Annotated in this window: 100 protein-coding genes and 6 pseudogenes; 46 read left to right on the forward strand and 60 right to left on the reverse strand. The window is 51.5% G+C overall.

Annotated elements, in window-relative coordinates; genetic code table 11:
• Positions 1-836 precede the first annotated feature (836 nt).
• The 7 genes and pseudogenes from EDD77_RS03780 to EDD77_RS03805 form a co-directional block, all read right to left on the reverse strand.
• Positions 837-1,478 carry an ABC-2 transporter permease gene (locus tag EDD77_RS03780; RefSeq protein ID WP_058966924.1) on the reverse strand — a complete coding sequence of 214 codons (642 nt, stop codon included), beginning with the start codon at positions 1,476-1,478 and terminating at the stop codon, positions 837-839.
• Positions 1,471-2,214 (reverse strand): ABC transporter ATP-binding protein, encoded by a 744-nt coding sequence (locus EDD77_RS03785; protein WP_058966926.1) that lies wholly within the window; start codon positions 2,212-2,214, stop codon positions 1,471-1,473. The genes EDD77_RS03780 and EDD77_RS03785 overlap by 8 nt, the downstream gene beginning before the upstream one ends.
• A gap of 17 nt (positions 2,215-2,231) precedes the next feature.
• Entirely contained in the window at positions 2,232-2,465 is a 234-nt protein-coding gene (locus EDD77_RS03790; protein ID WP_058966928.1) for an AbrB/MazE/SpoVT family DNA-binding domain-containing protein, read from the reverse strand.
• Positions 2,466-2,628: 163 nt separating this feature from the next.
• On the reverse strand, positions 2,629-2,844 hold the full coding sequence (locus tag EDD77_RS03795; protein ID WP_082669688.1) for an AbrB/MazE/SpoVT family DNA-binding domain-containing protein: 216 nt from the start codon (positions 2,842-2,844) through the stop codon (positions 2,629-2,631).
• A gap of 135 nt (positions 2,845-2,979) precedes the next feature.
• On the reverse strand, positions 2,980-3,183 hold the full coding sequence (locus tag EDD77_RS03800) for a hypothetical protein (RefSeq protein WP_058966930.1): 204 nt from the start codon (positions 3,181-3,183) through the stop codon (positions 2,980-2,982).
• 50 nt (positions 3,184-3,233) lie between these two features.
• A pseudogene (locus tag EDD77_RS18790) lies at positions 3,234-3,326 on the reverse strand (CD1845 family protein); the annotation flags it as partial.
• Positions 3,327-3,854 (reverse strand): annotated as a pseudogene (locus tag EDD77_RS03805) (hypothetical protein); the annotation flags it as partial. It lies immediately after the preceding pseudogene.
• Between the two features lie 1,028 nt (positions 3,855-4,882).
• Here EDD77_RS03805 and tet(W) point away from each other — a divergent pair.
• The 10 genes from tet(W) to EDD77_RS03870 all read left to right on the forward strand — a co-directional run bounded on the left by tet(W) (position 4,883) and on the right by EDD77_RS03870 (position 13,254).
• On the forward strand, positions 4,883-6,802 hold the full coding sequence (gene tet(W), locus EDD77_RS03815; RefSeq protein ID WP_058966934.1) for a tetracycline resistance ribosomal protection protein Tet(W): 1,920 nt from the start codon (positions 4,883-4,885) through the stop codon (positions 6,800-6,802).
• 50 nt (positions 6,803-6,852) lie between these two features.
• Positions 6,853-7,620 carry a class I SAM-dependent methyltransferase gene (locus EDD77_RS03820; protein WP_002586626.1) on the forward strand — a complete coding sequence of 256 codons (768 nt, stop codon included), beginning with the start codon at positions 6,853-6,855 and terminating at the stop codon, positions 7,618-7,620.
• Between the two features lie 171 nt (positions 7,621-7,791).
• Positions 7,792-8,214 carry a sigma-70 RNA polymerase sigma factor region 4 domain-containing protein gene (locus EDD77_RS03830; protein ID WP_002586616.1) on the forward strand — a complete coding sequence of 141 codons (423 nt, stop codon included), beginning with the start codon at positions 7,792-7,794 and terminating at the stop codon, positions 8,212-8,214.
• Positions 8,207-8,419: a helix-turn-helix domain-containing protein gene (locus EDD77_RS03835; protein WP_002586615.1), complete on the forward strand. Its 213-nt coding sequence runs from the start codon at positions 8,207-8,209 to the stop codon at positions 8,417-8,419. Before EDD77_RS03830 ends, EDD77_RS03835 begins: the two co-directional genes overlap by 8 nt.
• A 550-nt stretch (positions 8,420-8,969) precedes the next feature.
• Entirely contained in the window at positions 8,970-9,371 is a 402-nt protein-coding gene (locus EDD77_RS03845) for a plasmid mobilization protein (RefSeq protein WP_008980720.1), read from the forward strand.
• Entirely contained in the window at positions 9,343-10,959 is a 1,617-nt protein-coding gene (locus tag EDD77_RS03850; RefSeq protein WP_058966935.1) for a relaxase/mobilization nuclease domain-containing protein, read from the forward strand. Before EDD77_RS03845 ends, EDD77_RS03850 begins: the two co-directional genes overlap by 29 nt.
• Complete coding sequence (locus EDD77_RS03855) at positions 10,949-11,335, forward strand: cysteine-rich VLP domain-containing protein (RefSeq protein ID WP_058966938.1); 387 nt, start codon at positions 10,949-10,951, stop codon at positions 11,333-11,335. The genes EDD77_RS03850 and EDD77_RS03855 overlap by 11 nt, the downstream gene beginning before the upstream one ends.
• Positions 11,336-11,447: 112 nt before the next feature.
• Positions 11,448-12,206 carry a phage replisome organizer N-terminal domain-containing protein gene (locus tag EDD77_RS03860; RefSeq protein ID WP_058966940.1) on the forward strand — a complete coding sequence of 253 codons (759 nt, stop codon included), beginning with the start codon at positions 11,448-11,450 and terminating at the stop codon, positions 12,204-12,206.
• Positions 12,203-13,045: an ATP-binding protein gene (locus tag EDD77_RS03865; RefSeq protein WP_058966942.1), complete on the forward strand. Its 843-nt coding sequence runs from the start codon at positions 12,203-12,205 to the stop codon at positions 13,043-13,045. The genes EDD77_RS03860 and EDD77_RS03865 overlap by 4 nt, the downstream gene beginning before the upstream one ends.
• Before the next feature lie 14 nt (positions 13,046-13,059).
• On the forward strand, positions 13,060-13,254 hold the full coding sequence (locus EDD77_RS03870) for a transposon-encoded TnpW family protein (RefSeq protein ID WP_058966944.1): 195 nt from the start codon (positions 13,060-13,062) through the stop codon (positions 13,252-13,254).
• 69 nt (positions 13,255-13,323) lie between these two features.
• Here the strand turns inward: EDD77_RS03870 and EDD77_RS03875 are convergent, their stop codons facing one another.
• Positions 13,324-13,743 carry a nuclear transport factor 2 family protein gene (locus tag EDD77_RS03875; RefSeq protein ID WP_058966946.1) on the reverse strand — a complete coding sequence of 140 codons (420 nt, stop codon included), beginning with the start codon at positions 13,741-13,743 and terminating at the stop codon, positions 13,324-13,326.
• A gap of 223 nt (positions 13,744-13,966) precedes the next feature.
• On the opposite strand from EDD77_RS03875, the pseudogene EDD77_RS03880 reads away from it, so the two are divergent.
• The 25 genes and pseudogenes from EDD77_RS03880 to EDD77_RS04000 all read left to right on the forward strand — a co-directional run.
• A pseudogene (locus EDD77_RS03880) lies at positions 13,967-14,224 on the forward strand (recombinase family protein); the annotation flags it as partial.
• A gap of 153 nt (positions 14,225-14,377) precedes the next feature.
• On the forward strand, positions 14,378-14,686 hold the full coding sequence (locus tag EDD77_RS03885; protein WP_005934801.1) for a DUF6050 family protein: 309 nt from the start codon (positions 14,378-14,380) through the stop codon (positions 14,684-14,686).
• Positions 14,687-14,812: 126 nt separating this feature from the next.
• Complete coding sequence (locus tag EDD77_RS18425; protein WP_058966949.1) at positions 14,813-15,061, forward strand: hypothetical protein; 249 nt, start codon at positions 14,813-14,815, stop codon at positions 15,059-15,061.
• Complete coding sequence (locus EDD77_RS03895; protein WP_058966951.1) at positions 15,054-15,815, forward strand: phage antirepressor KilAC domain-containing protein; 762 nt, start codon at positions 15,054-15,056, stop codon at positions 15,813-15,815. The genes EDD77_RS18425 and EDD77_RS03895 overlap by 8 nt, the downstream gene beginning before the upstream one ends.
• Entirely contained in the window at positions 15,812-16,720 is a 909-nt protein-coding gene (locus EDD77_RS03900; RefSeq protein WP_058967232.1) for a DUF6017 domain-containing protein, read from the forward strand. The genes EDD77_RS03895 and EDD77_RS03900 overlap by 4 nt, the downstream gene beginning before the upstream one ends.
• Positions 16,721-16,845: 125 nt before the next feature.
• Complete coding sequence (locus EDD77_RS03905) at positions 16,846-17,337, forward strand: PcfB family protein (protein ID WP_058966953.1); 492 nt, start codon at positions 16,846-16,848, stop codon at positions 17,335-17,337.
• Positions 17,334-19,103, forward strand: a complete 1,770-nt coding sequence (locus tag EDD77_RS03910; RefSeq protein ID WP_058966954.1) for a VirD4-like conjugal transfer protein, CD1115 family — start codon at positions 17,334-17,336, stop codon at positions 19,101-19,103. Before EDD77_RS03905 ends, EDD77_RS03910 begins: the two co-directional genes overlap by 4 nt.
• Before the next feature lie 134 nt (positions 19,104-19,237).
• Entirely contained in the window at positions 19,238-19,453 is a 216-nt protein-coding gene (locus tag EDD77_RS03915; protein ID WP_005934794.1) for a Maff2 family mobile element protein, read from the forward strand.
• A 94-nt stretch (positions 19,454-19,547) separates the two neighbouring features.
• Positions 19,548-19,763: a Maff2 family mobile element protein gene (locus EDD77_RS03920; RefSeq protein WP_058966956.1), complete on the forward strand. Its 216-nt coding sequence runs from the start codon at positions 19,548-19,550 to the stop codon at positions 19,761-19,763.
• A 39-nt stretch (positions 19,764-19,802) separates the two neighbouring features.
• Positions 19,803-20,672 carry a VirB6/TrbL-like conjugal transfer protein, CD1112 family gene (locus tag EDD77_RS03925; protein ID WP_005934793.1) on the forward strand — a complete coding sequence of 290 codons (870 nt, stop codon included), beginning with the start codon at positions 19,803-19,805 and terminating at the stop codon, positions 20,670-20,672.
• A complete protein-coding gene (locus tag EDD77_RS03930; RefSeq protein ID WP_082669689.1) occupies positions 20,662-21,255 on the forward strand; it encodes an MT-A70 family methyltransferase in 594 nt (197 codons plus the stop codon). Before EDD77_RS03925 ends, EDD77_RS03930 begins: the two co-directional genes overlap by 11 nt.
• Entirely contained in the window at positions 21,243-21,731 is a 489-nt protein-coding gene (locus EDD77_RS03935) for an XF1762 family protein (protein WP_058966960.1), read from the forward strand. Before EDD77_RS03930 ends, EDD77_RS03935 begins: the two co-directional genes overlap by 13 nt.
• Positions 21,700-22,080 carry a PrgI family protein gene (locus EDD77_RS03940; protein WP_005934790.1) on the forward strand — a complete coding sequence of 127 codons (381 nt, stop codon included), beginning with the start codon at positions 21,700-21,702 and terminating at the stop codon, positions 22,078-22,080. The genes EDD77_RS03935 and EDD77_RS03940 overlap by 32 nt, the downstream gene beginning before the upstream one ends.
• Position 22,081: 1 nt before the next feature.
• A complete protein-coding gene (locus EDD77_RS03945) occupies positions 22,082-24,481 on the forward strand; it encodes a VirB4-like conjugal transfer ATPase, CD1110 family (protein ID WP_058966961.1) in 2,400 nt (799 codons plus the stop codon).
• A 17-nt stretch (positions 24,482-24,498) separates the two neighbouring features.
• The gene (locus tag EDD77_RS03950; protein WP_058966963.1) at positions 24,499-25,092 is read left to right on the forward strand and encodes a hypothetical protein; all 594 of its coding nucleotides are present in this window, start codon (positions 24,499-24,501) and stop codon (positions 25,090-25,092) included.
• Between the two features lie 152 nt (positions 25,093-25,244).
• Positions 25,245-26,075: a DNA-methyltransferase gene (locus tag EDD77_RS03955; RefSeq protein WP_242622526.1), complete on the forward strand. Its 831-nt coding sequence runs from the start codon at positions 25,245-25,247 to the stop codon at positions 26,073-26,075.
• A complete protein-coding gene (locus EDD77_RS03960) occupies positions 26,075-28,279 on the forward strand; it encodes a C40 family peptidase (protein ID WP_058966965.1) in 2,205 nt (734 codons plus the stop codon). The genes EDD77_RS03955 and EDD77_RS03960 overlap by 1 nt, the downstream gene beginning before the upstream one ends.
• 16 nt (positions 28,280-28,295) lie before the next feature.
• Complete coding sequence (locus EDD77_RS03965; protein WP_058966966.1) at positions 28,296-28,532, forward strand: DUF4315 family protein; 237 nt, start codon at positions 28,296-28,298, stop codon at positions 28,530-28,532.
• Positions 28,525-29,304, forward strand: a complete 780-nt coding sequence (locus EDD77_RS03970; protein ID WP_058966967.1) for a DUF4366 domain-containing protein — start codon at positions 28,525-28,527, stop codon at positions 29,302-29,304. The genes EDD77_RS03965 and EDD77_RS03970 overlap by 8 nt, the downstream gene beginning before the upstream one ends.
• Complete coding sequence (locus tag EDD77_RS03975) at positions 29,301-31,370, forward strand: DNA topoisomerase 3 (protein WP_058966968.1); 2,070 nt, start codon at positions 29,301-29,303, stop codon at positions 31,368-31,370. Before EDD77_RS03970 ends, EDD77_RS03975 begins: the two co-directional genes overlap by 4 nt.
• On the forward strand, positions 31,367-32,125 hold the full coding sequence (locus tag EDD77_RS03980) for an adenine nucleotide alpha hydrolase family protein (RefSeq protein ID WP_058966969.1): 759 nt from the start codon (positions 31,367-31,369) through the stop codon (positions 32,123-32,125). Before EDD77_RS03975 ends, EDD77_RS03980 begins: the two co-directional genes overlap by 4 nt.
• Before the next feature lie 16 nt (positions 32,126-32,141).
• On the forward strand, positions 32,142-34,031 hold the full coding sequence (locus tag EDD77_RS03985) for a DUF3849 domain-containing protein (RefSeq protein ID WP_058966970.1): 1,890 nt from the start codon (positions 32,142-32,144) through the stop codon (positions 34,029-34,031).
• 12 nt (positions 34,032-34,043) lie between these two features.
• Positions 34,044-35,237, forward strand: coding sequence for a MutS N-terminal domain-containing protein (locus tag EDD77_RS03990; protein ID WP_058966971.1), 1,194 nt, complete (start codon positions 34,044-34,046; stop codon positions 35,235-35,237).
• A 1-nt stretch (position 35,238) separates the two neighbouring features.
• Complete coding sequence (locus EDD77_RS03995) at positions 35,239-35,454, forward strand: transposon-transfer assisting family protein (RefSeq protein WP_058966972.1); 216 nt, start codon at positions 35,239-35,241, stop codon at positions 35,452-35,454.
• 13 nt (positions 35,455-35,467) lie between these two features.
• Positions 35,468-37,240 carry an antirestriction protein ArdA gene (locus EDD77_RS04000; RefSeq protein ID WP_242622525.1) on the forward strand — a complete coding sequence of 591 codons (1,773 nt, stop codon included), beginning with the start codon at positions 35,468-35,470 and terminating at the stop codon, positions 37,238-37,240.
• 361 nt (positions 37,241-37,601) lie between these two features.
• Here the strand turns inward: EDD77_RS04000 and EDD77_RS04010 are convergent, their stop codons facing one another.
• Entirely contained in the window at positions 37,602-37,931 is a 330-nt protein-coding gene (locus EDD77_RS04010; RefSeq protein WP_006573527.1) for a helix-turn-helix domain-containing protein, read from the reverse strand.
• A 151-nt stretch (positions 37,932-38,082) separates the two neighbouring features.
• On the opposite strand from EDD77_RS04010, the gene EDD77_RS04015 reads away from it, so the two are divergent.
• A complete protein-coding gene (locus EDD77_RS04015; protein ID WP_008982971.1) occupies positions 38,083-38,658 on the forward strand; it encodes an SLOG family protein in 576 nt (191 codons plus the stop codon).
• A 276-nt stretch (positions 38,659-38,934) separates the two neighbouring features.
• On the opposite strand, the gene EDD77_RS04020 is transcribed toward EDD77_RS04015, so the two are convergent.
• From EDD77_RS04020 to EDD77_RS04045, 6 genes are all read right to left on the reverse strand, one after another.
• On the reverse strand, positions 38,935-39,546 hold the full coding sequence (locus EDD77_RS04020) for a hypothetical protein (protein WP_058966978.1): 612 nt from the start codon (positions 39,544-39,546) through the stop codon (positions 38,935-38,937).
• A gap of 76 nt (positions 39,547-39,622) precedes the next feature.
• Positions 39,623-41,671, reverse strand: coding sequence for an ATP-dependent DNA helicase (locus EDD77_RS04025; protein ID WP_058966979.1), 2,049 nt, complete (start codon positions 41,669-41,671; stop codon positions 39,623-39,625).
• Between the two features lie 29 nt (positions 41,672-41,700).
• Positions 41,701-43,092, reverse strand: coding sequence for an NYN domain-containing protein (locus tag EDD77_RS04030; RefSeq protein ID WP_058966981.1), 1,392 nt, complete (start codon positions 43,090-43,092; stop codon positions 41,701-41,703).
• 25 nt (positions 43,093-43,117) lie between these two features.
• On the reverse strand, positions 43,118-46,207 hold the full coding sequence (locus tag EDD77_RS04035; RefSeq protein WP_058966983.1) for a type I restriction endonuclease subunit R: 3,090 nt from the start codon (positions 46,205-46,207) through the stop codon (positions 43,118-43,120).
• A 16-nt stretch (positions 46,208-46,223) separates the two neighbouring features.
• The gene (locus EDD77_RS04040; protein ID WP_242622524.1) at positions 46,224-48,047 is read right to left on the reverse strand and encodes a GmrSD restriction endonuclease domain-containing protein; all 1,824 of its coding nucleotides are present in this window, start codon (positions 48,045-48,047) and stop codon (positions 46,224-46,226) included.
• 23 nt (positions 48,048-48,070) lie between these two features.
• Complete coding sequence (locus EDD77_RS04045; protein WP_058966985.1) at positions 48,071-48,430, reverse strand: hypothetical protein; 360 nt, start codon at positions 48,428-48,430, stop codon at positions 48,071-48,073.
• On the opposite strand from EDD77_RS04045, the gene EDD77_RS04050 reads away from it, so the two are divergent.
• Positions 48,429-49,121 (forward strand): restriction endonuclease subunit S domain-containing protein, encoded by a 693-nt coding sequence (locus EDD77_RS04050; RefSeq protein ID WP_058966987.1) that lies wholly within the window; start codon positions 48,429-48,431, stop codon positions 49,119-49,121. The two genes, EDD77_RS04045 and EDD77_RS04050, sit on opposite strands and share 2 nt — an antisense overlap.
• Here EDD77_RS04050 and EDD77_RS04055 read toward each other — a convergent pair.
• The 21 genes from EDD77_RS04055 to EDD77_RS04160 form a co-directional block, all read right to left on the reverse strand.
• The gene (locus tag EDD77_RS04055; protein ID WP_058966989.1) at positions 49,118-49,648 is read right to left on the reverse strand and encodes a restriction endonuclease subunit S; all 531 of its coding nucleotides are present in this window, start codon (positions 49,646-49,648) and stop codon (positions 49,118-49,120) included. The genes EDD77_RS04050 and EDD77_RS04055 overlap by 4 nt on opposite strands.
• Before the next feature lie 10 nt (positions 49,649-49,658).
• Positions 49,659-50,645: a site-specific tyrosine recombinase/integron integrase gene (gene xerA / locus EDD77_RS04060; RefSeq protein WP_058966992.1), complete on the reverse strand. Its 987-nt coding sequence runs from the start codon at positions 50,643-50,645 to the stop codon at positions 49,659-49,661.
• A gap of 108 nt (positions 50,646-50,753) precedes the next feature.
• Positions 50,754-51,893 (reverse strand): restriction endonuclease subunit S, encoded by a 1,140-nt coding sequence (locus tag EDD77_RS18260; RefSeq protein WP_077138628.1) that lies wholly within the window; start codon positions 51,891-51,893, stop codon positions 50,754-50,756.
• A complete protein-coding gene (locus EDD77_RS04075; protein WP_008816155.1) occupies positions 51,883-53,385 on the reverse strand; it encodes a class I SAM-dependent DNA methyltransferase in 1,503 nt (500 codons plus the stop codon). The genes EDD77_RS18260 and EDD77_RS04075 overlap by 11 nt, the downstream gene beginning before the upstream one ends.
• A gap of 69 nt (positions 53,386-53,454) precedes the next feature.
• The gene (locus EDD77_RS04080) at positions 53,455-53,694 is read right to left on the reverse strand and encodes a helix-turn-helix domain-containing protein (protein ID WP_006573514.1); all 240 of its coding nucleotides are present in this window, start codon (positions 53,692-53,694) and stop codon (positions 53,455-53,457) included.
• Positions 53,695-53,843: 149 nt separating this feature from the next.
• A complete protein-coding gene (locus tag EDD77_RS04085; protein ID WP_058966993.1) occupies positions 53,844-55,208 on the reverse strand; it encodes a relaxase/mobilization nuclease domain-containing protein in 1,365 nt (454 codons plus the stop codon).
• Positions 55,169-55,498: a plasmid mobilization protein gene (locus EDD77_RS04090; RefSeq protein WP_058966995.1), complete on the reverse strand. Its 330-nt coding sequence runs from the start codon at positions 55,496-55,498 to the stop codon at positions 55,169-55,171. Before EDD77_RS04090 ends, EDD77_RS04085 begins: the two co-directional genes overlap by 40 nt.
• Positions 55,499-55,734: 236 nt before the next feature.
• Positions 55,735-56,394 carry an SIMPL domain-containing protein gene (locus EDD77_RS04095; protein ID WP_058966997.1) on the reverse strand — a complete coding sequence of 220 codons (660 nt, stop codon included), beginning with the start codon at positions 56,392-56,394 and terminating at the stop codon, positions 55,735-55,737.
• Positions 56,391-57,050, reverse strand: coding sequence for a vWA domain-containing protein (locus EDD77_RS04100; protein WP_009323477.1), 660 nt, complete (start codon positions 57,048-57,050; stop codon positions 56,391-56,393). The genes EDD77_RS04095 and EDD77_RS04100 overlap by 4 nt, the downstream gene beginning before the upstream one ends.
• A 101-nt stretch (positions 57,051-57,151) precedes the next feature.
• Positions 57,152-57,574 (reverse strand): hypothetical protein, encoded by a 423-nt coding sequence (locus EDD77_RS04105; RefSeq protein WP_058967000.1) that lies wholly within the window; start codon positions 57,572-57,574, stop codon positions 57,152-57,154.
• Positions 57,571-59,079, reverse strand: coding sequence for a Y-family DNA polymerase (locus EDD77_RS04110; RefSeq protein WP_058967001.1), 1,509 nt, complete (start codon positions 59,077-59,079; stop codon positions 57,571-57,573). The genes EDD77_RS04105 and EDD77_RS04110 overlap by 4 nt, the downstream gene beginning before the upstream one ends.
• Before the next feature lie 22 nt (positions 59,080-59,101).
• Positions 59,102-60,634, reverse strand: coding sequence for a hypothetical protein (locus EDD77_RS04115; protein WP_008396796.1), 1,533 nt, complete (start codon positions 60,632-60,634; stop codon positions 59,102-59,104).
• 5 nt (positions 60,635-60,639) lie between these two features.
• Positions 60,640-61,683 carry an O-acetyl-ADP-ribose deacetylase gene (locus EDD77_RS04120; RefSeq protein ID WP_058967003.1) on the reverse strand — a complete coding sequence of 348 codons (1,044 nt, stop codon included), beginning with the start codon at positions 61,681-61,683 and terminating at the stop codon, positions 60,640-60,642.
• A gap of 19 nt (positions 61,684-61,702) precedes the next feature.
• Positions 61,703-61,912, reverse strand: a complete 210-nt coding sequence (locus EDD77_RS04125) for a hypothetical protein (RefSeq protein ID WP_006573505.1) — start codon at positions 61,910-61,912, stop codon at positions 61,703-61,705.
• Between the two features lie 47 nt (positions 61,913-61,959).
• Positions 61,960-62,232: a hypothetical protein gene (locus EDD77_RS04130; RefSeq protein WP_015518051.1), complete on the reverse strand. Its 273-nt coding sequence runs from the start codon at positions 62,230-62,232 to the stop codon at positions 61,960-61,962.
• A 38-nt stretch (positions 62,233-62,270) separates the two neighbouring features.
• The gene (locus EDD77_RS04135; protein ID WP_058967005.1) at positions 62,271-62,750 is read right to left on the reverse strand and encodes a flavodoxin; all 480 of its coding nucleotides are present in this window, start codon (positions 62,748-62,750) and stop codon (positions 62,271-62,273) included.
• Between the two features lie 6 nt (positions 62,751-62,756).
• Positions 62,757-63,443, reverse strand: coding sequence for an AlkZ-related protein (locus EDD77_RS04140; protein WP_058967006.1), 687 nt, complete (start codon positions 63,441-63,443; stop codon positions 62,757-62,759).
• Positions 63,443-63,748: a hypothetical protein gene (locus tag EDD77_RS04145; protein ID WP_058967234.1), complete on the reverse strand. Its 306-nt coding sequence runs from the start codon at positions 63,746-63,748 to the stop codon at positions 63,443-63,445. The genes EDD77_RS04140 and EDD77_RS04145 overlap by 1 nt, the downstream gene beginning before the upstream one ends.
• A 30-nt stretch (positions 63,749-63,778) precedes the next feature.
• Positions 63,779-64,603, reverse strand: a complete 825-nt coding sequence (locus tag EDD77_RS04150) for a hypothetical protein (protein WP_058967008.1) — start codon at positions 64,601-64,603, stop codon at positions 63,779-63,781.
• A gap of 24 nt (positions 64,604-64,627) precedes the next feature.
• On the reverse strand, positions 64,628-65,092 hold the full coding sequence (locus EDD77_RS04155) for an ImmA/IrrE family metallo-endopeptidase (RefSeq protein WP_223385148.1): 465 nt from the start codon (positions 65,090-65,092) through the stop codon (positions 64,628-64,630).
• Between the two features lie 140 nt (positions 65,093-65,232).
• Positions 65,233-65,661, reverse strand: coding sequence for a helix-turn-helix domain-containing protein (locus EDD77_RS04160; RefSeq protein ID WP_005934745.1), 429 nt, complete (start codon positions 65,659-65,661; stop codon positions 65,233-65,235).
• A gap of 203 nt (positions 65,662-65,864) precedes the next feature.
• Between EDD77_RS04160 and EDD77_RS04165 the strand changes: the two genes are divergently transcribed.
• From EDD77_RS04165 to EDD77_RS04210, 9 genes are all read left to right on the forward strand, one after another.
• Positions 65,865-66,191, forward strand: coding sequence for a hypothetical protein (locus tag EDD77_RS04165; RefSeq protein WP_005934743.1), 327 nt, complete (start codon positions 65,865-65,867; stop codon positions 66,189-66,191).
• Positions 66,188-66,916, forward strand: coding sequence for an ImmA/IrrE family metallo-endopeptidase (locus tag EDD77_RS04170; protein ID WP_008816141.1), 729 nt, complete (start codon positions 66,188-66,190; stop codon positions 66,914-66,916). Before EDD77_RS04165 ends, EDD77_RS04170 begins: the two co-directional genes overlap by 4 nt.
• Before the next feature lie 516 nt (positions 66,917-67,432).
• A complete protein-coding gene (locus EDD77_RS04180; RefSeq protein WP_242868484.1) occupies positions 67,433-67,849 on the forward strand; it encodes a hypothetical protein in 417 nt (138 codons plus the stop codon).
• A 511-nt stretch (positions 67,850-68,360) separates the two neighbouring features.
• Positions 68,361-68,603, forward strand: a complete 243-nt coding sequence (locus tag EDD77_RS04185; RefSeq protein WP_058967012.1) for a DUF6870 family protein — start codon at positions 68,361-68,363, stop codon at positions 68,601-68,603.
• A gap of 214 nt (positions 68,604-68,817) precedes the next feature.
• Positions 68,818-70,452, forward strand: coding sequence for a recombinase family protein (locus EDD77_RS04190; protein ID WP_058967014.1), 1,635 nt, complete (start codon positions 68,818-68,820; stop codon positions 70,450-70,452).
• Between the two features lie 15 nt (positions 70,453-70,467).
• The gene (locus EDD77_RS04195; RefSeq protein WP_058967016.1) at positions 70,468-72,174 is read left to right on the forward strand and encodes a recombinase family protein; all 1,707 of its coding nucleotides are present in this window, start codon (positions 70,468-70,470) and stop codon (positions 72,172-72,174) included.
• Entirely contained in the window at positions 72,175-73,782 is a 1,608-nt protein-coding gene (locus EDD77_RS04200; protein ID WP_058967019.1) for a recombinase family protein, read from the forward strand.
• Entirely contained in the window at positions 73,779-74,174 is a 396-nt protein-coding gene (locus EDD77_RS04205; RefSeq protein ID WP_058967021.1) for a recombinase family protein, read from the forward strand. The genes EDD77_RS04200 and EDD77_RS04205 overlap by 4 nt, the downstream gene beginning before the upstream one ends.
• Before the next feature lie 26 nt (positions 74,175-74,200).
• Positions 74,201-75,625, forward strand: a complete 1,425-nt coding sequence (locus tag EDD77_RS04210) for a recombinase family protein (RefSeq protein ID WP_341439666.1) — start codon at positions 74,201-74,203, stop codon at positions 75,623-75,625.
• An 846-nt stretch (positions 75,626-76,471) separates the two neighbouring features.
• On the opposite strand, the pseudogene EDD77_RS18865 reads toward EDD77_RS04210, so the two are convergent.
• The 24 genes and pseudogenes from EDD77_RS18865 to EDD77_RS04340 form a co-directional block, all read right to left on the reverse strand.
• Positions 76,472-76,933: pseudogene (locus EDD77_RS18865) on the reverse strand (hypothetical protein); the annotation flags it as partial.
• A 122-nt stretch (positions 76,934-77,055) separates the two neighbouring features.
• Entirely contained in the window at positions 77,056-77,406 is a 351-nt protein-coding gene (locus EDD77_RS04220; protein WP_058967027.1) for a TnpV protein, read from the reverse strand.
• Positions 77,407-78,297: 891 nt separating this feature from the next.
• On the reverse strand, positions 78,298-78,930 hold the full coding sequence (locus EDD77_RS04230; protein ID WP_243117486.1) for an ABC-2 transporter permease: 633 nt from the start codon (positions 78,928-78,930) through the stop codon (positions 78,298-78,300).
• Positions 78,927-79,778 (reverse strand): ABC transporter ATP-binding protein, encoded by an 852-nt coding sequence (locus EDD77_RS04235; RefSeq protein WP_058967034.1) that lies wholly within the window; start codon positions 79,776-79,778, stop codon positions 78,927-78,929. Before EDD77_RS04235 ends, EDD77_RS04230 begins: the two co-directional genes overlap by 4 nt.
• Entirely contained in the window at positions 79,775-80,158 is a 384-nt protein-coding gene (locus EDD77_RS04240; RefSeq protein ID WP_058967036.1) for a GntR family transcriptional regulator, read from the reverse strand. Before EDD77_RS04240 ends, EDD77_RS04235 begins: the two co-directional genes overlap by 4 nt.
• Positions 80,159-80,265: 107 nt before the next feature.
• Positions 80,266-80,490, reverse strand: coding sequence for a transposon-transfer assisting family protein (locus EDD77_RS04245; RefSeq protein WP_058967038.1), 225 nt, complete (start codon positions 80,488-80,490; stop codon positions 80,266-80,268).
• A gap of 1 nt (position 80,491) precedes the next feature.
• Positions 80,492-81,856: pseudogene (locus tag EDD77_RS04250) on the reverse strand (YodL domain-containing protein); the annotation flags it as partial.
• Positions 81,805-82,704, reverse strand: coding sequence for an ABC transporter transmembrane domain-containing protein (locus EDD77_RS04260; protein WP_242868485.1), 900 nt, complete (start codon positions 82,702-82,704; stop codon positions 81,805-81,807). The gene EDD77_RS04260 and the pseudogene EDD77_RS04250, both read right to left, overlap by 52 nt.
• An 85-nt stretch (positions 82,705-82,789) precedes the next feature.
• Positions 82,790-83,074, reverse strand: coding sequence for a cysteine-rich KTR domain-containing protein (locus EDD77_RS04265; RefSeq protein WP_341439667.1), 285 nt, complete (start codon positions 83,072-83,074; stop codon positions 82,790-82,792).
• Entirely contained in the window at positions 83,022-83,639 is a 618-nt protein-coding gene (locus tag EDD77_RS04270; protein WP_058967043.1) for a TetR/AcrR family transcriptional regulator, read from the reverse strand. Before EDD77_RS04270 ends, EDD77_RS04265 begins: the two co-directional genes overlap by 53 nt.
• 187 nt (positions 83,640-83,826) lie before the next feature.
• Entirely contained in the window at positions 83,827-84,105 is a 279-nt protein-coding gene (locus tag EDD77_RS04275; protein WP_455577866.1) for a TnpV protein, read from the reverse strand.
• A gap of 46 nt (positions 84,106-84,151) precedes the next feature.
• Positions 84,152-85,954: a CHAP domain-containing protein gene (locus EDD77_RS04280; RefSeq protein WP_058967044.1), complete on the reverse strand. Its 1,803-nt coding sequence runs from the start codon at positions 85,952-85,954 to the stop codon at positions 84,152-84,154.
• A gap of 33 nt (positions 85,955-85,987) precedes the next feature.
• A complete protein-coding gene (gene srtB, locus EDD77_RS04285) occupies positions 85,988-86,776 on the reverse strand; it encodes a class B sortase (protein ID WP_058967046.1) in 789 nt (262 codons plus the stop codon).
• An 18-nt stretch (positions 86,777-86,794) separates the two neighbouring features.
• Entirely contained in the window at positions 86,795-87,547 is a 753-nt protein-coding gene (locus tag EDD77_RS04290) for a DUF6674 family protein (protein ID WP_058967048.1), read from the reverse strand.
• 26 nt (positions 87,548-87,573) lie between these two features.
• Positions 87,574-87,978 (reverse strand): DUF6075 family protein, encoded by a 405-nt coding sequence (locus EDD77_RS04295; RefSeq protein WP_058967049.1) that lies wholly within the window; start codon positions 87,976-87,978, stop codon positions 87,574-87,576.
• Positions 87,975-90,332, reverse strand: a complete 2,358-nt coding sequence (locus tag EDD77_RS04300; RefSeq protein ID WP_058967051.1) for a VirB4-like conjugal transfer ATPase, CD1110 family — start codon at positions 90,330-90,332, stop codon at positions 87,975-87,977. Before EDD77_RS04300 ends, EDD77_RS04295 begins: the two co-directional genes overlap by 4 nt.
• Positions 90,325-90,738, reverse strand: a complete 414-nt coding sequence (locus tag EDD77_RS04305) for a PrgI family protein (RefSeq protein WP_058967053.1) — start codon at positions 90,736-90,738, stop codon at positions 90,325-90,327. The genes EDD77_RS04300 and EDD77_RS04305 overlap by 8 nt, the downstream gene beginning before the upstream one ends.
• A 4-nt stretch (positions 90,739-90,742) precedes the next feature.
• On the reverse strand, positions 90,743-90,958 hold the full coding sequence (locus tag EDD77_RS04310; RefSeq protein ID WP_058967056.1) for a hypothetical protein: 216 nt from the start codon (positions 90,956-90,958) through the stop codon (positions 90,743-90,745).
• A 16-nt stretch (positions 90,959-90,974) separates the two neighbouring features.
• The gene (locus tag EDD77_RS04315; RefSeq protein WP_058967058.1) at positions 90,975-91,811 is read right to left on the reverse strand and encodes a hypothetical protein; all 837 of its coding nucleotides are present in this window, start codon (positions 91,809-91,811) and stop codon (positions 90,975-90,977) included.
• A gap of 73 nt (positions 91,812-91,884) precedes the next feature.
• Complete coding sequence (locus EDD77_RS04320; RefSeq protein ID WP_436277851.1) at positions 91,885-92,133, reverse strand: glutamyl-tRNA amidotransferase; 249 nt, start codon at positions 92,131-92,133, stop codon at positions 91,885-91,887.
• An 88-nt stretch (positions 92,134-92,221) separates the two neighbouring features.
• Entirely contained in the window at positions 92,222-94,042 is a 1,821-nt protein-coding gene (locus EDD77_RS04325) for a VirD4-like conjugal transfer protein, CD1115 family (RefSeq protein WP_058967060.1), read from the reverse strand.
• Entirely contained in the window at positions 94,029-94,226 is a 198-nt protein-coding gene (locus EDD77_RS04330) for a hypothetical protein (protein ID WP_015535516.1), read from the reverse strand. The genes EDD77_RS04325 and EDD77_RS04330 overlap by 14 nt, the downstream gene beginning before the upstream one ends.
• A gap of 15 nt (positions 94,227-94,241) precedes the next feature.
• Positions 94,242-95,165 carry a hypothetical protein gene (locus tag EDD77_RS04335; RefSeq protein ID WP_058967061.1) on the reverse strand — a complete coding sequence of 308 codons (924 nt, stop codon included), beginning with the start codon at positions 95,163-95,165 and terminating at the stop codon, positions 94,242-94,244.
• Positions 95,166-95,171: 6 nt separating this feature from the next.
• Positions 95,172-95,762 (reverse strand): annotated as a pseudogene (locus EDD77_RS04340) (DUF3801 domain-containing protein); the annotation flags it as partial.
• Positions 95,763-95,864 lie beyond the last annotated feature (102 nt).

Genomic DNA, 95,864 nt, shown 5'->3' on the forward strand with positions numbered 1-95,864 from the left:
CAGCCGCGCCGATCTGGTTGGAGCCGTTGTAACATACGGCGCACTTCGGCGCGGCTGCCTTGACTTTTCAGTAACTTCAAGCCCGCTGTATTTGCCACGCATCCCCAGCGGTGGGGATATTACAGGCCGCCCCTGGCAGGGCTGTCATAACTCCGCAGCATCGTTCAAAGCGTGTGCCGCAGGGTTCCCCCTCAAGTCTGTGGGAGGTCGTGAGAAAGTATCTTTAACCCCCGCGCTGTCATCGCGCCCGGAGTGCCTGTCCGAGTCTAAGGTATGCGTTGATCGCTCGGATATCTTTCTCGCGCTTATTCTGCGCGTATTCACTTTTCTTATTGAACATACTTGTCCTCCATTTCAATGCAGGGGTTGACGGGTGAATTGAAATGGGGACGGTGGAGAACGACACCCCACGGAAAACCGCAGGATGCGACAAAAAACGCCTGACTGGTCATACGCCAGCCAGACGCTATCTGGTGTGCTTTGCTGCTTACCTACATAGTATAGTTCATCTTCTTGGATATAAGTCCCCACTGCTGGGGATAGGCTTTTTTTGACAGGTAGTTTCCTGCCGGATTATGTCGAAGCTGTTCTCGCTTCACGGCGGCTCCCTCCTAAAGCCGCCGTAATCTTTAGCGCGTGGTCGTCATTCCTTTGAGGGGCAAAAGAGCGGCGGCCCTGAATTTATTAAAAGCCGCCGCGATAGAATTATGGCATGATGATTGCCTGCTGAACGACGGCTTTTTTCTTTTTGCCGTCGTCCGGCAGATGATTATGGAATGAATTGTGTATCAAGCGTTTATGGTCTAAATCAAAGTCCTAATATGAATGTCAGTGCATTAGAGGTCAACGTGTTCAAAACGCTTCGATGCAACGCGATAGGTCAAAATGTTGCCGACAATGTAGATCAAGATACCGATGCCCAATATAGGAAGCTGCCTTATCAAATCGCCTGTCTGTAAGCTATCAAGCCATGTAAAGGACGGCAGGTGTACGCTATATTCCATCAACGCGATTACCGCAGTTGCCGGGATAATGGCAATTACAAACGCCTTGCCTACTTGGTATGCAGACTGAAAAAGCACAGTTAGGTACAGAAAGTTAAATATGGCATAGACAATCAGGCCAAATCCAAAGTATGCTACATTCGCCTCAATGCCAACAGGATTGCCGTCAGGGAGCGTCCACAAGCGGATGATTGAAAACGGTATGCAGATAATAAGTTGTGCAATCTCGATACTAACGAACAGCAGGCATTTACTTTTTACTACATGGCGCTTTTTGATGGGAAGCGTAGCTGTGTAAAAGGCGTCGGAATTTTCTCTGGCAAATTGGGAAGTAAAATATAGTCCGAGGCAACCAAAGAAAAAGATCATGCCATACGGATATGCGGGAACCAGAAGCAACGCCCCGATCAGCAGGAACAGATATACAACAGAATGTACGGCAAGATGCCACTCTTTATAGAGTAAATTAGACATTATAAGTCCCCCTTTCATTTCTCACCATGATTTCCTCCAAATTCAGGCTATCTTCGCCGGGAGCTTTCAGGGATTGGAAAGCCTGAATAAAGGAAGCCTTATCCGCGCTGGCGATGATTTCACCATTTTTGATATAGGTTATATCGTCAGCGCATTTGTCCAAATCCGAAGTGATATGCGTAGAAAATAAAATGCTTCTTTTCCCGTCCTTTACCAACTGCTGAAAAAGCTCCAACAAATCCTCACGGGCCACAGGGTCAAGGCCGCTGGTCGGTTCGTCGAAAATAAGCAGTTTGGCGTCATGCGAAAGCGCAAGGGCAATTAAATATTTCACCTTCATGCCTTCTGAAAGCTGCTTTACCTGTTTTTGCTCGTCGAGTTCAAACATAGACATATATTTTCGGTATGCGGCATCATCCCAGTTCTGGTAAAAACGCTTCGTCACGCCGGTAATCGTTTGCAGTTTTTTGTCTTGATAAAACTGAATACTCCCTAAAACCACACCGACATTTTGTTTGCAGCTTTCTTCATCCTGCCGGAAATCGTGACCGAGCATTTTAATACACCCTTTGTCCGGGTAAACCATGTTGAGTATGGATTTAAGCGTTGTACTTTTGCCAGCACCGTTTTTACCGATCAGGCCCATAATTCTCCCTTGTTCCAAAGAGAACGAAACATTCTTCAATGTGAATTTGGGGTACTTTTTCGTCAACCCCTCTACTTCAAGTAATCTCATAAAATCCTCCTTAAAAATTAGTTAGGTGATGTGCGGAAAAGATCGTCAAACAAATCGCCAACCATATCAAGTGGTTGAATGGCAATACCGAGGGAGCTATCAGCTCGCATCAGGAGCATATCGCCCGGTTTTAGGTGCAAAAGCTGTCGTGCCTTTTGCGGTATGACAATCTGACCTTTTGAACCGACTTTGACGGTAGCCATGTAACGGTTTTTCCCGACAGACGTACTATTCTTTTTTTCTTCTGTCATCCGGTTTCCTCCTTTTTCTTGTGTTACAAGTTTTACTCGTAACACTGCACTTGCATTATAGCGCGCAAAGTAGTGAAAGTCAATATAAGTTTTACAAGTTTTACTTTTGCGCCAAAAAAACACCGCGCCTCGAAATGAAGCGCGGTAATATATTCTCCATAAATTATTTCTTTCCCGGAAACAGATTTTCAAACATTTCATTCGTGGTATTGAATGTTTGGATAGCAATGCCCTGTTCGACATCGGCCAACATCAACAGCATATCGCCCGGCTGGATATTAAACATATCCCGAACCTCTTTCGGGACAATGATCTGTCCTTTTGGCCCGACTTTGACCGAAGTAACAAACTTTCCCTCTACTGGCTTTTCCTTTCCCATTGTTTCACTTCCTTTCCGGGGAGTTATAGTTTTACTTGTAGAAAAAAGTCTACCACACAGCCTGCTCAAAGTCAACCACACAAAGGTCAAGAGAGAATGAATAAAGGCAGGCCGCCCTTGATGATGGTATTCTGTTCAGTCTTTGCGCCGGATCACGGGAACCTGTTTTACCTTTTTCCCCACAGTCCGCCGTTCCAGAGCAAATACCATGTCGCTGGTGCGCTCAAAAAATCCGATGTCCTTTTTCCAGCTTATGCCGCATTTACAGTGCTGCAAGCCGATGAACTGCTGCTTCATTTTCCTGCCGCAGACCGGGCAGACCTTGTTGCTGGCTCCCATGCCGCCACCGCCTTTCCATGTTCCGATTATACCATATCCGGGCGGCGCGTTCACCTGTAAATGCGATCCTGGATTGCATACCGCAAGCCCTGAACCTTTCCCAGCAGCCAGGCCGCCGCAGTCGGCAGCCCCATCGGGCTGATAGGGCTGGTGTAGTGGGCGTTCAGGGTGGAGGCCCTGGCTGCTTCATATTCCTCCGGGGTCAAAAGCTCCTTCAGCTCGGCATACTCCTTGGCCCATGCCGTTTTGGATGGGTCGAAAGCCTCCGGCACGCCGCCCCAGCCCACATAGCGGGACAGCACTTCCTGCTGTTCCGGGCTGGCCTGCTGGCTCGCTGCTTCAAGCTCCTTCAACAGCCGGATGGCGGTGATATTGGCCTGGTATTTGAGCCTCGGCCCGCCTTCGCCCAGGTGGTCGTCCGTGATGCGGAAGTTCTGCGCGTCCTGGCGAAGCTGGCCCGTGTTTCCCCGATGGCCAGCCGGTTCCAAAGGCGGGGCCGGTTCCGGCGGTATGGGTTCCGGCTCGTCTATGTGCAGCCGTTCCACCACCACATCATAGGGAAGTCCGTTTTTGTCCCCCGGATAGACTGTTACCGGCTCGGAGGTGATTTCCGGCGCAGGGGGTTCTTTTTCCTCCTGCGTGAACAGTCCGGCGTTTCGCCCATCTTGGCGGAGCCAAGTTTCAAACTGTTCCCGGTTGATGACATCATAGCTCCAGGCATAAGGCCCGGTATAAATGCGGACCGTTGTATCTTCAATGGCATCAATCGTGCCGGTGATGGGGTGGTCGGGCGCGGGGAGCGTTACCTGATCGCCCACCTGGTAAGATGGAGTTCCTTCCAAGGGGGAGGTGTGCCGGTCTGCGAAGCCTTCCGGGTCCTGAAGGAAGCCGTCCAGTTCCTTTACATACATTCCCCCGCAGAAGCGGAGCCAGTTCATCCCATCGGTATGCCAGGGTCGCAAGTTTTCGTTCCTCATGGTCCAGGATCTCCACCTCAACGCTGGTGGTGAAGGTGCGGTAGTCTGCTATATCCCCGGTCACAATGCTCATGTACGGTAAGGAAGCAAGCAACCGAAAACAAGAGATAGACCGCCAGCACTACACTATTCCGAACCAAAGACCAAAAGATAAGCATTGTGGGAAAATCTAAACTTTTGGATTTTCCTACAATGCCAACTACGGCGGAATCCCTCCCACTCCTTATATCTTTCTGTATACATTGAATTTGTATTTAGTAAAATGCAGACAACACCACGGATCGGCTTTTGGTTGGACAATTCCAACCAAACACCACAGCAGACAGCAGAAAACATTCTGAACGCTAGGAAGCCGGTATGATTGTTACATATAAGGGGAAGAAAAATTTCTTTTAGGTACTTGCTTTCCTAAAACTGATGTGATACAATGATTTAATCCAGAAAAGGAGTAAAAAATATGCGGCAAGGTATTCTTAAATAAAACTATAATCAAATAGTGGGAACAAAGGATTATGATAGCTCCTTTTGTAGGGGCTTAGTTTTTTGTACCCAATTTAAGAATACTTTTGCCTTATCAATTTTGACATATCCCCAAAAACAGCAATCACAAACAGGTGTATGCTGTATATGTGTATGTCCGCAACTTATAATCCCCAGTGGTAAAAGTATTTTACTGCTGGGGATTTTTATGCCCTTTGGGGCTGTAAAGGGAGGACAATCACATGAAAATAATCAATATTGGAATTCTTGCCCATGTAGACGCTGGAAAGACGACCTTGACGGAGAGCCTGCTATATGCCAGCGGAGCCATTTCAGAACCGGGGAGCGTCGAAAAAGGGACAACGAGGACGGACACCATGTTTTTGGAGCGGCAGCGTGGGATTACCATTCAAGCGGCAGTCACTTCCTTCCAGTGGCACAGATGTAAAGTTAACATTGTGGATACGCCCGGCCACATGGATTTTTTGGCGGAGGTGTACCGCTCTTTGGCTGTTTTAGATGGGGCCATCTTGGTGATCTCCGCTAAAGATGGCGTGCAGGCCCAGACCCGTATTCTGTTCCATGCCCTGCGGAAAATGAACATTCCCACCGTTATCTTTATCAACAAGATCGACCAGGCTGGCGTTGATTTGCAGAGCGTGGTTCAGTCTGTTCGGGATAAGCTCTCCGCCGATATTATCATCAAGCAGACGGTGTCGCTGTCCCCGGAAATAGTCCTGGAGGAAAATACCGACATAGAAGCATGGGATGCGGTCATCGAAAATAACGATGAATTATTGGAAAAGTATATCGCAGGAGAACCAATCAGCCGGGAAAAACTTGCGCGGGAGGAACAGCAGCGGGTTCAAGACGCCTCCCTGTTCCCAGTCTATCATGGCAGCGCCAAAAATGGCCTTGGCATTCAACCGTTGATGGATGCGGTGACAGGACTGTTCCAACCGATTGGGGAACAGGGGAGCGCCACCCTATGCGGCAGCGTTTTCAAGGTTGAGTACACCGATTGCGGCCAGCGGCGTGTCTATCTGCGGCTATACAGCGGAACGCTGCGCCTGCGGGATACGGTGGCCCTGGCCGGGAGAGAAAAGCTGAAAATCACAGAGATGCGTATTCCATCCAAAGGGGAAATTGTTCGGACAGACACCGCTTATCCGGGCGAAATTGTTATCCTTCCCAGCGACAGCGTGAGGTTAAACGATGTATTAGGGGATCAAACCCGGCTCCCTCGTAAAAGGTGGCGCGAGGACCCCCTCCCCATGCTGCGGACGACGATTGCGCCGAAAACGGCAGCGCAAAGAGAACGGCTGCTGGACGCTCTTACGCAACTTGCGGATACTGACCCGCTTTTGCGTTGCGAAGTGGATTCCATCACCCATGAGATCATTCTTTCTTTTTTGGGCCGGGTGCAGTTGGAGGTTGTTTCCGCTTTGCTGTCGGAAAAATACAAGCTTGAAACAGTGGTAAAGGAACCCTCCGTCATTTATATGGAGCGGCCGCTCAAAGCAGCCAGCCACACCATCGATATCGAGGTGCCGCCCAACCCGTTTTGGGCATCCATAGGACTGTCTGTTACACCACTCTCGCTTGGCTCCGGTGTACAATACGAGAGCCGGGTTTCGCTGGGATACTTGAACCAGAGTTTTCAAAACGCTGTCAGGGATGGTATCCGTTACGGGCTGGAGCAGGGCTTGTTCGGCTGGAACGTAACGGACTGTAAGATTTGCTTTGAATACGGGCTTTATTACAGTCCGGTCAGCACGCCGGCGGACTTCCGCTCATTGGCCCCGATTGTATTGGAACAGGCATTGAAGGAATCGGGGACGCAGCTGCTGGAACCTTATCTCTCCTTCATCCTCTATGCGCCCCAGGAATACCTTTCCAGGGCTTATCATGATGCACCGAAATACTGTGCCACCATCGAAACGGCCCAGGTAAAAAAGGATGAAGTTGTCTTTACTGGCGAGATTCCCGCCCGCTGTATACAGGCATACCGTACTGATCTGGCCTTTTACACCAACGGGCGGAGCGTATGCCTTACAGAGCTGAAAGGATATCAGGCCGCTGTCGGTCAGCCGGTCATCCAGCCCCGCCGTCCAAACAGCCGCCTGGACAAGGTGCGCCATATGTTTCAGAAGGTAATGTAAAGATACATAATCGTCAAGACGGCAACAATCAGAAGTTATGGAGGGTAACAATGGAATATAGTAAGGAAGATTTAATGGAAGCAAAAAAGCAAATTTGGGGAGTGGGAGAGAACATGGGAACAGAGGAAAGTAAAAAAATCTGGGAGGAGAACGCACAATTTTGGGATAATGCAATGGGTGACGAATCTAATGAATTTCACAGAGAGGTAGTGCGTCCCAAAGTAACGGAACTTCTATCTCCTAATCCTGCGGATTACATTTTGGATATTGCGTGTGGCAATGGAAATTATTCTTCGTATCTTGCACAAAGAGGCGCTTCGGTTGTCGCTTTTGATTACAGCAAAAAAATGATAGAATTGGCTAAAAGACGGCAATCACAATATGCAAAACAAATTGAATTTTGTGTGGCGGATGCGACCGATAGAAAAAGTATATTAGAATTAAAAAGAAATCGAGCCTTTACGAAAGCAGTTTCTAATATGGCAATTATGGATATTACGGATATTGAACCACTTCTTATGGCTGTTTATGAACTGTTGCAGGAAAGCGGAATTTTTGTCTTTGCAACGCAACACCCTTGTTTTGTCACGTTGACTGAAAAATATATGACACCGCACAGTTACTATGATATAGCGATTGAAGGGCAACCGAAAGAGCAGATTTATTATCATCGTTCCATACAAGATATTTTTAACCTTTGTTTTAGAGCTGGATTTGTCATTGATGGATTTTATGAAGAATGTTTTAAAACCAACAAAGAAATTCCTATGGTAATGATAGTAAGGCTTAAGAAGGTAAAACGTGATAGCTTAAAATAAATTCAAGTTTGTCGGGTAAATAGCAAACCCAGCCGAGCCAGTCAACGGTCAAGATGAACGGCGCATATGCGCAGCCGTTGACAGCCCCGCCCGCCTTTGCTGGTAGGCAATCAAGGGGCGACAGCAAGAAGTGCCACCGCCCCGCACTATTATTCAGAAAGGGGAATTTCCATGACCGACCAGATAGCCTATCAAGAATATATCCAGCGCAGGTACAACGCCTTTTGCAAGACTGTTATCCGCTGTGCCGCCTTGGACAAGATTTTGAAGCTTAAACGGCAATGGGAACGGCAAGTTTCCCTTGACTATCTGATGAACGAGAAGTTTGTCCAGTTTGCCGCGTCGGAGCCGGACGAGGAATACCCATTTACCGTCTGCGGTCAGACCGTCCTGCTCTGCAACGCCGCCCTTGCCGACGCGATCTCTGTTTTGCCGGAGCAGACGCGGGAAGAAATCCTGCGCTATTACTTTCTGCGCCAGCCGCAGCGCGTGATCGGCGCGTGTATTGGCCGGTCACGCAGCACAGCGGGGCGGCATATCCAGCTTGCCTTGCAGCGGCTACGCGAAGAAATGGGGGTGAGCCGGTATGAGTAGACTTCTCCCCTATGAAACAATCCTCAAAGCCCGTGAGGGCGACCCAGAAGCCGTGAACGCTGTCCTGCTCCACTACGCCGGATATATCCGCTATTTCTCAAAAGTGAACGGGCAGGTCAACGCCGAGGTGGAGGACTATGTAAAGCAGCGGTTAATTGACTGTCAATTCAAGTTCCGGCTTGACGAACCACCGGACAAGTCATAAAAACTGAATACCAGCCGCCACCGACGCGGCCAGCGAAAGCAGTAAGTCTTGAAAAAGATTTACTGCTTTTTTTGTTGTCCGGCTCCGCTCCCGGCCATTTTGCCCCCTGCCGGTTGTAGTAGTAAGCGAGGAGGGAATTTTTCTGCCCTGGTGTTTGGCATTTGGAGCATTTACCCGTAGTAGAGGGCAAAGAGAAAGGATTTCTCCAACACCGGGTAGAAACCACTGCGTCCGGTGTCATTTTAGCGAAAGCGGGCAGGAATGCCCTTTACAGGATTAGTAGTAGCAGAAAAAGAGAAACAAACTTTTGTGGTTGCAGTTTTCCAAAAAAGTGGCGGACGGAAGTGAGAGAAAGTTTGCAGTCACGGAGAGCAAGTATCGACCAGTGTACCAAATTTCGCTTTTCGCTCATTTGTCCCCCGGTCAGATACTTGTTGGGGTTGCCACCCCAAACCCGCCTTTTGCGGCTTGCGCCGCTGAAAAAACTTGCCCCAATACTTGTGTTTTAGATAAAAATTGTCCGTTGCAGTTTGAAAGGAGTTGAGCCACCATGCCACACAAAACCTACAACACCCCCAAGCGGAAATGTGTTGTCAAGACCCGTCTGACCGAGGACGAGCGCAGAGCCTTTGAGGACAAATGCGCCGCCCTCTCCATGAGCCAGTCCGAGTATATCCGGCAAGCCGTTTTTTACAGCCGGATTTCTCCTGTTATCCGGGTGACTGCCCACAGCGAAGAAATGCTCACCGCCATATCTTCCCTTGTGGCGCAGTACGGGAAAATCGGCAGCAACCTGAACCAGATCGCCCGGTATCTCAACGAATACGGCGCACCCTACAACGCCCTGTCCAGTGAGGTGAGAGCCGCTGTTTCCGACCTTGCCGCCCTCAAATTCGAGGTGCTGAAAGTGATAGGTGAAGCCTATGGCAACGATCAAGCATATCAGCTCTAAAAATGCCGACTACGGAGCCGCCGAAGCCTATCTCACCTTTGAGCATGACGAGTTTACCATGAAACCCACCCTTGATGAAGCCGGGCGGCTCATTCCCCGGCAGGACTACCGGCTGGACACGCTGAACTGCGGGGAGGAAGATTTTGCCCTGTCATGTATCCGGGCAAATCTGCGGTACGGCAAGAACAGCAAACGGGAGGACATCAAGAGCCACCACTATATCATCAGCTTTGACCCACGGGACGGGCCGGACAACGGCCTGACCGTAGACCGGGCGCAGGCGTTGGGGGAGCAATTCTGTAAAGAGCATTTCCCCGGCCATCAGGCCCTTGTCTGCACCCACCCGGACGGGCATAACCACAGCGGCAACATCCATGTGCATATCGTCATTAACAGCCTGCGGATAGAGGAAGTGCCGTTCCTGCCCTACATGGACAGGCCAGCGGACACGAAAGCCGGGTGCAAGCACCGCTGCACCGACGCAGCCCTACGCTACTTCAAGTCCGAGGTCATGGAGATGTGCCACCGGGAAGGACTTTACCAAATCGACCTCTTGAACGGCAGCAAGAACCGTGTCACAGACCGGGAATATTGGGCGCAGAAAAAGGGACAGGCCGCACTGGACAAGCAGAACGCCCCCATGATTGCAGGCGGTATCACGCCCCGGCAGACCAAGTTTGAAACGAACAAGGAGAAGCTGCGGCAGACCCTACGGAAAGCCCTTGCCACCGCTGCCAGCTTTGACGAGTTTTCTTCTCTGCTGCTGCGGGAGGGTGTGACCGTTAAGGAGAGCCGGGGGCGGCTATCCTATCTCACGCCGGACAGGACAAAGCCCATTACCGCCCGCAAGCTGGGCGACGATTTTGACCGCGCCGCTGTCCTTGCCGTTTTGGAGCGGAACGCCGCCAGAGCCGCAGAAAAGGCCGCGGCTATACCCGAATATCCCCGGCATGGGAAAACCGACATACAGCCCACAAAAGCCCCTCAAACCGCTCCGAATGTACAGCGGCTTGTGGACATTGAGCAGAAGAAAGCCGAGGGCAAAGGCCGGGGCTATGAACGCTGGGCGACCATGCACAACCTCAAACAAATGGCCGCGACGCTGAATGTGTATCAGGAATACGGCTTCACTTCCCCGGAGCAGTTAGAAGCCGCCGTTGATACCGCCTATCAGGAAATGCGCCAGACCAGCAGCGAACTGAAAGCACTGGAAACCAAGCTGCAAGGGAAAAAGGAGTTGCAGCAACAGGTACTTGCTTACGCCAAGACCAAGCCCGCCCGCGACGGGCTGAAAGCGCAGAAATCCGAGAAAGCCCGCGCCGCATACCGGCAGGCGCATGAGAGCGACTTTATTATAGCCGACGCAGCCGCCCGGTACTTCCGGGAGCATGGCATTACCAAGCTGCCCGCCCGAAAAGCGTTGCAGGACGAGATCGAGCAGCTTGTTTCCAAGAAATCCGGCCTGTATAACACCTACCACGAACAGAAACAGCGGTACACGGAGTTGCAGACCGTCAAGCGGAATATCGACCAGATTTTGCGCCGGGAGGAACCCCGCCGCAGAAAGGAGCAGAGCCATGAGCGATAAGCTGCCCCGCATGGACTACCGCCAGCACCGGCGGGCGCGGCGGCTGGTGCATGAGTGCTGTAACTACGACGAGGGGAACTGCCTGCTGTTGGACGACGGGGAGCCTTGCGTGTGCGTCCAGAGCATTTCCTTTTCCCTCATGTGCCGCTGGTTCCGTGTGGCTGTCCTGCCCCTTGACGGGGAACTGGCCGCAGCCCTCTTGTACCGGGGGAGCCGGAAACGGTGCGCCGTCTGCGGCGCGGCCTTTGTCCCAAAATCCAACCGGGGAAAATACTGCCCCGGCTGCGCCGGACGCATGAAGAAACTCAAAGCCGCCGAGCGAAAGCGGAAACAAAGGCATAAATGTCACGCTTTAGAGCCTTTCAAACCCGCATAAATCAAGGCTTTTTTCGTGGGTGTCAAAGGGTTCGCGATACATTTATCCTTTTCCCCCGGAAACGCCGTCCTAAATGCGTACAAACGCCCCAAATCCACCCCAAGGAGGAACCATGTCAGACAACCGAAAATACTACTACCTCAAGCTGAAAGAGAATTACTTTGACGAGGACGCTATCGTGCTGCTGGAAAGTATGCAGGACGGCATCCTCTATTCCAACATCCTCTTGAAACTGTACCTGAAATCGCTGAAAAACGGCGGGAAGTTGCAGCTTGATGAAAATATCCCCTACTCCGCGCAGATGATTGCCACCATTACCCGCCAGCAAGTCGGCACCGTAGAACGGGCTTTGCAGATTTTTATGAAGCTGGGGCTTGTGGAGCCGTTACAGAACGGCGCGCTGTATATGAGCAACATTGAACTGCTTATCGGCCAATCCTCTACCGAGGGGGAGCGGAAACGGCGGGCAAGGCTGGCTTTGCAGGAACAGAAAGCCTTGCCAAAGGCCGGGGCGGACAAATGTCCACCATATCAAGCGGACATTTGTCCACCAGAGATAGAGATAGAGAAAGAGATAGAGATAGAAAAAGAGAGAGAGCGAGAGTTAGATACGGGACAGCCCGCCCGCGCCGCCTATGGCCGGTATGAAAATGTCTTTCTTTCGCAATCAGAACTGGACGGGCTGAAAGCAGACCTGCCCGACAAGTGGAACTACTACATTGACCGGCTATCCTGCCATATCGCGTCCAGCGGCAAGCGATACCGCAGCCATGCCGCCACAATCTACAAATGGGCGCAGGAGGACGCAGCCAGGAAAGCCCCGAAAAAGGGCATACCAGACTACTCATGCAAGGAGGGCGAGAGTTTATGAAGAACGAAATCAACGCTGTTTTGGAGAATATGACGGCTGCCACCCCGGAGCCGGAGGATTACACCGGCGAGGACGGTTTACTGTACTGCGGCAAGTGCCGCAAGCCGAAAGAAGCCTATTTTGCGCCGGATAAGGCCGCTATCTTTGGCCGTGACCGCCACCCGGCAGAGTGCGTCTGCCAGAAAGCCGCCCGCGAGGAACGGGAAGCCGCCGAGAAGCGGCGCAGGCACCTTGACACCGTAGAAGAACTGAAACGCCGGGGCTTTACCGACCCCACCATGCGGGACTGGACTTTTGAGAACGACAACGGCAGGAACCCGCAGACCGGGCTTGCCCGCCGGTATGTGGAGCATTGGGAAGATATGCGGACAGACAATATCGGCTGCCTGTTCTGGGGCGGCGTGGGAACCGGGAAAAGCTACCTTGCGGGCTGTATCGCAAACGCCCTCATGGAGAAAGAAATCCCCGTCCACATGACGAACTTTGCCCTTATCCTCAACGACCTTGCCGCCAGCTTCGAGGGCAGGAACGAATACATTTCCCGCCTTTGCCGCTATCCGCTGCTTATCCTTGACGATTTTGGCATGGAGCGCGGGACGGAATACGGGCTGGAACAGGTTTTCAATGTGATTGACAGCCGTTACCGCAGCGGCAGGCCGCTGATCGTCACGACCAACCTCACGCTGGACGACCTGCACAACCCGGAGGACACCGCCCATTCCCGGATTTATGACCGGCTGCTTTCCATGTGTGTCCCGGTACGCTTTACCGGCGACAACTTCCGGCAGGAAACCGCGCAGCGGAAAATGGAGAGCATGAAGAAACTGATTACCGACTGAAAGGAGTATTGCCTATGGCAGATAACAAGAAGCACGACACCCGCACCGCCCGCCGCCCCGACTGCGTGACGGAAATCCGCATGGGCAATTCCGTCCTTGTCGTGTCCGGCTATTTCAAGAAAGACACGACCACCACCGCCGCCGACAAAATGGCGCGGGTACTGGAAGCGGAAGCCGCTGCTACACAGGAGCCTACTTATCCGGCGTGAGCCGGAGCATGAGGAAAGCGGCCATGCCGGGGAGCTTGGCCGCTGTAAATAGGCTTCTAAACACGGATTTTAGAACCACGGAGAAGTTTCGCCCTTAAATTGCGGAACAGCGCCATTTTGATAAGGGTCATAGTTATTGATGTTGCAACCAAACTCTTTGAGAAACAGGATTTTATCATCATTTGTCCATTCAACAAGGGAAATCCCGTCAAAGGCTTCAACCTTTCCGTCGTTCATCTGATTTTTGAAGTACCATTCAACCATAGTTTGATTGGCTTTGTGGAAGAACTGCTTTATGTCCCATTGAAGCACAGTGCCACGGGTATTCCATTCGTCAAACCAAAGTTTGATTTTTGCAGAGCCGTGATATTCCGGCCCCCAGCTTTCAATGTAGGTGGCATTATCTGAAAACATCTCGGCTATACCCAAATCTTTCTTTTGCAGCCACATATCAAACCACCGGCGAATGATTGTTTCACGAGTTTTCATAACAGACCTCTTTTCATTGTGGAATTATAGAAAAGTATATCATAAACCATTCAATGCGGCTACTGCCAATCGGATATAGTCGTTGATTGCTACACAAAAACCGGCGATTTGACAAGCTGTAAAGAAGCAGATTTGACACTTTTGCCGCTATACAACCAGCCCTGTTCCGTGGTACAATGAAACCACGGAATAGTGGGGCTGGCTGTCGGAAACGGAGGATTTTATGTTAAGACAAGCCACCCAAAACCTCATTACCGCCCTTTATCCGAGATTGTCCCATGAGGACGAATTGCAAGGCGAGAGTAATTCCATATCGAACCAAAAACGGATACTCGAAGCCTTTGCAAAACAAAATGGCTTTACCAACCTGCGCTGGTACACTGACGACGGCTATTCCGGCGCGAACTTTCAAAGACCCGGTTTTCAAGCCATGCTTGCAGACATTGAAGCCGGGAAAGTGGGTACGGTCATTGTCAAGGATTATTGTGCGATAATAGGACTAAATCAGAAAGACCTTGAAAACCAAGGCATTCTGGCTTAGTCCCTTCTTTTTTTGACCGAAAACAAAGGACTTTCACAATAATCAAGCAAGCCGGAGGGTGCTGCTGCACACTTCCGGCAGAAGGAGGATATAGTGGGTGCTATCAAAGTCTTCTTGAAGGAGGTTCTGCTTCCAATCGCGCTTGCGTTCTGCCTCGCGTCATTTCTCAAGCCGATCTATATGCCTGACGGCGTATGCGACTACTTTCTTATGTGGATCTGCGTTGGATTACCGTTCGGCATCCGGAGGATGTGCCTCTGGCTCGTTCCCAGCGGCTACGGTATCTCCGGCTCAGTCGGCATCTTCGCATTGAACTTAATCATAGGCGGTCTTATCGGAGGACTTGCCTTCTTCATCGGGCTGCTGCTCGGTGTCATTCATACCATCCGAGAAATAATCTGAACTACATCGTAAACGAAGAGGGTTTGTTTCTTCTCCAATTTGGAGTAAGAAGCAAACCCTCTTTTTTTGTTGCCCAAAAGCCGGAATATTTGCTGGCGATGCGGCGAAGGAAAGGAGTTTTTAAGTATGAAACGCATGACAGCCGGTGATCTGCAAGCACTGGAATTGCTGATGCAGACCACACCCGGCTTTGAGCATTTTGACAGCGGCGCGGATGGCATTCTCCCTGAGTGCCGAAGCTGCCGCTTTCACCGTCCTCACTGGAAATATCAATCCTGCGTGTTTGCAGAGTGTCCTTACTGCTGCAATCCCGTTTCAACCCTCAAAAATCAAAGTGGCACATCTGCTGCCGGAAAGGAAGTCAGTCATGGATAACAAAATCGAAGTCTTCAAGAATGAACAGTTCGGTGAGGTGCGAACGATCCTCGAAGGGGAAACACTCCTGTTCTGCGGTTCAGATATTGCGAAAGCACTTGGATATGCCCGACCCGGAAAGGCAATTATTGATCACTGCAAGGGTGTCCTAAAACGGGACACCCTTACAAGCGGTGGTATGCAGTCCCTTTCCTATATACCGGAGGGCGATGTTTACCGACTGATTGTTCACAGCAAACTCCCTGCTGCTGAGAAGTTTGAACACTGGCTGTTCGATGAAGTTGTCCCCACCATCCGCAAGACAGGCGGCTACATGACGGACTCCCTTCTGGAACGTATTCAGAAGGAACCGGCGGTCATTGTGGAGTTTGCTCAGGCGTTGATTCTGGAAAAGAATCGTGTGAAGGCTCTTGAGTGTGAGCTGAACACAGCGAAGCCTAAAGCTGATTACTACGACGCCTTCATCAATCCGGATGACTGCACCAATATCCGAACGACGGCGAAGGAACTGAAAATCCCGGAGCGCAAGTTCGTCCAGTTTCTTCTCAGGGAGAAGTACCTGTTCCGCTCTCCCTCCGGGCAGCTTCTTCCCTACAACAAGGACAGCAATGCCGGACTGTTCATCGTCCGCGATTTCGTGACGTACTGCTACACCGGTTCTCAGACCTACTTCACGCCGAAGGGCAAGGAGGTCATCCGAGTGAAGTTCCAGAAAAAGTGCGCCGAAGAGCTGCTTCCCAAGATGGCAAGGTGATTTCTGTGGCAGTCTATCGCGTAAACAAGAATCGCGGCTATACGGTCATGGCGAACTTTCACCTCCGCGACAAGAGCCTGTCACTCAAGGCAGTCGGGCTTCTCTCAAAGATGCTCTCATTCAATGACGGCTGGAAGTTCTCCACCAAGGGACTTTCCGCAATCTGCAAGGAAGGTCCGGATGCCATTCTCTCCGCGCTTCGTGAGCTTGAAAAACACGGCTACCTCGTCAGGCACCGGCAGAGAGACGGTAAAGGCAGGATGAGCAGTACAATCTTTGAGATATACGAAGAGCCGCAGGAGTCCACGCCAGAACAGGAAATGCCACACACGGAAAATCCATGTGTGGAGAAGCCAGATGTGGATAATCCACGCGGGGATAAGTCCGCACAAATAAATACTAATCAAGTAATTACCCAAGAAAGAAATACTCTCTCAAAGAACTATCAATCCATCAATCTTGATGGGATGGACAGGATGGATGAGCGAAGCGAGTATGAAGAGATTATCAAAGAGAATCTTGATTACGACATTCTCTGTCAGGATCCGAAGTTCGATAAAGACCGCTTCCGGGAGATCATGGACATCATGCTGGATGCTGTCTGCTCTACCGCTCCGACCATCCGTATCAACGGCGAGGATATGCCGCAGCAAGTGGTCAAGTCCCGCTTTCTCAAACTGAATAGCAGCCACATTGAGTACGTTCTGGAAGCAATGAACAAGAATCCGTCAGACATCCGCAATATCCGGGCGTACCTGTTGACCGCTCTGTATAACGCCTCTCTGACGATAGACAATTATTACTCTGCGCTTGTCAACCATGATTTCTACGGGCAGGACAGATCAGCAGAGTCAAAGAAGCCCAAGACCTACGATTATAGCCTTTGTGAAGATACTTTTTATTGAATACCATCGTGAGCATTGCTCGGAAAGGAGGACATTGCAAATGAAAATCATCTATCGCCGGATTGTGCCGCCTTAGCTGATGCAGCATTCCCACAATCATTCCAAGGAAAGGAGGTATCACTGCAATGCAGGATGAAGTCAACACCAAAGTTGTTGCAATCATGATCAAGGGCGGCAAAATCTCTGCCGAGGTACTGAAAAAGGCGCTGGACAAGTTCGTTCAGGAAATTGAGAAGGCACAGAAGCAGATGCAGCAGCCCAAAGCCTATCGCGGCAAGCAGTCCATCAAGCATCTGATGAGCCAGAACGCCGCCATCTCCAACATCGAAGTGACGGACGGCAACATCAAGTCCTTTGAGCGGACTGCCAGCAAATACGGTCTGGACTTTGCGCTCAAGAAGGACGTTTCCGTTGAGCCGCCCAGCTATCTTGTCTTCTTCAAGGGACGGGACGTTGATGTTATGACCGCCGCGTTCAAGGAGTTCTCCGCCAAAACCGTCAAGCAGAAGGAACAGCCGTCCATCCGGCACAAGCTGGATCATGAGAAAGCCCAGAGCAAGGCACAACACAAAGAGAAGGTCAAGGTCAAGACCAAGGATCGGGGTGTGGAGCTGTGAACAAACCCGATGTGAAGAAACTCATTCTTCTGAACCTTCCGTATGTCTTCGCCTTCTACTTCGCGGATAAGATCGCCGCCGTGTTTCGTCTCGCCCCCGGCACAGAGTTCATCGACAAGCTGACAAACGGCTTTGCCGTGTTCGGCTCTGCCTTTGCAAATCCGCTGCCCAGCTTTCATCCCGTCGATCTTCTCATCGGTCTGTCGGCTGGAGTGTTGCTCAAGCTGGCGGTCTACGTCAAGGGCAAAAACCGCAAGAAGTTCCGGCAGGGCGAAGAATACGGATCTGCCCGCTGGGGCAAACCGGAGGACATTAAGCCGTACATGGACCCAGAGTTCTCCAACAATGTCATTCTGACGCAGACGGAGTTCCTGACCATGAACAGCCGCCCGAAGCAGCCAAAATACGCCCGCAACAAAAATATCCTCGTCATCGGCGGTTCCGGCTCAGGCAAGACGCGCTTTTTCGTCAAACCTAACCTGATGCAGATGCACAGCAGCTACGTTGTGACTGACCCGAAGGGTACGGTGCTGGTGGAGTGCGGCAAAATGCTTGAAAAGGGAGGCTACGTCATCAAGTCGCTGAACACCATCAATTTCAATAAATCCATGCACTACAACCCATTCGCGTACATCCGCAGCGAGAAGGACATCCTCAAGCTGGTCAATACGATCATCGTCAATACGAAGGGAGATGGCGATAAGTCCGGCGAAGATTTTTGGGTGAAGGCGGAAAAGCTCTACTACACAGCTCTCATCGGCTACATCTGGTATGAGGCACCCGATCACGAGAAAAACTTTACTACCCTGCTCGAAATGATCAATGCCTCGGAAGCCAGAGAGGACGATGAGACCTTCAAGAACCCTGTGGATGTCATGTTCGACGAGCTGGAAGCCCGCGACCCTGACCACTTTGCGGTCAAGCAATACCGCAAGTACAAGCTGGCGGCTGGCAAAACCGCGAAGTCGATTTTGATTTCCTGCGGTGCAAGGCTTGCGCCCTTCGACATCGCAGAGCTGCGGGAGCTGATGAGTTACGATGAGATGGAGCTGGACACCATCGGAGACCGGAAGACGGCGCTGTTCGTCATCATTTCCGATACCGATGACACCTTCAATTTCGTCGTGGCAATCATGTATTCCCAGCTCTTCAACCTTCTCTGCGACAAGGCAGATGACGTTTACAACGGACGGCTTCCCGTCCATGTGCGCTGTCTGCTGGATGAGTTTGCGAACATCGGTCAAATCCCGAAGTTTGATAAGCTCATCGCCACCATCCGAAGCCGGGAAATCTCGGCGTCAATCATCTTGCAGTCCCAGTCTCAGCTCAAGACCATCTACAAGGATGCGGCTGACACCATCACGGGCAACTGTGACTGCACACTTTTTCTTGGCGGCAAGGAGAAATCGACCCTCAAGGAAATCAGCGAGGTGCTGGGTAAGGAGACAATCGACCTTTACAACACCTCAGAAACCCGTTCCAACAACAACTCCTATGGCTTGAATTATCAGAAAACCGGCAAGGAACTGATGTCTCAGGATGAGATCGCCGTCATGGACGGAGCAAAGTGTATTTTGCAGCTTCGAGGCGTGAGACCTTTTCTCAGTAACAAATACGACATTACGAAGCATCCAAAGTACCGGCAGCTCTCCGACTATAACAAGCGGAACGCCTTTGACATCGAGAAGTACCGGCAGCACAAGCTGGTAGTCAAGCCCGATGACACATTCGACCTCTATGATATGGGCGAGGTCGATGCAGATTAAAGCCCCGTCGCTGCACTGCGCAGTGGGTAAAGCCTGATGGCTCATCCCAAAGCAGAACAGCGACGGGGCATCTTTTTTTATGCCCATTTTCAAAAAAACACACTCAACTTTCATCGATTCAAGGAGGAAAATCTATGGCTTTTATCAATCAGGCTGTCACGGTTCTTCAGACGCTCGTTATCGCCCTCGGCGCAGGTCTCGCAGTGTGGGGTGTTGTCAACCTCATGGAAGGCTACGGCAACGACAACCCCGGCGCCAAGTCTCAGGGCATCAAGCAGCTCATGGCTGGCGGTGGTGTGGTGCTGATCGGTACGACCCTCATTCCTCTGCTCTCCGGTCTGTTCGGTTAATCCGGCAGCCGCGCAGAAGTAACCATCGGGGCGGGTGCCGGAAAAGGCACTCGCCCTTCACAATTCACCAACGATTTAAGGAGGAAATTCAAGTATGGCATTTATCAATCAGGCAGTTACGGTTCTCCAGACGCTTGTTATCGCCCTCGGTGCGGGTCTTGCGGTGTGGGGAGTTGTCAACCTCATGGAAGGCTACGGCAACGATAATCCTGCGGCTAAATCTCAGGGTATCAAGCAGCTCATGGCTGGCGGCGGTGTGGTGCTGATCGGCACGACCCTCATCCCCCTGCTCTCCGGTTTGTTCGGCTAATCCACGGCAAGCCCAGCTTAACCGAAGGGTGGTGAAATATTGGGCAGCATTTTAGAAAAGATCGAACAAGCTCTCAAGGATATGCTGATCGGATGGATCGAGAGCAACCTGACCAATATGTTCACCGATGTCAACGAGAAGGTAGGAACGATTGCCGCCGAAGTTGGGCAAACACCGTCCGGCTGGAACGGCGGCGTGTACCAGATGATCCGGGGACTATCTGAAAACGTGATAGTCCCCATCGCTGGTATCATCATCACCTTCGTTTTGTGCTACGAGCTGATTTCTATGATCACCGAGAAAAACAACCTTCACGACATGGACACATGGATGTTCTTCAAGTGGTTTTTCAAGGCGGCTGTGGCGATCTATCTCGTAACACACACGTTTGACATCGTGATGGCAGTATTCGACATCGGGCAGAACGTAGTTTCCGGTGCAGCAGGAGTAATCCACGGCAACACGAGCATTGACATTGACGCGACGATTGCGCAGATGCGTACCGGCATGGAGAACATGGGCGTCGGAGAACTGCTCGGACTGTCGATAGAAACGCTCCTGATCAGCCTGTGCCTCAAAATCATGGCGATCCTCATTACGGTTATTCTCTACGGGCGCATGATTGAGATTTACTGCACCGTGAGCATTGCGCCTATTCCCATCGCAACCATGAGCAACCGCGAATGGGGCAGCATCGGCACGAACTATCTGAAAGGCTTGTTCGCTCTGGCATTTCAGGGCTTTCTCATCATGGTCTGCGTCGGCATCTATGCAGTGCTGATCAACGGCATGATCATCGCAGACAACATTCATTCGGCTCTGTTCTCTGTGGCAGCGTACACGGTCATTCTGTGCTTCTCGCTGTTCAAGACCGGAAGCCTCGCAAAATCCATCTTCCATGCGCACTAAGGAGGTCGGCAGCATGAAGAAGTACAGCATCATCTACGCCGATCCCCCTTGGGCGTATCGGACTTACTCCAAGAAGGGGCAGGGACGGTCGGCAGAAAGCCACTACCCGACAATGTGCATTGAGGACATCAAGGCGCTTCCGGTTGGTGAGCTTGCCGCCAAGGACTGCGCTCTGTTCCTCTGGATCACGTTCCCGTGCCTCTGTGAAGCACTCGAAGTGCTGACGGCATGGGGATTTTCCTATAAGACCGTAGCTTTTGTATGGGTGAAGCAAAACCGCAGGAACGACGATCTCTTCACCGGCATGGGGTACTGGACAAGGGCGAACGCCGAAATCTGCATCCTCGCCACAAAGGGACATCCGAAGCGAGTTGACGCCGGTGTGCGTCAGGTCATCCTCAGCCACATCGAAGAGCATTCCAAAAAGCCGGATGAGGCGCGGAAGCGCATTGTTCGGCTCATGGGAGACCTTCCCCGCGTAGAGCTTTTTGCCCGTCAGTCTCCCGAAGGCTGGGACGTTTGGGGCAACGAGGTCGAATGCACGGCTCATCTTCCTATGGAGGAAGCACCATGCTGCGGCTAAAACCCATCTCTCTTCGTGACGCCAACGAGTATGTCCGGAAGTATCACCGACATCACAAGCCGGTTGCCGGTCACAAGTTTTCCATCGGCTGTGAAGCAGACGGTGAACTGGTCGGTGTAATCATCGCCGGGCGTCCCGTCAGCCGGTATCTGGATGACGGCTTCACATTGGAGGTTACAAGGCTATGCACCAACGGGGCGAAGAACGCTTGCAGCTTTCTCTACGGTGCGGCGGCAAGAGCTGCTGCGGCTATGGGCTATAAGCACATCATCACCTACACGCTGGAAAGCGAAAACGGTGCAAGCCTTCGGGCTTCCGGCTGGATTTGTCAAGGCAAAGCGGGTGGGCTTCGCTGGACGGGCAAGCGTCAACCGAAGGAGGATCAATATCCCGCACAAATGAAGCTGCGCTATGAAAAGCAGCTTAGAAAGGAGGAAACAGTCAATGGCATTTGTTCCGGTCCCGAAGGACCTTAACCGCGTCAAAACGAAGGTCATGTTCAACCTGACCAAGCGGCAGCTCATTTGTTTTTCCATCGCTGCGGCGGTCGGCGTCCCGATCTTCTTTCTGGCGAAGGCGCATCTCGACTTGTCTACGGCGGCAATGCTGATGGTGGTGATCATGCTCCCGTTCATCTTCTTCGCGCTTTACGAGAAGGACGGTCAGCCCGCCGAAAAGTATCTGTACCACATCGTACAGTCCATGTTTATCCGGGACAAGGTGCGCCCCTATCGCACAAACAATCTCTACGCTGAGATTCAGCAGAAAATCAAAGAACAGGAGGAATTGCAGCTTGAACAACAGCACAGTAAAGGCAAAGCCTAAGATGACGGTCAAAAACGGCGTCGTTTACGGCAACGCCCTTTCCGCTCAGGAAAAAAAGCGGATCGTCACGCAGAAGAAAAAGGACAGGAAGGCAAAGAAAGTCCGCAAGTCCGCCCAGCAGACCATTCCCTATGTGGAAATGTGCCGCGACGGTATCTGCAAGGTAAATAGCCGCCTCTACACGAAATCCATCGCCTTTGAGGACATCAACTACCAGCTTGCGCAGAACGAGGACAAAACTGCCATCTTTGAAGCATGGTGCGACTTTCTGAACTACTTCGACAGCTCGATCTTCGTCCAGCTCTCCTTCATCAATCAGAAGGCAAGCCTCAATGAGTTCCGCAAGCGCATCAACATTCCGGCACAGGAGGACGCCTTCAACGACATCCGCTCCGAGTATTCCGGTATGCTGCAAAACCAGCTCACCAAGGGCAACAACGGACTGGTCAAGAGGAAGTACATCACCTTCGGCATTGAGGCAGACTCCCTCCGCACGGCAAAGCCGAAGCTCGAACGCATTGAAACCGACATTCTCAACAACTTCAAAACCCTCGGTGTGAGAACCGAGCCGCTGTCTGGTTATGAACGGCTGAAAGTGCTTCATGATGTGTTTAACATGGACACCAATGAGCCGTTCCGCTTTTCCTTCGATATGGTTGCCCGGACGGGACTCAGCACAAAGGACTTCATCGCGCCCACTTCCTTTGACTTCCGTGAAGGCAAGTGCTTCAAGATGGGCAAAACCATCGGCGCGGCGAGTTTCCTGCAAATCCTCGCGCCGGAACTCAATGACCGTATGCTTGCCGACTTCCTTGAGATGGACAGCAACATCACGGTCAATTTTCATATCCGGACGATTGACCAGGCAAAGGCAATCAAGAGTATCAAGTCGAAGATCACCGACCTCGACAAAATGAAGATCGAGGAACAGAAAAAAGCAGTCCGCTCCGGCTACGACATGGACATCATCCCGTCCGATCTCGCTACCTTCGGCGGCGAGGCAAAGCGTCTGTTGCAGGATCTCCAGACCCGCAACGAGAGACTGTTCCTCGTGACCATCCTCATCATGAATACGGCAACCAATCGCCAGAAGCTCGAAAATGCGGTGTTCCAGACCGCCGCCATTGCCCAAAAGTATAACTGTGCGCTCAAGCGTCTTGACTTTCAGCAGGAGGAAGGGCTGATGTCCTCTCTGCCTATCGGCGTCAATCAGGTGGAGATCGAACGCGGGCTGACCACTTCCAGCACGGCGGTTTTCGTGCCGTTCACCACGCAGGAGCTTTTTCAGGGCGGCGAAGCTCTCTACTACGGGCTGAACGCGCTGTCCAACAACATGATCATGGTTGACCGCAAGCAGCTCAAAAACCCCAACGGGCTGATCTTGGGTACACCCGGTTCCGGTAAGTCCTTCTCTGCCAAGCGCGAAATGACGAACGCCTTCCTCATCACGGAGGATGACATCATCGTCTGCGACCCCGAAGCCGAGTATTTCCCCCTCGTGCAGAAGCTCGGCGGTCAGGTCATCCGCATCTCGCCGGTCAGCACGGATTACATCAATCCGCTGGACATCAACACGAACTACTCCGAAGAGGAAAACCCGCTGACGTTGAAATCCGACTTCATCCTCTCCATGTGTGAGCTGATTGTCGGCGGCAAGGACGGCTTGCAGCCGGTTGAGAAGACCATCATTGACCGCAGTGTTCGCATGGTCTATCAGGAGTTTCTTGCAGACCCCAAACCGGAGAAAATGCCAATCCTCGAAGACCTCTACAACATTCTGAGAAATCAGAAGGAGCCGGAGGCACAGCGCATTGCAACTGCCCTTGAAATCTATGTTCACGGCTCTCTGAACGTCTTCAATCACAGAACGAATGTGGATGTCAACAACCGCTTTGTCTGCTATGACATCCGCGAACTCGGCAAGCAGCTCAAAAAGCTCGGTATGCTGATTGTGCAGGATCAGGTGTGGAACAGAGTTACCCTCAACCGCGCCCAGCACAAGGCAACGCGCTACTACATGGACGAGTTCCACCTTTTGCTGAAAGAGGAACAGACCGCCGCATACAGCGTGGAAATCTGGAAGCGTTTCAGAAAGTGGGGCGGCATCCCGACCGGCATCACGCAGAACGTCAAGGATCTGCTTGCGTCCCGCGAGGTAGAGAACATCTTTGAAAACTCAGATTTTGTCTACCTTCTGAATCAGGCATCCGGCGACCGGCAGATTCTCTCGAAGGCGCTGAACATCTCGCCCAGCCAGCAGAACTACATCACCAATTCCAACGCCGGTGAGGGGCTGATCTTCTATGGCTCGACCATCGTTCCCTTCAAGGACGATTTCCCGAAGGACACCCAGCTCTACCGCATCATGACCACCAAACCCGAAGAAACCGTACAGAACTGATAGGAGGATTTTTGAATATGAACAACAAGATGATTACCATTCCCTATGCGGACGCTATCGAATACGGAGAGAACACCTCCGCGCTGTTTAAGGCTCTGTGGGAGCTGACCGATCTGATCCGACTGGAAAGCGATCTCAAGAAGCATCATCGCGCCTACCTCCATGTGAGGGAGGACATCGACGAAAAGGTCAAGGAGGCGCGTCAGATTATGACCAAGGTATCTGTGGATATGATCGGTTTCTACTTCAAGATTGATGTTCCCAAGTGCTGCAACAGCGACGAGAATACCCCTTTCGCTGACGCGGCGGATGATGAAGCCGTATCTATCCCCAAGGACAAGTATGAGCTGATGATCGACGATCTGCTCACGATGTCCGAAATCATTCAGTGCGTCGCAGATATGCGCACGCAGGATGTGAAGGCAATCCGCGAGTTCAGCAAGTTCGTCCCCGCCTTTGCCGCCTTTGAGAAGAACCGCCTGAGCCTCTATCGTGAGGCGGCGAAGGAAGCCGAGGAAATCTTCGACCGTTGGGCAGACGAGATTGACGATCTCGACGAGGACTTCATGGAAGACGAGGACTACGAGCCGGACGAGTATTACTCCGACTGATATGCGCTCAAATCCGAAGAAAGGAGCTGGTTTTTATAGAGCTTGACATCATTCATACCGGCGATTGCCTTGAAATCCTGAAAGCCCTGCCCGATGATAGCGTTCATTGCTGTGTGACGTCCCCTCCGTATTACGCGCTCCGCGATTACGGCATGAAGGCTCAGATCGGCAGAGAGACAACGCCGAAGGAATATATCTCGCGCCTGACGGAAGTGTTTACCGAAGTCAGGCGCGTTTTGCGTCCGGATGGAACGCTCTGGCTGAACATCTCGGACACCTACGCTGGAAAGGGCAATCAGGGAGATTTCATTGACCCGAAGAACCCCTACGGCAGAAACGGTCAGGCTGTGGCTCTCAACAACAAGGTTGAGGGCTGCAAGCCGAAGGACATGATCGGTATTCCGTGGATGCTGGCTTTTGCCCTCCGTGATACCGGCTGGTATCTGCGCAACGACATCATCTGGATGAAGGATAACCCCATGCCGGAAAGCGTCAAAGACCGCTGCGCCCGTTGCTATGAGCATATCTTTCTGTTTTCCAAGTCCAAGAAGTATTTCTTCGACTACAAGGCGATCTCCGAGCCGATTGCCCCTGCAACGGCAAAACGCCTCAAGCGCGGCATGAAGGGCGGCAACAAATACGGAAAGCCCGTTCCCGGTCAGCCTCAGCCGCAATCCATCAACCGCCCGCGTGAGCATGGCGAGATCAAGGAAGCAGACATCAATCCGCTCCGCAACAAGCGCGATGTCTGGAAGATCAACACCGTCCCCTTCAAGGGCGGTCACTATGCCGCCTACCCTCCGAAGCTGGTTGAAACCTGTCTTCTCGCCGGTTGTCCAGAAGGCGGCATTGTGCTTGACCCCTTTATGGGAAGCGGCACAACCGGCATGGTTGCCGCGCAGATGGGGCGGCATTTTGTAGGCGTAGAGCTGAACCCAGAATACACCGAGCTTGCCTACAAGCGGATCGGAGGTGAAATCTGATGCCCAAGGAACCGGAACTCAAAGCCCGCGACAAGGTAGTTCTGCGGATGACGCGAGACGGCGCGGTCGAGAAAAACCTGACGGCTGGCAACGAGCAGCGTGTGTCAAAGCGGCTGGAAGAAGCAGAGTTGGTGAAGTCCGCTGAGACAGTCGCGCCTTCCGAAGCTCTTTCTGCGGAGGAACAGAAAAAGGTGCAGATGCGCCGTCAGCATCGTCAGTTTCAGGCGGAACACGCCGAGGATAACGACACACAGCCGCCCTCGGAAACGTCCGTCACAGAAGAGAAAAGGGCAGAAAATCCACCCCAGAATGCACCTGAACCGCTGCCCTCGGAAACGCCGTTCAATCCCCCTGTTTTGGAGCAGCACGGCGTTTCTTCGCATACCGGCACGGTGATTGCCGAAACGGTTGTCACCCACAAGCTGCGCAAGACCTCTGCGGTTGAAGCCGTTGATGCAGATGCCGTTCTCACTCAAGCGGCGGAGACTGCCTCTGCAAAGCCGCTCTCGGACGATGCCGTCCCGCCCACGAAGCGGATGCAGAAGCTCGAAAGGAAGTCTGAGAAGGCACATGAGCGTCTGGATGCTGCCCGTGAAAAGCTGCCCACGCACAAGGTTCTCAAGAAAGAGCGTGTCTTTGATGAAGAGACCGGAAAGGGCAAAACCCGCCTTCATTTTGAGGATGAGCTGAAAAAGCCCAAGAGCAAAGGCAAGCTGCAATTTGAGGCAGATAAAACCGTCCGCAAGGTCGGTGACACCCTTGCTTCCGGCATTCACGGCAAAATCCATGAGGTCGAGCAGGAAAACTCGGCGGTTGAGGCGGCGCATAAAACAGAGATTGCCGCTGAGACCGCTGCGAGGCATTTCCGTCATCATCGGGAAAGCAGCGTCAACAAGCCTTATGAGAAGGTTTCCAAGCTGGAACACAAGGCGGATGTAGCTGACGCCAAGCTCCAATATGAGAGAAATCAGCAGGAGCATCCTGAGATGAAGAAGCAGAACATGAACAAGCACTACCAGAAGCAGAACATCAAGAAGGAATATGCCGCCGCTCGAAATGCCGGGTCTCAGACCGTCGGGACTGCCACAAAAAGCACCGGCAAGAAGCTCAGTGAGAAGGCGTCTGACAAGATCAAGGAGTTCTTTGAGAAGAACAAGAAGGTCTTCATCTGGATCGGCGTCGGAATTGCCCTTCTCGTTTTGCTCGGTGCTGGAATCAGCTCGTGTTCGATGCTCACCTCTACCGGCTCGTCGGTTATCGCTTCCTCTTATCTCAGCGAAGATGACGCGATGCTGGGCGCGGAGGCGCAGTATTGCCGGATGGAGCAAGAGCTGCAACACTATCTCGACACCTACGAAAGCACTCACAACTATGATGAATACCACTTCGATCTGGACGATATTGAGCATGACCCCTATGTGCTGATCTCCATTCTCTCGGCTCTCCATGAGGGCGAGTTCACGCTGGATGAGGTGCAGGGTACGCTCCAAATGCTGTTTGAAAAGCAGTACATCCTCACCGAAGAGGTTATCGTCGAAACCAGATACCGCACGGAAACCGACACATGGACGGACGCAGACGGCAACACGCACACGGAAACCTATCGCGTCCCGTATGACTACTACATCTGCAACGTGAAGCTCGAAAACTTCAATCTCTCCCATGTCCCGGTCTACATCATGTCTCAGGAACAGCTTTCCATGTACGCGACGTATATGTCGGTGCTGGGCAACCGCGAGGATCTGTTCGGTAACTCCCCCTATGTGGACAAGTACATCACAAATCCTCCCGCCGACTACGATGTCAACCCGGAATACCTGAACGACGAGAAGTTTGCGACACTGATCACCGAGGCGGAAAAGTATCTCGGTTATCCGTATGTTTGGGGAGGCTCCAATCCCGACACGTCCTTTGACTGCTCCGGCTTCGTCAGCTACGTTCTCACGAACAGCGGACTTGTAAATACCGGACGATTGGGCGCACAGGGGCTTTACAACGTCTGTACGCCGGTTTCAAAGGCGAATGCACAGCCCGGTGATCTTATCTTTTTCGTCGGGACGTATGACACCCCCGGCGTGTCTCACGTCGGCATCTACGTTGGTGATGGGGTCATGATCCACTGCGGCGATCCCATTCAGTACACATCTATCAACTCTTCCTATTGGCAGCAGCATTTCTACGCCTTCGGAAGACCCGCCTATTAAAAGAAAGGAGTTTTGCATGAATCCCAAGTATCAGAAAGTCCTCTCCGACATTGAGAAGGCTGAAAAGAAGAAGTCCGAAATCGAGGGTCAGCTTAAAGAGCTGTACGACAAGAAGACAGAGCTGGAAAACCTTGAAATCATCAATACCGTGCGCTCTATGGTGATGGGCAAGGATCAGATCATGGCGTTCCTGTCTTCCATGAAGGGCGGCACCAAGCCCGCTGAAAATACGGAGGTAATCGACAATGCGTAAGAAGTTTCGTTTTCTGACCGTCCTTGCGGTCTGCGTCATGGTTCTGTCCTGCTTCTCGGTGACGGCGTTTGCCTACGCCGATGACACCGAGCAGAACCTTCCCGTTACGGAGGCAACCCAGCCGGAACAGCCGCCCGCAGTCACTCCCGCCCCTGAAAAGCCGAAGGGTGAGCCGATTGACGATGAGGGCAACGCCTACACCCGCGACTTGCTCTATGATAAGGCAACCAACAAACAGTTCATCACTGTCCAGACGAAAAGCGGCAACACCTTCTTCATTGTCATCGACTACGATGCACCCATCAATGAGGACGAGGAACAGTATCAGACATACTTCCTCAACATGGTCGATGAAAGCGATCTGCTTGCGCTGCTGGATGATGACACTGCGGCTGCTCTGACCACCTGTAACTGCAAGGAAAAATGCGCTGCCGGTCAGGTCAACACCGACTGCCCGGTCTGCAAGACCAACATGAGCGAATGCACCGGCACAGCCCCCGTGACGCCTGAGCCGGACAAGGATGCGGAAACCGATGCTCCCGCCCCTAACCCCGAAAAGAAATCCAACATCGGCATGATCCTCGTCATCTTCGTTCTTGCCGGTGCTGCGGGTGCAGCCTATTACTACATCAAGTTTGTCAAGGGCAGAAAGCCCAAGGATGAGGATATGGACTTCTTCGACGATGAAGGCTACGAGGAAGAGCCGTACATCAACGAGGATGAAGAGCCGCAGATCGCGGAGGATGCCGAAACGGAAGGTGATGAAGATTGATCTTAGTCATTGCTGAAAAGCCCAGCGTCGCCCAGTCCATCGCAAAGGTGCTGGGCGCGACATCCCGCAAGGACGGCTACATGGAGGGCGGCAATTACATCGTTTCGTGGTGCTTCGGTCATCTGGTGGAGCTGGCAGACGCCAGCTCCTACGATGAGCGGTATGCTAAGTGGCGGTATGACGATCTGCCCATTGTTCCGGAAAGCTGGATGTTTGAGGTCACGAAGGACAAAGCACAGCAGTTCAAGGTGCTGTCCGCTCTCATGAAGGACAAGCGCGTCACCGAGCTGGTCTGCGCAACCGATGCAGGACGCGAGGGTGAGCTGATCTTCCGGCTGGTCTACGACAAAGCCGGATGCACCAAGCCCTTCAAGCGTCTGTGGATCAGCTCGTTGGAGGACTCCGCCATCCGCGAAGGCTTCAATCATCTCCGGGACGGCAAGGACTATGACCGTCTCTATGAAGCGGCACTCAGCCGCTCGAAGGCGGACTGGATTGTCGGCATCAACGGCACCCGCCTTTTCACCACGCTCTATCACAAGAAGCTGGTGGTCGGGCGCGTCCAGACGCCTACTCTTGCAATGCTGGTGGAACGTGACGGGAAAATCTCCACATTCCATAAGGAGAAGTATTTCAACGTCCACGTCGGCAAGGGCGATCTGATCGCTGATCTGGAAAAGGTCAAAACCGAAGAGGAAGCAAAAAAGATTGCGGCGGCTTGCGAGAAAAAGCAAGCCGTCGTTTCTTCTCTCAAGCGGGAGACGAAAACCGTCAATCCTCCGAAGCTCTATGATCTGACCACCTTGCAGCGCGAAGCTAACCGCTACTACGGCTTTACCGCCCAGCAGACGCTCGATCTCGTTCAGACGCTCTACGAAAAAAAGCTCCTGACCTATCCGCGCACGGACAGCCAGTTTATTACGGACGATATGGAGGACACCGCCCGTCAGGTCATTTCCATTGTCTGCCGCCAGCTTCCGCTTTTCTCCGGCGTTTCGGTCACTCCGGACATTTCCCGCGTGACCGACAACAGCAAGGTCACGGATCACCACGCTATTCTTCCGACCATCCAGCTTGAAAAGCAGGATGTTTCGGCGCTTCCTCAGTCGGAGCAGAAAATCCTCAATCTTGTCGGGATGCGCCTTCTGTGTGCGACCGGCGAGAAGCACACCTACGCAGAAACGCAGATCTCGCTCTCCTGCGAGGGCTATGCGTTCAAAGCCAAGGGCAAGACCGTCGTTCAAAACGGATGGAAAGCCGTTGAAGAGCTGTTCAAGGCATCTCTCAAGACGAAGGAAAAGGACGATCCCGTAAAGTCCCTGCCCGAAGTTCATGAAGGCGATATGCTGGATGGTGTGTCCGCCAGTGTCACCGAACACTTTACAACGCCTCCGAAGCAGTACACGGAAGACACGCTCCTGTCTGCGATGGAGACTGCCGGAAACGATCAGTTTGACGATAACACCGAGAAGAAAGGTCTTGGAACACCCGCGACACGCGCCGGTATCATTGAAAAGCTGGTAAAGTCCGGCTTTGCTGAACGCAAGGGCAAATCCCTCATTCCCACAAAGGACGGCTGCAACCTCGTCTGCGTCCTGCCGGAACAGATCACTTCTCCCAAAATGACGGCGGAATGGGAAAACACGCTCATGGAGATTGAACGCGGCAATGCGGATGCGGACGCCTTCCTCAGCGGCATTGTCCGGATGACCGGGGATCTCGTGAAAGCCTACCCGTTTCTCTCCGATGCCGAAGCCCAACGTTTCGGCACGGGTAAGGAGGAAATCGGCAAATGTCCTCGTTGTGGATCTCCGGTCTATGTCGGCAAGGGCAATTTCTACTGCTCGAACAAGGAATGCTCCTTCTGCCTGTGGGAAGACAACAAGTTCTTTTCCAGCAAGAAAAAGAAGCTGACCAAGAAGATTGCAAAGGAGCTGCTGGACAAGGGCTGGTGCCGCGTGACTGGGCTTTACACGCCGAAGAAGCCTCAGCTCTACGATGCGGTGATCCGTCTGGATGACAGCGGCGGCAAATACGTCAGCTTCAAGATGGAGTTTGACCGATGAACCGTCCGAATTATGTTGCCTCTTGCAGCGGAGGCAAAGACAGCGTGGCGACGCTCCTGCTGGCTGCACAGCACAATGAGCCGCTGGACGAGGCGGTTTTCAGTGAGGTCATGTTCGACAAAGACACAAGCGGCGAAGTCCCGGAACACCGGGACTTCATTTATGACCGGCTCAAGCCCTTCTGCGAAAAGGAGCTGGGCATCAAGTTCACCATTCTCCACGCGGACAAGACCTACGATGACGTATTTCATCACGTCATCACCCGCGGACCGCACAAGGGCGAGGTTCGCGGCTTTGCATGGGCTGGTATGTGTGCAGTCAATCGTGACTGCAAAATCCCGCCAGTCCGCAAGTACAATGCCGCGCTTTCTCCGAACACCGTGAGCTATGTCGGCATCGCAAAGGATGAACCCAAACGCCTTGCACGTCTGGACGGTGTGAAGAAGGTCAGTCTGCTTGCCAAGTACGGCATGACAGAGGCGGACGCCTACAAGCTCTGTCAGGAACATGGGCTGCTTTCCCCAATCTACACTCACTGCCGGAGAAACGGTTGCTGGTTTTGCCCCAACGCCAGTGACTCGGAGCTGCTGCACATGGTCACAAAGCACCCGGATATGTTTGACCGGCTGATTGAATGGGAGAACGAGGATAACATCTTCCATCGTCGGATGACACGCAGAGAAACCCCGTCTGCGGTAAAGGCTCGTTTATTGAGCAAATCCCAGATGGGGTTTTCTTCGCCCAAAAGCAAATAAGAAATGGAGGTTTGAGATGGCTGAAAACAAAAATGCACAGCAAGTCCGCGAAATCACGGACAAGCTGGAACAGGGCATCAAGGAGCTGTTTGAATCCGAGCGGTTCAAGGAATATCTCCGCACGATGTCCAAGTTCTACAACTATTCCTTCAACAACACGCTGCTTATTGCGATGCAGAAGCCGGAGGCAACCTATGTTGCCGGTTATACCTCGTGGCAGCGCAACTTTGACCGTCAGGTCATGAAGGGCGAAAAGGGCATCAAGATTCTTGCACCCGCGCCGTACAAGGCGCAGGAAGAGCGTGAGAAGATTGATCCTTTGACGCAGAAGCCCGTGATCGGCGCAGATGGGAAGGCTGTCACAGAAACAGTTGAGGTTCTGCGTCCTGCCTTCAAGGTGGTGAGCGTCTTTGATGTTTCCCAGACGGACGGCAAGGAGCTTCCGGACATTATCGTCGATGAGCTGAAAGGCACGGTTGAAAACTATGAGGCGTTCTTCGATGCGCTCAAGCAGGAGTCTCCCGTCCCTATTTTCTTTGAGGACATTCCGGGCGGTGCAAAGGGATTCTTCTCGCCGGTTGAAAGCCGCATTGCCATTCAGGAGGGCATGAGCGAAATCCAGACGGTCAAAACCGCCATTCACGAGATCGCTCATGCCAAGCTCCACGCCGTCAAGCCGGATGAGAAAGCCACGCCAGAAGATAAGAAGGATCGGCACACCAAGGAGGTTGAAGCGGAAAGCGTTGCCTACACCGTCTGCCAACGGTACGGCATTGAAACCTCGGACTACTCCTTCGGTTACATCGCCGGTTGGTCATCCGGCAAGGAAACCAAGGAACTGAAAAGCTCTCTGGACACTATCCGCAAGACGGCGGCTGAGATGATCGAGGGCATTGACGCCAAGCTCAAGGTGCTGCTGGCAGAGAAAGCACAGTCCGCAGAGATGGAAGTCGAAGCTCCCGTAAAGGAAGCTGTTCCGGAGGAAAAGCCGGAAGTCCCCATTTACCGCGAGACGGCGAATTATGCCTATGAAACCGGTGAGCTGGAGTCATATCGTGCTTCTCTCGCTGCAAACGTGGAATGCCGCCGTGCGATTGAGGCGGCAATCAGTTCTAACTACGGAGACAACCGGCTGGATGCGGATGCTGCCGTAAAAAGCGTCCTTGAGCAGTTCTCTCCGGAGCGCGTCCGGTATGTCCTCGCAAACACCATTCAGCAGAAAGACTTTGACGGGCGCATTCCGCAGCCCCTCAAGGAGTGGGCGAAGAGCGTTGATGTCTGCCCGGAGAACGCCTCCCGCTTCCTTGTGGATAAACCCAATCCCGGACTGACCGCACTTTTCGTAGATGCGTTCCGTCAGCAGACCGAACCCCAGAAGGAAGTCATGCCTGAAAAAACAGAGGAAAGTGACCCGGAGGTTGTTGCATGGGAGAACGATGAGATCACCTCGATTGAGGTAAAAACCGTGGAGGTCAAGTCTCCCTTTGCTCCCTTGCCGGAGGAAGCAGCGAAAGCACCGAAGGCGCACCGCCTGACCGCCGAAGAGAAAGAGATCAAAGCCGCCGTCATGGATACGCTCAAGGGGCAGATTGCCTATAACAACGACGGAATGCGGGCTTCCTATCGCGCCTCTAACCACTCCTTCAACCTGCTGGCACGGAACGGCGTCATAATTGAGGGCAACACGGTCACGCAGAACGGTGAGCCGCTGTTCAAAATCCATCGCCGTCATGCGGCACGGAAAACGCAGGGCTGTTATCGTGAACTGATGCCGACGCTGGAATACATCAAACAGGAGCAGAAGCAGGAAAAGCCCTCTATCCGCGATCAGCTCAAAGCTGCCGCAAAACAGCAGCCGGAGAAGAAATCCCCGGTCAAATCCAAAACACACGACATGGAGTTGTGAGAAAGGAGACGCATGAAGAAATACACAGACGTTGACATCATCGCGGAGCTGCAGAAGCTCGTGGACAGTCATGTAGACAGCTACAAGGAAGACTTCGACATCGACAAGCGCATCATCCGCCGCGCCGCCGAAAGCCAGAATCCCGAAGACAAGACGCTGATGTGGTTCTGCCGCCCGCACGGAACGCACTGCCTCAACGAAAATCAGGTCTTCATTCAGGGAACGCGGGATCACAACACCTTCCGTTTCTATGCGGAACAGACCTACGACGAGTGCGTTGCCCGCGTCATTGTCCCGAAAACCGTCAAGCGCGGCAAGGTGTTCGGAGATGTCTTTGAGATCAACTACCGGGAACAGGCGGCAAATGTGGCGCAGAACTCGGTTGCGCCGGATCATGACCGGCTGACCTTTGCAGACGGCTTTGTACTGGAAGCCCCCTGCCGCAGCAGCTTCGATGAGGCAATGGCTTTGGTCGGTGAGCATGGCGGTGTACAAGCCCACCGGACGCTCCCGAAGGATGCTGAGGCTCTGGTGGAAGTGCTGTCCAAGCAGAAAAGCCGCCGTGACAGACTGCCGGATGCAGAAAGGACAGAGGCGCTTTCGCCTCTGCCCGTTGCAGAACTTCGGAAGTACGAAGCGGTCAAAAAGGCGCATCCGGACGCGCTGGTTTGCTTTGCCCAGAACGGCTATTTTGAGCTGTACGGCAAGGACGCGGAAAAAGCTGCACCCTTGCTCGGCACAAAACTCCTTGAAAAGAAGGTACGCGGCAAGCCCTCCATGCCGGTAACTGGCTTCCGTGAAGCTGCATGGGTAGCCGGTTCTCACAAGCTCTGGAAGTCCGGCGTGAATGTCTTTCTCAGCAAGGACGGCGAGACCTTCAAGGAACTCAAAGCCGCAGATTACATTCCTGTCGGCGCGACGCTGAATGTGGACGGGATCAAGTGCAAAATTGACACGGTTGATTTTGCCGCTGATGAAGTCCGGCTGACCAACATCGAGGACAAGAACCGCCCCATCCGCTTTTCTGAGAGCATCCAGTATGTCCGCTCCTATGTGGAAGATGCCGGAACAGCCATCTACGACACCATCCCGAAGAAGCCCGCTGCCCGTGAATCCATCCGTGACAAACTGAAATCCGCACAGAAGGCACAGCCGCCTCACACACCGAAGCCGCAGAAATTGAAAGGAAAGGATATGGAACTCTGATATGAAAAACTTTACCGTGGAAGAAATCAACCTGATGTGTTGCTTCAACACATCCAGCCGGAAGCGGCTGATTGGCGATATGAAGAGCGTCACCCTGAACGACATGGACGGCGAGATCGCAGAGCTGATGTATAAGACCGTCCGGAAGCTCGAAGCCATGACCGACGCGGAGTTTGAGGAACTGTATATCATGCCGGACGGCATGGTGGATGACTGAAAGGAGGATGCCTATGCCCGTATTAGACGGTAATTTTGAAGCCTTCGTCACAAACCTCGGCAAGTACAACGAGGGTATGCTGGTCGGTGAGTGGGTGAAGCTGCCCACAACCGAGGAAGAGATGCAGAAGGTCTTTGAGCGCATTGGGATCGGCAAGCAGGACGAGTTCGGTCAGCCCTATGAAGAGTGGTTTATCACCGACTACGAATGCCCGATCTACGGCGTTCAGAAGATGCTTGGTGAGTACGAGAGTCTTGATAAGCTCAACTACCTCGCCGCTTTGATTGACGAGCTTTCCCTGAGCGATCAGGAAAAGCTCATTGCCATTATGGAGGCTGGCTGCGATGAGGTCAGCGACATCGACGATCTCATCAACCTGACGTTCAATCTGGACTGCTACGACATCATGCCCGGTATCAACGACGAATCCGATCTCGGCTATTATTACGCACACGAAGCTGGTATTTACTCCGAAAATGATCTCGGTCCTCTGGCAAATTACATCGACTATGAACGCTATGGGCGCGACATTGCGATGGATGAGCAGGGGCGATTCACCGATGAGGGCTATGTCCGTGTCGCAAGCGAACGCTGGGATAGGCAGTTTAACGGGGAGCTTGATGACATTCCCGACGAATACCGGATCACCGGCTCAGGGGAAGCCGCCGAGCGTGACAGCACCATTGCCGTTCTCATCGTTGAGCCGGGTAAGGAGCCTTATGTGAAGGAGATTGACTCCGGTCTGGAGTCCTTGCAGCATGAGGTCGGCGGCTGCATCGAGGCGATTTATCCCTACGAAGACCCGGTTGCCTTAGTCTGTAATGAGGAAGGCAAGCTGGAAGGTCTGCCCCTGAACCGCGCTCTGCGTGATGAGGACGGTGACATCTACGACGTTGTTGCCGGAACATTCATGGTAGTCGGCTTGACGGATGACAGCTTCGGCTCTCTGACCGTAGAGCAGATGAAGAAGTTCTCCGACCTCTTCAAAGTTCCGGAGCAGTTTGTTAAGTTGGGCGATAAGATTGTTGCGATCCCCATGATCTCGAAGGAGCAGCAGAAGCAGGAAGTTACCGAGCGGAAGGACTTTGAGATGAATGCCGATAGCTCCGGTCTGACGGTTGCCGGTCACATCGGGACGTGGCACACCATTGACCGGCACGAGGTCGGCGGTCACAGCTTTTACCTGATGGAGCATGACGCCTACGGCGATGAGGCGGCTTGCATCATTGTCGATGAGCGCGGCAAGCTCGTCCTTGATGATGTCTACAACGGCTTCGACGATGACACGCTCCGCCTTCTCGACCTTGAGGTCAAGGAAGTGCCGGAAATGCCCGATCCTGCGCTCTCCGTTCAGGATATGAAGGACTACGGCTACGCATGGGCTGGCGTCCTGCCCGCCGGTCAGGACGCGGCTGAAAAGGCGATGAAGAAGGGCTGCGAGGTTTACCGTCTCTATTCGGATAACACCGAGGGCTTGTGCGTGGATGCAAAGGAGATTGCCGACCATGCGGCAAAGGGCGGAATGCTCGGTATCAGCAAGGAAAGCTGGATGGCGGCTCTTGAGAAGGAAAACTATCTCAAGGCAGCGGAGATGTCGATGGAGGATGACTACGGCATGATTGACGGGATCATCAACAACGGTCCGAAGGAGGACAAGACCCTTGATGCCAAAGTCCCCGAAAGGGGCGAGAAGTCCTCCATCATGGACAGGCTCAAGTCTGCAAAGGCTGAAAAGCAGAAGGAATGCTGCCCTCCCAAAAAGCACAAAGGAGAGATTGAGTTGTGAGCAGAAGTCAGAAATGGAGGCAGGAGTGGTCGTTCTTCATAGGAGATAGCGGACGCCGGAAGTATAACCGCTTCTGCGTCCGCTGCGTCCATAGCTGCAAGCAGAGCTTCCGTGCGGATCTCATCGCCTGTCCGCACTTCTCCCGCAAGGCATCGCGGTGTAGACAGTTAGGGGTCGAAAAAGCCTGTGATTGCAAGCCTCAGAGCGACGAGGAATGACCGCCCAGTGTGATTATATTCCCCGCACAGTTCCAGCAATAGAGCGAGAATAAGGGTCGATTTCGGCACTTGTTTGAATGCCCGGAAAACAAACCAAGAGCCTCTGTCGATGCCCGTTTTGGGTGTCGGCAGAGGCTCTTTTTTTATGACATATTCAAAATAGCGGACAGCAGCTCTTGAACCTGTTGCCGGTATTCCGGCTTTATATCCGAAATACGTCTGGCAAGCGCAAGGGCTTCCGCTTCTGGCTCATCGGTCCCAAAGATAATTCGGTCCGCGCTGACGCCCAGCAAACGGCAAAGACGCTGCAAGGCTTCAAGAGAAATACCGGAAGCACCACGCTCAATAGCGCTCAGGTGATTCGGCGTCATGCCAAGCATTTCTGAGAGCGTGTCCTGCGTATAGCCCGCCTGTTCTCTTGCCACTTGAATATTGCCGCCGATTTCAATATTGATGTCCTTCTTCTCTCGCATAGCCTCACCACCTTTGCATTTAGTGTACCTAACGGCGGTGTCATTATCCACGGTACGCCGTCGTTGATTTTACTAACGACAATGCGTTGACTGTCCGTGATGAGGGTGATAGAATGGAGTTACCTACCAAAAGAGTGAAAGAAGGGGTGTCATGTCGCGCATTATTGAGTTTAGAAAGTCTGCTCAAAAAGCTGAAAAGCAATCCGTTCAAGGCAAGACTTGTGCGTTTACCGGTCATAGACCGCAGAGTCTTCCGTTCGGCTTTGATGAATCCGATAAGCGTTGTACTTCTTTGAAATCTGTTATGCGGGATCAGATTGTAGCACTCATCGAGAACGAGGGCGTCACGCATTTTATTACCGGCATGGCTCTTGGCGTCGATATGTACGCTGCGGAAATTGTACTCGATTTGAAATCAAAATACCCTCACATTACTCTGGAAAGTGCAATCCCTTGTGAGACACAAGCGATCAAATGGTCTGTGGCTTCACGGGAACGGTATTATAATATCGCGGCAAAGTGTGACAAGGAGACCATGCTGCAACGGGAGTACACGTCGGACTGCATGGACAAGAGAAATCGGTACATGGTCGATCACGCCGATTATATTCTCGCAGTATGGAATGGATGCCCCAGCGGTACCGGGAACACCGTGAGATATGCCCACAAAAAGGGCAAATCTATCATCGTTATCAATCCGGTTTCCCTTGATGTCACGCGGGAATAAGGCAAAAAACCCACTCCTGAATCAAGCGTTGCGAAAACCGTGAAGTATTTCCCGATAGCGAATACACATTGCATTACTCAGTGATTATTGGAAACGTGTACGGCGTATGCTGCCCAGTGAACATCTCCACGGAACACATCGAATTTTCACGGCTTCGTAAAACGGAAAGTGTCACCTTATGAACAGTCCTTTGCCGAGAGAAAAATAAATCGCTGGAAACGGGAACGCCCCCGGCACTGTGCGTCTGGCACAGTGCCGGGGGCGTTTTTCCGTGTCTTAGTTATGAGCCAGTTCATTTAGGAGCAACTTTCGATAGCCCACATCCAAGACGCAGCGATGGAAGTCCATCAGACGGTGTTCGTCGAACAGCTTTTCACAGAGCTTGGTCAGCGGATGATTCATCAGCTTTGCAGAAATGCCAGTCTCGTTGAAAAACCTTGCCCATGTGAAGACCTCTTCTAAATCCTCCTGCCCAAGCGTGGCAGGAATGATGGCGTTGCAGAGACGGACAATGGGGCTGTCCGCAAATCGCTCTGCGACTTCCTCCGGTGTGCATTCATAGCGGTCACAGTCAAAGGAAAGCGCATCCTCAATTTTAAGATAATTTTCGGTTTCATCCCGCGTCAAGGTTATGGTGTAGTCTCCCATACCGGACGGCACATCAATATTCTCCATGACATCAAGCTCGTAACGGGAGCCGCCGATGATCGCCTCAAAGGAGAAGGACTGACAGATTACTGCTGGGTTCTTGTCTATCTTGTCCTCATTCAGAAAGGACAGCGGATTGTACTCTGTTAGTTCCCAGTCGATTTTTCCTCTCTCTGTTTGTTCGGCGATCTGCTGGATCAGATGTTGTTCTTCTTCGTGCAGATTTTCATTGTACACCATGATACACCTCCGTTTTCTGATTGTCGTTTTTTTGGGGGGCTGCTCTATGTTTCCGAAGAGACTGCCGTTTGTATCATCATTCCTTGGCTGATGGCAGCCCTTCGTAAAACTTCCTCAGTTCCTCCAAACTGCTTGTCCGATTTTTGATAGGCAGGGAGTCCCATGTAATGTCATGATAGCGTTCAGTCGGCTCATCCCGCAGTCTTCGGTCGATGATGCAGACAATGCCGGTGTCTGTGAAATTACGGATCAATCGCCCGATGCCCTGCTTGAGCTTGATAATCATTTCGGGAACACGAACATCCATCAGGGCATCCTTAGCAACGGAACACTTATACTCGATAATTGGATCGGGGACAGGAAACGGAAGCCGGAAAATGATGACATTGGAAAGGCTTTTTCCTTCAATGCTGATACCTTCCCAATATGCACCCGTCCCCAGAAGCACGGAGTTCGTATCTTCCTTAAACTCATTCAGCACCTTGTCCTGCGACGATCCCGGCTGCTGCATCAAGATTTTGTACGGAAGATTTTTCTCACTGAGAATGGAGTAGACCTCTTCCATGTCGGTCTTTGCCGTAAACAGCACGAGTGCCTTTCCGTTGGAAATGCTCAGGATCTCAAGCAGTCGCTCCACACCCTTTTCAATGAAGGCTTCATGTTCTCTGGTCGGGTGCGGGAGATCGTCGCAATAGTAGATCATGGCGTGTTCATCGTATGGATATGGGGAAGGCTTTGGCTCGGATAAGCAGCCGCGGTCACCAGCGGGAAAGCCGGTATTGCTGATAAAGTAAGAATACTGTTCTTCCAGAGACCCGCTCGTGGCGTTCGTCAGCGTGGCAGAGGTCAAGATGGTTCTTTCATCACCATTGAAGTATAGGCGGCTCACAATTTCTTTTGTGTTTTTAGGGCAATAGACGAGTTCCGTGTTGCTGCCGTGCTGCTCAATCCAGATCAGCATATCGTCTATCTGGTCAAGAAGCTCTGAAAGGGACTCGCTGACGGCATCCAGATCATCAGAGGCAGCAAAGGAACGGTTGTTTCTGAAATCCATGCTGGAATAAATCTGAATGCTGGACGAAAGGTTGTGTATGGCGGCGTTCATCTCGGTAAGCAGTTCAATCGCACTGCCATTGTTGTCGAAGAAAAAGCGGTCAGCGTAGCGCATATCCTGTTCTGCCTCGTTGATCTGCTTTTGGACTTGTGCTTTCAGGCAGTTATAGAAGGCGATGATTGCGCTATCTGCCTCTCGCTTTTCACCTGACACACTGCTCTGGTCAAAGGATCGCAGCTCATAGAATGCGTTCTTAATCATTCCAAAGAGCATACCTTCCCCGAAACGCTCCGTTGTGGCACTCCGCACCTTATCATCCAAGTTGTGTGCTTCATCCACGACAAGCAGATCAGCGGCGGCGTTAATCAGCCCGTCCTGACCGCGCCGGAGTTTCATGAGATGCTGGGTTAGAAAATCCTGATTGCACAGTACCACTCCATCCGTAAACTTCAATGCTGCGCGGACTTTGTAATACTTGCACTTCTTTTCACAGGAGCCGCAATTCTTCATGCTGAACCGCTGCACGTTTATCTTGTCCCAGACGCCTTGCGGCAAAACCTCCGGAAAATCCTTGCGTTCCTCATACCCTTGCTTGATTCCGTCTTTAAGCGCGTCCGGTGGGTCTGCTTTCGGGTCACACATATATTCGTCTGCGCGTTTGTTGCAGAGATAATGGGTCTGTCCTTTAGCGAGGATGACATCTCTGTTCAGCCCAAGAAGGGGCATTACCGTGTGGACATCGCGCCAGAGCTGTTCTTGAAGTGCAATGGTCGAGGTTGCGATGATAACCGGCTTGTTCATGCGTTTGCTGTACAGCAGCACCGGCACAAGATAACCGAAGGACTTGCCAATGCCCACGCCAGCTTCAATCGCAAAGTGCTGATCGTTTATGAGGGCGTCCACAATCTCAAAGGACATATCCTGCTGCCCCTCACGCATTTCCAATCCATGCTGCGGGGCTTCATCCCAAAAGAAGGTGCTGACTTGCTCACTCATGGAGTACAGCTCTGCTTTTCTGCGCTTTTTCCGTTCCTCCGATGTATTGAATCCAAAATAGAATCTGTTGTCCATCCACATTCCTCCCGGAATAGAAACCAAGGCTATCCGCGTTTCAGTTCAATGCTGACGTTTCCGTTCTCGTCGATGGTCAGCGTCATGTGCCTGATGTGCTTCTCATAGAACTGCCGCCGCTCTGCGGGAGACATTTCGATCCTCGTGTTTCGCAGAGCTGCATCAAACATATCGTTGACATTCAGGTGAACGGAGTTGTCAATCCAGCGGTACATCTCCTTGAACAGTGCGTTTTTCTTGATGTCCTCGCTGTTGCCGGAGTAGAAGTCATCCAGATAGCAGTAGAATATCCCGGATTCTGCAAGTGCCGCCTTCATATCCGGTCCACATTTTTCCCGCTCAATCATGACAAGAAATCTGGCGTCCGGTAAGGAAGAGATCAGCCCCCAGTAGTCGGAATCGCTTGAGACAATGACGAAGGAATCCACTTGCTTCTGGTAGTGTTCCTGACAGGCTCTTGCGGTGAGCTTGATGTCTACCAGTGATTTGTTCTGCTTAATCCGCTCAATCATGATATGTTCAACGGGGATGCGGGTGTAGTTTTCAAGAATCCGCCATGCCGTAGCGGTATGTACGTCGTCAAAGAGAATGATCGCCGTAATCTTCTGCATGACCTCATAATCAAGGATTTTGAGCGTGGCGCACAGCTTGTACGGGTCGGAGTTTTCGCAGTCCACTACCAATACGGTCTTCTCACTGTCATCTATGAAGTCGTAGATATTGTTTTTTACAAAAGCCCCTGCATCGGAGACTTTACTGTATTCCGTGAAGGCGTCGCAATGCCATTGATAAAGCAGGGTGGCAAACTTCTTGTCATTATAGAGGACATTACCCTCGTCCATCGGTACCCAGTTGATATACATTTGATAGGGGTAGTAGGAGAGACTTGCGTAATAGATGTCCGCAGCATCTTTCGTTCCGTCCTCTGTCAAACCGTTTGGCATGATGAACAGTTCTTTTATGTACGCCCAGTTAATCCAGATTGGAAAGAGGCTTTTACAGTTGTTAATGCGGTCTGAAATCAGCCGGTTGATCTCGATAATGTGGTGGCAGAGCTTTGTACTCGACTTTTTAATAAAGCTGATTCCGTCATTTGAAAGCTGCTGCATACTGGACATTGGAAGGATCTCAGGCATCGAAAGAAGCCCACGGTATTCCATCCGCATGATGTCATTTATTTTCCGGTAATTGCGCTCAATGGCGGTGCGGATAATACATAGATTACGAATGATGCGGGCATTTTTATCCTGCTCAAGCCGGTTGTATATCTCTATCTTCGGCGGCTCGTGTTCATTTTGAAAAATACGGAGTGGGACGCCGATCAGATATGCTACCTTTGACACAAGCTCATAGGTGCTGTCTTTATAAGCAATCTGCTCTCCGGCATATTCGACGCCATTCAACATGACTGAATTGCCCATGATCTACTCCTTTCTCGTAGGGGAGTTACGCGGTCATTACATTGTCCGTCCACATCTCACACTGGCTCATGACAGTCTGGACAGCATCATCCATACCCTCTGGCGGATATTTGTGTTTTTTCAGCAACCTTTTGACCAAGCGGCGCATTCCAGCTCTTGCGCTCTCTTTCTTTTGCCAGTCTATTGTCTGGTTTTTGCGAAGCAAATCTGTCAGTTCTTTCGTGATAGCAATAAGCTCGTCATGCTCGTAAAAGTCCTTGATTGCTTGCGGCTTCGTGAGAGCATCATAGAAAGCAAGTTCGTCCGCTGTCAATCCGAGTTTTTCACCCTCGGCGGCAGCAGCGGCAATGTCTTTCGCCAGCTTGAGTAATTCTTGAATGACTTCCTCGTTGGTCAGCATTCCGTTCAAATAGCGGTTCATTGCGCTCTGAATGATTTCGGAGAACTTCTCGGATTTGACAATGTTTGTACGACGATAAACAGATACTTGTTCAGCAATCAGCTTTTTCAGAAGTTCGACTGCCAGATTCTTCTCCTTCATGTTTGCCACTTCTTCAAGGAACTTCGGATCGAACAACGAAAACTCAGTCTGGACATCGGAGAAGAGGTTGATAACACCTTCGCTCTTGATGCTGTGCTTCAAAAGCTCGTTAATGCGCTCATTTACTTCCGGAAGCGTAAACTTCTTTCCGGTACCGCCTGAAACCAAGCGCACGGTCATTGTTCTTACGGACTCGAAGAAAGCCGCCTCCATGCGAGTTTGCTCGTCTACCAAGCTGCTGCACAGCGAAAGTGCCTGCTTGAGAAGCAGAGCTTCTTTGATAAACACATTCTGTGTCTTCTCATTGTCGGGAAGATCGTACTCTGCAACACTCTTGCCGAGCATGAAGTTCACGCCGCCGCTGATAAGCTTTGCACGGTCGAGGTCGCTTCCGGTCATGAATTTCTCATAACTGAATCCGTGGAACAAATCTCTGCAAATAGAGAGCTTTTCAAGGAACTTCGGATATGCAGCCTTGCTTACATCTGTATCACCATAGTTCTTCTTGTCTCTGGCAGTATAGTCGTTCATTGCCTGTTTCAGTGCAGCCGCAATACCGACGTAATCGACAACCAAACCGCCTTCTTTATCTTTGAAGACACGATTGACGCGGGCGATAGCTTGCATCAGGTTGTGTCCAGCCATCGGCTTATAGACATACATCGTAGCAAGGGAGGGAACATCAAAGCCGGTCAGCCACATATCCACGACGATGGCGATTTTCAGCGGAGAGTTGTTGTCTTTGAATTTCCGCGCCATATCGTCCTTATGAGCTTTGTTGCCGATAATCTCACGCCATTCTTCGGGATCGTTATTGCCTTGCGTCATGACCACTGCAATCTTTTCCGTCCACGCTGGGCGTAGCTCAAGAATGCGCTTATAAATCTTCATTGCTATGGGACGCGAATAAGCAACGATCATCGCCTTGCCGGTCAGGATATTCTCACGGTAATTCTCGTAATGATCAAGAATGTCATTTACCAAGGAATTGATCGTCTGGTCGGCACCGAGGATTGCTTCCATCTGACCAAGTTCCTTTTTGCTCTTTTCAATGACATACGGATCGGCGTTGTCAGCCATAATGTCATACTCATTATCGATCAGATGGAGGGTGTTCTCGTCGAGTTTCAGGTGAATAACGCGGCTTTCGTAGTAGACGGGTCTGGTCGCGCCATCTTCAACTGCCTGAGTCATATCATAGATGTCGATGTAATCACCGAAGACCTCTCGTGTACTGCGGTCTTTTGTGGAGATCGGTGTTCCGGTGAATCCAATGTAGGTCGCATTAGGAAGCGTGTCTCTTATAATGCGGGCAGTGCCGATAACGGTTTTCGCCTCGACTTCGCCGTTGTCCTTCTGCTTGACCACAACCTTCTCATTGAGACCATATTGCCCACGATGCGCTTCATCAGCCATCACGATAATGTTCCGGCGTTCCGAAAGAGCTTCGTTGCTTTCCTCAAACTTCTGCATGGTCGTGAAGATTATGCCGTTTGCCTGCCTGTTTGCAAGAAGCTCTTTCAGATTTTTACGGCTTTCGGCGTGTTGCGGCGTTTGACGGAGAAAGTCTTTGCAGCGGGCGAATTGCCCGTAAAGCTGGTCATCCAGATCGTTGCGGTCGGTAATGACAACGATAGTGGGGCTTTCTAACGCATCTTGCAGATAATGAGCATAGAAGACCATAGACAACGATTTTCCGCTGCCCTGTGTATGCCAGAAGACGCCGCCCTTACCGTCCGTCACGGTTGCGTGTTTTGTAGACTCAATCGCCTTTTTGACTGCAAAATACTGATGATACCCGGCGAGTATCTTGAAAGTATTCTGTCCATCCACATTAAAGCAGATAAAGTTCTTCACGATGTCAAGGAAGCGGGTCTTCTCAAACAGACCTACAAAGAATGTGTCAAATGATGCGTGTTGCGTATTCTCGTAGCTGCCGTCAGTTGTTTTCCATTCCATAAAGCGGTCTTCGCCGGAAGTGATTGTGCCAGCCTTTGAAGTGGTCAAATCGCTCATGACACATACCGCATTATAAATGAACATAGAGGGGATCTCATACATATAGTTCCGGAGCTGACGGTATGCTGCGGAAGCGTCGGTTTCTTCGCGGGACGGAGACTTCAACTCCACAATGACGAGCGGGAGACCATTGACAAAGAGGATCACATCCGGTCTTTTTTCGGAGTTTTCAATGAAAGTCCACTGGTTCGCAACCGTGAACTCGTTATTGGCAGGATTTTTGAAGTCTACAAGGTAGACAAGAGTAGAGCGTTCTTCGCCCTTGTCATAGTATTTTACCGAGACTCCGTTTTGGAGGTAGTCCATAAAGACCATGTTCTTCTGCAAGAGCGTTCCGGTTTCAAAGTTTTTGAGCTTGTAGATCGCCTCCGTCAGAGCATCCATAGGCAGGTTCTTGTTGATCCGCTGCAAGGAAGGTAGCAGAACATCCTCATAAAGCGGCGAGTGATAATCGCGCTCCACGTCCGGTCCATAGATATAGTTATAGCCCAGTTCTTCATTGAGAAGCTGCAAGACAGCGTTCTCGTAATTTGATTCTGTAAAATATCCTGCCATAGTTTGTCACTCCCTTTTACGCCAGACTCGCCCCGAACTGATCCAGCGTGTTTTCTGCATCTCTGTCGGTGACAGGCTTATTCATTGCCTTCTCAATCAAGCTGAGAAGGTTCTTCGCTCTGTCAATGAAATAGCCATTAAAGTCATTTGCCTTCAATTTTGCGTAGTCAACAAAGTGCGATTCTACCCGTGCTTGCAGTTCATCCTCGGTCAGTCCATCAACCTTCTTTAGAATTGCCCCCAGATACTCACTCGGCGCATTTCCTCCAATCGAGCGGTTAGTTGCTGGAAGAATCGGCGTCTTGTTAATAATAGAATTATATCGTTCGCGCTTGATACCCATTTTCTCGCAATATGCCTCTGGGAAGATATGGTGAATGTCCGGAGACTCAAGCATACTGTTCACAATGTCAATCGTCGTGTTGTTCATAAAATCACGGCATTTCTCTTTGTAGAGAAGAGCCATAATTCCCTTATATGCCGCACTCAAACGGGTTTGAAGGGTCAGCAGCCGCGTAGAAGAAAAGACTGCGCTGTTGATCGTGTGCATCGCATTTGGACGTCCGTTAACCTCTTCAACCATGTCCTCAATGTCGTAGGCATACCGGGTTTCATTAGCCCCACCGTACATCTCACCCAGAATCCCGCACCAATACCACCGAGAGAGCGTTTTAATTGTGTTTGGTTCATTGCATTTGGATTTTCCGAGAACAGCACAGATTGCCGCAAGTGGAATCAACTGCGTTGTATAGGGCAAATCTCTTTGACGGAAAACGCACTGATCCCGAAGAAGAAACTCCTTTGCTATTTTGAACCCAGACAGCACTACATCCCGGTTCGCTATGTACGATTCATAAGGAAGTCCCAGAACATCCTTCTTTTTGCAGGAGATTGTGTTTGTCTTTCCAGATTGCTTGTTCAAATAGCTTGTATAGAGGCATACAGTTGTCAGGAATGTAGTCTCATCAATCCCATCGAACAGGTCTGTTCTCAGTGTGTCACCGAAGCCACAAATGGCATTTCGACACTGCACCCAGTCTTTTCTCAGGTCAAAGTCTCTTGTGGCATAAGTTGCGGTAACAAGCTCAAACACCGTGAGAGGAACACCGCCGGTATTGACGTTCTCAAACACCTTGCATACCGCCTCTCGCGGCGTGGACTTGTCCAGCGTAATCACGGGCAGCTTATACCCGGAAATTGTATTCAGCACATCCGCCTGAAAACGCTTGAACTCGTCCATTGCTTCCGGCTTCATTCCATAGTGCGTCATGTAGCCCATGAACCAGTCCATAACGGCGTTGCTATCGAACACAATATTGACCGGAAACAGCTTGTTCTCGTATTCATACTCTCTGGTGGAGAGATCGAGCTTCACATCACGGTCAAAGTTTTCTTTGATCTTACGGTCTTCCGGAATAGACAAGACTGCATCAAAACGATCCTCATCATCGTCGAGGCACTTCTCCATTGAGAGATAGTAATAACGCTTAATAGCCTTGCCTTTTTCTGTTTTGGTCGAGACCGGCTCTTTAGAGGATGTTGCCTGATAGATGGAAGTAAGTCGCTGCTGTCCATCAAGAATCAAATGCTCCGGCTTTACTGAGACGCCTTTTACGCCCGTAATTGTACGGTATTTGAATTGAATGTCCGGATTACCGTATTGTAGCCGCATAATGGCACCCATAGGGTAGCCTTGCGACAAACTGGCGATAATTCCTCTAATTCGGTTATCATCCCAAGTCCAGTCGCGCTGAAACTCCGGCAACTGCATTGAGCCGGACTTAACCTCCGCTAAAAGCTGACTTAGGTTTGTATCAAGAGATTGTGGTGAAATAATCACGTCTGTGCCTCCTTCATTGAGTTTTACTGATCGGACGAGCCCAGTCTGCTTTCCAAATCTGAAATATCGCTGCGGATGGAAGAGATGTCCGACTCAATATCGTCAACCCGCTCGGATAAAGAAGCCTGCTGACTTTGAATGTACTCCATTTGTGAGTATAGACCTCGCACTGCCAGAATCAATTCTACCATCAGCCCCTTATCATCGAGGGAGAGAAGACGGTCTTTTTCGGCCTGTATCTTTTCCGCCTCCTGTTGAAGCCGCTCTTTCTCACGAACTGCTTCTGCTGCGGCTTTCTCAAGACGAACCCGTTCCTTTTCAAGACGCTTTTTCTGGCGCTCGTCTTTGCTTTTTTTCAAGCTCTCCTGAACTCTATCAAACATGGTACAACCTCCAAATCAGGTAAACGATAATTTAGAGCAGCAAGCGCAAGCAATATATCATGAGCGTTTTGAGACTGTTTCGCCTAATGATTTGCCTTCCGACTGGCGTATTGTAACTCTTGGAGAGGTTGCGACGATCTCAAATAAGAGTTTCAACCCACTGAAAGAGCCTGAGATACTGCTTGAGCATTATAGCATTCCAGCTTTTGATGAGGCGAGGTTTCCGGTCTTTGAGCTATCCACATCCATCAAGAGCAATAAATTCATCATTGATGCCTCGTGCTTCATGATCTCAAAACTCAACCCAACAACGAAGCGTGTTTGGAAGCCGTATTGTCTGACCGGGAATGCAGTATGCTCTACGGAGTTCATCGTCTATAAAGCAAAGGATCAATCTATTACGGATTTCCTGTACTCAGTCATAGACAGCGGCTCCTTTTCCGACTTTATGTGTAGTCATGTTACTGGCTCAACGGGCAGTAGACAAAGAACAACACCGTCGGACACGCTCTCTTATGAGTTAATTCTTCCTTCGGAGGACGAGCTGGCAGAGTTTCAGTCTCTCGTTTCACCGATGTACGCTCAAATGCGGATTAACGCCATTGAAAACGACAAGCTCAAACGACTTCGGGATAGTCTTTTACCCAAGCTGATGTCCGGCGAGATTGATGTCTCTTCTGTTCATCTCTAAGCCGCTAAATTATCGTTTATCTCTTCGTTTAATGCTATTTTCCTATCAAGCATCCTTAGCGTAGAACCTATCTTCTTCTGTGTTTCCAGCTCTGGAAGGTCGAGTTCAATATCCTCTATGTCAGATGGTTTGATGGAAGGATAGGTTGATGTACTTTGCTCTGCTATTGCTTGAAGAGACTCAATGACCGAAGACTGCGTGAGATAATAATAAATAAAATAAGGATCCGCAATAGTGGTATCAACAGTCACAACGGTGAATCCTGTGGATACGAGAAGATTCTCGGTTCCTGCTTCAATAATTCCATAATGCTTCTGATTTGGACGAACAGTAGAGAAAAGGATGTCTCCAACAGAAGCCTTCCGTCTCGCCCTGCTGGGGATTTTGTCCACGCCGGGATATAAGGTCTGGATTTCATCTATCCTTCCTTCGGTAATGCTACCTGTGTCCAGATAACGAATCAAAGACCATTTTTCTTTATCTGAGTAAGTATGAAGATTAGTTTTACAACAATCACCAAGTCTCATCTTTTTACTCCTATCCAATATATTTTCTATGTGCCAGCTTCACATTCTGTTGTTTCACCATTGCATAGTGCATGGTGGTGTCGATTTTCTGATGCCCTAAGAGCTGCTGGACTTGCTCTATGGGCATTCCTTTGTCTATGGCAGTAGTAGCCAGTGTCCGCCTGAACTTGTGAGGGTGAACCTTCGGGATATTCAGACGCTTTCCCAGCTCCCGAAGACGTGTCTCCACACCGCCGATCATCAGCCGGTCAAACGGGGCTTTTAGCGAAACGAACAATGCGGGATTTTCATCTGTTCTGCCCTCAAGATAGTTTTGAAGGTGGATCTTCGTCCTTGCATCGAAGTAGACCAGTCGTTCTTTATTGCCTTTGCCGACAACAACGCATTCGCGTTCGTTGAAGTTGATGTCTTCGCGGTTTAGCGTGACCAGCTCACCAACACGCATTCCAGAGGAAGACAGAAGATCAATCATCGCCAAGTCTCGTGCCGTTTTGCAGTTGTCACGCATCAGCTCTAATGCTTCATCGGTGTAGGTGTCCTTGACCACCTTTGCAGTCTTGACTTTATGAATCCGGCGTACCGGACTTTTCACAATGAAATCCTCATCTTCAAGCCATGAGAAGAAGCTGGACAGGATCCGGCGGATGTTGTCTATGGTCACTTTGCTCGACCTTCGCTGAATTTGATAGCTTGTCAGATAGCGGCGCAAATCATCTGTGGTGATCTGTTGTACAGCCTTTCCGACTCCGGCAATCAGAGCCTCAATCGTCTTCCGGTAGTAGCTCAGGGTTTTCTCCGAACAGCCTTCGATCCGCTTTGCCGTGATAAATGCTTCGACTGCATCCGTCTCTTCTGCTGCTGGAATTGCGCTGCCATCATAGGTGATCGTTGCCCCTTCCAATGTCTCAGCCATTGCATCCCGAAGGTGCATGAGCTGTTCGTTGTTGAGATACGGCAGCATTTTTCGCTGTATCTCCGTGATAAGTTGTTCTGTCATTGTCGTGTCTCCTTTCGAGGTAAGAGAACGACATTCAGTGGCAGTCCCTTTTGTAAAACTCTCGCCACTGGTGAGAGTTATTCAGACGGTAAACGATAATTTAGCGGCTTAGAGCAGGACGGAAGAGACATCGATCTCGCCGGACATCAGCTTTGGAAGAATGGTATCTCGTAAATTGGCTAAATCTGTGTTCTCGACACAATTATTATGAATCATGCCAAGGATAGACGCGCCGACAGCATTGAATGCTGTTAATGACTCGTTATCCGGTATAGAAACGGAAAGAGGCTCAAGCAACGATACATAGAGGTTCTTTTGAACACTTCCCACAGCCATATCAGGAAACTCTCGCTGCTTGCTTTTGAGAAAGCAGTATATGAAAGCAAGCATATTTGTGTCATGAGGTGCAATGTTGATGACAGCCCTATTGCCACACATATAGTCTGCGATGATACCGAGCCTTCCGATTGTGCCTGATTTGCTTATTGCTATTGTATTTGGTTCGAAAAGCAATGCGCTCTTCTTAGCACTTTCAAATCCTGCTTTGGTCAATGTCCTACTTGTTTCTATTATGAAGGATTCGTTGATGTCAACGGCACGAAGCCATTTTACTTCTCCATCAAAATACTCTGGATGAGTTTGTGGCGGATTGACATAGCCTTCTTGAAAATCACAGAGATTGGAAAGAGTGTACTCTTTCAAGCAAGGAGATGCCGTTGCCATGTTCTCATATAGTGAGAACAACTGCTGCTGTAAATTATCGTTTATCTTCTTATTGACAGCAATCCGATCATCAATGCTTCTTAGCAACTTGCCAATACGAAGTTGAGTCTCGTAATTGAAGCACGGAACCTTGTATTGCATAATCGCGGTTTTATCGCCTCTTGGCATCTTTGTCCCTTTGGACGTAGCAGAAGCATAGTTGAAAAACGCATCATTAGCTAAGATGTAGTACAAAAAAGTCGAATCACACCCGCGATCTGCTCTGAAAACGAGAACATCATTTGAACACCCACCATCGTCATCCGCCATCCAGATTTTCTTGAAATAGGGGCGGATATTGGAAACTAATATATCGTCTTTTATATACTGCTGGGTATATTGGGCAGAAGGTAAAGCTCCTGCATCGACAATACCTCCCTTGTTTGGCATCATATTCTCAGTGGAAACATAGTTTCGTTTAGACAGAGTATCAACCGAAACTTTTCCTTTAGCGTAGGAACACAGAGAGCTAAGTTCAGATGTCATATCCAATCGCCCCCAGTCGTTCTTTGATCTGTGCCTCAAGCTCATGAGACTTGGTGAAAAGTTCAGACAGTTCAGAAGTCAGACGTCCCATTTTCTCTTCAAACGGCTCACCGTCATCTTCCTGTTCCTCAATGCCAACATAGCGTCCCGGAGTAAGAATGTAATCCTGCTTTGCAATGTCCTGCGTAGTAACAACCGCGCAGAACCCTTTTTCATCTTCAAGCGTTCCATCAACGAAGGCATTGTATGTGTCAGCAATTTTCTTGATGTCTTCATCCGTCAGTTCGCGCAGCTTCCGCGTGACCATAGTACCGAGCTTCCGTGCATCGATGAATAGCGTCTTGCCTTTCTGTTTCTTGTTCTTTGCAAGGAACCAGAGCGATACCGGAATCTGCGTTGTGTAGAAGAGCTGCGTCGGCATTGCGACGATACAGTCCACAAGGTCAGCGTTGATAATGTTTTTGCGAATTTCGCCTTCACCGCCAGACTGCGAGGAAAGCGAACCATTTGCAAGCACCATACCGATACGCCCATTCGGGGCGAGATGCCAGATCATGTGCTGCAACCACGCGAAGTTTGCATTTCCAGCAGGAGGCGTACCATACTGCCAACGGACATCATCAACGAGTTTATCCGCACCCCAGCCGGAGAGATTGAAGGGAGGATTCGCCATAATGAAGTCTGCCTTGAGTTGAGGGTGGCAGTCGTTAAAGAACGTGTCCGCATTAAACTTGCCGAGGTCGGCTTCAATACCGCGAATGGCAAGATTCATCTGCGCCATCTTCCATGTGGTCGGGTTGGAGTCCTGACCAAAAACGGAAATCTTGTTGATGTTGCCGCCGTGATTTTCGATGAACTTTGCGGACTGAACGAACATACCGCCAGAGCCGCAGCACGGGTCATAAACACGTCCATTAAACGGCTGCAATACTTCAACAAGGGTACGCACGACACAAGAGGGAGTATAGAACTCACCGGCAAGTTTGCCTTCCTGTTCAGCAAACTTGGAGAGACAGTATTCGTATGTACGACCGAGAATGTCCTTGCTGCTCCCATGCTCGATCATCTGAATGTTGGTGAAGAGATCAACCACTTCACCAAGACGCCGCTTGTCCAGCTCCGGACGGGCGAAGTTCTTAGGCAGAATATCTTTGAGGCGCTTGTTTTCTTTCTCAATACTGCGCATTGCATCATCAATTACCGTGCCAATTTCCGGCGTGTGAGCGGCAGCAGCAATCGCACTCCATCGTGCATTCTCAGGGACAAAGAATATGTTTTCGGCAGTGTATTCGTCCTGATCCTCTTCAAATCCATCGCCTTCTTCAACCAGTTCCTTGTACTTTGCCTCGAAGCGATCAGAAATGTATTTCAAGAAAATCAATCCGAGAACGACGGACTTGTATTCGGATGCGTCGATGTTTCCGCGCAGGACGCAAGCCGCGTCCCAGATTTGTTTTTCAAAGCCGATATTGCTTGTGTTATTCTCAGCCATTTCAGCAACCTCCAAAGTTATAGTTTCACACTTACTATTCTACAAAAAGAGCTGTACGAAAAACCGGACTCAGTTCTTGTCCGTTCGCACAGCCTCACATATATCTCCGATGTCACAGTTCAAGTAATCACAAATGCGCAGCAAAATAGAGAGGGACACTTCTTCCCCCTTATTCAGTTTTGTCCATGTCCCGGCAGACAGCCCCACTTCATGTCGTAGAGAAGCCTTCTTTATGTCGCGTTCCAGAAGAAGCATCCATAGTTTCTTATAGCTTATGCGCACGGCAACCATCCTTTCGCTTGCTTGCATTCAACACCGCTTATAATATTATACTGGATTTCATTCTCAAAAGCAATCCGTTGATGCAGAAATTAAAGAAAAAGTTTCAACTTCTCGAACCTTCTCTCAAGGATGCAGGGCATCTCCGGTCAACAGGAGATGCCCTGCTTTTGAAAGGACTATTCGCGCTGTGTGCTGCGCAGATGATCACGGTCATGGTCAGCAGAAGGAGCGAGAAACGTATCAACATTAGACTTGATCGTCTCTATTTGCTTTACTTCTTTTTTGAGCTTCGCACGTTCATCATAGAGCCGCTGTTGCTCATCAAGAAGTCGCTGCTGTTCCGCTTGCAGTGTCTTCATGCTCGGCAGTTTTTCATCGCCCTGCATAACAAGAAGCGTACTCCGTGCCGCCTCAAAGATCACAAGTTCTGCCTCATGCTTTGCTTTGAAACCCGGCTTATCTTTTGCCTTCTGGAATGCGTCATATACGGGCTTGAGCCGCTGGTAGTTGGAGATGTTTTTGATAAGCGGTTGGACTTCCCGCAGTCGCGCTTCGACGCCTTTCAGTTCCTTGCCGGTGCGGGCATAGGAGATGTGAACGTCCTCGACCTTCTTTTCAAGATCGGCGTATTGGAGCAAGTTGTTTTCCGTGAGATAGTTGAGTGTCCGTGCCGCTTCCTTGAGGATCGTGAGCTTGGCTTTATACTCATAGCCCTTGCTGTCGATAAGTCTGATCCGCTCCTGAATATCTCCGATGAGAGAGATGCCCTTCGGCACGGTCTGCCTCCGGTTTCTGCGCGGCGTCCGTCCGGCAATCCGCTCCTTGATGCGTTCCTCGGTGTAGTTCTCTCCGATGGTTTTAGACCGGGTAAACCGCTCCTGTCCTTCAGCGCGAAAGGAGATATATTTGCCGGTCTTGATTTCATAACCAGCTTCCTGCATGAGCCGCAGAAAATCATCGTAATCCTTCGCTGTAATGACAAGCCGGTCGATGGTCTGCTTGAGTTTCTGCTTCCAGCTCGTGCCGCGTTTGGCTTCGGTGTACTCCTTGTAGCCCATGCCTTTGTTCTGAGAGGGAGGGATAACAGAGAGACCGTTTTCCTTACAGAGCCGGTCGCTGACCTCGCGCATATCATAGTAAATCCGCTTGTAGCTATTGTATGCGTGGTAGTCCACAAAGTCAACCGCATTGAAAATCAGATGGTTATGAACATGGTCTTTGTCAATGTGAGTGGTCAGCACATACTCATATTTTCCTCCGAGGATTTCGTCTGCAAACTGCTTGCCGATCTCGTGGGCAAGCTCCGGTGTGACCTCTCCAATTTCAAAGGACTGGATCACATGACGGGCTATGATCCTGACCGGATTCATCCCTTTTTGCTCGGCTATTTTCCGCGTCCACTCAAATTCCCGCGCTGCGGTCTCGCTGGCACAGCCGTAGGACGAGACCAGCAGCTTCTCATCGGTCTTTTCGGGATTCAGAATGTACGCGATTGCCTTGCTCAAAGTTCCTCGGATTGCTTTGATTTTAGTAACTGCCATACCGCGTCCATCTTTTCTTTCAGCTCGTCAATATCGTCCTGATAGAATCGTCCCGTCGAGTTGATCCTGCGGCAGACGGTATTGATGTTCACGCCGATCTTGTTGACTTCGGCGGCGAGCTTTTTCTGCTCTGTGTAGTCCACAACGATGATGTAGCCGTCGATCAGCATCTTCCTTGCATACGCACCGAAGTTCTCCGTGCCGATCATCTCCATCTTCTTTGCAATCGTCCGTTCTTCCTGTGGTGTCAGCCAAATCTTCTTCTGAATGTCTCGTGTTCTTCGTACCATGCTGCGCCCTCCGTCGTAATGATTAGAAGGGTTTGGGACTATCCCAACAAGCAAAAATCTGATGTTAAGGGCAGGGTCTCCTTAACTGATTTTTCTCCGGTGGGTACTCACCGGATTTGCTTGCTAATCTCCCAAAATCGTATTCCCCGAAGATTCCTCCGTGAAATGTCCCTTCACTTTACAACGGACACAATAAGAGCGTTTGTTGAGTACCGGATTTCAAAAAAGTCAAAAAATCATTGGATTTCCCATGTGAAAGCCACGGTGTCCGACACGTCAATATCGTCCGGCTCGATCTCCGGCGCAGAGCATTTACTCATCGCCATAAGAGGCTGAATGCAGTCTTCAACCTCGTAGCTCGTTCTGGAATACACATTGAGTTCGCCCCAGTTGTAGTCGATGTTGAGCAACTGCCCAAGCGTACTGCCTGATGCTTTGCAAAGAATCTCCGCCTTCGCTCTGGCGTTCTCCGTCGCGCTGATCAGCAGCTTTTCGCTGACCGCTGATGGGTTTCTTACAGTGAATGCGATACTGAGTTCCGGCTTTGCACCGCAATCCGCAATCGCAGAAATGACCTTTGCAAGCTGCTTGCTGTCAAAGTCAAAGGCAAGTTTCAAGCGATAGCTGCAAGCATATCCGGCAAACTCTCGCTTGTAATTTCCTTGCCGATCCTTGACATTCTCGTACCTTGTCTGGACATCAAAGCTCGTGGTTTTCAGGTCTTCCTTGCGATACCCAACGCGGACTGCGGCACCTTGCAGTCTTTCGATTCTCTCGGTAGCTTCCGACATTGCACGGTCATAGGTTTTAGATAAGGTTTCAATGTTCAAGGAGAGGATGATGTAATCCGGTCTTGCGGAGACATTGCCTGTCCCTTTTACGGTGATCGTTCTCATTGCTTTCTCCCGTCCTTTCTGGAATTAAAGTCCTCATCAATACGCTTTTTCCAATTCGTACCCAGTGGTACGCTGCAACGGACAGCAGAAACCGCTTCGCTCAGAACCTCATAGTTGAGCTGCGTTCCCTTATGGTCAGAGTGATAATTGACCGCTCGGTCTGCTCCAATACCGAAGTGCTTTGCCGTTTCAACTGCGTCAATATTTGCGCCGAGGAATAGAAACTCCCAGCCGTACTTTTCCTTCTGCCGCTCGATCATTTTCTTAACTGTCTCGCTGTCATAACGGCGGCTTGCATTCTCCATGCCGTCCGTTGTGATGACGAACAGCGTATGTTCAGGGACATCCTCATTTCTTGCGTACTTGTGGACATTCCCAATGTGATGAATTGCTCCGCCGATAGCATCCAGAAGGGCAGTACATCCGCGAACGGAATAGTCCCTGTCGGTCATCGGCTCCACCTTCTGAACCGGCACACGGTCATGGATAACCTCGCTCACGTTGTCAAAGAGAACGGTAGAGATCAATGCCTCGCCATTCTCTTTTTTCTGCTTTTCAATCATGGAGTTGAATCCTCCGATGGTGTCTGTTTCCAGTCCGCTCATAGAGCCGCTGCGATCAAGGATGAATACGATCTCCGTCATGTTCTTTCTCATGTTTTGTACCTCCGTATATAAAAAAATGACTGCTTGGTGTCTCACCTTACAGTCATATTGTACTTCGGTATTCACTTCATTTGGTCGCATGGCAAGCGACATTATTCTAAGGATAAGAACAGCTCTCCGTCAATGCTTAGGATGTCATCCATCGGAATCCTCGTGCCGTCCTGCATGGTAATTAGGCGCTCAAAGTCATCAACCTTTATGACTGCGCCGGTTGCAGTTACATACGCACCGCCAGCTTTGCGCTCATCAGGTTTGAAGTAGGTTATTTCAACCTCCGGCTCTTCATCAAGGGCATCCATGAGAAGCTGATACCTCATGTTCAAAGCGGTCAAGGCTCCCTCATCAAGCTCAATCCTTTCGTCGGTCAGACGTCCGGTTTCCTTGATTGCAGAATCATAGCCGGTGAGGGCGGCAAAGGGTGCAAACTGCGCTGCACGATCTGACATCGGCATTTGTGGTCGCGTTTTGGAAACGTGATGAGGAAGTCCCATGATCTTGTCGTATTTTCCGTTCACGCCTTATGCCCTCCAATCTGCGCATTGCGGTCTTTCGCGGTTGCACCTTCTTCAAGATTCATTGCCTTGAGGATGGCGTTCTTTCCATACTTCTTTTTGATTGCAAGCGTGGCGGCTTGTATTTTCCGCTCACGCTCCAAGGCGGCATTCACAGCTTTCTGTTTTTCCTCTTCGGCGGCATAGTCGGTAAAGAGGTCGAGCTGGACAGCACCGTCGTTTTTCTTCGGCGCATCGGCTTCCGGCAGGACATGATTTGCCACAACATACATACGGCGGACAAGCAGATTCTTGTCCACGATCCGGTCAAACAGCTCTGACACGGCACACATTATTTTGCGGGTAGAGGATGTGTGACCGTCGAGGTTGATAGACCCGTGCGCCTGTTTGGGAATCTCCCGCCCGTAGGGGTCTTTCTCCACCGCACCGTGATACTTTGCCCGTCGTGCCGGATCGGTCAGGTTCTCAATGTCGTAGCCAACCGTGAGAACCATCTGATCGGTGACAAGTCCCTTGTCCACCAAGTCCAGCACAAGCAAGTCTGTCATTTCCCGGACAACCAGCCTTGCTTTCTCCGGCTCGTATGGGCAGTGCAATACCTGACCGGAGCTGAGGCTGTTGGAGCTGGGACGGTATGCCTTGATTGCCTCAATGGTCGTAGGCTCCCAGCCCCACGCATGATCAATGAGTAGTTCCGTATTCTTTCCGAACAGCTTATAAAGCAAGTCCTCGTTCCGCTCTGAACAGAGGGCAACATCACCCATGGTGAACATCCCATTCTGCTCAAGTTTCTTGGCAATACCTCGACCCACGCGCCAGAAATCCGTGAGAGGCTGGTGCGCCCAAAGCTCACGCCGGAACTTCATTTCATCCAGTTCGGCTATTCGGACGCCGTTTTTGTCGGCGGGGATGTGTTTCGCCACAATGTCCATTGCCACCTTGCAGAGAAAGAGGTTCGTGCCGATTCCTGCGGTTGCCGTAATGCCGGTTGTCTCAAGCACATCGAGGATGATCTTCATGGCAAGATCATGGGCGGAGAGCTTGTAGGTATTCAGGTAGTCCGTCACATCCATGAACACCTCGTCGATGGAGTAGACAACGATGTCCTCCGGCGCAATGTACTTGAGGTAGACCTGATAGATGCGGGTACTGTACTCCATGTAATACGCCATCCGGGGCGGCGCGATGATGAAGTCAATCGCCAAAGACGGATCTGCTTGTAGCTCAGAGAAGAAGTGTGATGTGCCGTCCAGCCTGTGTCCCGGCGCATCGTGCTGCCGTCCGGCATTCGCTTCCTTCACACGCTGCTTGACCTCGAATAGCCGTCCCCGCCCAGAGATGCCGTAGCTTTTGAGGGAGGGTGTAACAGCAAGGCAGATAGTCTTATCCGTCCGGCTTTCATCCGCGACAACAAGGTTTGTGTCCAGAGGATCTAAGCCGCGCTCCCTGCACTCCACGGAGGCATAGAAGGATTTCAGGTCGATTGCGATGTAAGTGTGTTGTTTCACCTTCTTTGCCTCCGCTTTCTTCTTAGATCAGCCCTAATGACATTTCATTGGAGCTTTTAATGTTGAATACGATACGCCATTCAATATCACCCTCCACCGGCTCAAAGTGTAGAGAGGAACAAACTGCATGAAGTTTTTCTTTTGAGCTGTCTCCACACACGATTGCGATTGGACCGTCCGCTCCGCCGATAATGCCGATACAAGCAATATCGTTTCGTGCCTCTGGTGCATAGCGGTCAGAGCATGGCGCAATTTCCAAAGGCTTGTCCCCCTCAGCGCAATCACAGATCGTAACATCGCTGTCAGGTTCAGGAGAAAGTGTATAGCTCATAGCAGTAAAATGCGTAGGATAAAACCAGCGGTCAGAACCGTAACGCTTTTCGGAAATTGTCTGCTGCTCTAATTCCTGTACAGTCAATGTGTATTTTTTTCCACTGACCGGATGGAGGAAAGAAAACGAATCACCGGGAGCGTGTGCCTTGAAATGTGGTCCCGGGACACGACACGACTGCTGCTCCATTGTAAGGGAGAGGGCTTTTATTTCAGGACGGCGTTTGCTTGTCCACGGAAAAGCTGCCCGAAAAATCATCCATCCATAGGATGTATCCAAATCATAGTGTTCCAATGCCCACTTTGCTTCCGCTTCATTGATCACCCCGTCTGGCAAACATGGATTAAAGACCACGGAACAGCCGTGGGAGGTCAGCATTGTTTTCCCGTTCAATTCCAAACGAGGAATAAAGTCAAGGCAAAGTGGATTGTCTAAATCTATCTGCATTTGCTGCTCCTGCGTGAAGTATTCGCAGGAGTCGTTTTCGGGGTGTAAATCCCATTTAGTTATGAACTTGCGAATGTCTTCTTCCGGGGTACGCATACAAAAGTCCATGACGAGTCCCTTGCTGCAAGAATACGCCGCAGGAATAACCCAATGATGCCTCGCCCAGTCAAATTGCTTATTCAACCGGATTTCCGTTCCGGCATGGTCTTTTCCCGAATGTCCCCAGAAGTTTCCCTCAAAGTAGACCTTCCACTCAGGCATGGTCGGTTCTGCTTCTGGGTTCATATCAACATCATAATAGTCCTCGGTGTACTTGATCTTACTATAATCAAAAGATGCTTGCAGCTTTTTGATGTATACCCACGGCTGTTCCATAGGCGTCAATTTCATTTTCTCAGCAAGCTCTGATAGCGTTCTTTGCTGATCCTGCGTTGGAGGGTTGTCCTGCAAAAAGGCTTCAAACTGGGCTTTATCCCACATCCACGCCTGTTCCAGCGCTGCCGAATCACTGCAAGCAAGGAGCAACCTCAGAAAGTCTTCAAAATCGTTTGCCAGCGGATGAACAAAATCCGGAGCCGAGTTCATGGGACTGACGGAAAATACCATACCGCCAAAGTCTCGAACAAAGCAGAAGTGGATGCCGTCCACACCCGCCCAGCCAAAAATAGATGCACCTTTTGGCGTGCAAAAGTATGGGTTGTTATCTTCACGACGCTCCACCCCTACGGGCGAAAGGTCAATACCACTTCGCAAAAATTTCTGAAACACTTTATCCATAGACCTTATGCTCCTATTAAACTTTGGTCGAAGGCAAACAGAGCCTCGTTGATCTCAAAGACATTATAGTTCCCATGCTCCACGAAATACTCCACGATGATGTCAAACTTGTTGGAGTGGGAGAGCGCAAAGCCAGCCTTCATGAGCATATCCTTCATTTCAACAAGCGGCAGCTCAAGGGCAATGGCAAACGCAATGACCGTGGGCTTGGAAGGCTTATAAGACTTGTCCGAGCGGATCTTCGAGAAGAGCTTCCGGTCAATATTCGCCTTCTTATAGCACTGCGCGTCCGTCATGCCGCGCTCATCAATCTTTCGCAGAAGCATCTCGGAAAAACTCTCGTCGATCTGTCCCAGCGCGTCATCAAGGGTTGCCGCCTTTTTGGGGGCAGCCGCCGCAGAGACGGGAGGCATGAGCTGTTCGATTGCCTCTTCACAAACGGATGCCTCGCAAGGCATGGGTTCTTCCATCCGGAAGGCGTTCATCCTGCGCAGACGCTCGGAACGATTATCAGTATGCTCGTCCACATAGCGGTCATCTATGTACGCTGCAATATCGGCAAACAGCTTGCCGCTGATCTGATAGGCTTTGCGGTCAAAAATGACGATGTACACCGTCATTTCGTTTTCGAGAAGGAAACTGCTAATGGTGTCAATCGCCACTTTGAGAGCCTGATCCTTCGGGTAGCCGAAAATGCCGGAGGAAATCAGAGGGAACGCAACCGATTCGCAGCCGTATTCTTTCGCCAGCATGAGCGAAGTCCGATAGCATGAGATCAGCCGTTCGCGCTCACCATGCCGCCCGTCATACCAGCGCGGACCGACAGCATGAATGACATATTTGCAGGGCAGCTTATAGCCCTTCGTGATTTTTGCGCTCCCGGTTTTGCAGCCGTGGAGCGTTTCACATTCCACCAGCAGCTCCGGTCCTGCGGCACGATGAATGCAGCCGTCCACACCGCCGCCACCCAGCAGCGACTCGTTGGCAGCGTTGACGATGGCGTCCACCTTCATTTTTGTGATGTCATTTCTGACAATTTGAAGCGGCATTATTCTATCCTCCGTCCTATCAAAGCGGCATCGGTGTCCGGGCGATCAGAATGACCGCCAGAATCGCGCCCACAAATGCCGCTGCCCCTACGACCGCCAACACCTTTTTGTCGAGCTTCTTCTTCGCTGCCTTGCCAATCAGCGCAGCGCAAGCCATGCAGACAGCCGCAGCAACAAGCGCAATGCCCAGCGTTTCCCATAGCCAAGAAAGTTCATGTAGGATTTTCATGCGATCATCATCTCCTGTTCATTAAACCGGAATTTGACACTTTGTATTTATCGAGAATACTCTTGAAACCATTTTGCAAAGCGTGATTTATTGAAAATAATGAATTTATATAGTTCTCCATTTTTCATATTAACTGTTGCAATTGGAAAGACTATCCACTTCCAAGAGATTTCTTTTATTTCCTGCATCGGCAAAACTAAATTTCTGTATTTTTTGTCAACTGTAAGCTTGTTTGTCTTGTAAGTAAGCGACTGACTATCGAGGTACAGACCTCCTCCAAGTATGCCATTGTGACACAAACTGCAAACAAAAGATTTCATAGAAACATCCCTCCATTAAATCCCGAGTTGTCTGCCCCTTAAAGTCCAAGTCCTTCAACCCACGCCGCAAGCTCCTGATGCCCGACGCTGCCCTTGAAAACCTTGCCGTCCATCAGCTTTGCGCCTTTGCAGCTCGGCGCAAGGCGTTCGTTCGTCTTGCCAATGTCGCTTCCTCCGGAGGTTGCAAACGGGATGATCGTCTTGCCGGTCAAATCATAGCTCTCAAGGAACGTATTGATAATCGTCGGCGCGACATACCACCAGATCGGGAAGCCCACAAAGATGGTATCGTAGTCCTTCATGTTGTCCCGCTTGACGGCAATCTCAGGACGGGAGGCAGGATCGTTCATCTCAATCGTGCTGCGGGCTTTCTTGTCCATCCAGTTCAGGTCAACTTCCGTGTAAGGCACCTTCGGCTCAATCTCAAAGATGTCCGCGCCGATTGCTTCTGCCAGCGTCTCGGCAACCTTCGCGGTCACGCCGGACGCAGAAAAATATGCTACAAGTTTCTTACTCATGGTGTTTTATCCTTTCAATATCTTCGTAAGCTGCTGTACAGACGCACCCGGCAGGATGGAGGAAAGATGCTGCATCATGCGCTCTTTGGATTCCTGCGGGTCTCGCTGATATGCAGATGTGATAAGGTCGTACCCGAAAAGTTCTTCCGGCGTCGCATACTCTGCGACACCCCAGCCATAAGGTCTTCCGTATCTGTCCTGCATATAGACGAAATCCGCGATGCAGACATAGCTCTGCATTTGCAGCCGCGTGATGCACGTCTCAAAACCGGTGTTGCCGCCCTTGCGGTAGTTCAGAGCCTCTTTCAGCCGTTTGGAAAGCATCCTGCCTTCACCGGCTATGGCTTCATATAGCTCCTTGTCCTTGTAGGACGCCAAGCCATCATCCCAACGGGCGTCAAAGTCATAGCCGTCACGCCGGAAGTTTGCGAAGTCAGGTATCCACTCCCGGCTCACAAAGCCAGCCTTCTTGTTGAAAAGTTTGCCGTAAAGACATTTGCCGCTCCGCGCAGCCGGTCCTTTCCATTCCCACGGACCATCTACATCATCCGCAAACCACAACTCCGGCAAACAAAGCTCTTCAACAGAGAAGCCGTGAATCTCATTCCGAAAGAAGGGCAGAAAGCCGTATTGCTCGACAGCGGCAATCAAACCATCTGCACTATGTAGTTGTCTGGCATATCTCTTTGACATTACTCCGCCTCTTCAATCACGCCATAATCAATCAGGATATTCTTCTCCGCATACAGCGGGTAAACAACACCCATCATCTCATACTGATAACGTCTTACGCGGCGATGCTCCTGAACCGGCTCCGGTGCATACGCAGCGGTTTCGCAGTGCGCATACTCCGGCATTTCCGCAAGATCATCCCGAACGGCACGGATAAGCGCGTCTGCCACATCATCAATGTTCTTGCCGGTCTCCACGGCAACCAGTTCGTGCTTCCGAACTGCCTTGTCCAGATCACCGGGGGAACGGAACAGTTTGTACTTCATCATGCACGTCCTTTCTCTCTATCGGTCTGTCTATTCTTCCTGAAATCTGTTCTTTAGGGACGCAATCATCGCTTGTGCGGCAATGCTCAGATACAAAACTCCAATTTCATAGATAAAGTCGCGGTCGATCACGATAAAGTAATCTCTAACGTGTGTAAAAACCAGTTCCAGCAAGTCCCTGTACAGTGGATCATCAAAGGGCTTGAACCGTGCAAACTTGCTTTTGGCAGCATCCCATGTCATAGACGCCTCGCCCTCATCACTGGTCATCGCCTCGCAGAGAATCATGCTGACGCCCATTTTCCCGTTGCCGGTCAGGAGCTCTCCTTCGTAATAGCTGAGAAGGTCTTTCTTGCGTCGGAGCGGAACTACGTCGCAGTTGTCATCCAGCTCAAATGCAATCAGCTCCGCCGCGAGTTCCCGCCAGACCGCATATCCGGCGTTAATGGTTCCGTCCTCTTCGCGGCTGATGGTATCGTCCATGCAGTATCGTTCATAGAAGTTGTCTCCGCCAAGCTCGTTGCGGGTGCAGAAGATATGCGCCAGCTCATGCAGAAGAATGTGCTTCAACTCTGCCGGATGACGCGCTATGTCTGTGCGCAGAAGGATTCCGTCCGCGCCGTCTCCTGTGCCGACGAATGCAGAGGCGTGAAAGTCAAAATAGCCGTCCTCTGTATATCGGTCTTCCAGCCGGTCAGGAAAATACTGCTTGCAGAACTGCTCAAAGACTTCCTGCTGGTTTTCCGTCTGAAAGCAGCGCAGTACAAGGTTGTCCTCACTGAACTCTGCCCCCAAGCGTTCGTTAAAGATGGAAGCGGCATAGAAAAGGGCTTCTTTATAGTCGTTGTTGTTCATCTAATTGCTATCCTTCATCCTCATTCAGCCCTCCGGTCTGACATTTTTCAGAAAGTCAGAGTGCGGTACATAAGGCAAGTTGAGCTGCCAGCCCATGCGGTTCAGTTCGTTGAGCTTGATCAGCATCAGGTTGATGTTTGTTCCCATTGCAGCCGAGAGCTGCACCACATCGTAGTCCTGCTTCATCAGGTCAATCAGCTCATCATCATCAATGATCAGGTGTGAGGCAAACGCATTCGCCTCATATTCGTGTTTTGTGCGCATATCGAACAGCACGAACTCCGGGAGCGGTTCGTTTCCTTTGGCAAGATCACGGTGAAAGGTATCATGCCCGATCTCGTGACCGCAAACCATTTGCATGATCAGATACTCCATGTTGGAGTTCAGAAGAATATGCCGCTCTTTATGGCGGTAGGTGTACATTCCGAGCAGATCGTTCAGATTGTCAAGAAAATGGAGATGAATGCCCAGCTCACGGGCAATCTTCAAGGTATCTCTTGTTCCACAGCTTTTGACAATGCTGTTCGCCTTTTTGTATATTTCCTCGGAGCGAATTATCACGGGACCTTCACCCCTTTCATGTTGAAAACAGTCAAAGTAAATCCGTCAAGAAACCGAGACGTAGACAGTTATTCCTCTGCGTCCGTACCGGTCTTCTTGTATTTCTTCGGCGTGTATTTCTCAACATTCCGGGCTTTGGATTCCCAATATATATCCTGCAACGCCTTCATCACCGCATCCTTGTCCTGCTCGGACAGCGTACCGCCCGCAAACAAACCGGACATCCCTTCAATCAGGTCCTTTGCCTGTTTCATGCCACGGGAGCCGTACTGCTCGGATGCCTGAACCACAAACTCTTCGTCCTCGGTCAGCAGATAGTTCACATCCACCTTGAAGTATTCCGCGATTTTTCTGTAAGCGTCTTTGGTGCGGGGAAAGGAAATGCCGTTCTCGTACCGGGTAATCATACGCCTGTTGATCCCCAGTGCATCGGCTACTTCCTGCTGGGTCAGCTTCCGCTTCTCCCGTTCAGCCTTGAATTTCTCTCCAAACGTCATTTTGGTAATCACTCCTGTTCACAAAAAGTTTGCGACATCAAATTGCGCAAGTCTATTGACAAAGGCACTTGAAGTGCGTATAATAATGACTGAGCAATCCAACTACTCATAGTATATCCTGAATTGCTCATCCTGTCAAGGGGTATGAGTAGTTGTACACGAAAAAGTTACATCTTTTGAGCAGTTCAAATGGACAGGCATTTATGCTGCCGAAGATCATCCGTACCGGCATACACCGGTATGAGGGAACAGGAGTGAGAAAAACAGAAATGGCTACACAGTACAGAAAAGCATACGTCCCGGTTACGCTGGATGTGGACAAGGAGGGGGCAATCCTCCCTCGCCTTATCTGGTGGGACAACGGTGTAATCTTTCAAATCGACCAGATTCTATACAAATGCCGCGCCACATCCAAAAAGGTTGGGGGCGGAGGCATCCGTTACACAGTTCAGATTCGCGGAAAGGAGTCATTTCTTTTCCACGAAGGAGACAAGTGGTTCGTCGAAGCAAAGGAGGACAACTGCTCATGATTTTATCCCAGCGCCAACTTGAAGAAATTGCAGCATCAACAACGAAGGACTTCAACCGGTTCTTTTTCGGGGATGAGGCGGACAAGCCCGACCGATCAGCTTTGCCAACACCCATTGATCAGTTTGCAAAGAACTATCTCGGTCTTCGCGTATCATTCGCCCGTCTCTCGCCGGACGGAAGCATCTGCGGTGTCACTGCCTATGCCGACACTGAGTACAAGATCACGGAACTTGGTATTACGCGCACACTGGCTTTGAAGCGTAATCAGGTCATCTTGGACGAGAGCTTCATTCGATCCGGCAACGTGCAGCGGCTCTGCGCCAAGCGCAGATTTACCCTTGCCCACGAGTGCGCCCATCAGATTCTCTTCCAACTGGAATCGGAAGAGGTAAAGGCGTCCTGCGAAATGAAATATTCCGCACGGACAGCCTATACGCCGCGAGAGCTGAAAACCCGCGAGGACTGGAACGAGTGGCAAGCAAATGTCTTGGGCGCGGCGATCCTGCTTCCTCAAAAAGAGGTTGACCTGGCAATGCGTCGGTTTGCAGAAACGCCGCTGATCAATTACGAGGGGAGGTATTCGTATGGTGATCACTTAACGCTGCGCCTTTTCTGCCGGTTGTTCGGTGTCTCCAAGACAACGGCGTCTATCCGCCTTCGTCAGCTCGGCTACATGGTAGATCGTCCATTCAGTGAGTATGTTGACCCATTGGAGGTGTGGTAATGAAGAGAGCATCCATTCGGGTTCAGGAACCGACGCCGGAGCTGATCGAAAAAATCCGCAGGGCAAGAGTTGCCATTTCCCAGCAAAAGCCCCGATACCTGAAATGTCCGTATTGTCAGCATAATGCCATTGCTGTCTACGAGGACACGAGGGGTCATGTAGAATCCAAGTGCAAGAAATGCGGGCGGATCACAGTCTTTGATGTGCTGAATATGAGAAGACTGCGACCGCGTACCAAGTAAGAACCGGAGGACAAGCCTCTGTTCTAAAATAAAATATATGTCATAGCTGAGCTGTGGAGCCGCCTGATAGGTGAAGTCATCCTAATGCCGCATGAGACAGAGTTTAATTGCTCTGTTTTATCGGCATGGGATTCAAACCTCACCGTCATGCGGCTCTTTTTCTGTCTTCACCCTTCCCGCTGCTCCCGCGCAGCGGAAAGGATGAACAATGAAAATCCCTAAAACCCCTATCGCGTTCGATTACGACCTCTGGACTACGGAGGACGGCAGGTGCATGGTGCGCGTGAAACGAACCGGCGAAGTTTCCGAGGTTGACCGCAAGGTTATGAGAATCCTTCGCGCAGAGGAAAAGCGGATCAGACGCTCGTATGGCTCTGACAACACCTCTGAGGATGAGGACGGCGCAGAGAAAATTTCTGATACCGTGCTGTCCCTTGACGCTATGCCGGAGGACGATGTGAAGTCCGCTGCATGGCTGGCAGACTCCCGCGACTGCATGGAGGAACTGATTACCGCCCTCAAAGAGAAGGAGCTTCTTTCCATTCTGACCGAGAAGCAGCGCGAATTGTATCTTGCGATGACTCGTGAAGGACTGACTCTTCGAGAGTTTGCCCGAAGGAAAGGCATCGGCATCAGAGCTGCATTTGACCTCAAAGCAGCGGTGCAGAAAAAATTTCAAAGATTTTTTTGAGCGGTACTCAACAAACGGCAAAAAGATGTCCGTTGTAAAGTGAAAGGGTCAATCAGACCACTTCACTGCTCCTTGAAAACTGAATAGTTCAGTGCTGCGGATCTTTCCGCTTCTGCGAAGCAACACAGCTTCCGACGCCAAGACCTCCCGAAAGGGAGTGAGCGACCTCCGGAGAGCTATAACAGTCGTGTGGTGCGGCTGCTTGCGACGATGCAGATGCCGGGTATAATGATACTTCCGTCTTTTCTTTGAATGGGCGGCTCGGAGCGTTCCTCGGAGGGGTGAGAGTCCCATGATACCGATTGACCATTGGTAGTCCGCAGCATTCCCGGAACTGCAAAGTTCTTCTGGCAGGGGCGCGAGCTGCAAATATGCCGGACAATGAAACAAACCCAAAAGAAACTTACTATATAGTTTCAGGATGAAAACTATGTGGCAGGGTATCTTCACAAGATGCTCTGCCATATCCTTTTGTCCTGAATATTTTCACGAAACAGGAGGTGCTTAGAATATGATGGGCATTGAAACAATGAAAAGCGTCAGCCCGAAAACGGTTGACCGTAGCACACTCGTTCAAAGAAGCAGCATCCGGCTTGATCCTGCGGCACCGCAAGAAGTCAGACTGAGGGAGTTCATCAAGCAGATCAGAAATCCCTATTGTTATCTGGACGGGAAAACTGTGGTGAAGATCAGCTTCGCCGAGACGGACACGACAATGGAAGATTGTCTGGAACACTATCTGAGAGGTCTTTGATTTATGAACAGTCTGAATCTTTTCGCCCGGTTCTATGGACAAGCGATTGAGCCTGTGGTATAATTTAATCGGTCAAAAAAAGAAGAATACGGATTAAGCCGCTTGCCTTGATGGTCATGTGGCGTTTTTGTGTTCCTCTTCATAAGAGTTGAAGCAAGCCTTCGTCTTTCTGATTTGATGTACCACACCAAACAGAAAAACGGAGGTTATTTTTATGCCAGACAAGGTTTACCGCACGGCGATCTACTGCCGTCTGTCCCGTGAGGATGGAGACAAAGTAGAAAGCAACTCCATCGCCAGCCAGAGAGCCATCTGCGAGGACTATATCGCAAGACATGAGGATTTGGAGCTTGTCTGTGAGCCGTTTGTGGATGACGGTTACAGCGGCGTTTCCTTCAATCGTCCTCAGTTCAAAAAGCTGGAAGAGGCAATCCGCAAGGGTGCGCTTGACTGCATTGTGGTCAAGGATCTCAGCCGCTTCTCAAGAAACTACATCGACGGCGGACGTTACATTGAGAAGATATTCCCGCAGCTCGGCATACGCTTCATCGCAATCAATGATGCGTATGACAGTCTGACCGGTGATCCGCAGTCCGACTCCTTTGTTATCCCGTTCAAAAACTTGATTAACGATTCTTACTGCAAGGACATCTCCATGAAAATCCGAAGCAGTCTGGAAGTCAAGCAGAAGAGCGGTGAGTTCGTCGGCTCGTTCGCCCCTTACGGCTACATGAAATCGCCGGAGAACAAAAACCAGCTCATCGTGGATGAAGCGGTCAGCGAATATGTGCAGATGATCTTTTCCATGTACAAGGACGGCTTCTCCATTGGGCGCATTGCAAAGCGTCTGAACCAGATGGGCGTTCTGTCCCCAATGGAATACAAGCATTCCGCCGGTGTGAAGTTTGATACCGTCTTCAAAACCGGCGATACCGCAAAATGGACATACAAAGCCGTCCAGCGTATTCTCACCAACGAGGTTTATATCGGCGTTCTGGCGCAAGGCAAGCGCGGCACTCCCAACTACAAAGTCCGCGTTGTGAAAAGCAAGGATGAATCCGAGTGGGTCAAGGTTGAGAACGCGCATGAAGCTCTTGTGTCCTACGAGGACTTCATGGCAGTCAAGGTCATGATGCAAAGGGATATGCGCTGCTCACCCGATCAGGACGAAGCACACCTGTTTTCCGGCTTTCTGTTCTGCGGAGACTGTCAGCAGCCAATGATCCGCAAGACCGTCCCGTCGAAGACGAAAAAGTATATCTACTACGTCTGCTCCACCAATAAGCACAGCCGGACGTGCAGCCCGCACAGCATCGCCGCAAAAGAGGTTGAAGAGAAGGTCTTCCGTGCCATTCATGACCAGATCGAGCTTGTCATCAATCTGGAACACGCGCTTGCGATGATAGAACGGCTTCCGTCTCAGAGCCGTAAGGCTTTCAATTACGAAGCTCAGATCGCCAAAATCGAGGAAGAGATTGAACGGTACCAAAAGCTCAAGCTGGGGCTTTACGAGAACTTCATCGGCGGCGTCATTGATAAATCGGAATACTTCGAGTTCCGCAGCAGCTACACCAAAATCATTGAGGACAAACAGGAGGCACTTCTGCGGGTCAAAAAAGAAATGAAGCAGACGGTGACAACCGGCACGACCGAACGGAACTGGGTAACGCTTTTCAAGCAATATGAAAACGTCGAAGAACTGAACCGCCGTGTGCTGATGTCCCTTGTTGACCGCATTCTGATACACGAAAACCATGCAATCGAAATCGTCTTCAAATATAGGGACGAATACCAGCAGACGCTTGAATACATTCTCGGCTATGCCGACGAACTGGATATTGCCGTATAAAGGAGGGATGAGCAAATGGCAAGAAAAAGCAGAAAACAAATTGCAGTCGAAGAGCCGGTTATTGAATCTGTCTCTTCCGAGGTCTTCTCAACAGCCATCTATGCCCGTCTTTCCGTTGAAAACAGCGGCAAGTCCGAAAAGGTGGATGTCATCGCAAATCAGATTGAGATTTGCAAGTCGTACATTGCAGAGCGTCCCTACCTGAATCTGATAGATACCTATGTGGACAACGGACGAACGGGTACGGTTTTTGACAGACCGGAGTTCAACCGTCTGATGAACGACATCCGCACCGGCAGGATCAAGTGCCTTGTGGTTCGTGATCTCAGCCGGTTCGGGCGTGACTACATCGAGGCAGGAACCTATCTGGAACGGGTCTTTCCGCAGATCGGGCTTAGGTTTATCGCCATCAAAGAGAACTACGACAACTTTGATACGGACGGCTCCGGCGAAAGCCTCATTATCCCTCTGCAAAACATGATCAACACACTCTACTCGAAGGACATCTCCCGCAAGGTTTCTACCGCGCTCAAGGCACAGATGGAAAGTGGAGAGTTCAAGAAGCGCAATCTCCCGTATGGTTATCGCTGGGATGAAGAACACAGCAATATGGTCTTTGATGAGGAAACCGCGCCGATTGTTCAGAAGATTTTCCAATGGAAGATTGAAGGGCTGTCTCTTCCGGCGATTGCAGACCGGCTTGATGCGATGAACGCACCCAATCCGGAGTTTCAAAAGTATCAGGTCGGCGTCCGCACAGGCAATGTTACGGCAAAGAAGATTTGGAATAAGTCCTCACTCACTACCATTCTGGATAATCCCCATTACGTCGGAGATACCGTTCTCGGACGGACGCTGAACGCCATCTACAAGGGCGTCAAGAATCAGCATATCGACCGCGAGGAATGGATTGTTTTTCCCAACACCCACGAGGCGATCATCTCCCGTGAGGACTTCCAGAAGGTACGAGAAATGCGGAGCGCTGCTGCAAAGACAAGGGTTGAGAAGATGGAGCGCACGGAGGAAATCCGCGCTACACTGTTCAATCTCTTTGAAGACAAAATCGTCTGCGCAGACTGCGGCAGGAAGCTCTATTTCCATCGCAAGCGCGTTGACAAGCGCAAGGACGGCGCATGGTACGCCTTCTATGAGTGCAGTTCATCCGTCAAGCGCGGCAACCTCTGTACGCCGCACTATACGCGGCAGGATAAGCTCGAAGCCGATGTGCTTGCGGCGATCCAGCTTCAAGTCAAGGCGGCTCTCAATTACGACAAGCTGCTTGCCAAACTGAGAAACAGTGAAGGCGAACGCAGCATCCGCGATCAGCAGAATGCGCTCATCACAAGCCTGAATCTGAAACTCAGCGGCATCTCCAAGAAGCGTACTCGGCTCTATGAGGACTTCACAGAAGGCATTCTCGATGAAGAGGAATACGTCTTTGCCAAGAAAGCCTACGATGAGCAGTATGCCGACCTTTCCCGGCGGTTGGATGAAGCGGTTCAGCGGAAGGTAAAGTTTGCCGAGGCAATGTCCGAGGACAACAAGTGGCTCACGCTGATGAAATCCGTCAGCGGTGCAACGATGCTCTCTCATGAGTTAGTTGACAAGTCCGTAGAGCTTGTAAAAGTCCATAAGGACGGCTCAATCGAGCTGGTCATGAAATACGGCGATATTTACGCTCTGACCGTTCAGAGTATCAAGGAAGTACAGGAGGCGATGTAAATGAGCAATGAATACAACATCGGCATCTACATCCGCCTCTCAATGGCTGATGAAGATACCGGCTATGGCAGCAAGGCGGAAAGTGACAGCATCGGCAACCAACGTATGCTCATCAATCGCTTTCTTGACAATCATCCGGAGCTGTCTCACTGTCAGCGGTCTGAGTTTGCGGATGACGGTTATACCGGCACGAACTTTCACCGTCCTCAGTTCACGCAGATGATGGAGAAGGTCAAGCGCGGCGAGATTAACCTGATCTGCGTCAAAGACTTTTCCCGCTTTTCTCGTGACTACATTGAAACGGGAAACTATCTGGAATGCACTTTTCCATTCATGGGCGTCCGCTTTATTTCCATCAACGACGGCTATGACAGTGACGATTACAAAGGCACAACGGGCGGTCTGGAAGTGGTTATGCGCAGCATCATCTACGCCGCATACAGCAAAGACCTTTCCGTAAAGACCACATCGGCAAAAATCCAGATGATGAAGCAGGGCAAGTATGTCGGTGGCTACGCCCCATACGGCTACGTCCTGCATCCCACCATTCGGAACAAACTTGCCGTAGACCCGGAGGCGGCTGATGTGATCCGTCGTATTTTCCGCGAGGCGCTGGAAGGCAGCAACACCTCTCAGATCGCCCGCAGCCTGAATGATGACGGCATCCCGACGCCGGGGCAATACTTCAAGAGCAAGCATCCCGACAAGAAGAAGTTCAGTAACATGAGCGAGAAAATCAGTTGGGAAACCGTGATGGTCTATAACATCCTCAAAAACCTTGTTTACACCGGAACACTGGTCAGCCGCAAAATGAAGTCCTGCGGTGTCGGCTCAAAAAAGCGTGTTGTCAATGAGCCGATTATTGTAGAAGGAACGCATGAAGCGATTATCTGCAAGGAAGACTTTGAGCTTGCTCAGAAGGTCATTCGAGGCGGAGGACGGAATCCCACGCGCAAGCAGCATGACTATCCGCTCAAGGGACTCGTCCGCTGCGGTAACTGTAAACGTGCTATGACACGCCGAAAGAACAAGGCTGGCATTCGATACTTCCAGTGCATTCACTCGGTCAACAACGGAAACACAGACTGTCCGGTTGGCAGGAGCTTTCCGGAAATGGATATTGAGAAGGTTGTCTTCCATGCCCTTACTCAGTTTCTTGCTTTGGCACAGAAGGAAGCAATACAGAACCGCGAAGTCGGTGATCTGCGGAAATCTGCCATCAAGGAATGTGCTGATAAAATCCGCACTCTGCAAAAGCAGAACGAGCAGCACAAGGCGTCCAAGCTGAGGCTCTACGAGAAGTATGCAGCCGGAAGCATCACGAAGGAGGCGTACATTCAGCAGAAGGCGGCAGCGGATGTGAAGATTGCTGAAAACGATGGAGTAATCCAGCGCAGTCACGAGCGGATGAAGGAGCTTGACTCCGAGACCGCCTGTTCAGATGAAAAGCTGGATGCGGTCTGCGAACAGTACGCCGACTGCAAAGCTCTGACCTATGAGCTGACCCACGCATTCATTTCTGCGGTCTACATTTACGATCTTGACAACATAGAAATCGTCTGGAAGTTCAAGGACTTCCTCACTACATCAGAAGGAGAAGCCAAATGAAAGTATTTCTTTATATCCGCGTTGCCTGTGCGGATCAGCTTGCGGCAGCAGACCAGCGGGAAGAGCTGGAACGCTATGCGAAGGACAAAGGCTATGAGGTGGCTGCTGCTGTGGCGGCAGACGGCATCTCCGGCATCCATACGGAAGGTATCATGAACTTCCTGCTGAACGAAGCCAAGCGTCAGGACATCGGTACGATCCTCACCCGCGACACCTCGCGAATCAGCCGGGACACTTCCTCTTTCATGAGGTTTGAGCGAAAGTTTCGGGAGAACGGCATTCGGTTCGAATATCTGTCCAAGCCTGACAACGAGCTTCCGGTCACTCCGATGATGGAGGCATTTGCGGCGGCGTATAAGAAGCGTCGCACAAAGAACGGCACAAGAGCATAGAGAAAACGCAAGCCGTTCACGGGTGGTTGTCCACCTATGAACGGCTTGTAAATTCTCAAAATTTTTTTAGTCCCTACTTGACACAAGAAGACATGAGCCGGTTAGGGCGTAACTACTTGCAGGTAGGGTTTTACACGGAAATGCTGTTCCCTCAAAAGGGAGTGCGTTTTATCGCTGTCAACGACAATGTGGACAGCGCAAACGGCGGCATGGACAACGATTTTACCCCTCTGCGAAATCTGTTCAACGAATGGCTGGTGAGAGATACGAGCAAGAAAATCAAGGCAGTTAAGAGAGCAAAAGGCATGAGCGGCAAGCCCGTTACCAGCAAGCCGGTGTACGGCTACCTCATGGACGAGGACGAGAATTATATCGTTGACGAGGAAACCGCGCCGGTAGTCCGGCAGATATACCAGCTTTGCCTTGCCGGGAACGGCCCGACCAAGATTGCCCGTATGCTTACGGAGCAGCAAATCCCCACGCCGGGGACGCTGGAATACCGCAGGACGGGCAGCACCCGCCGCTACCACCCCGGCTATGAGTGCAAATGGGCGACAAATACCGTTGTCCACCTGTTGGAAAACCGGGAGTACACCGGCTGTCTGGTAAACTTCAAGACGGAGAAGCCCTCTTACAAGACCAAGCACAGCGTAGAGAACCCCATCGAGAAGCAGGCCATTTTTGAGAACCACCATGAGCCTATCATAGACCGGGAAACATGGGAGCGCGTGCAGGAGTTACGCAAGCAGCGCAAACGCCCGAACCGCTATGATGAAGTGGGGCTGTTCTCCGGTATGCTGTTCTGCGCCGACTGCGGCCATGTGATGTACCAGCAGCGGTATCAGAACAAGACCCGTAAGCAGGACTGTTACATCTGCGGCAGCTACAAGAAGCGCACCCGTGACTGTACGGCGCACTTTATCCGCACCGACCTGTTGACCGCCGGTGTCCTCTCCAATCTCCGGCAAGTGACGGAATATGCCGCCAAGCATGAGAGCCGCTTTGTGAAGCTGCTTATCCAGCAGAACGAGATCGGCGGCAAGAGAAAGACCGCCGCAGCCACCAAGCAGCTTGAACAGGCGCAGGAGCGCATTTCCGAAGTGAGCCGCATTATCAAGCGGCTGTATGAGGACAATGTGAACGGCAAAATCAGCGATGAGCGTTTCATGGAACTGTCGGCTGACTACGAAGCCGAGCAAGCGGAGCTGAAAAAGAGAGCCGCCGCCCTGCAAGCCGAACTGGACAAGTCACAGGCAGCTACCGTCAACGCCGAGAAATTTATGGGCATTGTCCGCAAGCACCTTGCCTTTGAAGAACTGACCCCCACTCTCTTGCGGGAAATGATCGAGAAAATTGTGGTGCATGAGTGCAGCTATGATGAGAACGGCACCCGCAGGCAGGACATTGAGATTTATTACAGCTTTGTCGGCAAGATTGACTTGCCCGAATAACCGCCCGACCTATCCGACACAATGGCCAAGTGTCGGATAGGAACGGCAAAATTTTTTGCACTTCTATTGCTTCTTTATCACACATAAGCAAAGGTCCATCGTTTCCACGCGCCCGGCATACAGCTCGGAAAGGCGCTGGGCGATTTTGGTATTGCCCTCGCCATCCCGCAGCCAGCGGGAAATATACTCCTTGTCCTGCCAGGTAAACAGGCCGGAAGTCAGCACTTCCCGCAGGTCCTGGTCCGCTTTCTCCGGGTCAGCAGAAAGGAACTCGGTAATGGGGCCGTTTCGCAGGTCGTTTTGTAGAAGCTGCTCAAACCGTTCCCGGCTCTCGGCCCGGAAGATGGGGTAAGCCATGCCAGCGGGAAGGAGCTGTACCGTATCCTCCCGCAGCTCTGTGATCTGGTATTCCTGATTGTTCAGATAGACCGTATCGCCCTCATGGTAGACCGACGCGGCAGGGTCATAGACCTTTTCCTCCGGAATGGCCTGCTGGATGGCCTCATATTCCTCATCGGAAACGGTGATGTCAATCTCATGAGTCGGCTCCCCGTTCCCGATGGTGATGGTGTCTCTCTCGCGGGTGATGGGCTGGCCGGATAAGTCCGGCGCAGGCGGCTCCGTCAGGGCAGCGTAAGTTTCCTCCAGCACTGCCCGATGGAGATTGTTGTGAAAGCTGGCCAGGTCATAGTAAAGCCGCAGGAAAGCAGTATCCTCAATAGAGAGGACCGCCCGTTTTACCGCCTCCGCACCCTCGATCATGGCGTTTTCCCGGTCCGAATTGCGGCAGGCGTTGCGGTATGGCTTATCCGCCAATACCTTTTCCCGCACAATGGGCAGATACTTCTCGTAAATCTCCCGGACGGTGGCAGGAGGCTCCGCCTCGGTGCGTTCCTCGGCTGCGATGGCCTCCACATCCCGCATCACCTGCCGGATGAAAGGGGCATTGTCCAGTTTCTCCGGGTCCGTCACCTGACCGTCCACAATCCCGCGCTCGGCCAGGGCCTCCCGGATGGCGATAGGGTCGATGTTGTCAAAGCGGTCCTGTTCTTCCTGGGTATAGAAGCGGTCCTCCTTGATGAGCTGGGCGATCCGGCGCTGTACTTTGGGCCACGGCACATCGCCCGCCGCGCCATCTGCTGTGACAGGAAAGGCAGGCAGCCCATCGCCGTATTCCTGCCGCAGCCAGGCGGCGGTATCCTTTTCACGGGCATGGTCCTTCATGTAGCGGACAACCGCGTGCTTGCTCTCGATGTTGCCGTTCCATTCCTGGATGGCGGCATCAATGTCGGCCTGGGTAAGCGCCCGGCGAGGGGCCGCCGGTGCTGGCGGGGCCGGTTCCGGTTCCGGGACAGCAGAAGGGCCAGACGCGAAAACGCCTGGCCCTTCATCAATCCGCCGTATTTGTTCCTGTTCCGAGGGGAACAGGGTTAGCTGTATATAAGTTCCGCCATCAGGATTTCCTCCGCCTGGGCTTTGCAGGTGTTCATCAGCCCCACCCAGGTCATCGGATCGCGGGCTTTCAGTTCCTCCGTCACGCCCGCCGTCTGCATCAGCTCCGGCATCATCTGTTCCAACCGCCGGTTCATGGTCTGTTCGATCTCGTTCAGGTGCGGGTACAGTTTCCCGCTCACCATCATGGCGTTGAACAGGACCGGCCGATGCTCCTTCAGATAATCCCGGCGCATCCTCCCGTACCGTCCCAGGGGCTTCGTTTCCTCCAGCTTCAGGTCGGGGATCAGGTAATCTCCGTTCCTCGTGTAAGTCAGGTTGTTCTCCATGTGTGACGCTCCTTTCCGCGAATTTGGCTCGTTCATAATTTTGGATGGTAATGCCGATCTGCCGCAGCACCTGTTGGTTGCTCTGGCTGACCGCCGTTCCCAGGGCGGCTACCGCCTCCGGGGTGTTGAAATCGAAGATACTTAAAAAGTCCTCATGGTCGAAGTAGCCTTCCGGCTCCAGTCCACACCGGGACAGCAGCGAGTAGGTAATGCTGACCGTTGCGGCATTTCTGAACTGCACTCCGATGTTAAATTCATCATAGCCTTCCAGAAAGCTCCCGTCAACGATGTCGAGGATGTCCTGTTTGTGTTCCACCCAATATTCGCTGACAAGCTGGGCGGCGATGCTTTCAAGCTGTTCCGCCAGGTTGTTTTCCGGCGGCGCGCCAAACCGCTCAGTGAGGGCCTGAGCCACCGCCGCCTCATGCTCCGGGCGAAGCTCCCACAGGAAGGGGTGGCGGGAATTCTTCCGCAGGCCGGTGTCAGAAATGTCGAACACATACCGAAGCCTGGGCTTTTCGCGGGAATTGTCCACAAGGGCGATGCCCTTGGAGCCGCGCCGCACATACCGGCGCATGGTGTCGTTCCAGAGGTCATATTCCGCACAGGCCGTTGCGTCCGGGCGCTGGGCGAAGATCATAAGCTGCTCATGGAAGGGGTACTTATACAGCCGGGAGGCGGTGGTGAGAAATGCGGTCCATTTCTGCCAGCTATCCGTCAGGTGGGTGGCGGTGTAGCTGGCCATCGCACTGTAAAACTGGACCTTCGATGTCATTGGTGTTCCTCCTTTCTCCTGTTTTCAGGCAAAGAAAAAGCAGGAAACCATTGTTGATTTCCTGCTGAGTAGCGCCGCCGGAGGCGGCTAATGTTCAGTTTTGGAGACTTTGTTCCTTATGTTATATCCTGCTTGCGATAGACTGCTGTTGCAATTTTGTAAGAAACCGCAAAACAGACAAATGAGATTGCAAGTACAATATAAAAGGCCAAAAGGATATTATCTTTTACCGGAATAAACAAGTTTATCAGAAGCACGAGAGCTGTAATAATCCCTGTTGATGCTACAAAGGCTATCATATAAACGATTTGTGATTTTTCCGCATCAAAAAAGTAGACACAAGGAAGGCTGATACCGCCTGCAAATAAAGCTGCACTTATTCCGATGGCTGCATTAAAAAGCAACGAATAGAGTGTTATTGTCATGCCAAGCAAGGACATTATCCCGAGCGATGCCAGTACAACAATTATTCCTATTGCAGAAAGAAGGAGGTAAAGGATATATTTTGCCCCAATAATTTGATCTCTCGATACGGGCATTGTGATCACATTCTTATTCCATTTTGAACTTGCGTCATTGGTGATGCTCATGTAAACAGCAACAGTAGCAATGGCTGGTGCGAGCATCAAAATCGAACTCGCGTCAAGTAAAAATGAAAGCCCAAAGGCCAAAACAAACAGGGCTGTGAGTGTGACAATAATGCCGCTCTTGGCGATATAGAAATCTTTTAACAAAATGCCTTTCATCATTTTTCCCCCTTTACATAGAGCAACATGATTTCATCAATCGTTGCTGGCACAATCATCGCTTTAGGATACTTTTTCTGCATGGCGGTTCGGTCGGAAATCAGGACCTGCCATTCATAATCCATCTTTCGATACACAATGATGTCGGATTTATCCAGGGCATCAAACTGTGCGGCTCCGCACTTGATGATACCGTACTGCTCCGTCAGTTCATCTTTAGGCTTTGAAAAAACGACTTTTCCTTCGTGTATGAAAACGATATAGTCAGCGATCTTTTCAAGATCAGTGGTAATATGGGAAGAAATCAAAATAGAGTGGTTTTCATCTTGAACAAAGTCCAGAAGAATATCCAAGATGTCGTCTCGAATAACCGGGTCGAGTCCACTGGTGGCTTCATCCAAAATCAGCAGTTTAGAGTTGTGGGATAAAGCGGCAGAGATTGCCAGTTTCATCTTCATACCCCTGGAATACTGCTTAATCGGCTTATCTATCGGCAGGGACAGTTTCTTCAAAAGGCTAAGAAAGGTGCGTTCGTCCCAAGATTGATAGATGTTTTTCAAAACTCGGTTGAGCTTTCTAGGAGAGAGGATTTCCGGATAATTGCTGCCGTCAAATACAACGCCAACTTGCTCCTTTATCTCATTATCCAGTTCTTCTTTGCCCAAAACCGAAACAGAACCGGCCTCTTTCTGGATGAGGCCAAGTGTTGCATTGATCGTAGTGCTTTTTCCAGCTCCGTTTTCGCCAATCAATCCTACAATGGAACCGCTGGGGACGGAAAAAGAAATCCCATCCAAAACAAAGTCCTTATAGTTTTTTGTTAAACCCGAAATCGTCAAGGCATCATTCATTCGCATTCATCCTCCTGATACATAAGTGTGAGTAATTCTGTCAGCTTATCCAGAGATATTCCGCTTGTACGGGCAATCTCGATTGCCTCCGCAAATTTTTCTTCTATCCTCTTTTGCTGTTCTTCCAGATAGAAGTCTTGATTTTGCGCCGATACATAGCATCCTTTTCCGGCAGTTATTTCAATAAATCCATCGTCTTGCAGGCAACCGTATGCCTTTTGAACTGTCAAAATACTTATATGCAAGGATTTTGCCATAGCTCGTACTGACGGGAGTGCTTCACCGGCACTCAACTCACCGCTCATAATGGCAGCCTTCACCTGTGATGCAATTTGCTCATATAGCGGCTGGCTTGCCTTGTTGCTTACGACAATCTCCAAATTCTCACCTCCACCCGTTCTATACTGTATTAACTGTATTATGTCTTGATTACAGTATAGAACGGTATGGTACAGATGTCAAGAGGAAATACAGGTTAAAATAAAAATTATACCTCGTCAAAATCCGGGTACAGTTCCAGCTCGGCAAATGCTTCATCGGTCATGGCGGACAGCTTTGCAAGGGCAGAGTCGGTAAGCTCTAAAAGCTCCGTTTCATCTGTGCCCAGGTAGCCGCGCATCTCGGTGAGGGCCTCGATCAGCTCCTGGCGGGTCCCGTCCCCGGAATTGTAAATGCACATCAGGTTGATTTCTTCAAAGGTAAAGTTGTTCATATCAAAGCTCCCTTTCCGCGCTCCTTTTGGGCGCTGTCTTTTTCCGCTCCTGTTTCGGACTCTGCCGGAGCTGTTCCATCACAGATTTCTTCTTGTCCCGTTCCTCCCGGTGGACGGCATCTGCCAGGTCCATCAGGGAAATGGGCTGTCCGCCTCTTGCCTGCGCCTCCAGCTCCGCAACCGTTGCTTTGGAGCCGTTGTTGATGATGCCGTCAATCATGCCGTAATCATCCTCAACGGTCATTTCCGCATTTTTCAGCGGATTGGACGGGAGAAAGCCGGGGATTTCCTGAAAGCCAGCACTGTCGCAGTAATGGCAGGATACCACGCCATCCCTTTTTATCGCAACGATGTCGCTGACGCTCATGGATGGGCTGTGGAAGTCTGCCGGGCGGTGAAAATTAAACTGTTCAAACAGCTTGTGAAGCCGCCCGTCAATGCTGCCGGTTTCCGGGAGCGGAGCGGTATAGACCAGATCATAGTTGCCCCGCTCCACAGAAAGGTCGTGGGCGTTCAGCCAGTCCATATTCATAAAACGAAGCCTCTGCGGGTCATTCTCGGACACCTGGTAAATGGCGAAGCAGTCCCCCTCATGGGAAAGAAATGCCCGTTCCCGTTCTTCCTGATGGTTCAGGCGGTCCTGTACCCGCGCATCGAACTCCGGGCTTTCCTCCCATTCTTCGCGGGAAACAGCATACATGGTCCCGGCGGCCTGGGTGTCAAATTCCTCCCGGTCAAACAGCATCTCCGCGCCGCCGCCATCTACCACCGCATACACGGTCAGATCCCGCTCGTAAAGCTCCATCGCCCGCTCTTTGGAGAGGGGGAGCATATCCCCGTCCCGGTAGCCGCACTTTTCCAAATCATCCAGCGTGAGCATCGGGTCCGGCATAGGGTACTCATCCAGCGTCTGCTCCGGGGCATCCGGCAGCATGGTACTCTCCGGGACGGCGGCCTGGGCCGCTGCCTCCTGCATCTGCTGGTAGGCCGCCTCCTGCAAGGTTTCGATCATGGCAAGGGGCGCATACTTGATGGACTGGCCTCCCAGGTCGTGCATCTCGCAGATTTTCAGGGCGGCGGTGGATAGGGGCAGTTCCGGCGCATCCAACTGGCCGCCATCCATCTGACGGAGGGTGTCTTTGTCATAGAGGGTGTAGTCATAGGCAAGTACCTGTTGCTGCAACTCCTTTTTTCCTTGTAGCTTCGTTTCCAGTGCTTTCAGTTCGCCGCTGGTCTGGCGCATTTCCTGATAGGCGGTATCAACGGCGGCTTCTAACTGCTCCGGGGAAGTAAAGCCGTGTTCCTGATACACATTCAGCGTCGCGGCCATTTGTTTGAGGTTGTGCATGGTCGCCCAGCGTTCATAATAAAGGTTGCGGCTGGCAGGGAACCATTCATGTAAAACAGGCACCCGACTGGAAGTACACTAATCAGCGCCGCAGGCCATACACTCATCATAACCGCCGAATACTTTTGTGTGTCTTTCATCCAGTCTAAAATCAGGTTTGCATTTGCATGTACGGCATCTGTAAATTTCTGATAGGAATTGTCTGCCTGGTTAAATGCTTTAATGACTTCAATACCGCCTATGTATTCTACCGTTGTTGCGCTCATGTGATTCCCGGCTTTCACAACTTCCCCGTACTTCTTGGGATATTCTTTCATCATTCCCATGTAGCACATCATTCCGACCGGAATTGTAATCAGCGATACTAACGCCATTCTCCAGTCCAGGATGAACAGATAAACGATGATTGCAATCGGCACAAGAAGATTTGAAGTCATTTCCGGGATTACATGAGCAAGGGGAACCTCTAACTGTTCGATACGTTCCACCATGCCATTTTTTAGCTGCCCGGACGGAGTATTGAGAATGTAGCCCATAGGCACTCTGGTAAGTTTTGCAGCAATTTTCCGCCTTGCCTCTGACAGCACTTCAAAAGTTGCTTCATGGGATGCCCTTGTGGATATTCCCATCAATATTGCTTTTAGGACAAAACAGCCCCCGGAAATCAAACACCACACCATGTAAAATGATAAATCCCGATTACCGGAGAGCAACTCAATCGTCATTCTGGCTGTGGCAAAATAGGGGACGATACCAAAGGCAACTCCCAACACAGCTAAAACAACCGAAACGATGTAGCCAGTCTTATGCGGTCTGGCAAACTCTACAAGCCTGCCAAATGGATTCCCGCCTTGCGACTGATTCATATAAATCCCTCCTTTAGTTAGGTTTTGCTAACTCTTATTCAAAAGAATAAGCCGATAATCTGTCATGTGATTTTACACAAACAAATTATCGGCTCTGCGTCTTAGCGTCTGGCACTACTGATAATCGTATTTTCATATTGTCAACATCTATCAAACATTCCTGCTTGCATTTGGGACAAAATATTGGAAAGTTCCTCAATGAAGTATCTGCCCGTATCTTTGTCCGTGTTCTGCATTTACAAAAAGGACAGTGAATCCATCCGCTTTCGTCCACGCAAAAGCTTTCTGTTTTCTGCATTTCCTTCGCACCTTCTTTCTTATTTTTGATAATATTCTTTCCAGCCATTCCCATAAAAAGCACGCAGCTCATTGATATACTTCTTTGCTTCTTCCATCGGCATATTGTGAATTACCACTTCAAATATACCGGAGTAAAAAGCACTGGAAACAACGTGTAAGAATCCATCTGTAATTCGCCCTTCCGACAGAGCTTTACTTCCAACTTGAATCAAGAATTTCTTTGTACAATCCGTATCCAGTTCCACTAATCCTTCCAAAAATTCCTGATAATAATTCCCCGGCGCTCCGGTAATCAGCAACTTAAATTCAGAAAAATAATCATAGATATATGCAATCACAACTTCAAAGCCACGGTCTGAATACTCCATAAATTTTTCGTTTTGCTCGCGCTCTGTCAAAGAAGAAAAGCTGCTTAATGATTGCCTTAATAGCTCTTTCATGCCGTTAGCTGCTGGTTCAACAAGAAATCGGAATAATCCCTCTTTATCCGAATACCGCGTATATATTGTGCTGGTACTGACACCGGCATTTTGAGCAATCGTCCGTATCGAGGCATCCGTATAACCTTTTTCTAAAAATTCTGCTTTCGCGCAGGCAAGAATCTTCTCGTCAAATTCTTCGATTCTGCTTGCCATTGATTACCTGCCTTTCTTTTAAAACACCGTTTTAAAAACATTGTATTAAAAACACCGTTTTAATTATACCAGAGAAAATGAGATTGTCAAGAGGGCCGTATAAATTTCGTGTTTCATCAAAAATATTGACGCAACCAATGAAATTATAATCCGTTTAGTTGCGCCAATGTTTTCACATTTTAGTTATTCAATTTTCTAAAATTAGTTCGGAATAAAGGATTTCCTCCACCTGCGCTTTCAGCGTGTTCATCAGCCCCACCCAGCGCATAGGGTCATGGTCTTTCAGTTCTTCGATGACACCCGCCGCCTCCATCATCCGGGGCAGCATGGCGTCCATCCGCTCCCGCGCCGCCCGGTCAATCTCCAACAGGTGCGGGTACAGCTTTTCGCTCAAAATCAAGCTGCTGTAAAGGCCGGGCCGGTGTTCCTTCAGGTAGTGTTGCCGCATACGGCCATACAAAGTTATGTACCCAGCCGACTACGCGGCTGGGTTTCTTCTTTTTTTGAGGAAGTTAATAGGCCGGGCAACCGTAGCCCAGCACATCAGAATACCCAATAGGATAACTGTTCTGGCGCACGGAATCGCCGGAGTTGCCCTCTACGGTATAGACACGGCCATTCTCGACTTTTTCCACAATACCCACATGGTCGGCTGACATATCGCCATCCCAGTCAAAAAAGATGATGTCGCCAGAACGCGGCTCATAGCTTCCCGACTGCCACAGCCCGCGCTCCTGGAACCAGGGAACACCCTGGGACGCGCAGGCTGCAAACTTCGGGATCACGCCGGCTTCAATATAACCGCACTCATTGGCGCACCAGCTTACAAAGCAGGCGCACCATTCCACACGGCTGCCAAAGCCGTACCAGCTCCAGTACGGTTCGCCGCCGACATTGCCCACCTGGGAGAGCGCCACCGTGACGATTTCGCCGTCCCCTCCGGTAATGCCGTAAAGCACCTGGGACCACAGGGAATTGTTCTCATCGGCCAGAAGCTCCGCCATCTGTTCCCGCTGGTCCTCGTTAAAGCCGAACTGGTCGGCCATTTCCTCGGCGGTCTTATGGCTGACGGTGATATACAGATAGGTGCGTGTGATGGTTACTTCCGTTTCCACGATATTTCCGTTACCATCATCGGATGTTTCAATCACCGTTTCCGTCTGGGTGGATGTGCTGGACGAAATCTCATTCATCTGCCAGAAGATGTCCTTCAAAAGCTCCAGCTTCTCATCATCCATGGTGGCCACTTCCTGGGCGTTGTCCGGGTCAGTGGTGGTTTTGACAGCGTAAACCGCCAATACCTCTTTCCACACAGCGCGGGAACCGGACATCTCCAGCACATCATAGCTGTGGGACGCCTTGATTTCATCCAGGTTCTCCTGGTAATCTGTATTGATCTCCTGTACAGCAGTCTGCATGGTCTGCCCGGTGCCGGAATCCTCGCCGGAGAAGAAAATGCCAAAGCAGGAGCCAATAATCATACCGATGAGGCAGATCACAATAATCACCAGTACGGCAATCCAACCGCCCGCGGCGATGGCCGCGATCAGCGCCTTGGTCGCCGCAATGATGGCTTTCACAGCCGCAACCGTAGCCTTGACCGCCGCCTTTGCCGCAACTACCGCAGTCCGGGCCGCTACACGGGCAGCATGGGCCGCAGCCCTGGCAGCCCGCGCCGTGGCCTGGGCAGTCCGCTGGGCGGCTTTGGCCGCCTGCTGACTGGTCTTAATACTGGCCTTGGCAGTCTTTTCCGCCGTTTTGATGGATTTGCTGGCGGTTTTTATCGTCCCCTTGGCTGTGGAAGAAGCCTGCTTGATGGTTTTGCGGCTCCTGTCCACTGTCTTAATGCCTTTCTTGCTGCGGTCCAGGGTCTTGATGGCCCCGCGCTCCTGACGGACCGCCTTGGCCGGCTCGGAAACCGTATCCGCCGCCTGACGGCCACTCCAGCGTGTGGTAGGCTGCCCAGCCTGCCGGGCCGCCTGTTTCTCCGCTTGTTTTTTCGGCTGTTCCGCTGCGGCTTTCCGCTTTTGGATTTTCTCCTTGACCTTGGAGATGTTCTCCTTGGTCGTTTGAACCCCCTTGCGGCCCTGTTTATCAAACTGGTGGACCGCTTCATGGGCGACGTTATCCACCCCAGCGGAAAGACGGTCGGACGCATACTCACCGGGGGAACCCTCCTCGGCATACAGGCTGTGGTCGGCCTTATCCTTGGTGCGGATATACGCCTCCTTCATCCGTTCAGAAGCAACCGCCGCTTTATCAATCGCTTTAATGCCTTTTTTCTCAGAAACTCTTGTTTTAATGCCCTTGCCCATGGGCTTCACCTCCTTCCCAGGGCGGGCCCCCCCTTATTCCTCCAGCAGCTTGGCCACAACCACCATCCGCCCGTTGGTCCGGGAATACTCGCAGGTGGAAAGGGTGATAAGCTGGTCGCCATATTCCGCAGTCACACCCGTATCATAGAGCGCCAGTTCTTTGCACTTGGCAATAAACTCGTCAAAATCTTCTTCCTGCTCGGCCCGGACGAAGTGGTAATACTTGAACCCTTCCTCCGAATAGGCCACCGTCTTGAAGGCGGCAATTACCTCATATTCGCCAAAGCTGTCCAGGGTATCAAAACGGATGGTCTTGTGCTCCTGGTAGAAATCCTCGCTCTCGTACTTGCACAGGTCGGAGAACATACTGCCGTTGTTCATGTGATGGCCGTACAGCACCAGATTGTCGGAAATGCCGACGTCGCAGTTTTCCTGCATATATGGCACCCCATAGCTGCTGTACGACTTATCAAAAGCGTGTTTCAGATAGAAGTTGGGGTTATCCTTGGTCTGCATGACAGGGTAATCAATCCGGGTGCCGGGAATGGAAATCCAGCCCAGCAGGTCGCTGTTCTGGGCGTACACATCCGCATATTTCTCAAAGGCCGTGAGTTCTTCTGGCTCCTGGGCCGGGTCATCGGCCAGCTCCAGCGTGGGCAGCTCCCCATCTTCTTTGACCAGCTCGGCCACCTCGTCAAAGGCTTCGGCGCTTTGCTTCTGATCCAGGTATTCCCGGCAGAGCATAGCCCCGGAGAAAAGGAAAAGGGCGGCACAAAGGGCCGCCCCCGCAATCAGTAGTCTGTTTTTAACTTTGTCACTCATATTTTCACCCTCCTGTACTTATCGTGCCTGTTCTTTACTGGCCGCTTGGCGGCGCTGCCCGGCCTGGGCCGATTTCAGCCCCTGCAGCTCAGTTTTCACTGATGAACGCCCTCCATTGATTCGCTCCACCGTGAGCGCCGTGTCACGATCCATCTCAGAAAATGCCTTGCCGCAGTACAGCACAAAGCTCCGCAGCTTGGCAAGCACACCCTTATCCGCAGATAATTCCTTGCTTTCCTGGGGTTCCTTTCCCGCAAGGGCAAGCCCGGCGTTTTTGATGTGGCCGCCCGCCTGGTGCAGTTCCTCCCGCATAGCGTCCAGCCTCACGGCAAGCTGCCCCATGCTTTTTTCCGCATGGGCAAAGCCCCGTCCCATCCGGGAAAGAACCGAGGGGATACGCAGGGCCTGGGCCGCATGGCACAGGGCGGAGCGCCCTTTCTCCCGGAAAGTCTGCACCATCTGCTTTGCAGATGAAATGAGGTTTTCTTTTGCCGTGGAAACCATTACTTTGGTCTGGCGGACTTTACCCTCCACAGTGTCCACAAGCTGGGAGCACCGGGCGCGGATTCCTTTGTCGTGGAGCTTGCCCACCTCCATGCGCATTTCCTTCATTTCGTCCATCATCTGTGACAGCTTTTCTTCCATGCCGTCGATATAGCCCACCAGGGCCTGTACTTCTTCCTTTTGTTTTTGAAGCCCGCTCTGTTCCAGAACGGAAATCAGGTCTATGATCTGCGGATGGTCCCGCAGCGCAAGAGCCGGTTCAGCCATGGTTCATTCCTCCATTCTCAAAAGTATCATCGCGCCGGTTCCGCCTGCTTTCTTACAGGGGGCAGCTCCCGGCAGTATTCCGGGTAACGGATTTTCACGCCTTCCATAAAGTAGGGGGCGAACTCGCAGCAGAACAAATCCTCCGGGGAATAGGCGTTACTGTGCTCCGGGTCGGTGTAGCCGTTCCAGAGATTAAAAGCAAGGCGGCACACCCGGACGGTGCCGCTGGTCTGCCAGCCGCCGTGCATACCATCCGGTTCAATGCAATCCTGCTTGAAATCAAACATCTGGCGGATGTTTGCCCGCGTTTCCGGGGCAATCCCCATCACATAGAAAAAGGCCCGGTGGTAACAGTCGTTCCGCCGCGCCTCGCTCATCATATCCAAAAAGAAATCCCGGTGCTCCAGGGACGCAAAGCGGATATTGCTCATGCCGGCACCTCCTCGCCGCCGAATACGCCTTCACCGGGCTTGGTGGTCATCAAAGCATAGAGCTTGGTGTCGCGGGGGAACCGGTTGACAAAAGGCACCAGGGCGCTGCCATACCGGATGAGGCCGCAGCCTGCGTCCGCATTGGTGACATAGCTCATCTGCTCGTTGGAGATATTGAGGAGCTTCGCCAGCTTTGCCCGGTCGGACGCCGCCTGGTTCAGCATGACGATGAACTCCGAGTTGGAGAGCATGGTGCTGGCCTGGACGGAATCCAAAAGGTACTCCACGTTCTGCGTGATTGCCGTCGGATAAGCGCCGCGCTTTCTGAATTGCCTCCATGCGGAATTAAAGAAAATGCCGCTTTGCTCATTTTCAAACATCACATGGAACTCGTCGATGAACACATGGGTGCGCTTGCCCCGTTTCCAGTTGAGGGTGACGCGGTTCAGGATTGTATCGGTGATGACCAGGGAACCGGCAGGCTTTAGCTGCTCGCCCAGACCGTGGATGTCGAACACCACATAGGGCTTGTTCAAATCCACCGTGCTTTCCCGGCCAAAGATGTCCAAAGAGCCGGTGGTGTAAAGCTCCAGGGAAAGGGCGATCTCTTTGGCCTTGTCCTCCGGCTGCTCCAGCAGCTTCCGGCGCAGGTCGCAGAGGGTGGCGGCCCGCCCGGCTTTCTCCGCCTCCGGGTACACCAGGGCGGTGCAGCGGTCGATGATGGATTTGTGCTGCGGCCCCACGCCGCGCTTGTCGATCTGCTCGATAAGGGACATGACAAACTGGCTCTTTTCCACGATGGGGTTTTGCTCACCGTAGCCCTCCACCATATACATGGCGTTGAGGCGGTCTTTACCGCCTGCCACCAGATGGGCCACCGTCGCTTTCTCCCGGCCCAGGGCTTTGACGAGTGCGCCAAATTCTCCCTCCGGATCGCAAATCAGGATGTCGTCATTGGCATAATCCGGGTGGAGCATAAGGAACGCGATCAGCTCCTTGGCGCTGAAGGACTTGCCCGCGCCGGGGACGCCCAGCAGGAAGGCCGACTGGTTCAAAAGGTTCGCCTTGTTGCACATGATGAGGTTGTGGGAAATGGCGTTCTCTCCAAAGTAAATGCCGCCCTTATCCTGGATCTCCTGTACCTTGAAGGGGATGAATACCGCCAAACTCTCGGTGGTGAGGGTGCGGAAGGCGTTGATTTTCCGCACCCCGATGGGCAGGGCGGTGTGCAGGCCATCAAGCTGCTGGAACTTGAGCACCGCAAGCTGGCACATGTGCTTTCGCGCCACAGAGAGCACCGCTTCGGTGTCGCTGTCAAGCTGCTCCTTGGTGTCGGCGGTGATGGCCAGGGTCATCACCGCGAACATCATCCTCTGGTCGCGGGTGGTGAGGTCATCCAAAAACTCCTTGCTCTCTTTGCGCTGCAATTCCATATCGTAGGGGACCACAGCAGAGAAGTTGTTGTTGGCGTTCTGGCGGCGCTGCCAGTTGGTGATGTTGGTTTCCACACCCAGCAGGCGGTTTTCCACCTCCCGCACGGCTTCATCCGTGGGAACCGGCACAATGTCGATGGAGAACATCAGGTTGCGGGCCATGTCGGTAAGCTCCGTTACCATGTTATCCTTAATATAAGAGGCGTAGTCTTTGAGGAACAGCACCCGGCAGAACTTATCGCCCAGCTTCAGATAGTCGCTGTTTTTCTCGATCCCGTCCGGGCAGATATAGTCCTTGAAGCTGTGGCCCCGCTTCATCATCTCGCGGGCGTTGAAAACAAACTCGGATTCTTCGCCCTGGCGGTAGAAGTCGTGCAGGATACGCAGGCGCTCGGTGGCGTCCAGCTCCACGCACTTGGAACCCAGGGCCGCAAAGTGGGAAATGAGGTCGGCTCCCACGCGGGCAAAGTAGGCGCGGGCCTCCTCGACGTCCTTCTTCACCACGGAGATGGTGATATACTTTTCCTGCATAATGCCGTTGGCTCCGGTGGCTTTATCCAGCAGCATTTGGTTATACTCCCCACGGTACTCGTCCCGGAAATCCCCCTGTATGGGCATGAGGATGGATGTTTCAAAGTTTGCCTTGTTCAAGCGGCGGTTGTTGATGGTGATTTTTGTCACCGCGCCGGAGTCCAGGGAATTGAGCAGCTCCGAGTAGGTGAGGAACATGGATTCCTTGTCCTCCCGGCTGGCTACCAGGTAGTTGATGTCCGAAAAGCGGTAGGTTTTGGAGAAGCGGTTGCCGGTCAAGAAAATGCCGTCCGGCCAGATACGGCGGACGGGGATCACATCCTGCACCTTCCGGGGGACGGTATAACGCTCCTTTTCCTGTTTGGACATGGTTTTGATGGTCTTAATCATGCTTGGCCTCCTTCCGTTTGTGAAAATGCTTCGGCTCTTTGGGCTGCCGTTTGACGGGACGCCCGGTTTGCAGCCCTTCAATGGTATCTTTCAGCGCCGCGTAGTAGTAGTTGCTGTCCTCGAATTTGAGTTCCTTCGGCTCCAGCATTTCCGAGCGCAGCCACGCCCAGATGAATTGTTCCGCCGTCATGCCGTGGTAGGTGATAAACCCCAGCATGGCAAAGGGGGCCGCCCCCAAAATGCACATCCAGGACAGGGTTTCCACCCCAAAGTAGGGGCGCAGGATAAAATAAAGGCCCACGGCCACGCCGCAGGCGAGGACAGAAAAGATGAACTGCCGCATACTCAAACCGAAAAACATGGATTCGGTGTAGTTGCGGATTTCCCGGTTGATCTTGACTTCCAAAATATCACCTCACAATCACATTGCCGGTTTCAAGGTAAACAATGCTGCTCTTGGGAATATAGGCAAAGCCCAGCAGCCGGTCGCCCACGGTAAAAATCTCGTCTGGAGCCGCTTTGGAGAAGTGGCCCACAATTCCCTTTTCAGCGGGCAGGTCGTAATCCTCCACCATTGGGATGGCGGTTCCATCAATCAAGTGCAGCACATAGGTTTGATAACGCATTTGTTTTCCTCCTTTTTTACAAGCCCATCATCTCGCGCACCACGCGGTCGGCCATTTTCACCGCGCCCACGAGGACGAGCATATTAAAGACCAGCTCCCCGATATAGCTCCATACCTGTGTGACAGCCGCCGCGTTGGGGTCAATGGCAGGCGGTGACGCCGCAAATAGGGAAAAGATAATGCAGGCCAGCACAATGATGGCCCCCTCTAAGCACACAGCGGCATAGCTCTTGATAAAGCTCTTGCCCACGTTTTGGGTTGGCTCCCCGGCAAAGGTGGAGAGGGGCACCGGCGCGATGGCCGTGTATAAATAGAGCTTAAAAAATCTCCCATAGACGGTCATTATCATAATGAAGCTTAGGACTGTAATGAACAGCCCGCCAATGAGCGTCACCGCCCACAGGGGGATGCTCTCGAAAAAGCCGCAGCTTTCCACCGCCGTGACAATCTCCTGGGGGAGAACCGTCTGCTGCGCGGTTCCAAAGCCCGCCGCGTTCATTATTGTTGAAACGAGGCCCTGGACGATATTAAAGAGGGCCATCATCAGCTCCAGCCCATAGGTCACGACGCCTTTGGCAATGGCGAACCGGATGAACAGCTTTAAGGCGTGCTCCGGTTTCTTTACCTCGGCAAAGCTGCCGCAGGTGCGCATAACGCCCACTACAAAGAACAGCACCAAAAGCGCAAGGCCAATGGCCCGCACCGCGTCGTGGATGTTGACAATGACGCCCCAGATGGAGCCGCCCTTAAACTGTTCCGGGCTTTGGGTGATGAGCTGCCAGATCTCGGACAGGTACTTGTTCCAGGTGTCGAGGGCATTTTGCAAATTTTGAACAACCCAGTTATCGGACATTCAACAACCTCCTTTCCGGCAACGGTAAGGGGCAGGCCGCCATGGACCTGCCCCCGTACTGCCGTTATTCAAATCAGCCGGTAATCAGGGTCAGAATCTCCTTCGCAAACGTAATCACAACGCCGCCGGCCAGGGTAAGAAAGCCGTTGGCCCGCTGGCTGGGGTCGTGGGATTTGAGAGACAAACCGATCTGTACCACGCCGAAGCCCAGCAGGATCATACCTACGGCGCGGATCAGGCCGAAGATGAAATCACTGAGGTTGTTGATAACCGTCAACGGGTCGCTGGCGGCAAAGGCCGTAGTGGTGCAGCAGCACAGCATGAGCACCAGGGCCGCATAAACGGCAAAGGCGCTCCGGCCCTTTCTGCCCATGGGCAGGCTGCGGGTTTCTTTCTTCTTGTTTTCCTTCTTAATCCATTTCATTTTGGGTGTCCTCCTTGAATTGAAAGATATTCTCCATGTCCTCATCGGACAGAAGCTCGTAAAGGGTTTCCGGTTCCCGGATATTGGCAAGGTCGCCGGGGGTGAGGCGGCCAATGACCATATCCGCCACAGCGTTTTCGGTGCCGCCGTGGGAATAGACGGGCGCGCCGCCATCGGTGGTGTACTTGATGTTGGGGTGTTTCAAAAGGTCGTACTTTTCATCCATCAGCGGCGCTTCGCCACGGATAAAGAGCAGGGCCAGATTGTTGTCCAGCATACGGACCTCATCGGGCGTCATCAGCTCCCGGCCTGTGATCTGGTTATTGGTGGAGTAGCTGCCGGAATGCCCGGTGCTCTTGCCGTAGGTGTCCAGCCAGAGGGTGCTTTTCCCCAGATAATTTTCGGAGATCAGCTTGTGGGTGGACGTTTCGTTGCCGCCCAGATACAGAAATTCATCGCAGTTGCCGATGATGGATTCCCATTGCTTTTCAAACAGCGCCTTGAGCTGGGCAATGTTCTGGATGATGATGGAAACACTGATATTCCGGGAGCGCATGGTGGCCAGCAGCTTGTCGAAATCATCGGGCAAGCTCACGTTGGCGAACTCATCCATGAGAAAATGCACCGGTGTGGGCAGACTCCCGCCGTGTACCCGGTCGGCAGAATAAAAAAGTTCCTGGAAGGTGCTGGCATACAGCAGGCTTACCAGGAAGTTGAAGCTGGCGTCGTTGTCCGGAATGAGGGCAAAGAGAGCCACTTTTTTCTCGCCCAGGCTGGAAAGGTCCAGCTCATCCGTGGCGGTGAGGGCCGCCACCGAGGAAAGATTGAATTTCTCCAGGCGGGACGCCAAAGTGATCTGAATGGATTTCAGCGTTTTGGCAGAGCCGGAACGATAATCCTTGTAATACTTCACGGCGATGTGGTCCGGGGAACGCATTTCCAGCCGGTCAAACAGCTCATCCAGAGGGGATTGGTAGGAATCATCGTCCTCCCGTACCTCGCCGGCACGAAGCATTTCCATGACCATGGGAAAATTCTTTTCGTCCTCCGGCGCTTCGTACCACAGATAAAACACCAGCGCCATGAGGAGCATACTGGCCGCCGTATCCCAGAAGGGGTCGTTGGACTGGCTCCCTTTCGGGGTGGTGGCTTTGAACAGGTTCGTCACCATCTTCTGCACATCGTTGTCGGATTTCAGATAGGCAAAGGGATTATAGCAGTGACTTTTCTCCATGTTCAGAAGGTCTACCACCTTGATCTCATAGCCCATCCGTTCCAGCAGGCCGCCGCAGTCGCGCAGCAGCTCGCCCTTACAGTCCAGAATAAAAAAGGACGTATTGCATTGGCAGATGTTCACTTTGGCATAGAAGCGGCTTTTTCCCGCGCCGCTGCCTCCCACCACCAAGGTGTTGAGGTTGCGGCGGTGTTTCCGGCCATCCAGCCCCATGCGGACATGCTGGGTGAAAATGCGGTTTTTGAACAGGTCCCTGTCCCGGTATTTCTTATTCACGGCCCGCGGATCGCCCCATTTGGCGGAACCGTGTTCTTCACCTCGTCTGTAATTGCGCCGGGAAGAAAGATAAATGCCAATGCCCAGCCCATAGGCGGCAATAAAAATGAGGACAGTTTTTACACTGTCCTCACACCACACGATTTTGAATGGATTGTTCATTGCCGCAGGCAGGGCGCTGACGATCTCCGAAAGTCCCCCGGAAATGGCAGGCGCAATCAGCAGGGCGAACCAGATCACCGGGACCAGCCCCAGGGCATAGAGCCAGGGGCCGCCCGCCTTATTATCTGGCTTCATCCCGGCGCTTCGCTTTCTTGTCTTTTTGGGCTGGGGCGTCAATGGTTTTCAACAGAACGTCCTCCACCGGGCCGGGGTCACGCTGTTCCTCCAGCATATCGTTGCGCAGCTCATTGAGGGCGCGGATCATAATGCCGTGCTCGTAGCTGTCCAGGGTGAGAACGACTTTTTCCTGTTTTTCCATGGGTCTACTCCTCCTTTACCGTTCCTGTTCCTTCTGCTTGCTGTCGCGGGTGAGGCCCATAGCCCTGGCCATACGGCCATTCAAGGATTTGAAGGCGTCCCGCATATCAGTGAGGGCCGCAGGAATATCCTCCCTTGGGACCTGCCCCTGAAACACGCCGTCCAGCTTGGAAATCTCATACTCTTTGGCGTCCACGCCATACCGCTTGCAGAGCATATAGCTGACCGCATAGGCTTTGTAGCCGTCCGTTTCCCTGGAATAGCCGTCCATGCTTTGGGCAAGCTGCACGTTGGCAACCTCCAGCGAAACACAGCGGAAGATGTCCGGCGCGTCCATGCCCTTTTTCACCAGGATGGCGTTCTGCTCTGCGGAAAACATGGCACCACGGCCCTGGGGCAGCTCCTCCACAGCCCGGATAGGCACCGGGGAACTGGCGATCAGGCCCTTCAAGAGCAGGCGGTCATCGTAGCTTACCTGGGGCTGCGCCTGATCCCGCGCCGTGGTCTGGGAAATATCATAGACTTCCTTGGCGTAAAAGTTCTGGCCCACGCTGCCATCCTCACGGCGGTATGCCTTGCCCGGCTCCAGGATGATAATGGGCAAACGCTTCTCATCCTCCAAAATCTCGATCCCCTGGGAATGCCACTCCTTGTAGCCGCCCACACGCACCGCGTCGGGGCATTGTTCCCCGATCAGCAGCGCATTGCGGGCAGAGTGGAAGGGGAACCGGCTCTGCACATCCAGATATGCCTCCATACTGCCCGCACCCTCAGAGAACTCTCCAAAAATCTTATCCAAGGTGGCATAGGCTTCTTTCCGCTGCTTTTCCTCTTTTACCTGCCACCACTGGCGCTTAGGGCGCTCTTTCCGGCTTTCCTGTTTCTGCGGCGCGGTCTCCGCCTGGGGCTGCTGTTCAAACAGATCATCAAAGTTATTCATCACAGATTACCTCTCTTTCGATTTGGGTTTCTTTTTGGGTTTGGGCGGCTGGTGCCGTGTGGTTTTCTGAGCCGCCTTCTTCTGGGGCGCAGCCGGCTCCTCGGCCCTGGCAGCCTCCGCCTCCTTCTTCCGCTGGGCCTGGATGTCCCGCAGCTCCTGCCGGACGGAAGGCTTTTCGGCACCATCAGAAGTACCCCTTGCGGACTTGCTGCTGTTCTCGGAGATAGGCGCGGACGGATGGGATTTTTCCGCCGCTGGTGTAAAAGAATTGGTTTTCTCCGCTGACGGGTGCTCTGGCTGGGCCTTCTCCTTCTGGACGGGCTTCTCCATCAGCTCATCCAAAAGCTGGTCGTCCTCGCTTTTTTCCGGCATGGCCTGCTCCGGCGCGGCGGGTTCGCTGCCGCGCTGTTCGCGGGATTTCTCAATATCCTCCTTGATCGAAGCCGTGTCCACTACCGTGAGCTTGAACTTCTCCACGATCCGGTTGGCTCTGGCGGCGTCATCCTCGAACACCAGAATGTCGATGGTATCGTCGCCTTTCTTCACCGGGATAGGCGCATAGAGAATCCCGTACCCCTTGGCTTGCTTGGCAAACTCCGGGCAATCCTCCTATTACAATATATTTACGGTTTAAGGCACGGCAGCCAGCCGTGTCTTTTCCGTATCGTTGCCTAAGCTGTTAGAATGAGAGTGTCTTGG

The organism is Allofournierella massiliensis (assembly GCF_004345265.1).
Classification (GTDB): domain Bacteria; phylum Bacillota; class Clostridia; order Oscillospirales; family Ruminococcaceae; genus Allofournierella; species Allofournierella massiliensis.

Excerpts from the sequence above, each read along its gene's own strand:
- srtB (WP_058967046.1), bottom strand. The coding sequence starts at position 86,776 with ATGAGTGACAAAGTTAAAAACAGACTACTGATTGCGGGGGCGGCCCTT.
- EDD77_RS04100 (WP_009323477.1), bottom strand. The coding sequence starts at position 57,050 with ATGAGAAAGAACATGACGGAGATCGTATTCATCCTTGATCGCAGCGGC.
- EDD77_RS04165 (WP_005934743.1), top strand. The coding sequence starts at position 65,865 with ATGCTGCCGAAGATCATCCGTACCGGCATACACCGGTATGAGGGAACA.
- EDD77_RS03920 (WP_058966956.1), top strand. The coding sequence starts at position 19,548 with ATGGCATTTATCAATCAGGCAGTTACGGTTCTCCAGACGCTTGTTATC.
- EDD77_RS04220 (WP_058967027.1), bottom strand. The coding sequence starts at position 77,406 with ATGGAGAACAACCTGACTTACACGAGGAACGGAGATTACCTGATCCCC.
- EDD77_RS04230 (WP_243117486.1), bottom strand. The coding sequence starts at position 78,930 with ATGATGAAAGGCATTTTGTTAAAAGATTTCTATATCGCCAAGAGCGGC.
- EDD77_RS03905 (WP_058966953.1), top strand. The coding sequence starts at position 16,846 with ATGCAGGATGAAGTCAACACCAAAGTTGTTGCAATCATGATCAAGGGC.
- EDD77_RS04035 (WP_058966983.1), bottom strand. The coding sequence starts at position 46,207 with ATGGCAGGATATTTTACAGAATCAAATTACGAGAACGCTGTCTTGCAG.
- EDD77_RS04120 (WP_058967003.1), bottom strand. The coding sequence starts at position 61,683 with ATGCCGCTTCAAATTGTCAGAAATGACATCACAAAAATGAAGGTGGAC.
- EDD77_RS03915 (WP_005934794.1), top strand. The coding sequence starts at position 19,238 with ATGGCTTTTATCAATCAGGCTGTCACGGTTCTTCAGACGCTCGTTATC.
- EDD77_RS04315 (WP_058967058.1), bottom strand. The coding sequence starts at position 91,811 with ATGTCCGATAACTGGGTTGTTCAAAATTTGCAAAATGCCCTCGACACC.
- EDD77_RS04030 (WP_058966981.1), bottom strand. The coding sequence starts at position 43,092 with ATGGGCAATTCAGTCATGTTGAATGGCGTCGAATATGCCGGAGAGCAG.
- EDD77_RS04160 (WP_005934745.1), bottom strand. The coding sequence starts at position 65,661 with ATGACGTTTGGAGAGAAATTCAAGGCTGAACGGGAGAAGCGGAAGCTG.
- EDD77_RS04205 (WP_058967021.1), top strand. The coding sequence starts at position 73,779 with ATGAAAGTATTTCTTTATATCCGCGTTGCCTGTGCGGATCAGCTTGCG.
- EDD77_RS03940 (WP_005934790.1), top strand. The coding sequence starts at position 21,700 with ATGGCATTTGTTCCGGTCCCGAAGGACCTTAACCGCGTCAAAACGAAG.
- EDD77_RS18260 (WP_077138628.1), bottom strand. The coding sequence starts at position 51,893 with ATGACATCTGAACTTAGCTCTCTGTGTTCCTACGCTAAAGGAAAAGTT.
- EDD77_RS04260 (WP_242868485.1), bottom strand. The coding sequence starts at position 82,704 with ATGAATCAGTCGCAAGGCGGGAATCCATTTGGCAGGCTTGTAGAGTTT.
- EDD77_RS04130 (WP_015518051.1), bottom strand. The coding sequence starts at position 62,232 with ATGAAATCTTTTGTTTGCAGTTTGTGTCACAATGGCATACTTGGAGGA.
- EDD77_RS04010 (WP_006573527.1), bottom strand. The coding sequence starts at position 37,931 with ATGCGAGAGAAGAAGGACATCAATATTGAAATCGGCGGCAATATTCAA.
- EDD77_RS04045 (WP_058966985.1), bottom strand. The coding sequence starts at position 48,430 with ATGTTTGATAGAGTTCAGGAGAGCTTGAAAAAAAGCAAAGACGAGCGC.
- EDD77_RS04185 (WP_058967012.1), top strand. The coding sequence starts at position 68,361 with ATGATGGGCATTGAAACAATGAAAAGCGTCAGCCCGAAAACGGTTGAC.
- EDD77_RS04015 (WP_008982971.1), top strand. The coding sequence starts at position 38,083 with ATGTCGCGCATTATTGAGTTTAGAAAGTCTGCTCAAAAAGCTGAAAAG.
- EDD77_RS03935 (WP_058966960.1), top strand. The coding sequence starts at position 21,243 with ATGCTGCGGCTAAAACCCATCTCTCTTCGTGACGCCAACGAGTATGTC.
- EDD77_RS04245 (WP_058967038.1), bottom strand. The coding sequence starts at position 80,490 with ATGAACAACTTTACCTTTGAAGAAATCAACCTGATGTGCATTTACAAT.
- EDD77_RS04320 (WP_436277851.1), bottom strand. The coding sequence starts at position 92,133 with ATGCTGTGCTGCTGCACCACTACGGCCTTTGCCGCCAGCGACCCGTTG.
- EDD77_RS04330 (WP_015535516.1), bottom strand. The coding sequence starts at position 94,226 with ATGGAAAAACAGGAAAAAGTCGTTCTCACCCTGGACAGCTACGAGCAC.
- EDD77_RS04140 (WP_058967006.1), bottom strand. The coding sequence starts at position 63,443 with ATGTCAAAGAGATATGCCAGACAACTACATAGTGCAGATGGTTTGATT.
- EDD77_RS03945 (WP_058966961.1), top strand. The coding sequence starts at position 22,082 with ATGACGGTCAAAAACGGCGTCGTTTACGGCAACGCCCTTTCCGCTCAG.
- EDD77_RS04265 (WP_341439667.1), bottom strand. The coding sequence starts at position 83,074 with ATGAGCTGCGTGCTTTTTATGGGAATGGCTGGAAAGAATATTATCAAA.
- EDD77_RS04290 (WP_058967048.1), bottom strand. The coding sequence starts at position 87,547 with ATGGCTGAACCGGCTCTTGCGCTGCGGGACCATCCGCAGATCATAGAC.
- EDD77_RS04145 (WP_058967234.1), bottom strand. The coding sequence starts at position 63,748 with ATGAAGTACAAACTGTTCCGTTCCCCCGGTGATCTGGACAAGGCAGTT.
- EDD77_RS03930 (WP_082669689.1), top strand. The coding sequence starts at position 20,662 with ATGCGCACTAAGGAGGTCGGCAGCATGAAGAAGTACAGCATCATCTAC.
- EDD77_RS04000 (WP_242622525.1), top strand. The coding sequence starts at position 35,468 with ATGCCCGTATTAGACGGTAATTTTGAAGCCTTCGTCACAAACCTCGGC.
- EDD77_RS03950 (WP_058966963.1), top strand. The coding sequence starts at position 24,499 with ATGAACAACAAGATGATTACCATTCCCTATGCGGACGCTATCGAATAC.
- EDD77_RS03865 (WP_058966942.1), top strand. The coding sequence starts at position 12,203 with ATGAAGAACGAAATCAACGCTGTTTTGGAGAATATGACGGCTGCCACC.
- EDD77_RS03990 (WP_058966971.1), top strand. The coding sequence starts at position 34,044 with ATGAAGAAATACACAGACGTTGACATCATCGCGGAGCTGCAGAAGCTC.
- EDD77_RS04200 (WP_058967019.1), top strand. The coding sequence starts at position 72,175 with ATGAGCAATGAATACAACATCGGCATCTACATCCGCCTCTCAATGGCT.
- EDD77_RS04080 (WP_006573514.1), bottom strand. The coding sequence starts at position 53,694 with ATGCAAGCAAGCGAAAGGATGGTTGCCGTGCGCATAAGCTATAAGAAA.
- EDD77_RS03895 (WP_058966951.1), top strand. The coding sequence starts at position 15,054 with ATGGATAACAAAATCGAAGTCTTCAAGAATGAACAGTTCGGTGAGGTG.
- EDD77_RS03870 (WP_058966944.1), top strand. The coding sequence starts at position 13,060 with ATGGCAGATAACAAGAAGCACGACACCCGCACCGCCCGCCGCCCCGAC.
- EDD77_RS03820 (WP_002586626.1), top strand. The coding sequence starts at position 6,853 with ATGGAATATAGTAAGGAAGATTTAATGGAAGCAAAAAAGCAAATTTGG.
- EDD77_RS04180 (WP_242868484.1), top strand. The coding sequence starts at position 67,433 with ATGGTGCGCGTGAAACGAACCGGCGAAGTTTCCGAGGTTGACCGCAAG.
- EDD77_RS04335 (WP_058967061.1), bottom strand. The coding sequence starts at position 95,165 with ATGAATAACTTTGATGATCTGTTTGAACAGCAGCCCCAGGCGGAGACC.
- EDD77_RS03995 (WP_058966972.1), top strand. The coding sequence starts at position 35,239 with ATGAAAAACTTTACCGTGGAAGAAATCAACCTGATGTGTTGCTTCAAC.
- EDD77_RS04075 (WP_008816155.1), bottom strand. The coding sequence starts at position 53,385 with ATGGCTGAGAATAACACAAGCAATATCGGCTTTGAAAAACAAATCTGG.
- EDD77_RS04055 (WP_058966989.1), bottom strand. The coding sequence starts at position 49,648 with ATGAGACTTGGTGATTGTTGTAAAACTAATCTTCATACTTACTCAGAT.
- EDD77_RS03830 (WP_002586616.1), top strand. The coding sequence starts at position 7,792 with ATGACCGACCAGATAGCCTATCAAGAATATATCCAGCGCAGGTACAAC.
- EDD77_RS04190 (WP_058967014.1), top strand. The coding sequence starts at position 68,818 with ATGCCAGACAAGGTTTACCGCACGGCGATCTACTGCCGTCTGTCCCGT.
- EDD77_RS04095 (WP_058966997.1), bottom strand. The coding sequence starts at position 56,394 with ATGAGAACGATCACCGTAAAAGGGACAGGCAATGTCTCCGCAAGACCG.
- EDD77_RS03850 (WP_058966935.1), top strand. The coding sequence starts at position 9,343 with ATGGCAACGATCAAGCATATCAGCTCTAAAAATGCCGACTACGGAGCC.
- EDD77_RS04020 (WP_058966978.1), bottom strand. The coding sequence starts at position 39,546 with ATGGTGTACAATGAAAATCTGCACGAAGAAGAACAACATCTGATCCAG.
- EDD77_RS03780 (WP_058966924.1), bottom strand. The coding sequence starts at position 1,478 with ATGTCTAATTTACTCTATAAAGAGTGGCATCTTGCCGTACATTCTGTT.
- EDD77_RS04115 (WP_008396796.1), bottom strand. The coding sequence starts at position 60,634 with ATGGATAAAGTGTTTCAGAAATTTTTGCGAAGTGGTATTGACCTTTCG.
- EDD77_RS03790 (WP_058966928.1), bottom strand. The coding sequence starts at position 2,465 with ATGACAGAAGAAAAAAAGAATAGTACGTCTGTCGGGAAAAACCGTTAC.
- EDD77_RS03960 (WP_058966965.1), top strand. The coding sequence starts at position 26,075 with ATGCCCAAGGAACCGGAACTCAAAGCCCGCGACAAGGTAGTTCTGCGG.
- EDD77_RS03800 (WP_058966930.1), bottom strand. The coding sequence starts at position 3,183 with ATGGGAGCCAGCAACAAGGTCTGCCCGGTCTGCGGCAGGAAAATGAAG.
- EDD77_RS04135 (WP_058967005.1), bottom strand. The coding sequence starts at position 62,750 with ATGAGTAAGAAACTTGTAGCATATTTTTCTGCGTCCGGCGTGACCGCG.
- EDD77_RS04295 (WP_058967049.1), bottom strand. The coding sequence starts at position 87,978 with ATGAGCAATATCCGCTTTGCGTCCCTGGAGCACCGGGATTTCTTTTTG.
- EDD77_RS03835 (WP_002586615.1), top strand. The coding sequence starts at position 8,207 with ATGAGTAGACTTCTCCCCTATGAAACAATCCTCAAAGCCCGTGAGGGC.
- EDD77_RS04270 (WP_058967043.1), bottom strand. The coding sequence starts at position 83,639 with ATGGCAAGCAGAATCGAAGAATTTGACGAGAAGATTCTTGCCTGCGCG.
- EDD77_RS03860 (WP_058966940.1), top strand. The coding sequence starts at position 11,448 with ATGTCAGACAACCGAAAATACTACTACCTCAAGCTGAAAGAGAATTAC.
- EDD77_RS04170 (WP_008816141.1), top strand. The coding sequence starts at position 66,188 with ATGATTTTATCCCAGCGCCAACTTGAAGAAATTGCAGCATCAACAACG.
- EDD77_RS04195 (WP_058967016.1), top strand. The coding sequence starts at position 70,468 with ATGGCAAGAAAAAGCAGAAAACAAATTGCAGTCGAAGAGCCGGTTATT.
- EDD77_RS04050 (WP_058966987.1), top strand. The coding sequence starts at position 48,429 with ATGGTACAACCTCCAAATCAGGTAAACGATAATTTAGAGCAGCAAGCG.
- EDD77_RS04310 (WP_058967056.1), bottom strand. The coding sequence starts at position 90,958 with ATGCGTTATCAAACCTATGTGCTGCACTTGATTGATGGAACCGCCATC.
- EDD77_RS03855 (WP_058966938.1), top strand. The coding sequence starts at position 10,949 with ATGAGCGATAAGCTGCCCCGCATGGACTACCGCCAGCACCGGCGGGCG.
- EDD77_RS04085 (WP_058966993.1), bottom strand. The coding sequence starts at position 55,208 with ATGGCAGTTACTAAAATCAAAGCAATCCGAGGAACTTTGAGCAAGGCA.
- EDD77_RS04025 (WP_058966979.1), bottom strand. The coding sequence starts at position 41,671 with ATGGACAACAGATTCTATTTTGGATTCAATACATCGGAGGAACGGAAA.
- EDD77_RS03965 (WP_058966966.1), top strand. The coding sequence starts at position 28,296 with ATGAATCCCAAGTATCAGAAAGTCCTCTCCGACATTGAGAAGGCTGAA.
- EDD77_RS04280 (WP_058967044.1), bottom strand. The coding sequence starts at position 85,954 with ATGGGCAAGGGCATTAAAACAAGAGTTTCTGAGAAAAAAGGCATTAAA.
- xerA (WP_058966992.1), bottom strand. The coding sequence starts at position 50,645 with ATGACAGAACAACTTATCACGGAGATACAGCGAAAAATGCTGCCGTAT.
- EDD77_RS03955 (WP_242622526.1), top strand. The coding sequence starts at position 25,245 with ATGAAGGCTCAGATCGGCAGAGAGACAACGCCGAAGGAATATATCTCG.
- EDD77_RS18425 (WP_058966949.1), top strand. The coding sequence starts at position 14,813 with ATGAAACGCATGACAGCCGGTGATCTGCAAGCACTGGAATTGCTGATG.
- EDD77_RS04090 (WP_058966995.1), bottom strand. The coding sequence starts at position 55,498 with ATGGTACGAAGAACACGAGACATTCAGAAGAAGATTTGGCTGACACCA.
- EDD77_RS04300 (WP_058967051.1), bottom strand. The coding sequence starts at position 90,332 with ATGATTAAGACCATCAAAACCATGTCCAAACAGGAAAAGGAGCGTTAT.
- EDD77_RS04125 (WP_006573505.1), bottom strand. The coding sequence starts at position 61,912 with ATGAAAATCCTACATGAACTTTCTTGGCTATGGGAAACGCTGGGCATT.
- EDD77_RS03875 (WP_058966946.1), bottom strand. The coding sequence starts at position 13,743 with ATGAAAACTCGTGAAACAATCATTCGCCGGTGGTTTGATATGTGGCTG.
- EDD77_RS03785 (WP_058966926.1), bottom strand. The coding sequence starts at position 2,214 with ATGAGATTACTTGAAGTAGAGGGGTTGACGAAAAAGTACCCCAAATTC.
- EDD77_RS04235 (WP_058967034.1), bottom strand. The coding sequence starts at position 79,778 with ATGAATGATGCCTTGACGATTTCGGGTTTAACAAAAAACTATAAGGAC.
- EDD77_RS03985 (WP_058966970.1), top strand. The coding sequence starts at position 32,142 with ATGGCTGAAAACAAAAATGCACAGCAAGTCCGCGAAATCACGGACAAG.
- EDD77_RS04150 (WP_058967008.1), bottom strand. The coding sequence starts at position 64,603 with ATGAACAACAACGACTATAAAGAAGCCCTTTTCTATGCCGCTTCCATC.
- EDD77_RS03980 (WP_058966969.1), top strand. The coding sequence starts at position 31,367 with ATGAACCGTCCGAATTATGTTGCCTCTTGCAGCGGAGGCAAAGACAGC.
- EDD77_RS03970 (WP_058966967.1), top strand. The coding sequence starts at position 28,525 with ATGCGTAAGAAGTTTCGTTTTCTGACCGTCCTTGCGGTCTGCGTCATG.
- EDD77_RS04325 (WP_058967060.1), bottom strand. The coding sequence starts at position 94,042 with ATGAAGCCAGATAATAAGGCGGGCGGCCCCTGGCTCTATGCCCTGGGG.
- EDD77_RS03845 (WP_008980720.1), top strand. The coding sequence starts at position 8,970 with ATGCCACACAAAACCTACAACACCCCCAAGCGGAAATGTGTTGTCAAG.
- EDD77_RS03795 (WP_082669688.1), bottom strand. The coding sequence starts at position 2,844 with ATGGGAAAGGAAAAGCCAGTAGAGGGAAAGTTTGTTACTTCGGTCAAA.